This window comes from Curtobacterium sp. CFBP9011 (assembly GCF_034045095.1).
Classification (GTDB): domain Bacteria; phylum Actinomycetota; class Actinomycetes; order Actinomycetales; family Microbacteriaceae; genus Curtobacterium.
The window spans coordinates 689,735-801,518 of record NZ_JAXCWN010000001.1 but is presented as its reverse complement, the minus strand read 5'-3'; the positions used below and the strand labels follow the sequence as shown (position 1 = coordinate 801,518).

Below are 111,784 nucleotides of genomic sequence, written 5' to 3'. Positions count from 1 at the left end.
CAGACTGCTGCGACTCCACTTGCCATGGTGTTTCCTCTCGTCGTGGTGTGCCCTGGACGCTAGGCCGCGGGGTGTCCGCGACGACCCAGCCCCGCACCGGTTCGGGGTACGCCCAGCACGGCGGCGGAGGCTCGGGGTGATCGCCGCCGACGGTGCGCGACCCCGACGGGAGGACGACCATGACCGAGATCGTGCACGTGGTGCTCGTGGACTGGGACGGCGAGGACGGCACCGCGCCGGAACGCGCGAGCGCCCTGGTCGCCGAACACCTGCCGACCATCGACGGCGTCGTGTCCATCGCCTCCGGGCCGAGCGTCAGCCCCGAGGGGCTCGAGGGCGGCTTCGACTGGGCGCTCGTCGTCCGGTTCCGGGATGCTGCCGCCCGGGACGCCTACCTGCCCCACCCGGCACACCAGCCGGTGGCGGACCACATCGGGGCGCGGAGTGCGCGGGTGGTCGTGTTCGACGTCGCGGGCTGACCAGGCAGACGGACGGGAGGCCCGTGGCGGTGTCGCCACGGGCCTCCCGTCCGTCTGTGGCCGGGTCAGCCGGCGGTGCGGAACCGGTCCGGTCGCGCCTGGAACCACCGGATCAGCTCACGGAGTGCCGGTGAGGCGTTCGAGGGTACTGCGTCCGGCGCCGGGGTCTCGGCGGAGATCGACTCGACGTCGTCGAACGTGGAGCGGTAGCCGGGCACGTCCTGCAGGTCGGTCTCGGAGGTCGGCGCGAACGCCATCGTCCACTGCGGGAACTGCCGCTCCTCGATGACGTCCTCGAGCAGCATCGTCACCTTCGTGTGCCGCGGATCGGTCTTGATCGTGGCCATCTTGGCGCGCACCGCGGTGTCCGGGCCCTCGAGCAGCTGCAGGAAGTAGCCGTTGCGGAACAGCAGCATGCCGGTCACGTCGTTCTGCTCGTTGGCGGTGCGGCTCTGCGAGAGCAGGCCGGCGAGGGCGGCGTCGTCGAACGAGTCCGTCGCGACGCTCGAGTAGATCAGCGACAGCATCAGAGGGCACCGCTTCCGGTCGGGGAGGCCCGACACACCCGCGGAGGACGGGTGAGGAACCGGATGCCAGCGAACTCCGGCGCGGCTGGGAGCAGGCCGTCGCTGTCCGCTGAGCGGTGGTGGATCAGCTCTGCTCGGGCTCCGCCGGCTCGCCGCCGGAGTCCACGTCGCTGTCCTGCTGGGGGTCCTCGGTGGCGTTGCCCGAGGCGGACCCGTCGGGGAGCTCCTCCGTGCGTCGTGCGTCTTCTTCGCTCACGCCGTCCGGGCCGGTTCCACTCAGTGCATCACTCATGACGGGGACGCTACGCCGACCCGGTGGACGCCCGGTCAGTCCTCGCGTCGGCCGGTGCGCAGGCCGTCGAACTGGTCGTCGCGCCACTCCCCCGCGACCGGCGGACCACCGGCGGCCTCCTGCTCGCGGGCGCGGAGCTCGACCCGGCGGATCTTCCCCGACACCGTCTTCGGCAGCGCGCCGAACTCCAGCCGGCGGACGCGCTGCCAGGCGGGCATCGCGGTGCGGGCATGGGCCAGGATGCTCCGCGCGGTCTCGGCCGTCGGTTCCCACCCGGCCGCGAGCGTGACGTACGCCTTGACGACGTTGAGCCGGGACTCGTGCGGAGCCGGGACGACCGCGGACTCGGCGACCGCGGGGTGCTGGAGCAGAGCGCTCTCCACCTCGAACGGCGACACCTTGTAGTCGGAGGACTTGAAGACGTCGTCGGTCCGGCCGACGAAGGTCAGCGAGCCGTCCTCGTGCCGGGTCGCGACGTCACCGGTGTGGAAGTACCCACCCCGCAGGGCGTCGTCGGTCCGCTCCGGGGCGCCGAGGTACCCGGCCATCAGGTTGACGGGGCGGGTGGTCAGGTCGAGGCAGACCTCGCCCTCGGTGACGCCGGCTTCGCCCGTGACCGGGTCGAGGAGCTCGATCGCGATGCCGGGCAGCCCGTGGCCCATCGCCCCCGGACGGACGGTGTCACCCGGGGCGTTGCCGACGATCGCGGTGGTCTCGGTCTGGCCGTAGCCGTCACGGATGGTCCGACCCCAGGCCTCCTCGACCAGGCGGATCACCTCGGGGTTCAGGGGCTCGCCGGCGGAGACGACCTCGCGGAGCGCACGGGGCCGGGCGCCGAGGTCGGCCTGGATGAGCAGGCGCCACACGGTCGGCGGGGCACAGAACGAGGTGACCTCGGCCCGCTCCAGCTGGTGCAGCAGGGCGGCCGGGTCGAAGCGCTCCTGGTTGTGCACGAAGACGGTGGCCTCGGCGATCCACGGGGCGAAGAAGCAGCTCCACGCGTGCTTGCCCCAGCCGGGCGAACTGATCGCCAGGTGCACGTCGCCGGGCTGCAGACCGATCCAGTACATCGTCGTGAGGTGCCCGACCGGGTACGAGGTCTGCGTGTGCACGACCATCTTCGGCTTGTCGGTCGTCCCCGACGTGAAGTACACCAGGCAGGGGTCGTCGGACGCGGTGACGACCTCCGGACGCCATTCGTCCGCCGGTGCCGGTTCGCCGAGGTCGTGCGGGTAGGTCGTCCAGCCGTCCGCGCTGCCACCGACGACGATGCGCGTGAAGTCGCCCGTGACGTCGGCGTACTTCGGGGTCTCGCGGAGCGTGGTCACCACGTGGGCCACCTGACCGCGGTCGACGCGGTCCTGCAGGTCCGCGGCGCCGAGCATGGTCGAGGTCGGCAGGATCACGGCGCCGACCTTCATCACGGCGAGCATCGACTCCCAGAGCTCGAGCTGGTTGTCGAGCATGAGCAGCACGTGGTCGCCCTTGCCGACGCCCAGGTCGTGCAACCGAGCCGCCAGCCGGTCCGATCGGGCGGACATCTCGGCGTAGGTGGTGTGCGACTCGCGGCCGTCCTCCTCGACGATCACGAGCGCTTCACGGTCGTTGTCCTGCGCGATGACGTCGAACCAGTCGATCGCCCAGTTGAACGTCTCGCCGACGTCGGGCCAGCGGAAGTCACGCCGCGCGGCCGCACTGTCGGAGCGGGCGTGCAGCAGGACGTCTCGGGCGGCGCGGAAGGCGGAGGCGGGTTCGGTGCGCATCCTCTGACCTTGCCCCATCCCGCTCGTGATGCACAGCAGGACACCTCGAATAGCGCATCGGGACGTCGTGAGTCAACCCCTCGCGGACAGACCGTCGCCATCCGTACGGTCTCCGATGGCGTGCTCCGTCTGCACGCCCGGACGGAGAGGAAGCGGATGACCACGATCGACGACACCGCGCCCGACCGTGCGGCGGACGACGACCGCAGCACCGTCCGGCTCGAGGCCGCCGGCGGGTCCCCGGCCGCGGCCGTCGTGGACCTCAGTGGCTTGTACGCCGGGCGACACTGGGCAGCGCACAGCACCGGTCAGCCCTTCTCGTACCGCTACACCGCCGTCGGCGACGCGGACGTCACGTTGCGGCGATCCCAGATCTCCGGCTCGATCCGCGGCCTGATCCCGGTGTCCGACGACTACGTCGTGCAGTGGCTGACGGCCGGCAACGGGATCCCCGACGTCGTCCACGACCGCGTGCCGATGGTCGACGACGTCCCGATGCTCTTCCCGACCGCCCGCGAGTTCGTGTTCGCGTACCAGGACTACGACCAGCGTCTGGTGCACATGTCCCGCCGCCTGGTGCACGAGGTCGCCGACGAGCTCTTCCACACCGGGCCGGTCCCCGACCTCGGCATCGACCACCTGCGCACCCTCGAGCCCGCCGCCGTGACGCGGTGGCGGAACAGTCTGTCGCTGCTCTCGCGTGAGCTGCGTGTCGGCGGTGTGGAGAGCCTCCTGTGGCACACACTCACCCGTGAGACCGCCGCGGCGTTCCTCCGGATGTACCCGCCGACCGTGACCGCCCTGCCGCCGGCCGTGCTCCTGCCGCGGCGGGCGCGCCTCCGGGCCGCCGTCGAGCACGTGCACGCGCACGCGGCCGAACCCCTCACCGTCGCCGACGTCGCCGGGGCCGCGGGGCTCAGCGTCCGCGCCACCCAGGAGGCGTTCCAGCGCCACATCGGGATGACCCCGCTCCGCTACCTGCAGCACGTCCGTCTCGAGCGGGTCCGCCAGGAGCTGCTGCAGGCGGACCCGACGACCGGGTCGGTGCAGGCGATCGCACGGGCGTGGGGGTTCGCGCACCTCGGTCGGTTCTCGGCGGCCTACCGGAACGCGTACGGCGAGTACCCGCGGAACACCCTGCGCCGCTGACGACCCGTCTCAGTCGAAGTCGTCGAGCCCCTCGGCCTGCAGGTCCGGGTCCTCGTGCACCGGCCGGACGGGTCCGGCCAGCACCGCCAGACGCCGCACCTGCTCGATGAAGCCCGCGTCGTCGACCCCCGCGTCGCGGTCGTCGTCGGTCGCCGGCCCGACGGTGATCAGGCTGGCCGGGCCGAGCAGCAGCGTCTCGACGACGGGCCGGCCCTCGTCGTCGAAGGTCGGCACGTCGATGGTGTCGGTCTTCCCGTTCCCGCCCAGCACGGCGGCGTACCGGATGACGGCGTCGGCAGCGCCGTCGGTGGTCCGGATCGCCCGGCCGGCGTAGTGGATGTCCTTCACCGGCCCAGTGAACGCAGCACCGGATGCGGTCGGTCCCAGACTCGGGCCGACCCGTCGTGGAACACGCAGGGGTTCCTCGGTGTTGCACCCGGTACTGTCGCAGCCAGCGTCACGAACCACGGAGGTACCGATGACCACCACCGAGACCGCGATCCTCGCCGGCGGATGTTTCTGGGGAGCACAGCAGCTGCTCCGCCGACGCCCGGGCGTCATCAGCACACGCGTCGGCTACTCCGGCGGTGACGTCCCCAACGCCACCTACCGAAACCACGGCACGCACGCCGAGGCCGTCGAGATCGTCTTCGACCCGTCGGTGATCTCGTACCGCGAGCTGCTGGAGTTCTTCTTCCAGATCCACGACCCGTCCACCAAGGACCGGCAGGGCAACGACGTGGGCGTCAGCTACCGTTCGGCGATCTTCTTCGCCTCGGACGAGCAGCGTGACGTCGCCCTCGACACCATCGCCGACGTCGACGCCTCGGGCATCTGGCCCGGCAAGGTCGTCACCGAGGTCGCTCCGGTCGGCCCGTTCTGGGAGGCCGAGGAAGAGCACCAGGACTACCTCGAGAAGGACCCCTACGGGTACACGTGCCACTTCGTGCGCCCGAACTGGGTTCTGCCGAAGCGCAGCGAGACGGCCGCCACGGCCTGACGCCCAGCGCGAGCAGGGACGAGACGGGAGGCCCGGTACCAGCTGGTACCGGGCCTCCCGTCCGTCGTCCCGCTCAGGGTGAAGCTGGCAGAGTGCCCGGCTGGAGGCTGCAGTCCGCACAGAGGCGATTCCCATGTCATACTCAGCGAAGCAGCCCGATCGGCCGTCCGGCCGACCACTGCTCGCAGGGATTCGTCTCCTGCACTTGCCGCTCCCAGCAGGTCGAGCACCACGTCCACCGGTCGATGCGCCGGTCCCGCAACCACGGGACCAGGCTGCCGTCAGCTCCTCGAGCTGTCAGACACGGACGCGGTGGACGCAGATCGACGTTCGACGTCGTAGAGGGCACACCATGAAGAAGATCATCACCGCCACCGTCATCGGCGCCGCCGGCGTCGCACTCCTCCTGGGCGGCGCGGGCACCTTCGCGCTCTGGAACTCCAGCGCCGAGACCGCCGGGGGCACGATCGTCGCCGGTGCCCTCGCCATCAAGCCCACCGCCCAGGCCGCATCGTGGACAGTGAACGGCGGCTCCCCGCTGTCGACGCTCGACGGGTACCCGATCGTCCCCGGCGACGTCGTCACCTACTCGCAGGACATGATCGTGTCGGCGAACGGCAAGGGGCTGACCGCGAAGCTCGCCGTCGACCCGGCCTCGGTCGAGGCGACCTCCACGAGCGCACCCGCCGACGTCGCCCTGGCGAAGTACCTGTCGACGAACGCCGTCCTCACGGCGACCGGTGACGGTGTCTCCGGGACGTCGGCGCCCTACACGGTGACCGGGCAGACCGGCCACGAGCAGGACGTCCGCGTCGGCGTCACCATCACCTTCCCGAAGAGCGACACCGCCGGGGTCGAGGACGGCACCCAGAACGGTTCCGTCGACCTCGACGCCATCGCCGTCACCCTGACCCAGGCGTGAAGCGCCGGCGCCGAGGTGCCGCGATGACCAGCTGGCCGGCAGCGACACTGCTCGCCGCCGGCGTGGTCGGGATCGCGGCCCTGGTCGCGGTCGCGACCGACGGTGGGACCTTCGCACTCCTCAGCGCCCAGGCCTCGACCGACCCGGTGACCATCACCGCCGGGTCGGCCGACCTGTCCCTGAGCGGCATCGCGCTGCCGACCACGGCGCTCTGGCCCGGTGACACCGAGTTCGGGGTGCTGACCGCGCGCAACACCGGGGACGTGCCGCTCGACCTGAGCATCGCGACCGCTCGCGGGACCGCGCCGGCGAGCGCGACCGCTGTGGCCGACCTGCGGGTCGCCGTCGGGACGTCGACCTCGGCAGCCGCCTGCCGCTCCGGTGCCATGCACACCACGTGGACCGGCACCCTCGACTCGAACGCCGCGACGACGGCTGGCATCTCCGTCCGCCCGGGCGCCGCCGTGGTCCTCTGCGTCGGGCTCACGATGCCGTCGAGCGCTCCCGCGTCCCAGCAGGGCCTCAGCACCGACTTCACCGCGACGATCACCGGGACGCAGGCGAGCGCATGACCGCACGCAGACACCGTGCCCCCGCCGACCGTCGACGCCTGGTGCTCCTCGGCTCGACCGCCGTCGCGCTCCTCGCCCTCGGGATCGGCACCGCCGGCACCGCCCGGGCGTCGTGGACCGCGCCCGCCCAGACCGTCGGTGCGCACGCGTCGACCGGTTCGGTCGCCGTCACGATCACCGGCGTCCAGGACCTCGCGAGCACCTACACCTCGAGCGCCCTGGCCCACGCCGCGACGGTCACGATCGTCAACTCCGGGACGGTCCCCGCCGACGTCCGTCTCGCCCTGACCGCCTCCGTCGGCGCGTCCCTGTCCACCGCACAGCGCGTCGACGTGTGGCAGCCGACGGCCGGCAACCCCTGCACGGGCGCCCCGTCCAGCACCGCCCGCTCGGGCTCCGGCTCGTCGATCCCCGACGTCACCGCGAGCCTGGCCGCCGGCGCGAGCACGACCTCCTGCGTGCGGACGTCCGTCACCCAGGGGCAGCGCTTCGACCTGTCGGGAGGCGCGACCACCCTCGACGCGCTCGTCACCGCGCGCCAGGGGTCCTGGACCGGCACCGCGCACGCCCAGGCGACCCAGGCCGTCGCCGCCACCGTGACACCGGGCATGCCCACGAAGACCAGCGAGACCGACAGCAGCATCGCGCTCACGTGGAGCGCCCCCGCGGACACCAGCGGCATCGGCTCGTACGTGGTCACCCGCGACGGCGTCACGATCGCCACGCTGCCCGCGTCGACCCGCTCGTTCACCGACACCGGCCTGCAGGTCTCCACCTACTACGCGTACGCCGTCCGGGCCGTGCCCACCGGCCCCGCCGGACACTCCTCCCCCGTCTCGACGACCGTCCAGCACGCCACCGGCTGGTTCACCACCACCGGCCGCTACGTGCTGCGGAACCCCGCCACCGGGACATGTGTGACGGCCGGCGGCACGACCTCCGGCAGCCCGATCACGACCGCTGGGTGCACCACGAGCACCGCGCAGACCTGGCAGTTCAGCGTCGACGGCGACTGGCTGCGCATCGCGTCGCCGGCGGCCCCGCAGCTGTACTGGGACGCACCGAGCGACCGCTCCGCGGTGCTGCGGACGCTCAACGACATCAGTGCGCAGAAGTGGTCCGTCGAGGCCGTCGGTGCGGGCTCCGGCCTGTTCCGACTGCACAACAAGAACGACCTGTGCCTGACGGCGGCAGCGTCGTCGTCCGCGTCCGCGAGCACCGCGATGACCGTGTCCGACTGCGGCTCGTCCACGCTGCAGCTGTTCACCCTGCGGGCGACCTCGTGACGAGCACGGCCCCAGCCCACACGCGTGTCTCGGCGGTCGCCCGCCTGCTGGGGCAGACCGCCGCCGTCCTGGTGCTGCTCGCCGTGATCGCCGTCGCCGCCCTGGCGATCGTCGTGCCGCGGCTCACCGCTTCCGTCCCGCTGACCGTGCTCACCAGCTCGATGGAGCCCGGCATGCCGCCCGGCACCCTGGCAGTGGTCCGCCCGGTCGACCCCGACGACATCGGCGTCGGTGACATCGTCACCTACCAGATCCGAGTCGACCGGCCGGGCGTCATCTCGCACCGCGTCATCGCGATCGCGGTCGGTGCCGACGGCCGACGCCTCTTCACCTTCAAGGGCGACAACAACACGGACGCCGACCCGGACCGTGTGGTCGCGGCGCAGGTCATGGGGCGCGTCTGGTACTCGATCCCCGGGCTCGGGTTCGTCAACACCTCGGTCGCCGGGCACGCGAAGGCCTGGCTCGTGCCGACGCTGGGCATCGCCATGATCGGGTACGCCCTGGTCCTCGTGGTCCGTGCGCTGATCGGCGCGCGACGTGCGCGCGCGACGGACGGGAGGCACGGCACCAGCCGGCACGGCGCCTCCAGTCCGTCACCGGTCGCGTCTACCGCGCCCGCGTCGCCCCGATCGCCCACACACGTGGCGGCTGCGCGCCGTTGACGGCGTGGTCCCCGACGATCCGCGCCTTGAACACCCACGGGTTGTGACTGCCCGCGGTCCGGGCGTTCCGCCAGTGCCGGTCCAGGTTCTTCGTCGTGCTGACGCCGGAGGCGGCGAGCGCGTCGAACAGGTGCGAGGTCGCCTGGGTCGCCAGTGACGTCAGCGCGACCTGCGCCTGCGCGGTCGCGAGTTCGGCGCGGTCGTTGCGGCGTTCGTCCTCGGCCTCGTCGAGGGCGGCCCCCTCGTACGCGGCCTGCAGCGCCTCCGCCGCCCGGTCCACGATCGCGGCGGCGGCGAAGCCGGCGGACGAGACCTCGCCCACGACCTGCAGGATCTGCGGATCGGCGGCGAAGGTGTCGGCGTTGCCGTGCGAGAAGACGCGGTTGCGGGTGCGGACGGCGAGCGCGACCTCCCGTTCGGCGGCCAGGACCGAGCCGGCCAGGACCGCCAACAGCACCCCCTGGTAGAACGCTGTCTGGTACTTGAACCGGTCGTCGAACCGGGTCACCGCGTCCGCCTCGACGCGCGCGTCGACGAAGGTGCTCGTGCCGGAGCCGGTGGTCTGCTGGCCGAAGCCGTCCCAGTCGTCGCCGTGCGTGACGCCGTCCTGGTGGGCGTCGACGATCGCGATCACCCGTTCGCCGGTGTCGGTGCGCTCGGCGTAGGTGTCGATCCAGTCCGCAAAGACGCTGCCCGTCGAGTAGTACTTCTGTCCGCTGATCCGGAACGTGCCGTCGGGCTGCGGGGTGACCTTCGTGATGACGTCGCCGATCTGCACGGCACCGACCTCGGTCCACGAGTTGCCGGCGATCTCGCCGCGGCCGAAGCGGTCGAGCCAGCGCGTCCGCTCCCCGGACCGGCCGACCAGGCGGTCCTCGACCAGGGCGAAGTGGCCGCGGAGGGCCTGCGGGATGTTGCTGTCGGCGGCGGCGAGCTCGGTCAGCAGCCGGAACAGCTGCGGCAGGGTCGCGCCGGCACCGCCGTGCTCGACGGGCACCCGCAGGGCCCCGAAGCCGGCGTCGGCGAGTTCGCGGATCTCGGCGGCGGGGAGGGTGTGGGTGCGCTCACGTTCGGAGGCGCCGGCGGCGATCCGGTCGAAGAGCGGGCGGAAGCGGGCAGCGAGGGTCTCGTAGTCCGGTGCGGTGTGCGTGGCGGTGTTCGTCGTCATGGTGCGTCCGTTCTCGTGTGGCGGGCGGTCGGTCAGGAGGCTGTGGTCGCGGCGGGCGCGGGAGCGGCGGTGGGCGAGGTGGCTGCGGCGGGCGCGGGCGCGACCGCGGGCGAGGTGGCCGCGTTCCGGGTCCTGCGGCGGGTCAGGGCGCCTGCGCCACCGAACACGACCGCCTCGCCCAGGGCCGCGATGCCGGCCGCGGCCGGCCCGGTCGGCCAGTGGCCGATGAGGGCGAGCAGCGCCGGCACGAGGGCGGTGACCGGACTCGCCAGCACGAGCGCCCAGCCGGTGTAGGTGTCGATCGAGGTCCGACCGAGGGCCAGGAGGACGAAGAACAGCGACCAGAGCACCGCCCACCCGACCCACAGCACGGCGAGCACCGGGTCGTCCGCGACGTACACCCCGGCGAACACCACCGCGGTGACGGCGACCAGGCCGCAGAACCAGCCGAGCCCGGCCGAACCCAGGCCGGCGAGCGCGTCCACCCCGACGGAGAGGTACGTCAGGCCGAACAGGAACGTCCCGGTGATCGCGAAGAGCGCCGGCAGGGACCCGTCGGCCGAGATCGCGACGGCGGTGCAGAGCAGCAGTTGCAGCCCGCCGATGAGGACGTTGGAGACCCCGCTGTCACGTCCGGGGACGCGTCCGAGCAGGGTGAGGCCGTTGAGGAGCAGCGCGGCCGCGGACAGGATCAAGCAGATGGAGGCCATGCCGAGAAGGTGCCACGCAGCGTCGACGTGGTGGGGAACATGACCGTCCCTTACGGAATGCTGCGCTCCGTGACGGTCGAGGGGGCGCAGGATCGTGCACGCTGCTGTGCGAAGATCGTCCGGTGGATGCCCCTCGACGACCCGTAGCCGTCGTCATCGCCGCCATGAGCGAAGAGGTCGCGGCGTTCACCGACCTGCTCGGTGGCGAGCCGGTCCTCGACGGGCCGACCGGCGGCCACGACGAGCACCACCTGCTCGACGTCGGCGGTTCCACGGTCGCCGTCCGCCGGAGCGGCATCGGCTTCACGAACGCCACCGCTGCCGTCGCCCACGCCTTCCACGACTTCGGCTCCGGCATCCCCGTCATCAGCGTCGGGACCGCGGGCGGACTCGCCCGGCACGTCCAGCTCGGCGACGTCGTCATCGGCGACTGGTACGTCAACCTCAACGCCGACGCCACCGCCTTCGGGTACGCGCTCGGTCAGGTGCCGGGCATGCCCGCCGGGTTCACCGGTGACGTCGACCTGGTCCGCCGCGCGCAGGCGGTCCCGACCCCCGACGTGGTCCGGCTCGAGCCGATCGGCTCGAGCGAGGTCTTCGTGACCGAGGGCCGTGCCCGCGACTTCCGTCAGGCCTTCCCGACCGTCGCGGCGGTCGACATGGAGTCGGCAGCGATCGCCCAGTTCGCGCACGTGCACGCGATGCCGTTCGTGTCGGTCCGGGGCATCAGCGACCTGTGCGCGCCGGACGGGGACGAGTTCCGGAAGCACCTCGACGACGCGGCCGCACGTGCTGCCCGGGTCGTGCACGGGCTCGTCGTGGGGTTGGCGACGGGGAGCGACGCACTGCCTGCTACGTGAGCCGTCCGGGTCCGTCGGGATCCGTCGGGATCCGTCCGACGACGACCCGGGTCGGGTGGGCTACGCGCCGTGTGTGGTAGCGACGAGCGCGTGGACCAGGAACGCACCGCCCAGCAGTGCGAACCAGAAACCGCCGACGACGATGCCCGCGATCGCGAGTCCGCGACCACGCTCGCCGGTCCGGCCGATCTGGACGAGTGCGATGACGGACACGACCAGACCGACGATGTTGGCGACGAAGGCCAGCACGAACCCGGCGATCGACAGCGTGTTGATGCGGTCCTTGGGGGTGGCGGCGGTGGTGTGGTGCTCGACAGTGGACATGAGGACTCCTTGGGGTGAGATGCCGGGCGGCGTCCTGCGTCGTCCGTTGCCACCAGCGTGCGCTCCGGCCCGCCCGTGATCGACCGTCCGTGGGATGAGGGAGGTCACTCACCAGGATGATCGTTCCGCAGCGGTACCACCGCCGCGGTGGCGCCCGGGCCGGGCGCGGTCGGTGGCCGCCCGTGCGGTCAGGAGCCGCCCACCCTCAGGCGCAGACCGCGAGGAGGGTGCAGCCGTCGGGCCCGGCGCGGAACCAGCGTTCCGGCTCCGGGGTCACCCCCGCCGCGTGCCCCGCGGCGAGCGCCGTCTCCACCCCGTCCACGACGAGCCAGCCGGACCCGCGGACGACGACGTAGGCGTCCTCGGCGTCGTCCTGCCGGTGGTCGTGCGGCACCGTGGTCGCACCGGCGGGCAGGTCCACCTCGTAGAGACCGAACCGGGTGATCCCGAGCGGCGTGCTCAGGCGTCGGTCGTAGGGGCTGGACGCCGGGTGCTCGGCGTCGCTCGCGGGGACATCGGCTGCCTTGACGACGGAGAACGACATCGCGGCAGCGTACGCCGTGCTCCCGTCGCCGGTCGCCTGCGGGGCCTGCGTGGTTCCACGGATGTGTCCGCCCGGCAGCGTCGGCATGCTCGGCCGATGCCCCCACGACACGTGCCCTGCACCGGAGAGACACCCCGGCGACGCTGGCAGAACCCGTTGACGGACGGTCGGGACTTCCGGTGGGACGTCCTGGTCGCCGTCCCCGACCAGCCGCCCGGCACGCGCGACGCCGTGCTCCGGTCCATCGGGACGAGGGAGGCGAACACGGTCGTCCACCTCGCGGCGCACGACCGTGCTCCGGCACGGGGACCGAACCTCATCCACGCGGTCGGGTGTCCGCTGCCGGACCTGCTCGACGGGATGGACGTGGCCGTCGTGTCCGGTGACGCGCTGTCGGTCCACCTGGCCGTGCGGAGCGGCGTTCCCGTGGTGGTCCTCCCGACGACCGCCGCCCAGGAGGCCGTGGCCCGTGTCGTCGCATCGGCCGGCGTCGGCGTCGTGGTGCGGTCCGCGACCGAGGTGGGGCCAGCCGTCCGGGAGGTCGCGATGGACCCCGCGCGGCGACGACGGGTGCGCTCCCTCGCCCGCCGCACGGCCGACGTCGACGTGCTGCTGCGGATGCTCGCGACGACGGTGATCCGCCCGCTCCGACGGACGGGCGACCGGTGACGCCCCGACGGGCCCGGCGGTCGCTCGGCGCGCGCGACACGGTGGCGATGCTCGCCGTGATCGCGCTCGTCGCGGTCTTCGTCGTCCGGCTGGTGGACGTGCAGGTGGTGCAGGCGGCCCGGCTCGACGAACAGTCGGCCCTCCGGCGGAGCGTGCACGTCGACCTCCACGGAGCACGCGGCGCCATCGTCGACCGGAACGGCGTCGCACTGGCCGACAGCGTCACCCGCTACGACCTCACGACGGCACCACCGCTCGTGGCGCCGTTCACCGGACGACTGGGCGGCAGCCGTCCGCACCACGTGTCGGTCGGTGCGGCCCTGGCGGCCGTGGCCCGGGCCTCCGGGGCGTCCGTGCCGGCGATGCGGGCGTCCTTCGACGCGAACGCGCACACGGACTTCGCCTACCTGGCGAAGGGACTCGACACCGAGCGCTACGAGGCCGTGATGCGGCTCGGGATCCCGTGGGTCTACCCGCAGCAGCAGTCCGCCAGGACGTACCCGACCGGCGCCGTCGCGGGCAACCTCACGGGCTTCCTCGGGACCGACGGCGCGCAGGCCGGCCTCGAGCTGGCGTACGACCGGTGTCTCGTCGGTGCGGACGGTTCGATGACGTACGAACGCGGCGCCGACGGCGTACAGCTGCCGGGTTCCGCGGTCACCACGAAGCGTGCCCACGACGGCGGCACCCTCGTCACCACGATCGACAGCGACCTGCAGTACCTGGCCCAGCAGGACGTGGCCACCGCCGCGCAGCAGCTCGGGGCGGTCTCGGCGACGGCCACGGTGACGAAGGCGAAGACGGGCGAGGTCCTGGCGGTCGCCGACTACCCGACGGTGGACCCGAACGACGTCGACGCGACGACCGACCGAGGCGCCTTCGGCTCCCGCGCCCTGACGGACACGTACGAGCCCGGCTCGACGATCAAGGCGGCCATCGCGGCCGCGCTGATCGACCGCGGCCGGGCGACGCCGACGACGGGTGTCCGGGTACCGGACGAACGCCGGTTCCCCTGGGGCGGTCGCATCACCGACGCCGAGCGGCACCCGGTCGAGGACCTGACGCTGACCGGGATCCTGCAGGCGTCGTCGAACGTCGGGATCACCGAGCTCGGGCAGTCCCTGACCGCGCAGCAGCGGTACGACGTCATGAAGGACTTCGGCCTGTTCACCCCGCAGCCCGCGATCACCTACGGCGGGCAGCCGCGGATGGACTACCCCGCGTCGCCGGACTGGAGCGCCCAGACGGACGTCAACTCGATGTTCGGCCAGGGCATCTCGACGACGGCCCTGCAGGTGGCGGGCATCTACCAGACCCTCGCGAACGGCGGGGTCCGCGTCCCGCTGCACGTCGTGAAGGAGTGCGAACGACCCGACGGCACGATGCAGGACACCCCCGACGTGACCGGCAAGCGAGTCGTCTCGCCACGCGCTGCGCACGAGGTCGTGCAGATGCTGCGGAGCGTGATCCACGGCGGGACGTTGAACGGCATGGCGCCGATCTCCGGGTACGACGTCGCGGCGAAGACCGGCACCGCCGAGGTCGCGAACGGCGCGGCGGGCTACGGCGCCGACCGGATCATCTCGGTCGCCGGGATCGCCCCCGCGGACGACCCGCAGTACGTGGTGACGGTGACGTTCACGAAGCCCGGGCCGGGGCACCGGGTGTCCAGCGCCGCCGCTCCCGCGTTCCGCACCCTGATGTCCCAGGTGCTCGAGGAGTACCGGGTCCGACCCTCCGCGGCGGAACCGCCCCTGTACCCGTCGAACTGGTGACACGGCTGCGCCCCCGGGCCGGTCGACCGCTCGCTGCGGTCGTGACGGTCCGGGGGCGCGTGTGCACCGTCGCCCGGCGCGGTCAGCTGATCGCGGCCAGGAGGACCGTCGGGTCCCCCTCCATCCAGCGGCAGTCCATGGTGAACCGGGCGACCCGCGGGCCGCTCGGCGTCGCGCGGACGAGGAAGCTCCACGTGTTCCCCATCATCGCGTGCCGGGTCGCGGTCACGTCCGGACCCTCACCGGGCAGGTGGTGCTGCGCGAGGGCGTAGGCCTCGACCAGGTAGCCGTCGCCGAGCCCGCGGGCGGTGACGTTGCTGACGGCGTGCATGGTGTCGAGCGGCCCGACCGCCCCGATCATCGTCGGGATGACCGTGTCGCGGCCCTCGAGCACGGGGAACTCGAGTCCGATCTTGCTCGTCGCGGGCGTCATGTCGACGACCACGTCGTCGGTCAGCAGCCCCTCGAGCACCGTCGCGTCGGCGGTGTCGAGTGCTCGTGCCCAGAGGAGCGGCAGTCGCCCGAGTTCCCACTCGGTCTCGAACGGCAGCGCGGTGGTGGTGCTGGTGCTGGTGCTGGTGGTGGTCATGTGGTGCTCCTTCGTGGTGTGTGGCTGTCAGGACGTGACGATGGGCTGATGCGCCCGGAAGACGTTCCCGGGGTCGACGGCTGCCTTCGTGCGCTGCAGGCGGCTCCAGTCGGCCGGGGTGAAGGACCGCTCCGGGTGGCCGTCGTCGGGGGCGAAGTTCAGGTAGCGGGTGCCGGTGCTCCAGGGCTGCATGGTCTCGACGAGCGCCCGGGCCTCGGCGCTCCCGTCGCCGTCGTCCGCGGGCATCCCGATCGACACCACCCAGAGCACGTACTGCGCGGACGGCGCGACGATCGCCCCGGCTCCGGCGCGCGTGACGTCGAACGCACCGCCCAGGTGCCGGAGCTCGACGATGTGCAGGCCGGCGTCGCTCGACGGGCCGACGAAGTCCAGCAGCGTCTGCTGCGCGGCGGGTCCGACCTCGGCGAGCATCGCGGTCTCCTCGGAGAACGGCGCCGGATCGGTCGGGTCTTCGTGGATGCGCGCGAAGTCCTCGGCGCGGGTCTCCTCGACGGTGTCGGCGAGGAGCGGTGCCGCGGCCCGGAGCGGTGCGAGCAGCCGGTCCGCACCCTCGGCGTCCCCGAGGTACGCGACCCGCACGTGCAGGACGAAGTGCCCGGCGAGCAACGGCGGCACGCCGGGGACCGGGGGCAGGCGGAGGAACGCCAGGGACAGCGTGAGGTCGTCCGGAGCCGACGCCGTGGCCGTCGTGAACGCGTCGAGGACCGCCTGCGCGTGCTCCCCGTCGAAGAACAGGCCGCCCCCGATGAACCGGTCGACGGGGAACAGCTCGATCTCCATCGACGTGACGATGCCGAGGTTGCTGCGACCACCGCGCAGCGCCCAGAACAGCTCGGCGTGCTCCTCGGCGCACGCCCGGACGAGTTCGCCGGACGCCGTGACGACGTCGAGCGCGACGACGTGGTCGGACCCCCAGCCGTACTTGCGGCCGAGCACCGGGCTGAGTCCGCCGCCGAGCGTGAAGCCCACCGCGCCGACCTGCCCGGACGACCCGTGCACGGGCAGCAGGTGGTGTTCCACCGTCCGGCGCACCACGTCGTCCCAGCGGGCGCCGGCACCGACGACGGCCCGACGGGCCTCCGGGTCGACGTGCACCTCGGCCATGGCGGACGTCACGACGAGCAGCCCGCCCACGAGCGGACGCATCGCGTGGTGCCCCGTGGCGATGACGGCGACGGGCAGGTCGTGCGCGGCCGCGAAGGTGACCGCCTCGACGACGTCGCTGGCGCTGTGTGCCGTCACGACGACGTCCGGACGGCGCTGGCCGGCGAGGTTGTAGCCGGCGCAGGCTTCGGCGTAGCCGGGGTCGTCCGCCGTGCGTGCGTCGCCGTCGAGCGTCGCCACGAGCTCGACGACGTCCGCACGGAAGGCGGTGCTGGGGATGTGTCCGACGGTGTCGTCGGGAGTGGTTCGGGACATGGCTCCTCCGAGGGGTGTCGCCCCGTGTGGGGCAGGTCGTGACCGAGCACACCAGGGGGCCGTCGACAGGGGGTCGACGAGCGGTCGACGTCGGGTCGACCGGGGCGGCTGGGTCGTGGTGGTGGTCAGTGGCGGTGGCGGTGGCGGTCAGTGGTGGTCGGGGATGAGGGATCAGGGCGCATCGGTCGTGACGGGCTGCACGAGCTGCGTCGTCCAGGTCCGCTCGTCCGCGCCGCGGGGGTGTTGGAAGGAGACCGAGGAGCGCCCGCTCGCGGCGGCGTCGACGTCTGCCGTGAACCGCCGCAACCGAGCCCAGGCGCGGTCGGTCTGTTCGCCGGCCACCAGCAGCGTCGCCGCGACGTGTCCGGGACGCTCGACGACGCGGATCGTGTCGGTGGGCACGACGGGTCCGTGCACGACGACGCCGACTTCGATGCCGACGCCGTGGTCGTCGACCGCGACGACCGCCGTCGACGCGCACCCCACCTCGGTGACGCCCTGCCTCGCGAGCTCGTGCACCAGCGCACGGAGGAGTTCGTCGGTCCGGCGCCGGGTCGCCCCGGGGCGGAACCCGGCGGTCCGACCGGACGTGACTGCGAGGGTCACGGCAGCCATCGGGACGATCTCGGGCGCCCATGCCTCGGCGGACGTCGCCTCGACGCTCACACCGACTCCCGCATGGCCGCCGCGACGACCTGCTCGACCTCGGCCAGGGCGACCTCGACCGGGGGCAGCGCGCGGATCCGGTCGGCCGCGGCCCGGGCGGAGCGTCCGAGGTCGGGTGTGGTGAGGACGTGGCGGAGCGCGGGCCCGACCGCCTCCGGGCCGTCGACGACCACAGCGGCCCCCGCGGCTTCGGCCCGGGCCGCGTTCACCGGGTGGTCGGCGCCCAACGGCATCGCGACCATCGGGACGCCGGCGGCGAGCGCGCCGAGGACGGTGCCGGCACCCCCGACCGTCACGACGGCGTCGACGCCGGTGAGCAGTTCCGCGAGCGGTCGGAAGCCGACGGTGCGGATCCGGACCGGTGAGTCCGACGACGACGGTCCGGTGCCGACGCCGTCGACCGCCGTCACGACCAGGTCGACCGGGAGGCCCGCCGCCTCGATCGAGGCCACCATCCGGTCCAGGAGCCGTGCGCTGGTGAACACCGTCCCCATCGTCAGGAGCACGCTCGGCCGCGCCGGGGCAGCGCCCGCGGCCGGTGGCACGGCGACGTCCGCACCGATCCGGCCGTGCGCCGTGGGACGGACGGGGATCCGACGGCCCGGACGGACAGTCCCGGGTGCCTCGAGGAACCCGGGGTACACGTCGACCCACGCGCTCACGGGTGGGAGCACGACGTCGCGCTCGGCGGCGAGCCGCGCCGCCGCCGCGTCGATCGCGGACCGCACGGGCGCGGGACGCTCCGGGCCGAACGTGTGCCGGAGGAAGGGCACCCCGAGGGCGGCGGCGACGTACGGACCGACGTGGTCGAGGCTCTCGCTGACGACGACGTCCGGCCGCCAGGCGCGGGCGGCACCGACGGCGTCGTCGACGGTCGCGACGACGCGCCGGACCGCGAAGTACTCCGCGATCGTGTCGGGCCGCGGAGCGGTGGCCGGGCTGGCACCGGTCGCCCGCTGCATGTCGGCCATCCCCTCGAGCGTCGGCGGGCCGGCCGAGAGCACCTCGACGTCGGGACTGGCCTCGGCGTGGACGAAGGGGGCCGCGTCGGCCCCCGTGACCAGGGCGACCCGGTGCCCGGCGGCCACGGCGGCGCGCATGAGCGGGACCATCGGGACGATGTGACCCGGGAGCGGGTTGGCGGTGAAGACGATGCGCATGCTGGACCTCGGTCGGACGGGGGACGGATCGGGAGTGGTCGTGGTGCCGCGGCGGGTCACGACGCGGTGACGACGAGGGCGGCGCTGAGGAGCAGGCCGTACACGAGCGACGCGGCCGACGACAGCTGCAGCGCCGTGACGAGCCGCGGAGCCGCCGCCGGACGGGCGCCGATGCGGACCGCCGGCAGCGCCGGGACGAGGGCAGCCGCGGCGACGAGGGCGAGCGGTGCGCCCGGTACGAGGAGGACGACGAGCAGGAGGAACGGCGCGAGCATGAACACCGCGTACAGTCCCCGGGCGACCGGCGCACCGACGACGACCGCCAGGGTCCGCTTGTCGGCGAGCCGGTCGACCTCGAGGTCGCGGATGTTGTTCACCATGAGGACGCCGCACGCGAACAGCCCCGCGGCGCACGCGGCCACCCAGCCGGCCCCGGTGACGTGCCCGAGCTGCGCGACCTGGGTGCCGAGGACGGCGACCAGTCCGAAGAAGAGGAACACGGACACCTCGCCGAGCGCCCGGTAGCCGTACGGCCGCGCTCCGCCCGTGTAGTACCAGGCCGCGACGATCGTGACCGCGCCGACGACGAGCATCCACCACAGGCCGGTGAGCACCACGACCACCACCCCGGCGACCGCGGCGAGCGCGAAGGACGTCAGCCCGACGGCGAGAACGCTCCGCGGGGTGGCGGTCCCGGCGCCGGTGAGACGAGCGGGCCCACGCCGGAACCGGTCGGTCCCACGGACGCCGTCCGAGTAGTCGTTGCAGTAGTTCACGCCGACCTGCAGACCGAGCGCGACGACCAAGCAGAGGACGGCGACGAGCACGGCGTGGTCGTCGGCCGCCCACGCGCCTCCGCCGCCGTCCGTGCCGGCGACGGCGACGCCCGTCCCGAGTGCCACCGAGACGACGCTGAGGGGCAGGGTGCGTGGTCGTGCGCCGCTGACCCACTGTCGGAGGGTCGGCCGGGGTGCCTGGGCGGGTTCGGGTTCGGACATGGCGACAGCGTCCCCGGCAGGGACCCCCGCGGGCATCCGTGCAACCACGGACCCACCGGCCTCCGTGGTTCCACGGTTGACCGGCGCCGTCCCGTGCGGGAAGGTCAGCAGGTCCTGTCCGTCGGTCGAAGGCGTCCCGCGATCATCACCACACCGCTCCCGTCGAGTCTCCGTTGAGGGGCACTCCGCTGTTCCTCCGGCGCGCCCGCGCCCGCGTGGCGCTGCTGGCGTCCGTGGCCGCCGTCGTGGCCGCCTCCACCGCGGTCCCGCTCCTGGCGGTCGGCCTCGGTGACGCCGGAGCCCGGTCCGGAGCCGCGGCCGTCCTCGCCGAACGTCCCGCGCGAGCAGCGGCCGCGGTCGTCTCGGCGCCGCTCGACGACCGACCGGACCGGCAGCGGCAGCGCGTCACCGCCGCGATCACCGACCGGTTGCCGTCGCGGGCCGGCTCGGTCCGGTGGGCGGCCTCCGCGACCGTCGCCCTGGGTGGGGACGGTGCTGCCCGGGAGGTCCGGATCGCCTCCGTCCCGGACCTCGCGTCGATCGCCCACGTCGTCTCGGGCAGCTGGCCGGGCGCGGACGCGGACACCGGACCGGCCGCCGCGGCCGTCCAGGCGGACGCCGCGACACGGCTGGGCCTGCGCGTCGGCGACGTGGTCGCCGTCGGGCCGGCGGGCGTCGCGCAGCTCCGCGTCGCGGCGACTTGGCGAGCCGACGACCCGCTGGCGGCGGTCTGGGCCGGGGCCTCGGACGTCGGGTCCGGCACCGATGCCGGCGTCGGGGGCCCGTTCGTCGTGCCAGTCCGGACGATCGCCGCCACGTCGGACTCGGCCACGGCCTCCTGGACGGTGCAGCCACGGACCGAGCACGGACGGCTCGTCTCCGCTGCCGGCGTGCTCCGCGCGCTCCGGGCGGTGACGGCGGAGACCGCGGCGGACGACGGCCCGCTCGCCGGAGCCGAGGTGACCGGGACCGTCGCGTCGACGCTGCGACGGATCGAGGTCGGTGTCGCGACGGCACGGGCGCTCGTCCGGATCGCGGTGGCGGTCGCCGCGGTGCTCGGACTGGTCGCGTTCGGGGTACTGCTCGTGCTGCTGCGTGGCGCCCGTACCGCCGAGGAGGCGCTGTTCGTCGCCCGTGGCGCGACCCGGGCGCAGTTGCTGCGCTGGAGCGTCCTCGAGACCCTCCTCGTGAGCGTCGTCGGCGCCGTGACCGGCACGGTCGCGGCCGTCGTGACCGCCGCGGCCCTCGGAGCGGGTGCGTCCGTCAGCCCGGTCGGCTGCGCGGTGACCGCGACGACCGCCGTGGTGCTCGCCGTCACGGCCGCCGCGCTCGTCGGCGCCCGTCCGGCCTGGTCGTGGCGCCGGGGCGGGCTGTGGGGGGGCGTCGTCCTGACGGTCGCGGTCACGACGGCGGCGACGTTCGCGACCTGGCGGTCGACCGCGGTCGGGGTGCCGGTCCGGGCGACCGGTGACCGCGTCGTGACGGACCCGATCGCCGCCGTGGCGCCGGTGCTGGGCGTGCTCGCCACGGCCCTGGTCACCGCCCTCGCCGGCCACATGGTCGCCGCCCTGTCGGCACGCGGAGTCGGCCGGACCCGTGGGTTCCTGCCCGGGCTGGTGATCCGCCGGACGGCGCGGACCTGGGGATCGAGCGCACCGGTCGTGGTGCTCGTCGCGACGGCCGTGGCGGTCGGGGCACTGGCGGCAGGGCTGTCGGCAACCACGACGTCGGTGGACGCCGCGACCGCCGGGGTCGTCGTCGGGCTCACGGTCCGGGTGTCCACGGACGGCGACGACGCGGTCAGCGACCTGACACCACTGCCGGCGCAGGTCGACGGTCCGGAGCCGGCGGCCACAGCGGTCGCCCCCGTGCTCACCGACCAGGTGACGGCGGGTGGGCGCACCGTGCCCCTCGTCGCGGTGCGGGCCGGTTCGGCGCGCGCGGTGCTCGGCGTCGCGGGCGCGGCGGCGTTCGCGGGGACGGCGACACCCGCGCCCGCCGGTTCGCCGCTGCAGGGCGGCGGCCGTCGCGTCGTGGTCGACGTGCAGGCCGGAGCCGCGACGCTCGCCGGGGTCGTCCAGCCCGAGGCCGTCGGCTCCGTCCGGTTCGACCTGTGGGCCGTCGACGGCGACGGCGTGCCCGCGGAGGTCCCCCTGTCCGCGGCGGACGGCGCCGACGTCCCGCTCGGGACGACCAGGACGCTGCGGGCAGACCTCCCGGAACGTGCCGCCGGGCCGGCTGCGCACTGGCGTCTGCTCGCGGTCGAACCGGCACTGTCCTTCAGCGCGCGGCCCCCCTCGGTCGACGCGGGCACCGGTCCGGACCGACTGCAGGTCCCGGTGCGCGTGTCGGTGCCCGGGTCGACCGCGGCTCGCGGCGCGACGACGCTCGAGGACCTCGCCGGACCGTCGCGGATCCCGCTGGGCCGGTCCGCCACCTCCGGCCGGCTGCCCGTCGTCACGACGGACGTCCTCGCGTCCGCACTCGGACTCCGGCCGGGATCGCCGCTGGACCTCGTCACGGCCTCGACCGGGCGCACGCTGCACGCCCGTGTCGTCGGGACCGTGCCGGTGGTCCCCGGCAGCGGATCCGCCGCCGCGGTGGCCGCCGACCTGCCGACGCTCGTGGACGCGACGGTGCTCGGCGGTCCGGCCGTCTCCGATCCCGGCGGCGGGGTGCCCCGCGCGGACGAGACCTGGCTCGCCGGGCCGACGGCGTCCACGCTGGCTGCGGACGTCGGGCGTCACCGCACGGGCTCGGGTGACGTCACCACCGGCGCTGCGGTCTCGAGCGCGCCGGTGGTCGACCCGGCCGTGCGGTCACTCGTGGTCGTCGCCGGGTTCGGGACGCTCCTCGCGCTCCTCGTGTTCGCGGGGACCGTCGCCGCCAGCCGGGACGCCGACCAGGCCAGGACCCTCCGTGCGCTCGGGGTCGGACCACGAGCGGCCGGTCGGGCACAGGCCGCTGAACTGGGCGTCCCGGTGCTCGTCGGGACGCTCGGCGGCGTCGTCGGCGGGGCGGTGACGGTCGCCCTGGTCGTCGTCCCGTTCGCCATCGCCGCCGTCCCCGGAGCCGCGGGGCTGCTCACCGCCTCCCCCGTCGTCGTCACCCCCTGGTCCGGCCTGGTCCCGCTGGTCGTCATCGCCGGTACCCTCGTCGTGACGGTGCTCGCCGCCTCCCGGACACGCTCGGCCGTGGCCCACGGGGGTGCCCGGTGAGCGGGCGACGAGCAGCCGGCGCGCGCACCCACACCCACACCCACACCCACACCCACACCCAGGGTGGCGCAGCCCGGCGTGTGCTCGGTGCGCACCGCGCGCCGCTGGTCGCCATCGCGGTCGTGGCCCTCCTCACCGCGCTCCTCGGGGGGTCCGTCCTGCCGGCACTCGGTGTCCTGGCGACCGCGGGGACGCAGGCCGACCTCCGGGCGGCCTCGGTCGGCGCACGCGACCTGCAGGCGACGTTCGCCGTGTCGGACGACGCGGCCTCGCCGGCCGCGGCGCAGCGGTCCGCCGACCGTCTGCGCGGGGACCTCACCGCTGTCCGCCGGACCATGCCGTCGGCGCTCCGGACCGTCACGGGTCCGGCGGGCGCGGCGGTCACGACCCGCTACCTCGGGCTCACCGACGAGCCGTCACGACGCATGGCAGCGGTGACGCTCGCCGCCGACGACGGCGTGTTCGACCGGGTGCGGTTCACCACCGGCCGGGCTCCCCGTCCCTCCGCCGACCCGCTCGCGATCGAGGTCGCCGTCTCCACGCGGGTGCAGACGACCCTCGGGTGGCCGGTCGGGCACGTCCGGACGATCAGCGCCGACGGCACGGCCCTCCGGCTCGTCGGGGTCTACCGGCCGCTCGACCGCGGCGACCCCCGGTGGGTGCACGTGCCCACGACCCTGCGCGTCGCCAACGCCACCGGCGAGGACGGCAACCCCATCGCGCTCGCCACGGCGTTCACCGCCCCCGGTTCCGCCGGGGCCGTCGCCTCCGGGCGTGTCACGCGCGGACACGTGTGGTTCCCGCTCCGCCCCGCCGAGGTCGACGCGGCGGACCGGGCCGACCTGGTCGACTCGACCCGGCGGTTCCTCACGACGCAGCACGCCCTGCCGGGCACGGCCGCCGGCAGCACGGGCTTCACCACGGACCTGCCGGCACTCCTCGGTTCCGCCGCCGCCCGGGACGCCACCGTCGGCGACCTCGCGGCGGCGCTCGCGTCCGGACCCGCCGGCGCACTCCTGGTCCTCGCCGGACTGCTCACCCGGGTCCTGCTCGACCGGGCGGCGGGGACGCTCCGGCTGCTCGGGGCGCGCGGCGCACCGGTCCGCTCCGTCCGCACCGCCCTCGCCGCGCTCGTGGCCGTGGCCGCCGTCCCCGGCGCCGTCGTCGGCGGCGTGCTGGCCGTGGTGGTCCAGGCCGGCCCGCTCGGCGGTCGGGCACCACTCCCCGGTCTCGCCGCGGTCGCCGCGCTCGTGGCCGCAGCGGTGCCCTGTGCCTGCGCCGCCTTCCTCGCCCCGGTGCAGCGGACCGGCGTGCCCCGACGCCCACTCCGACCCGTGGTCGAGGGTGCCGTCGTGCTCCTGACGGCGGCAGCGGTCGTGACCACCGTGCGACGCGGGACGGCGTCGAGCCTGCCCGGTGGTGCGGTGGACCCGTTGGCAGCCGCCCTGCCGTTGCTGCTCGCGGCCACCGGCGTGGTCGCCTCGCTGCGCGTGCTGCCGCTCGTCCTCGCGCGGGTGGTGGCCCTCGGACGCCGGCAGCGCGGCGCAGCGGTCCTGGTCGGCGGCGTCACCGCTGCCCGGACCGCCACGGTCCAGGCGGTCCCGCTCGTCGTCGCCGTGATCGGGATCGCGGTCGCCCTCTTCGCGACGGTCGTCAGCAGCACCCTCGTGGACGGCGTGGCTCAGGCGGCGCACCGGAGCGTGGCCGCCGACGTCGCGGTGTCGTCGGTCGCGCTCGACCCCGACCAGGTCGGGCGCATCGCGCACCTGCCCGGCGTCGCCGCGGCCGTCGGTGTCTCGTCCACCGACGACGTGACGTTCGACACCCCGCACGGTTCCGTCCAGGCCGAGGTGCTCGTCGCCGACAGCGCGACACTCGCGCGTGTCCAACGCGGTGTGCCCGGTGCACTGCCGACCCCGTCGGCCCTCCGTCGCACCGGTACGGACCGGGTCCCGCTCGTCGCGTCGCGCTCGCTCGCGGCAGCGACCGGACGCGACTCGTCCGTGCTCGGCGCCGAAACGCGCATCGTCGCGACGGCCGCGGACGCGGTGCCGTTCACGGCGGCCCGACGGTGGGTGCTCGTCGACGCCCGGACGGCGTCCGCGATCACCGACACCGGCAGCGTCGACCGCGTCCTGGTCCGGACGGCACCGGGTGCACACCCGGTCCGGGTCGCCGCCGAGGTCCGCGCCCTGGTCCACCCGGGCGACGTGGTCACCGCGGTGGAGGCCCAGCGCACGCTCGAAGCGGATCCGCGCGTCCCCGGGACCCGCGTCATCGCGACGACCGCCGCGGTGCTGGCCGGGGTGCTCGGCGTCGGGACGCTCGCCGTCGCCGCCCTGCTCGCGGGTGCGGCCCGCCGTGCACGGGGCCGGCTGCTCGGCCTGCTCGGCGCGGACCGGCGCCAGATGCGGGCCGTGGTCGTCGCCGAGGCGGTCCCGCTCCTCGTGGCGTCCCTCGTCACGGGAGCGGCAGCGGCGCTGGCGATCGCCGCGACGGCCCTACCGTCCGCCGACCTCCGCTCCTTCACCGGCGGTGTCGAGCGTCCGGAGACCGTCCTCGACCCGGTCCTGCTGGGCGCCGTCGGCGGCGGACTGCTCGTGGCGCTCGTCGGCGTCCTCGCGCTGACCGTCCGCGTCGGGACCCCGCGGGACACCGTCGACCACCACCACCCGACCAGGAGGAACCGATGACCGCCACCCCCGACATCGTCTGCCGCGACCTCGTCCGGATCTACCGGTCCCGTGACGTCGAGGTCCAGGCGCTCCAGGGCCTCACCCTGACGGTCCGTCCGGGTGAGATGGTCGCGCTCGTCGGCGCCTCGGGCAGCGGCAAGTCGACCCTGCTCGGGATCCTCTCCGGACTCGACACCCCGTCGGCCGGGCAGGCGGTGGTGGCGGACGTCGACCTGGGGGCGCTCACCCGGCGTGGGCGCACGGACTTCCACCGGCACGCCGTCGGTTTCGTCTGGCAGCAGACCTCCCGCAACCTGGTGCCGTACCTCACGATCGCGGAGAACGTCGCCGCCGTCCTCACGATCGCGGGTGTGCGCGGTCGCCGACGGGCTGCCCGGGTCCGGGAGGTGCTCGCCCTGGTGGGCATCGGCGACCACGGCGACCGGCTCCCCGCGGCACTCTCCGGCGGCCTGCAGCAGCTCGCCGCCATCGCGGTGGCGCTCGCGAACCGACCCCGGGTCCTGCTCGCCGACGAACCGACCGGCGCCCTCGACCGCGTCGCGGCCCGCGCCGTCCTGGCGACGATGCGTGCGGTGAACGAGCACGAGGGCGTGACCGTCCTCATCGTCACCCACGACCAGACGGTCGCCGAGCAGGTCCGACGCACCGTCCGGATCCGCGACGGACGGACCTCCACCGAGACCATCCGCGACGACCTCGGGGCCAGCCCGGGCGAGGAGTTCGCCGTGATCGACGAGGCGGGACGCCTGCAGCTGCCCGAGTCCTTCCAGCAGGCGCTCGGGCTCCGCGACCGTGTCCGGCTCAGCCTGCAGGACGACCACGTGCTGGTCCGTCGCGGCGACGACGAGGTCGTCCGGTGACCGCCGCCGTGACCGCCCCGGTGCTCGAGACGGCGGGCCTGGGCTGGGACGTGACCACGGACGCCGGTGTGCTCCGCATCGTGCACGACGTCGACCTCCGCGTCGGCCCCGGCGAACTCGTGGTCGTCCGCGGAGCGTCCGGGTCGGGCAAGACCTCGCTGCTGCGCCTGCTGGCCGGTCTGGAACGGCCGGACCGCGGCACGGTCGCCATCGACGGCACCGACCTGACGGACCTCGGGCCCGATGCGCTCGGTGCCCTCCGCCGTGAGCGACTGGCGATCGTGTTCCAGGACTTCTCGCTCCTGCCGCTGCTGACCGCGGCCGAGAACGTCGAGGTGCCGCTCCGGATCCGACGGACACCACCCCGTGAGCGGGACGCCATGGTCGCCGAGGCGCTCGGGCTGGTCGGGCTGACCGGTCACGAACACCAGCGTCCGGACGAGCTCTCCGGCGGGCAGCAGCAACGCGTCGGCATCGCCCGTGCCGTGGTGGGTCGTCCGGGGCTCCTGTTGGCGGACGAGCCGACCGCGCAGCTCGACAGCGTGACCGCCGGGGGCGTCGTCGACCTGGTCGCCGGGCTCGTCCGCGACGCCGGACTGGCTGCGGTCGTCACCACCTCGGACGACGCGTTCGTCGACCGGGCGACCCGGGTGGTCGACATCGAACGCTGACCGCGGCTCCCTGACACCCGTCGGTGTCGGCCGGCCGGCCGGTCCGCCGGTCACCCGTAGAGACCAGTGGTCCTGCGGAGGTGCACTCGCCGGATCCGCGGGAACCTGTCGAGGACACGGGACGGGAAGCGGCGTGATCGGTACCGGAACGGAACGATCATCCTCCAGGGCGACGCGGGTCATCCCCACGACCGTCGCCGTGGTCCGACGAGGGGACGCACGCTGAGCACCACGACGACACCGCCGGCGCGGGGCACCCGGCACGCATCCCCGGCCCGTCCGCTCCCACCCCGTCCGACACCACCCCGGTGACCCGGGACCGTTTGCACAGGAAGTCCACCATGAGCAACGCAGCGCTCCACACCGTCCGGTTCTCGGTCCTCGGTCCGGTGACCGCCGTCGCCGACGGCGCCGACCTGGACGTCGGATCCCCGCAGCAGCGAGCCGTCCTCGCCATGCTGCTGCTGGCGGACGGGCACCCGGTGGACGTCGAGACCGTCGTCGACCGCATCTGGGGCAGCACGCCGCCGCGGAGTGCCGCCGGGGTACTCCGGACCTACGTCTACCGACTCCGGCGGGTGCTCGCACCGTGGGCGGACACGACCGGGATCGCGATCGGCACCGACGGCGGGGCCTACCACCTGGTGCGCGGCACCGCCCACCTCGACGTCGTGGACGTCGAGGTGGCACGCCGTCACGCACGCGAGCTGGAGCGCGCCGGGGACGTCGTCGGGGCGGCGGCCGAGATCGCGGCGGCTGCGGACCGGTGGACCGGGACCGCACTCGGTGGCCTCCCCGGGTCCTGGGCCGACGCGGAGCGCTTCCGCCTCGGCGAGCTGCGGGGCGAGGTCGCCCTCGAGCGCGCGACCCTCGAGGTCCGGCTCGGCCGCCCCGGGGACGCCCTGCCCGAGCTCCGACGGGTCGCCGTGGAACGTCCGCTCGACGAACGCGTCACGTCGCTCCTGCTCGAGACGCTCCTGGCGCTGGGGCTCCGGAACGCGGCGCTCGGGGAGTACGAACGGTTCCGGCGGCGGCTCGCCGACGAGCTCGGGGTGTCGCCGGGGAGCGCGCTCCAGCGCGTGCACCAGCGGTTGCTGCAGGACGACGTCACCGGACCACCCGCCGGACTGGAGGCGCGCCCCGCGTCCGCCACCGAGCCTCCCGTCCGTCCCGACGCCCCGTACGGCGTGACCGCCCCGGCGCAGCTGCCACCGGACGTGCCCGAGTTCGTCGGCCGCGCCGACGAGGTCGCCCGCGTCGAACGCCTGGTCGCGCCGGGTGCCCCGGCGAGCGTCGTCGGGCTCACCGGACTCGGCGGGATGGGCAAGACCGCGCTGGCGCTGCACGCCGCCCACCGCGTGCGCGCGGCGTTCCCGGACGGGCAGTTCTTCGTCGACCTCCGCGCTGCCGGCGGCCACCCGCTGACTGCCTCCGACGCGCTGGCGGCGCTGCTCGTCAGCGCGGGCGTCGCACGGTCGGACATCCCGGGCGGACCGGACGAACGGTCCGCAGCGTGGCGGTCCCTGGTCGCCGACCGTCGGGTGCTGCTCGTCCTGGACGACGCGGCCAGTGCGGCACAGGTGCGACCGCTGATCCCGTCCGGGGCCGGGTCCCTGACCATCGTCACCGCGGTGCGCCGCTTCATCGACCTCGCCGGCGCGCGGTGGACCACCCTGCTGCCGCTCGCACCGGAGGAGTCCGTCGAGTTGATGGGGCGACTGGTGGGGCACGAGCGGCTCGCTGCGGAACCGGGTCCGACCGGCCGGCTGGCGGAGGCGTGCTCGCACCAGCCCCTCGCGGTGCGGGTCGCCGCCGCCCGGCTGGCCGACCGGCCGTCCTGGACGGTGGCCGAGATCGAACAGCAGCTGTACGACGACCTCGACCAGCCGGTCGTCATGCACGCGGACTGCCGGATCGTCGACGCACCGTTCCGACGCGCGTCCGCCGGGCTGCGGGAGGACCAGCGAGACGCGTTCCACCGGTTGTCGCACCTGCCGGACGGTCCGTTCTCGGTGACGGACGCTGCCCGTGCGCTCGGCCGCGACACCGGGTCGACCCGGGCGGTGTTGGAGGACCTGCTCGACGCGCATCTGGTCGTCGACCGGCCGGGTGGGCGCTACGCGTTCTTCACCCTGGTCCGGGCGTTCGCGCGGCGCCAGCCCGTGCGGGCCCGGGTGGCCTGAGCACCGGTGGCCTGAGCACCGGGTGGCTCGGGCACCGGGCGGCTCGAGCACCGGGCGGCCCGAGCAGCGGCTGACATCCCGGTGGTCACCACGATGCGGCCGGGCACGACGAGGTCAGACCATCGGGTGTCCGTCCCCGCGCACCGCGCACCGCGCGCCGCGCACCCGACCCTGGAGCACCATGTCACCGCACCCCGTCCCCGTCACGACCCCCCTGTCCCACGCCGACGTCCTCGCGGTCGAACGCGCCGAGGCCGAGTACTTCCGGCGCTTCCTCGACCGGGCCCCCACCCCCGACCGGGAACGGCTCGGCATCAGCACGGCGTCCGTCCGCGGCGGTGTCGTCGCCGTCGTGACCGCGGACCCGAGCCGGTACTGGACGAAGGCGCTCGGCTTCGGGGCGGACGGCCCCGTCGACGACACACTGGTCGCCGAGGTGGTCGACGTCTCGACGGCCGCCGGCGCGACCGAGGGCGTCCTCGCGATCGCCCCGGCGTTCCTCCCGACGGACTGGTCGGCGATCTGCGAGCGTCACGGTCTCGTGGCCGGCTCCCGCTGGGCGAAGTCCGTCCGTGCCGTCGACACCGACACCGACGACGACACGGCGCGCACGGACCTGCCCGTCCGGCGGCTCACGGTCGACGACGTCCCGGGGTGGGCGCGGATCATCCGGGAGGCCTTCGGGATGACCGAACCCGATCTCTCGCCCATGCTGCGCGGGGCGGTCGAGGACCCGGTGGCGCACGTGTTCGGGGCCTTCGACGGCGACCTGCTCGTCGGCGCGGCGGCGCTGCACGTCGTGGACGGTGTCGGCTCGCTCAACACGGGCGGGACCCTCCCGTCGCACCGGGGCCGTGGTGTGCAGTCCGCCCTGATCGCCGCCCGTGCCGCCGCGGCCCGGGCGGCCGGCTGTCGGCTGCTCACCGCAGAGACCGGTGGCGCCGAGACCGACCCGTCGTACCGGAACCTCGGCCGCGCGGGGTTCGTCCGGGCGTACCACCGCGTGAACTGGCGGTGGACGGCCTGAGCTGACCACGCCGGGTCGTGCCCCGGATGGCCGAGGCGGACGGAAGGGACGGGAGCCGCGCGTGACGCGCCTCCCGTCCCTTCCCCCGACCTGCCGGGCCGACCGCCCTCGGAGCGACCGGTCTCAGGAGACCGGGTGCACCGGTGCGGTCGCCGGGGACGCGCCGCGGGACGTGTGCGGCATGGCCACGGCCGCCACCAGGACGGCGGCGAGGAGCGGGAGCCGCTCGAGGCCCGGCAGCAGGGCGACCGGTGCGGACGGCGTGAGCAGCAGCAGGACGGCCCAGAGGACGACGGGCACCGCGACGAGGAGCCATCGCCAGCCCCGCACCTCGACGGACCAGGACCAGAGCGCGAGGCCCAGCACGGGGAGGCCCCAGAACGTGGGCACCATCGAGTACGAGTAGTCGACCGGGATGAACCCGAGCAGCGCCCAGACCTCCCAGCCGCCGAACGCCACCGCGCCGAGCAGCAGCAGCACCGCGGAAACCACGAGGCGAGTGCGCGGGACCCGGGTCACCCGCAGCATGGCGACGACGCCGATCGCGGGCAGGACGGTGCCGAAGAACGCCTGGACGGCGATGAACCGGTACCACTGCCAGGAGCCGCCGCCGTGGTTCCCACCGAACGCGAGGGTGAACGCGGCACTGAGCAGGATCGACAGCACGACGGCGACGGTCAGGACGGGGACCGCACCGATCATCGGGCGCGAGGCAGCGGCGGTGGTCATGGTGTTCCCCCAGGTGGAGCGGTGGTGGCGGACGCGGTGGAAGACCGCGGTGGTCAGTGCCCCGAGCGCGAGTCGGAGCGGCGAGAGGTCGAGTTCCGCGGCGTCCCGGACGTCGGCGAGCCACTGTTCCCGGCGGGCCGACCGGTGGCTGGCGGGCGAGAGGTCGACGGCGACCGCGACGACGATGTCGGCGAGCGTCACGAGGTCACGGTCCGGCCGCTGGGGCGTCGCTGCGGGGTCTGTCGACGGCGGAAGGCCGCACGGGTGTCGACGGCGGCGACGCGGCCGTCCGTCGTGAACTCGTACAGACGGCGCCGGGGCCCGGATCGCTCGGAGTCGGCCTCCCACGTTGAGGTGACCCAGCCGAGGCCCTCCAACCGTTCCAGGATCGGGTAGACGGTGCCGGCGGGGCGTTCGGTGGCCTTGATCACGAGCAGTCCCCACACGGGTCCCTCGTGCTCGAGGAGTGCGGACAGCACGTCGATCGTGGGCGCGGTCACCCGGGTGAGCGGCTCCATCAGGCCACCTCGTGGTGTCGGGCGTGGTCGGAGCCGTTCCCGGCGCACCCGTGGGCGGTGTGCGCGATCCGGCGTCGTGCGTGTCGCATGGTCGTCTCCTCTCGGACGGAGCGGTGGTCGTCCACGTCCTCTTCTAGCTAGATAGATTAATGTACTGCACGGCCCTCGAGCACTCGGGGACCCTGAGAGGACTCCCCGATCCGGCATCGGTGGCTGGGCGTCGACACGACGTCGACATCGCCCTCCGATCATCGAGGAGAGGCGACGGCTCCCCGCGACCCGCCGCACCGGCTGCGACACGACGCAGCTCCGGACCCGACCACCACAGAGGACACCTCATGCCCATGTCCCACGACACGACGACGACCACCTCCCCGGCCGACCACGACCGGGTGCGCGGCGCGCTCGCACGATCCGGGGTCCTCCGCTCCTGGCGCCCGGACGACCAGGACGGAGGCCCGACCACCGTCGCCCAGGTCGCCGGGCGACTCAGCGCACTCGGGTCCGCAGACGCCGACACCGGCTGGATCGGTGCCGTCGCCGCGGTCACGAACCTCGCCGTCGCCGAGCTGCCCGAGGGCGGCGTCCGTGAGGTCTGGCAGCCGGGCCGGCAGACCCTGGTGTGCGGCACGCTCGCGCCGCAGGGCACCGGCACCTGGGTGGGCGGCGACTTCCGCGTCCGGGCGGTGTCCACGCCGGCGAGCGGGCTGCCGTGGGCCGACTGGGTCATGGCGACGGTCCGCGACGTCGACACCGACGAACTGGTCCGCGTCGTCGTCCCGGTGCAGGACGTCCGCGTCGAGACGACCTGGGACGCTGCGGGGCTCCGCGGTTCCGGTGGCGACACCGCCCACCTCGAGGACGTCGTCGTGCCGGCCCGGCGGGTCCGGACACTCGTCCCGACCCCGACCGCCGCTCCCCTCACCTTCTTCGCCACGCTCTTCTTCGCGGCACCCCTGATCGGGACCGTGCAGGCCGCACTGCGTGACGTGCTGGCAGCGGCGGCCGACGGTGGACCCCGGTGGACCCGTCCCGACGTCCGGGCGTCGGTGACCGCGGCAGCGCGCCGGGTCGACCGCGCGACCGCCCTGTACGCCGGCGCCGTCGCCGGGCTCGGCGGCCGGGCCGACGTCGACGCGCGCTCGGCGGCGGACCGAGCCGCGGTGGCGGATCTGGCCGTCCAGGCCGTCACCGAGGCCGAGGCCGCACTGCCCGTCCTCGTCAGCGCGGCCGGCGCGTCGGCGCTCCACGCATCGCACCCGCTCGCCCGCGCCGTCCGCGACGTCGGCGTCGGTGCGCGCCACACGGCCCTCTCCCCGACCAAGTCGGCGCTGGCGTACGGCGACGCCCTCTTCGCGAGGTCGGCCTGATGGCCACGGACCACCGCGACGAGACCGGACACGACCGGATCCCGCGGGAGCGCCGGGCCCTGCTCGAGCGCATGGTCCGGGTCGCCGGCGAGCGCGGCGGGCGGCTGGCGGTCGTCGGCGAGCCCGGCGTCGGGAAGACCACGATGCTCGAGGCCCTCGCCCGGCGACTCGGCAGGGACCGGATCGTCCTGCTGATCCGCTTCGACGAGGGCCCGGCAGGTCCGTACGCGGCGGTCCGGGCCATCCTCCGGCTCGTCCCCGACCGCGTCCTGCGAGCCCTCCCGGTCGGGTACCGCGCGGTCCTCGAACAACTGCTCGACACGACTCCCCCGGAGTTCTCGGACCACCGCATGGTCGAGGCGGCCCTGCGCCATCTCTGCAATCTCCTGGCGGCGGCCCACGCGGTGCTTGTCCTCGACGACGCACACCTGGCGGACCGCGAGTCGGTCGACCTCATGGCCCCGATGCTCCGGCCCCCGCACGAGGCCGCCGGCATGGTCCTGGTGATCGCCCGCGAGCTGGACGCCGGCGGACCGGTGACCTCGTGGAAGGTGGTCTTCTCCGCCGCGCAGCTCGCCTTCCTGGCACCGCTGAGCCCGGCAGCCGTCGCCGCTGTCCTGCACGACGCCGACATCGTCGGTCTGTCCGCCACCGACGCGACGGAGATCGCCACGGAGAGCGGCGGGAACCCGTCGTGGGCCATCGACCTGGCCCTGGCACGTGCGGCCGGCGACGACCGGCGCACGGCGGCGACGTCACGGGCGGTCGCCTCGACGATCCGCCGGATCGGACGGCTGTCACCGCCGGTCCAGGAGGTCCTGGTCACCACGGCCGTGATGCGCACCGGCACCGTCGAGGCACTCGTCCACGTGCTCGGTCAGGCCGACCAGGCGTTGACCGAGGCCGTGCGGCTCGGCGTCCTGAGCGTCACCGGACGCGAGGTGTCCGTGCGGACCCCGCTGCTCCGGACCGCGGCGCTGGAGACACTGACCGCGGAGGACCGGCGATCACTGCACGCACGGCTCGCCGAGGCACCGCTGCCGGCGGAGCAACGGCTCGAGCACCGCGACGACGCCGTCCCTCCCGGACCGCGGCCCGACCTCGCCGAGGAGCTGCGGACCGCCTCCGGCCGTGCCCGGCGGATCGGGGCGTCGGCCGCGCTCCGGCTGGCGATGCGATCGGTCGCGCGGTCGGACGGTCGGTCCCCGGCCCACGTCGACCGCATCCTGCACGCCGCGGAGATCGCCGGGGCGCAGGGGGACGTCGCCCTCGTCCTCCGGCTCTCGGGGACACTCGACCCGTCCTCCCTCTCGCTGTCCGAGTTCGACCGGATCGCGGTCGTCACGGCCGAGGCGGTCGCCCAGGGACTCGGGGCGGACGCCCTGGAGGACCGTCTCGCGAACGCACAGCGGTCGCTCGACCCGGGTGACGCCAGGTCGCAGGTGGTCGAGGTGCTCCGCCTGCTCTGGTCCCGGGGTGACGCCGCCACCGTGGCCCGTGACCTCACCGCGGCGATCGAGGGGCTGCCCCCGGGCCGCACACCCCACACGCTGCTCGCCGCGCTGGAGGACCTCGCCTTCCGACGCCTCGACGCGGGCCAGGGACTCTCGTCCGAGGTCCTCGCCCGGACGCGCGCCGTGGAGTCGGTCACCGGGGTGCTCGAACTCACCTACAGTTCCGGGGCCATCGAGGCGATCGGCGCCTACCAGGCGGACGACCTCAGCCGTTCACGGCCGGCACTCACCGCCTTCGTCCGGACCGCCGACCTGCTCGGCACCCACCCGGCCAGCACGCGGGCCCTGGCACACGCAGCGATCGTCGAGGTGCTCGCCGGTCGTGTCGTCCAGGCGTCCTCACTGCTCGCCGACGCGGACCAGCACGCGTCCCGGCTCGCCGACCCGCCCCCGCCGCTCGCTCGTGCCCGCGGACTCCTCGCGTTGACGCGGAACGACCGCGAGACCCTGGACGAGCTGTTGGCGGGGTCCACCAGCCCGACCGCAGCGCTCCGCGGCGCCCTGCTCCGACACGGGATCGCGGGGATCGACGCGGCCTGGTCGGAGGACTGGGACGTCGCACGGGCGGAACTCGAGACGGCCCTCGAGCTGGCCGGTGCGCAGGGCATCGTCGAGCCGGGCCGTCGGCTCTGGATCGACATCGAGCTGGCACGAGCCCGGGTGCAGTCGGGCGACCTGGACGGTGCCGAGCGGATCGCCCGGCACCTCGCCGCGCTCGACGAGTCGCACCGACGCCCGCACGCGCACGGGCAGGCGCTCCGCATCCGGTCCCTCGTCGCGATGCGCCGGGGCGAACGCGACGAGTCCCTCCGGCTCGCGGAGGACGCCGTCGACGCGCTCCGCCGGGGCGGCTTCGCCCCGGAACTCGCGCGCGCGCAGTTGGACCGGGCGCAGCTGCTCGTCGACGTCGGCCGGGAGGGTCGTGCTCGGCAGGTCCTGGTCGACGTCACCGCGACCAGGATCCACGCCGACGACCCGCGCATCGCAGCCCGCGCACTGCGCCTGTCGGAGGTCGTCGACGCCGCTGACGGACGAGCGCTGCTCACCGCCGCCGAGACCCGGGTGGCGCAGGCGGCCGCGGCCGGACGGACGAACCGGGAGATCGCGGCCCAGCTGTTCGTGAGCGTCCGGACCGTGGAGACCCACCTCGGCAGCGCGTACCGGAAGATGGGCGTCCGGACCCGCACCCAGCTCGCGCTCGCGCTGAACGACCTCGGTCAGGACTCCCGGACTGCGCCGTGACGGTGACGCGGTCGCCGCGCCGTGGACGGGCCCGGCGACCCGTTTCATCGTCGTCTCACGGGCCCGCTGTCAGGGTCGACGCATGCACCAGCTGAGGCTCCGGAGGACCGTGATCGTCGCCGTCCTCGTCGCCGCGGCGACGATGACGAGCGCGTGCTCGACGACGAGTCCGACCGCCGCCGGTGCGTCAGCGACGGGACACAGCCTGCGGTCGCCCGACTGCCGCGCCGCAGCTCTCTCGTTGACGGTCAGCGGCCGGGACGGGACCGCACTTCCCGCACCACCGACGGACGAGGGAGCCGTGCTGCTCGCCGTCGTCGTCACGAACGAGGGCACACACAGCTGTGTCCTCGGCGGTTGGCCCCGTGCCCGGCTCTCGGCGCACGGGGAGCCCTTCGGCCCGTACGCACTGCAGATCCGCGCCGTACCGGCACCCGCCGTCACGCTCCGGCCCTCGGGGGCCGCGCAGGTGTACACGGCACTGCACGCCCGGACCGACTCGGCGCACTGCGACGCAGTGGTCCCCGACGCAGTGGCGGTGGTGCTCCCGCACACAGAGCGACCACTCTCCGCCGGCCTGCCCCCGGGCTACCTCGGGTCCACGTGTCGCTCAGAGACCGACACCCTGATCGGCATCCAGGCGGTCCTCCCTCGCTGAGGGCGGCGTCCACGGCAGCCGGCTCCACGATCCCATCCGACGAAGACAGACCAATCACCACTGGAAGGAAGACCATCATGAACCAGAACGACGACTCCACCCCGCGCGGACGCGCGTTCCGCCGGATCGGCGGCACGGCACTCGCCACCGGCGCGGCCGTCTGCGCGGCCGCCGCCCTGTTCGGCAGCCTGCCCGCCAACGCCAGCGTGTCGCACCACGACGGGACCGGCAAGCCGAGCGTGACGGCGTCCGCCACCCCGCTTCCGGCGGCGGGACCGACCCTCACCGGCGCCGAGGAGGTCAAGCAGTTCAAGGAAGCCGAGGAGAAGCGGATCGACGCCTCCCCCGAAGCGAAGGACATCAACGCCTACTACGCCGCCGGGTACGGCTACGAGGACGCCCTGGACCTGGCGGTGCTCTGGAACTCCGCCGACCGCCCGCATGCGAAGACCACCGCCGGAGCCGCGCTGATCGCCGGGCGGGCACTGCCGTTCGCCCCGGGTCAGGGCTTCGCACGCAGCTACACCGAGGCGCAGCGGCTCCGTGCGTTCGCACTCACCGAGAGCGACGACCCCGGGCTGCCCGCACGTCTGGCCGCGTCGTGGCGGATCTCGGAACAGGCCGCGAAGGTCAAGGCCGGCGGCCTGGCGCTCGCGAACCAGCCCGTCCCGCTCGAACACCCGACGCCGTCGGCCGGTGACGCCGAGGCAGCCTTCTTCGCGGCCGGCTACGACTTCGCCGACGCGCAGGAGCTCGCGCAGGCCTGGAAGATCGACACCTACAGCGCCAAGGTCAAGGCCGGTCAGGACCTGCTGAGCACCCCGCAGATCGCCCTGCCCATCAAGCCCTGACGGCTGGACCGAGCCGGTGTCGCGTCGCTCACGACGCGGCACCGGCTCCCTGCACGGAGGAACCGACGATGCCCGTCCTGCACCGACGCATCGGCTTCGAAGTCGAACTGCTCGCCCCGGAGGGCTCCGACCGGCGAGCCCTCGCACACCGGGTCGCGGCCGCCGTCGACGGCCGGGTGTCCGCCGTCTTCCACACCGACTCGGAGCCCTCGCTCGTACCCGGGATGGGACAGTTCTGGCACCTGACCCCGGGCTTCGACGTGCACGACGCAGCCGGGGCGCTGCTCGCCTCCTTCGTCGACGACATCACACTGGTGGCCGACATCCGCGACGCAGCTCGACCCGCCGGTGTGCCGAGCACCGCCGACGGGTGGTTCCGGGTGCTCTCCGACGACCCGCGTCTGCTCCGGCTCGTCACCCGCCACGAACGCGCCGACGTCGTGTTCGACCGGCTCCTCGACACGACCGCCGCCCTCTTCGGGACCGAGGTCGACGTGCTGGGACCCGTACGCCGCCTCGACGACCGGTCCGGCGCCACCGTCGCACTGGCGACCGCGCTCCCTCGTGGTCGCGACCGGCCGTGTGAGATCGTCACGGCCCCCGTGACGGCGGACCACCACGCCACCCTGGACCTCCTGCTCGGACACGCCCGTGCCCTCGGGTTCACCGTGCCCGTCGAGGCCGCGGTCCACCTGCACTTCGACGGACGGCCCTTCCGCGCGGTCGGCCCGTTCACCAACCTCGTCCGGCTCTTCGCCCTCTGGCGCGCAGAACTGTGGGCCGCCCTCGGGACGAACCCCGCCGCCACGAAGATCCGCCCCCTGCCGCCGGAACTGCTCGGGCTGACGGAGGCGGGACACGCCTGGCCCGCCCTGCAGGACGCAGCCCGCAGTACCGGTCTGAGCAAGTTCTTCGACCTCAACCTGACCGCGCTCCTCACCGACGAACCAGCCCGGGACACCGTCGAGGTACGGATCCTGCCCGGGTCGGCCGACGCCGACGAGATCGTCGAGCGCGCCCGGCTCGTGGAACAGCTGCTCGACCGCTGCCTCGAAGCGGAGCCCGTCCCGCCGCCGCCACCGGGAGGCGGGGACCTCCATGCGCTCACCGGGGTCCGGCACACGTCGTCGGCGGCACCCGAGTGAAGGTCCTGCTGCTCGAGGACGACGAGCCCCTCGCCGTCGAGGTCGAGCGCGTCCTCCGGCACGCCGGGTACGCGGTCGACGTCACACACGACCTGGAGAGCGCCGAGATCGCGGCGGAGTCGAACAGCTACGGCTGTCTGGTGCTCGACCGCAGCGTCCCCGGTGGTGACGGCTCGGCGCTGGTCGCCACCCTGCGCCGTCGCGGGGACCTGACCCCGGCCCTCCTCATCACGGCCAGGGACGGACTGGCCGACCGCGTCGCCGGCTTCGACCTCGGCGCCGACGACTACCTCGTGAAGCCGTTCGCCGCCGTCGAGCTCATCGCCCGGGTGCGCGCGCTGAGCCGACGGGGCCAGGTCACCGTCCCCCCGGTCCTGGCAGGAGCCGGCATCCGACTCGACGTGCAACGGCACACGACACACCGGCACGGGACCCAGCTGCTGCTCCGTGCGAAGGAGTTCGCCGTCCTCGAGGAGCTGCTCCGTGCCTCCAGCGGTGTCGTGACGCGGTCGGACCTGATCGAGCGGTGCTGGGACGAACACCACGACCCGGCGTCGAACGTGGTCGACGTCGTCATCGCGCAGCTCCGGAGACGGCTGGGAGCACCGGACCCGATCCAGACCGTCCGCGGGGTGGGGTACCGACTCGTCGACGGCACCGACGACCGGCCGACTGCTGACGAGCCGCCGGGAGGCGACGGTGACGCCTGAACGGCAGCAATTGCGTCGGCTCCGGTGGCGCGGGACGGTCCTCTTCGCCCTGACCACGGCGCTGTGCCTGGTGGTCCTCGCGGTCATGGCGTCGGTCATCGACTCGCGGTCGCACACGCGCGAGACCTACCGCGAGCTCACCGGCACCGTGGAACAACTCTCGCGGTCGGCGGTGTCGTCGGGGCCGGACGTCCGCTTCGACTCGCAGGGCATCGAAGCCTGGACGTCGATCCCCGGTACGTTCGCCTACGTCGACCCGGACGGGATCGTGGTCGCGTCGCCGTCACAACGGGCGCTGCCGTCCTCGGCCGCGATCTCCGGCATGGTCGAGCGAGCCCGACGGAGCCGGGGCCCGGTCCGGTCGACGGCACCCGCCGTGCGGTCCGCGGTGCCGTTCCGCTGGGTCGCCCTGGCCGTCCCGTACAGCGACACCGTCGCCCTGGCAGGTGTGTCGGCGGCCCCGCCACCCGCACACCGGTCACTCGACCTCCTCCTGGTGCTGACCGTGGTCGGCCTCTGCACGCTCGGGACCGGTCTCGGACACCTCCTCTCCGGCATGGCCATGCGTCCCGCCATCCGCAGCATCGAGCAGCACGAACAGTTCCTCCGGGAAGCCGCCCACGAGCTCCGCACCCCGCTCGCGGTGATGCAGCTCGCGCTCGACGACGACCGATCGGCGTCGCCGACGTTGATCGCGACGCAGGTCGGCCGGATGTCCGACCTCGTCGAGCGCCTGCTCGACCGCGCTCGGATCCGCAGCGCCGACCCTGCCTCGTTCGAACTCGAGCCGGTCCGCTTCGACCAGGTGGTCGAACTCGCGATCGAGGACGTCGACGGCGCTGAGGACGTCCGTCAGGACCTACAGCCATCGGTCGTCGTCGGCCACGCCGAACTGCTGGCACAGGCGGTCCGGAACCTCACCGAGAACGCTGTGCGGCACGGCTCCGGTCCCGTGGCGGTGACGCTGCGCGGCCGGGTACTGGAGGTCACGGACCGTGGGCCCGGGATCGCGGCCGCCCGACGCCGGGACGTCCTGCAGGGTGGCCGGACGACCGCCGTCGGGTCCGGGACCGGGACGGGGCTCGCGATCGTGTCCTGGGTCGCGGCCGTCCACGACGCCGATGTCGTGTTCGGGGACGCCGAGCCCCACGGACTCCGCGTCACCATGACGTTCCCGGCGCCGGAGCCGTGACCCCGACCGTTCCCCGTGGTCCCACGGACGACCCGGCAGACCGGCGCGACGATGCTGGACCCGAGGCCGTACCCGGCGGCCTCCGGAGAGGAAGACCGATGGACAAGCCACGCATCGACGGCGCGACCCTGCTCGTCACCGGCGCGAACGGAGGCCTGGGCGTCGAGTTCGTCGGCCAGGCCCTCGACCGCGGCGCACGCAAGGTGTACGCGACCACCCGCTCACCCTGGTCGTGGGACGACGACCGCGTCGTCCCGCTCGACCTCGACGTCGACGACCCGCGCTCCGTCGAACGTGCCGCCGCTCGGGCGGGCGACGTCACCATCACGGTCAACAACGCGGGCACGGCCTCGCTGGAGTCGCTCTCCCAGGGCGAACTCGAGGTGTCCCGGCAGGTCGTGGAGACCAACCTGTGGGGGGCCCTCAGCGTGGCCAGGGCCTTCGCACCGGTGATGACCGCGAACGGCGGCGGCACGCTCGTGAACGTGCTCTCCGCTGCCAGCTGGGCGCACCGGCTCGGTGCGTACAGCGTGTCGAAGGCGGCGCTCTGGGCGGCGACGAACGTGCTCCGGCTGGAGCTCGCCCCCGTCGGTGTCCGCGTCGTCGGGGTCCACCTCGGGTTCACCCGCACCGGCATGCTCACCCGGTACGACGTGCCGCTGCCGCCGATGGGCGAGCCCGCCGACGTCGTCCGCCGCACGTACGACCAGATCGAAGCCGGCGCGCTGGAGGTGCTCGCCGACGACCGCAGCGTGGCCGTCCGACGGACCCTCGCCCTGCCGCTCGACGAGGCGTACCCGGAACTCGTGGACCTCGGCCTGGTCTGAGGAAGACGTCGCCCACCCCGCACCCGACCACCGACAGGAGCACCTCGTGACCGCCTCCCCCGCCCCCGCTGCCAGCCTCGACCTCGGCGGGACCACACTCACCTACCTGCCCGACGGGGCGTTCCGCGCCGACCCCGTCCTCGCCTACCCGGCCGGCCACGACGCCCTCCTGGGGGACGGCCTCGACGTCCTGGACGACGACGGCATGCTCGTCCTCAGCGTCGGGGCGGTGCTGGTCACCACCGGCGGACGACGGGTCCTCGTCGACGCCGGCATCGGTGACCGGACGATCCCCCTCACACCGCCCGGGTCGGACCGCCCGGCGAGCATGCACGGCGGCGGACTGCTCGACAGCCTCCATGCCGTCGGGGTCGACCCGGGCGAGGTCGACGCCGTCCTGCTCACCCACCTGCACGCCGACCACGTGGGGTGGATCGGCAACGAGGGAGCGAACCTCGTCCCGACCTTCCCGAACGCGGAGTACTGGGTGCACGACGCCGAGTGGGACTTCTGGACCGATCCGGCGCGCAGCGCGGAGGCCGTCGGTCCCCGCCCCCACGAGCTCGCCCTCATCGGCAGCCGCCGGCGGTCCCTGACGGCGGGCGCCGAACCCGTCGCCGGTGTGCGAGCCGTCGAGACCGCGGGACACACCCCGGGCCACCTCGCCTTCGCGGTGCAGGGCAGCCACACCCGTGCACTCATCGTCGGCGACGCGGTGCACTGCCCGGGTGAGGTCCTGCACCCCGGACTCGTCTGGGTCGGGGACCACGACCCGGCCGGGGCCGTTACCACCCGGGAGCGCATCGCGGAGCGCGTCGGGTCGGACGACGTGGTCCTCGTCGGGCCGCACTTCCCGGACACCGTGTTCCGTCGGTACCACCCGGCATCGGAGCGACCGCTCAGCGCCCTCCCGCGCTGACCGGTCCCGCCCCTCAGCGCTCGTCTGGTCCGTCCGGTGCCGACCACCGCACCAGGGTGTCCACCTGCCGGAACCCGAGCGACCGGTAGAGGGGCAGGCCGTCGTCCGAGCTGACGAGGGAGGCGGCAGCGGCACCGCGGGCGAACCCGTCCAGGACGACGCGCTCGGACACCGCGCGTCCGGCACCCCGGCGGCGCGCTCCGGGCACGACGGCGATGTTGTGGACCCCGACGACGTCGTCGGTGCGGATCCCGAGACCGGTGCCGATCGCGTGTCGCCCGGCGCGCACCAGGTAGCCCGTCACCAGCGGGTCGTCGAGCAGACTGCCCCCGAAGACATCGCCGAACGCGGTGGCGGGCACGTCGAAGCCGGCGGCGAGCGTCGCGGTGTACTCGACCCGGGCAACGGCCGAGACGGTGGCGACGGACGGCTCCCCCTCGGCATCCCCGGTGCCGACGGCGCCGGTGGCCCGGAAGTCGCCCGGCCGGCAGGCGAGGAACGGGTCCGCGTCGCGCTCGGTCAGGCCGTGGGCCGCCGCGACCCGCTGGACGGCACGCAGACGAGCCGCGTCGCCGGGCACCGATCCGCCCTGCTGCACCGTGATCGACCAGGGCCGGCCGACCTCGACCGCGAGCTCCGCCGCCCGCTCGAGATCGCGGACCGACCAGGCCGCGCCGGTCACCGTGATCGAGTTGAACGGCGCGAGGTCGGTGCCCGAGTCGGTGAACGCCAGCGAGCCGGCGCGGACGACACGTCCGACGGGGCTGGTGTCGGTCAGGTGCTCGAGGCCGTGGACGTGTCGACGGAGCAGGGCTGCGGTGGATGGCATGGTCATGCCGCGATGGTGTCGCGCACGCGCGGGACCACGCATCCGTGGCACCACGGGTCGGACGGGAGGCGCGGTGCGGGCCCGACCCGCGCCTCCCGTCCGTCAGCGGTGCCGTCCGTCAGCGGTGCCGTCCGTCAGGTCCAGTCGCCGTCCTCGGTGCCGAGGCGCTCGCGTCCGACCGGTGTGATCGGGATCGTCGCGAGGCTGGTGAGGCCGATCTGGAGCAGGGTCGCCCGGGGCAGGCCGACGCGGCCGAGCGTCGACATGCCCTCGATGACGGCGCAGAAGTACGTCCCGAGGGCCTCGGCGTCGGCGTCGGCGTCGATCTCGCCGGCGGCCTGCGCGTCGACGATGCACGCGACGTAGTCGGCGCGGATCGCGTCGAACGCGCTGGCGACGGCCGTGGCGACCTCGGCCTCGCGGCTGGACAGCTCGACCGCGGCCCGCAGGAAGAGCGACGGTGGCGCCTGCCCCGCACCGTGCTCGACCGCGGCGCCGACCAGCACCGTCCTGATGCGGACGATCGGGTGCTGGGCACTCTGCAGGCTCGCCTTGACGGCGTCGACCGCTTCGGCGGTGTCGCTGAGGAAGGCGCGCATGAAGAGCTCCTTCTTGCCGCCGAAGGCGTTGTAGAGACTCTGCCGGGCCAGGCCGGTCGCCTCGAGCAGGTCGTCGAGGGACGTCCCGGCGAAGCCCGTCTCGGCGAAGGTGCGGCGTGCGCGGTCGATGACCTCCGCCTCGTCGAACATGCGTGGTCGTGGCATCTGTGACCTTCCTCGAACTCGTTCTTGACTGAAGTGTCTATTATGTCGTAGCGTTCTGGACCAAGCAGTCAACAACACGATGAACAGGAGAACACCATGGTCGGGACACTCAACGGCAAGACCGCACTCGTGTCGGGCGGCACCTCGGGGATCGGGCTGGCGGTCGTCCGTCGGTTCGTCGCGGAGGGAGCGCACGTCTTCGTCACGGGACGGCGCCAGGAAGCACTCGACGCACTCCGCGAGGAGTTCGGCGACCACGTCACATCGGTGCGGGCCGACGCCACGGAACCGGCCGGCATCGCGGCCGTGTACGACGCCGTCGCGGCGCGCGGCACCGGACTCGACGCCGTCCACGTCAACGCCGGGGTCGGCGAGTTCAAGCCGCTCGCACAGGTGACCGCCGAGGACATCGACCGCACGTTCGGCACGAACGTCCGCGCCACCACCCTCACGGTCCAGGGGGCGCTGCCGTACCTGACGGACGGCTCCGCGATCGTCGTGACCGGCTCCTCGTCGGCATCCGGGACCGAACCCGCGTTCGGCCTCTACGGGGCGTCCAAGGCCGCGGTCGCGACCCTGACCCGCACCTGGGCCGCGGAGCTCGCACCGCGCGGCATCCGGATCAACACCGTCGTGCCCGGCCCGACCGAGACCCCCGGCCTGAAGGGCCTCGCACCGAACGACCCAGACGCGCTCCTGGCCGCCATCGCCAGCAAGCTGCCCTTCGGCCGCCTGCTCCTGCCCGAAGAGGTCGCCGCCGCCGTGCTGTTCCTCGTGTCCGACCAGAGCTCGGGGATGACCGGCAGCGAACTCGCCGTCGACGGCGGCAGCACGGTCGTCTGACCGCCCCCGGACGTCCCACGTCCACCACGACGAAAGAAGAACAGCTCATGTCCCGCTCGCACCAGAACGCCTGGCTCAGCGTCTCGTCCGTCGCCGTCGGGTCGTTCGGCACGGTGCTCTCCGAGTTCCTCCCCATCGGGCTCCTCCCGTCGATCTCCTCGGACCTCGGCGTCCGGATCGCGACCGCCGGACTGATGGTCGTCGTCACCGGGCTCGCAGCCGCGGTCGCAGCACCCGTGGTCACGGTCGCGACCTCCGGCCTCGACCGTCGGGTCGTGCTCATCGGCCTCAGTGCGGTCCTCGTCGTCTCCGACGTCATCGCGGCCACAGCCGGGGCGTTCGCCGTGCTGTTGGCCGCCCGCGTCCTCCTCGGCGTCGCCCTCGGCGGCTTCTGGGCGATCGGAGCCGGCATCGCGGTGCGGCTCGTGGACGCGTCCCGGACCATCCGCGCCACCTCCCTCATCACCGCCGGGATCTCGATCGCGACCGTCGTCAGCCTCCCGCTCGGTGCGGTCGTCGCAGCGACCTCGACGTGGCGGCTCGCGTTCGTCATCGGCGCGGGGATCGGTCTCGTCGCCCTCGTGCTGCAGTTGCTCACCCTCCCCGCGATGCCGGCCGAGCAGCGCGTGCGCCCGGCCGCGCTGACGGCGCTGTTCGGTGTGCCCCGTGCCCGCATCGGGCTGCTCGTGGCCGCGCTCCTCTTCGCCGCACAGTTCGCTGCCTACACGTACATCAGCCCGTTCCTCCACGACGTGGCGAAGGTGGACCCAGACGTGGTCTCGGTGGCGTTGCTGGTGTTCGGCGTGTCCGGCGTCGTCGGCAACTCCGCCGCCGGCGTGACGCTGCACCGGTCCGTCTCCGGCACGCTCGTCGCCGGTGGGATCGCGCTGGCCGCGGCCGTCGCTCTGCTGCCGCTCGTCGCACACCTGCCGGTGGCCGTGTTCGTCCTCCTGGTGGTGTGGGGGATCGTGTGGGGCGGCCTCCCACTCGGGCTGCAGACCTGGATGGTGCAGGCCACGCCGGCGGGTTCCGAGGCAGGACTCGCGATGTTCGTCACCACCATCCAGGTCGCCCTCGCGATCGGCTCCAGCCTCGGCGGCGTCGCCGTCGCCGCCGTGGGCATCGCCGTCGACTTCCAGCTCGCCGCGGTCATCGCGCTCCTCGGCGCCGGCGCCCTCGTCTGGCTGGGCGTCCGGACGGCCGGATCTGCCCGCCGGGGTGCGGCGGCGGCGGACCACTGACGCCCGGGTGCTCCTGGCTCGTCGCCGAGACGGGAGCGTCGCCCGGCGCTCCCGCTCGTCACCGGGACGGGAGCGCCGCCGGAGGCGGAGCGAGCAGGGCTCCGCTGAGGACGGAACCGCGGAACGTGCGGACCGCCACGACGGCCCACGCCGCGACGAGACCCGCGAGGAACACCACGGAGAGGACCTGGACCGCGACCAGGCCGGAGTGCAGTGCGAGCCCGTTCAGACCGGTGACGCACGTGCCGACCGGGAACGTGAACGACCACCAGGTGAGGCTGAACGGGAGGTGCCGTCGACTCGTCCGGACGGTGACGGCGAGTGCGATCACCGTCCAGAGCAGTGCGAACCCGAGCATGGCGAAGCCGTAGACCAACGCGAGGACCAACAGCGCCCGAGCGGTCCCGGCGTCGGTCGCGGACCGGGCGTTCTCGGCGAGCAGGTTCACGGCGGTGATCGACTGGCCCACCGGACCGAGGACGATCCACAGCGTGGGGACCATCGCGGGCGCACCGACGCCGTGGTGGACGAGCCGACCCCAGATGAGCCCGATGACGGCGAGCGACGCGACCAGGCTGAGCCCGAAGAAGCCGTAACAGGCCCAGAGCAGGGTGGCTCGGACCTGTCCCGCCGGTGCGTAGGGCAGCAGCAGTGCCCCGGTCGAGGCCGAGACCATCGGCGGGACGATCGGCATCAACCACCCACCGAAGGCCGCCTCCGGCGTCGAGCGGTACCGCGTGAAGGCGACGTACGGGATGAGGACCGCGCTGAGGAGCCCGGCGACCGTGCCGATGGACCAGAGGACCCAGTCGACCGTCACCGCCGCGTCGACGCCGATCCAGTCCTTGCCGAGCAGGAGTGTCCCGGCACCGACGGTCAGGACGGCCATCGGTGGAGCGCCGTAGAAGTGGCCGGCGATCGGGTTGCTGACGTGGCCACGCGCCGTCGAACGGTGCAGCCTCCAGTGCAACGCCGTGGCGACGGTCAGGGCGACGAGGAGCACCGCGGCCCCCGCCCAGACGATCGTCGCTCCGAACCGCAGGCCGGGGAACTGCCACGGCGAACCGGCTGCCGCCGTCGCCACGATCCCGGTCCCCATGATCGACGCGAACCAGTTCGGGGTGAGGTTCGAGACGATCAGTCCGGGGCGGTCGAGCTCCCGGAAGAACCGCCGTGGTCGCGGCAGCACGAGCGGCAGGGTGGGCGTCGGCGGAGTGGCAGCGGTCATGACGACAGCCTCCGCCGCTCTCGTCACGGCCGCTACGGCGGTCCGCTTGTCGGTGCACAATGACTCTTTGTGGGACGACGGCTGACCGATCGACGGATGGACCTCGACACCGTGGAGGTCCTGCGTGCTGTGGCGCGCGCTGGTTCCATCTCGACGGCGGCGGCCGGACTCGGTGTCACGCAGCAGGCGGTGTCCGCTCGTCTCGCGGTGGCGGAGCGGTCAGCCGGGACGGCGCTGGTCCATCGGAGCGCAGCCGGGTCCCGGTTGACGCCGGCAGGACTGGTGGTCCTCGAGCTCGCCGAACCGATGCTGGACGCCTCCGACCGGCTGGAAGCCGGGGTGCGGGCCTTGAGCGCACCGACCGGCTCCGTCACGATCGCTGCGTCCCAGACCATCGCGGAGATGCTGGTGCCGGACTGGCTGGTGCAGCTGCGCGTCGAGGACCCGGAGGTCCGGGTGCGGCTGGTCGCGGGCAACACGGCCGAGGTCCTGGCGGAGGTCCGTGACGGGAGGTCCGCGCTCGGTTTCATCGAGGGCCCGGACGTCCCCGACGACCTGGGTTCCGAGGCGATCGCGGTCGACGAACTCGTCGTCGTCGTCGCGCCCGGTCACCCCTGGGCGACCACGCCCTCGATCAGCGCAGCGGACCTCGGTCGGACTGCGCTCCTCGTCCGGGAGGTCGGTTCCGGCACCCGGGCTGTCCTCGAGCACGCGCTGGCTGCCGCTGGCTCTGCGCTGTCCACACCCGCGGGGGAACTCTCCGGCGCCGCCGTGATCCGAGCGAGTGCCCGGGCCGGGATCGCGCCGGCGGTCCTGAGTCGGCGCTCCGTGCAGAGCGACCTCGACGACGGACGGCTGGTCCGGGTGCCACTCGACGGACGACCGCTCCGGCGCACGTTCACGGCCGTCTGGGCGCACGAGCTCGACGGCGTCGGACGGTCGGTCCTGGCCGTCGCCCGCGCGACCAGCTGACCGGTCCGGCGGAGACCGGGGTGGGTCACCGGTCCCGGGGGCACCCCCGGGGGGGCCACGCACCCGCAGCCGCCGCGGTGGTCCGTGGATCCGGGCCTGAAGCGCCGCACGACGACGCCGGGTGCTGCGCCCGGGATCACGGGGCTCGACCGCGACCGAGCGCTGTGTCCGGACTGACACACGGCTGCCGCCGGCCGGTCACGTCCCATCGGCAGGGTCGTCCCCAGGGTGGTCGGACGGACACCGGCGCAATCAGTACCGGAACGGAACGATCATCCTCCAGGGCGACACGGGTCATCCCCGCGTCCGTCGCCCGGGTCGGACGACGGAAAGCACCCTGGCACCATGACCACACACCTCGCACGAAGCATCCTGCCGACGATCACCGTCGCGGCCCTGGCGGTCGCGCTCACCGGATGCGCCGGCCCCGGGAGTCCCGCGTCCTCGACCGCGCCGAGCACGCCGTCGGCCGGTCCGAGTGCGTCCACGCAGACGACCCCGCCCACCGTCACACCCACGCCCACGCCCGCGCCCGCGTCAGCAGCGTCCGGAGCTGCGGCCTCCGCCCCGGGCGGTTCGACATCCGCCGGCTCCACTTCGACCGGGCGCACGTCCGCCGGGTCGGCCTCCGGCAGTGCCGCGTCGGGGAGCCGGTGCGCCACCGCACAGCTCACCGGATCGATCGCGGACGGTGGCGGCGGTGCCAGCGCGGGCGCACAGCGCGTCGCGATCGTCCTGCGCAACACCGGGGCCAGGGCGTGCACCCTGCAGGGCTGGCCCGGAGTCTCCTTCGTCGGCGGCGGCAACGGCACCCAGATCGGCAACCCCGCCACCCTCGACCGTGCGACCCCGCACCCGACCCTGTCGATCCGTCCCGGTGGCGAGGTCCAGGCGATCGTGACCGTCGAAGCGGCCGGCAACTGGGACTCGGCGACGTGCCACCCCAGGGTCACGGACGGCTTCCGCGTGATCCCGCCGGGGTCCCGACAGTCGCTCTTCGTCGGCGCTTCCGGGTCGCTCTTCGAGTCCTGCGCGTCGACGAGCGTGCACCAGCTCACCACCAGCGCGCTCGCGGTGTTCTGAGCCGCAATGACGGCGACCCGGGACTTCGGTGTCGGGTGCCGCGGCTGGGTTCCCTCGCCAGCCGCGGGTTCCGCTCGGCGTCAGGGACTCGCAGCCGTCTCCGCGCGACCGGCCGGAGCGGACGCTCGCGCCTCAGCGGCCTCGGTGGTGCCCACGTCCCGCCGCGTCGGCCTTGACCAGGTGCAGTTCGTTGCCGTGACGTTCCAGCACGGGCTTGTAGCCGGCGGGCAGCCCGTCGACACGGACCGTGCGGAAGTTCGTCCCCTTGGCGATGCGGTCGGCCTTGATCAGGACGACGTCGTTCGCCAGCGCCGTGCCGTTGGCGACGTGCACCTGCAGCGTCCCGCCGAATGACGCGGTGCCGGCGACGCGCAGGACTGGTTGCCGCCCGTCGACGCTCAGCGACAACGTGGCGTGCGAGCGCTGCGTCAGGTCGCCGCCGATGCGGATCGTCCTCGTGCTCGCGTCGGCGAGTGTGCCGGCGACGGTCGTCACCGACCCCTTGCCGAGGGCGGCAGCAGAGTCAGCCGTCAGCGTTCCCTCGCGGACGGTGGTGCCACCGGTGTAGCGGTTCGTGCCGGCGAGCGCGAGGGCGCCGGTGCCGCGCTTGGTCAGCGACCCGGTTCCGCCGATGTCGTTGCGCCAGGTGTCGGCGGCGTCCAGGCCCTGCCCGGCGGCGTCCATCGAGACCGTCACCGGGCCGTCGAACGCTCCGTAGCCCGAGGCCGCCGATAAGAGGTCGAGTCGTCCCCACCCTTCCGCGTCGTCCAGGAGCGGGTAGCCCGACGGCAGTGCGGTCGTCCGGAGCACCTCCCGGATCTGGTCGTCGCTGAGGTACGGCAGGCGGGTACGGAGGAGCGCTTCGGCACCCTTCGGCACGGTGGCGGGGATCGTCTTCCCGCCGGACCGCGTGAACCCGTACGTCAACCGCTTGCGGTACTCGGCCTTGTCCGCCGCGTAGTCGTCGTCATCGACCGCACTCGGGGTGGCGTCGGCGAGCACCTTCTCGGCCTGCTGGTGGGCCTGCTGCTCGAGCTGCGTGTTGGCCGGGTCGTTCAGGACCGCTGCCGCCAGCGCGGTCGCGAGGACTCGTCCCCCCATGACGTCGAGGGGCGAGTGCATCCCCGCGACGATCCGGCTGTTGCCGATCTCCGAGCCCTCGGTGAGGAGCTCGGTGTACTTCTCCGGGTACGCGTACGCGAAGGCCAGGGACGACAGGTAGCCGGCGTTGGTGTGCCCGCTGGGGAACCCGCCGTCGGTCGCGGGTGTCGGCGACTCTTCCGGGACGAGCTGCGGCAGGACCTGCACATCGCGGCTCTGTCGGTACGGCCGCGCGTACTGGTAGTACTTCTTGGCGTTGCTCGTCGACGAGGAGTCGCCGCGCAGCGTGTTCACCAGCTGCACGACGTCGCCGAGGTCCGAATCGGTGTCCGCCCACGCGCCGTTCGCGTTGCCCTGGTCGACGTACTGCTTCATCGTGGCGTCCGCCGGGATCTCGTCGGGGATCGTCGTACCGGCGTGCGTCGCGGCCTTCACCGCGTCGGACAGGTCACCGAAACCCGCGATGGCCGAGTAGCTCTGGTTCCGTCGGTCGATCAGGTACGCCTCGTGCCCCTGCGCCGCCGTGCGAGTGCGTGTGGTCTTCGCTGCCTGTGCGATGTTCGAGTCCAGGATCCGCTGGGCTGCCGCATCGACGGCGACCCCGTTGTCCCACGTCGATCCCGGGTGCCACAGCTTCCCGAACTGTGACAGCACGCCGATCGCGGCGTTCCCCTCCGGTGTGGTGGCAGCCGGGGTGTTCGTCTTGTAAGTGTCGACGAAGTACCCGTAGGCGCCAGGATGTGGCGTGGTCCGCGACGGCGCCGCCGACGCTCCCGCGGGAGCGATCAACGACACGGCGCAGGCCACGGCCAGGACGCCCAGCACCGTACGGGCTCGACGCCTCGGGACAGCGATCAGGAACGGGCACATGGGTACCTCTCCGCTCGGAGCGTGGTCACACGGACCGGTGACACCGAGAGGAAGGGTCGCGGAGGCTCGTGAACCCGGGGTGGCACACACGTGAACCGCAGGCGTACGCCCTGCTGCGGGCCTCCGCCGAGGCACACGACGAGACCCACAACGGGACACGCGGAAGAGCCCCGATCATCAGAGCTCTCCCGCGGCTCCCGGGAACTCCAACGCAGCTCGTCTCAGGAGTTCCCACACAAGGGACGCCGGCACGGAAACTCGATTCGGCATCGCGAACGTGCACGCGCCACTTTCAGCGTCCTCGAACACCTCTGCAACAACCTCGTCATCGCTGCCGTGCAGTTCCACTGCCGTACCGTCTCGCTCTCCGACGAAGCTCGCGAGGAAGAATGAGTAGTCAGTCATCTTCTTCATTCCTTCGGCTCAGAGAAGCCCGGGTTGGTTGATCGGGGCGTCGTGTTCATCGACATACTCCGGTTGGGCGAGTCATGCAAAGCGCGCTCGCGCGGCCTCCGCAACGAGGTCGTCCTCGCCGAAGAGGAAGCGCTCGCGCCGCAGATTGCACCACCGGTGTGTCGCGTGGAGTTTGTCGAGTTCGCCGCCTCCACCGTCGGTCACGCGAACGATGTGGTCGACCGCCGGCGCGCGATCGTCGAACGGCAGCGCTTCGCGGTCGAGCGGGATCTGGCAGATCTGGCACACCCAGCCGTCCCGCTCAAGGACGATCGGCCGGTTTCTCGCGAACTCAGGTGACACCTCGCGCGTTCGCGGCTGAGGAGCCGGGCGAAGCCTTGGGGCAGCGTCCCCTCGAGCTCGTCGGCACGCCGAGCACCCACAGCCGACCGGCCGTCCGGACTCGTCGATGTGCTTTCGTCGGCAGCCCTCATGCAGGGCCGTGAACGCGGTCGAAACCGCTTCCCACTCGCCTGTGACGTGCGCGACGAACTGCTCGTCGAAGCTCAAGGCGATCTCTGCGTGGCATCCTTCGCAGCGGCCGGTGCGCGCCACGAGGTACAGCAGCCAGCACTCCCTCGTGCAGTGTTTCCGATTCCGCATGTGCGTCGGGTACTCGACGCCGCAGCCGCCGCAATGAAACGCAGCGAGCGGCGGGTCGGCCGCGAGAGGGCGGGGCATCGGGCTCCGATCATCGAACTAGCTCGTCATGAACGTACCGCCGCGACGTCGCGCCGCGATGCCCTCGAACGAACGAGATCAGCACGGTCGGGTGACCCAGAGAAGAAGGGTTGCGGAGGCTCGTCGACCCGGGGTGGCACACACGTGAACCGCAGCCGCACGCCCTGCTGCGGGGCTGGTCATCGGCATCGTGGTCGGTTGCGCGGTCTGGCTGACGATGTGCTTCGGCATCGTCTCGATCACGGATCGTCATCAGCGATGAGCGCGGCACCCGCTGCCGGGTAGCCCGTGGCCGACTGGTTCCCGTGCCGGAGTGCGGTGGCGCCGTCGCGCAGCACCCGCTCGAGCGCAGAGCCACGACGGAGGGACGCCGAACCGCCCAACGCAGCCGAGGCTTCGAGCACATCCGAGGCGACCTCGGCCGCGTGGAACATGCTCGCCATCGTCCGGGCCCGCTCCGGATGCGTGACCGCTTCGTCGGCGGTCCGCCGACGCTCGACCACGGCCGCCGCATCGAGCAGCCCGCCGAGTGCGGCTCGGAGCGAGGCGTCGGCGCGCGCGAGGCCCATCCGGTGCACCGGGTCGGCGCCCCGCCGTGGATCCTCCCGGAGCCGCTCGGCAGCGAGGTCGAGCGCGCCATGCGCGATCCCCAGGGTGACCGCCGAGACGCCCGGCGCCACGAGCAGCAGGGGCGTGAACCCGTCCGGCTCGGCGGAACCCGGTGCGGGACGCATGACGGTGACCAGATCGTCCGGGACGGCTGCACCGTCGGCGACGACGACCCGGTTGCCGGCTCCGCGGAGACCGGTTCCCTCCCAGTCACCCTCGATCCGGACCTGGTCGGCGCGCAGCGGTGCCCGCAGGACCGTTCCCGGCGCATCGCCGTCCTCGGCCAGCGCCCCGAAGACGAACCAGTCGGCCGTGTCGGCACCCGACACCAGCGGCCACCGCCCGTCCACCAGCCACCCCGTCGCCGTCCTCCGCGCTCGACCCGGCTGTCCGGCGTTGGCGAACCGAGGGGACCCGTTCCGCGCGCCGCTGCGGAGCGCGTCCCGCCCGGCCGGTCCGAGGAGGTCCAGAAGGAAGCCGAAGTTGCCGTTCCACACGCGCCATGCGATCGAGCCGTCGGCGCGGGCAATGCGCTCGTAGGTGCGGAAGACGGCGGGGAGGGGAACCCGGGGTGAGCCGGGCGGCGGAGTCGTGAGCATCTCGAACAGTCCGTTCGCCCGCAGCTCGGTCAGGAGGTCCGCGGGGACGGCAGCGTTCTCGTCGATGGCGGGGGCGGCGTCCCGCAACCGGTCGAGCAGCCGGACGGTGCCGGGGAGGTCATCGACCTGCAGGGGTGTGTGCGTGCGCATGCTGCGACTGTAGGAACGCCGCTGCGTCTGGTCGTCAGTGGTCCCACCGGAGTGACCCGGCGGATGCGTCGTGCGTTCGGGACGGGTGAGTACGCGACCAGGTGCGCGTCCGCCGGTCCGGGCCCGGTCAACGGACCGCGGTCAACTCGGCGTGCGCCCACCCGGTCGGAGGAGCCGTTCGGAGAGGTCGATCAGGTGTTCTCGGTACCGGCAGCGGAGGTCCGCGGAATCCGCTTCGTCGAGGACGAGGCGGGTGATCTGCGGGGCCGCGACGAACCAGCTGACGAGCCCCATGAGCGACAGGACCACGAACGCAGGGGTGAGCGTCGGATCCACGATCCCGTCCCGCTGTGCCTGTGCGACAGCGCGGCTCTTCTCGGCGTAGTGGTCGCGGCGTTCCTCGAAGTCGGGCACCGCTCCGGGGTCGACGTGCAGGGCCTCCTGCGAGACCAGCCGGAGCACATCGGGATTGGCTGTCATGAAGTCGAAGAGGTCCCCGACGAAGTCACCGACGCGTTCCGGACGGAGCACCACCGCTTCGGCGAGTTCGGTCATCCGAGCACGGAGCACCGCAGCGAACAGCGCTTCCTTGTCTCCGAAGTAGGAGTAGATGAGCGCCTTGCTGCTGTCAGCGTTCGCGGCGATCCGATCCATCCGTGCGCCGGAGATGCCGTGGGTGGAGAACTCCTCGACCGCTGCGCGGAAGATCCGGGACGTCGTTTCTGCCCTGTCGTACTTGGTCACGGTCCATCCTGACCGGAAGGCACCGCGAACCGCACGTCAAACGCCGTGCTCGAGAGCGGTCGTCGGGATGCGACGACCTCTCCTTCGCCGTTCGACGAGCAGTGCGATCACCCGCACCACACCGGCCACGCCGACGAGTGCGAGCCCGAGCACGCCCACGGCGCCCATGCCTCCGCGTTCGAACGCGATCGGCCCGAGTGTCGCTCCGAGCGATCCGCCGAGGAACACCGCAGCCATGAACATCGTGTTCGCCTGCGCGGCGCCGGCGGGGTTCGCGAGCAGCACCCTGCCCTGATTGGCGGACTGGAGGAGCTGGTTCGCCCAGGTCACGACGAACACGGACGGGACGAAGGCCCAGATGAGCCGAGCGTCGAACGCGACGGTGAGCAGGGCCGCCAGGAGGACGACCAAGGAGATGTCCACGATGCGGGCGCTGCCGAGTCGTTGCACGGTACGGGCCCCGACGAGCGTCAGGACACCGGCGAGGAGCCCCACGACGCCGAACAAGCCCGCTGTGGCGGGAGTCCAGTGCAGCACACGGGTGAGGTGGAGGACCATCACCGTCCAGAGGGCGTTGAACGCCGCGAACCCGAAGAACTGCACGATCGCGCTCTCGAGCAGCACGCCACTGGTGGCCAGTCGGTGCAGGGTCGCGAAGAGGATGCGGTGGTACGCGACCCGTTCCGCGACGGGCATCTGGCGGGGGACCACGCGACGCACCAAGGGGAGGCAGAGCAGCACGAGGACGGCGAAGAGCACCAGCACACCGCGCCAGCCGATGAGCGTCCCGAGGAGGCCCGCGACGATGCGTCCGCCGAAGATCCCGATCAAGAGGGACCCGACGAGGGCGGAGGTCGTGCTGTGCTTGGCATCGTCGGGCGCGATCTTGGCAGCGGTCGGGATGATCAGCTGTGCGATGTTCGCGACGAACCCGACGGCGAAGAAGCCAGCGGCGATCGAGCCGACGCCCGGGAGAGCTGCGGTCACGAGCAGCCCTGCCACGAGCAGCAGCATCTGCAGGCTGATCTGCGCCCGCGGTTGGAAGTGGTCGGCCAACGGGACGAGCAGGAAGATACCGAGCGCGTAGCCCAACTGGACGGCAGTGGCGATCCCGCTCGCCGCTGCCGTGGTGGTCCCGAGCTGGCTGATGAAGTCGGTCAGCAGGGGCTGCGGCAAGTAGATGGTGCTCACTGCGATCGCGGTCACCACTGACAAGACCGCGAGGGACGGTCCCCATGACGAGGTGGTCTGTGCTGCTCGGGACATGCTCACTCCTGCTCAATATTACTGACTGGTCGGAAGTAAATCACGAGCATCGGGAATGGTCAACGAACGGACGCCCGCTGTCGGACCCGTTCCGTCGTTCACGGTCACCCCGTCCGTGCCTGCCGGTCTGGCACGACCCGACAGCTGACGCGCACGGAAACTCTCGACCTCTGGCTGACGACGCTGCCGCAGAGGAGGTAGCCGCGGTCCGGAGTCGTGCGCGCAGGAGCGTGCGCGACACCTGCACGAAGACCACTCCCGAAACGAAGAAAACCCCCGCGTGAACGGGGGTTTTCTGTGGCGGTACCGGTGGGATTTGAACCCACGGTGGAGTTGCCCCCACACATGTTTTCGAGACATGATCCTTCGGCCGCTCGGACACGGTACCGGGAAAGAGTTTACACGATCCGGGAGGCCCACGGCGACACCCAGTACACCTCCCCCTCCACAGGTGGGGACGTCCGGCGCTCCGTCCACAGAACGCCACGCGGGTGACCTCGGTCCGAGGGTCCGCGCGTACCGTCTCCGGCATGAGAACGCGCACCCTCGTCGCCCTGCTGTCCTCCCTCGCCGGCGCCGCCGTCGTCAGTGGAGCAGCGGGCTTCGGCGCGCGGGCAGGGATCCGGGGCCAACGGGCCGCCTCGCAGCGTGTGGTCGACATGCTCCCGGTGCACGCCGACTGGTGGCGCGAGCGGCTGCACCACGAGGGCCAGCTGACGTACGTGGCGATCGGCGACTCAGCGGCGCAGGGCGTCGGCGCGACGGCTCCGGGGCGCGGGTACGTAGGGCTGCTCGCCCGTCGGATCCGGCACCGCTCGCGGATGACCGTGCGGGTCGTGAACCTCAGCGTCTCCGGCTCGACGACGTGGGGTGCGAAGAAGGACCAGCTGCCGAAGCTGCAGCACTTCACGCCGGACATCTGCACGGTGTCGATCGGGGCGAACGACATCGCCGACTTCCACCCGGACAAGTTCGAGCGGAACATCCGGGCGATCTACGGCGCGGTGCCCTCCCACGCGGTCGTCGCCGAGCTGCCGTGCATGTTCGTGCCCGACCGCGAGCGCAAGGTCGCCGTCGCGAACGAGATCGTGCACCGGGTCGCCGCGGAACTCGGGCTGACCGTGGCACCCCTGCACGAGATCACGAAGCGCGTCGGGATCCGGCGGACCTTCTTCAACACGTACGGCGACCTCTTCCACCCGAACGACCGCGGGTACGAGATCTGGGCGAGCGCGTTCGAGCCGGCGGTCGACAACCGTGTCGACACCGTCGCCGCGATCCGGCGCTACCTCTCTGCACGGGAAGCCGAGGACCTCGGACGCCAGGCCGGTGACGTCGCCCACGCCCGGGCGGAGCAGGACACCGACGGCGCCGAGACGATCGACACCGCGAACCGCCCGAGCTCGCTCGACCGCCTGCGCCAGCGCGTCACCGGGTCGCTCCCGCTGCCCGGTCGGACCGACGACGGCGAGCCGACCGATGTCGGCGGAGCGGCCTAACCTCGTCCCATGGCCCGCCCCCAGTCGTCCTACCGCTGCTCCGAGTGCGGTTGGACCAGCATCAAGTGGGTCGGCCGCTGCGGTGAGTGCCAGTCCTGGGGAACGGTGGAGGACGCCTCCGCTGCGACCGCGAGCACCCGTGGCACCGCGTCGATCGCCGTCACCGGCAACCGCATCGCCCGTCCGATCACCGAAGCCCGCAGCGGTTCGTTCCAGCGCTGGCAGACCGGCATCGGGGAGTTCGACCGTGTCCTCGGCGGCGGCATCGTCCCCGGCGCGGCCGTGCTGCTGAGCGGTGAGCCCGGGGTCGGCAAGTCCACCCTGTTGCTCGAGGTCGCCTCACGCGCAGCCGCGATGGGCAAGCGGGTCCTCTACGTCAGCGCCGAAGAGTCGGTCGACCAGGTCCGGCTCCGCGCCGAACGCACCGGGGCGATGCACGACGACCTGTACCTGGCGAGCGAGGTCGACCTCGGCGTCATCCTCGGTCAGATCGAGCAGGTGCAGCCGGACCTGCTCATCGCCGACTCCGTGCAGACCATCTCCTCCGCCTCGGTCGACGGCATCGCGGGCGGTACGTCACAGGTGCGCGAGGTCGCCTCGACGCTGATCCGGGTCGCCAAGCAGGCGGCACTGCCGGTCCTCATCGTCGGACACGTCACGAAGGACGGCACCATCGCCGGCCCACGCCTGCTCGAGCACCTGGTCGACGTCGTCTGTCACTTCGAGGGCGACCGGCAGACCGCCCTCCGCTTCGTCCGCGCCCTGAAGAACCGGTTCGGTCCCACCGATGAAGTCGGCTGCTTCGACATGGCCGGCGACGGCATCCACGAGGTCCCCGACCCCAGCGGCCTGTTCATGTCCCGCAACGGGGCGCCGGTGTCGGGCACCTGCATCACCGTGGCGATGGAGGGCCGCCGAGCCCTGCCCGTGGAGATCCAAGCGCTGGTCGTCCCGAGCTCGGCACCCCAGCCACGCCGGGTCGTCAACGGGGTCGACGCGTCCCGGGTGGCGATGCTCCTCGCGGTGCTGGAACGCCGTGCCGGCATCAAGCTGTCCGACGCCGACGTCTACGTCTCGACGGTCGGTGGCATGAAGCTCACCGAACCGGGCGCCGACCTGGCGATCGTGCTCGCCCTCGCGAGTGCCGCACGAGACCGGCCGTACCCGCACACCCTCGCCGCGATCGGGGAGATCAGTCTGGCCGGGGAGATCCGTGCGGCGACCGGGGCGAAGCAGCGGGCCAACGAGGCCGGACGTCTGGGGTTCACGACCGTTCTCGGCGCCGACGCCGAGCACCTCCGCGAAGCGCTGCGGGTCGCGTTCTCGATGACGAGGTCACCACGAGAGCGCGAGCTCGACGCCGCCTTCTGACGGAGGCACCGACACCCTGAGAACCAGACACAGCCTCCAGGCCGGTCCGTGCCGGTCAGCGCCGGTCAGTGCCCGCCAGACCGTCCGTGCCGTTCAGGCGCGCAGCGCAGCCAGCAGGTCCGCCGGCTCCGACTGCATGGTGTGCGGCCCGGCGATGTCGAAGAACACGCCCTCGAGCGAGTCCAGGTGCGCGGCCAGGAACTCCTCCAGCCGCGCGGCGTCGTAGACCATCACCTGCCGGAGCTTCTCGCCCGGCACCATCGCCGTGTACGCGTCCGCCGACGAGAACAGCAGCAGGATGCGCTTGTCCGAGCCCTCACGGCCGAACACCCGGACCTGCATGTCCTTCTTCCCGGTGACGAGCCGCGGGACGATCACGATGTCGTTGCGCAGCGCGTAGGCCACTGCAGCGACGTCCTGCTTCGCGAGGGCTTCCTCGAGCTGTTCGCTCCGGAAGCGCTGTTCCTTGTCTGCCATCGCCCCTAGTCAAGCAGCACGCGCGTGCGTGCGGCTCCGGTCAGGTGACGAGACGGGAGGCACGGTGCCGGTCAGTGGACCCGGCCCGCCTGGACGGCGTGGGTGCGGATGCGCAGGTCGGCGGCGAACTGGGTGGTCTCCGGACCGAGTTCGTCGTCCGGAGCGGACTGCACGAGGACGCCGATCGCGGGGGCGAGGATGAAGCTCGACGTCGCGGCCATGCCGTAGTCGTCGACCGAAGGGACGTCCACGCGGTCAGCGAGGCCGGACTGTGCCAGTGCCGTCGCGTAGTCGAGCACGGCGTACGCCGCTTCGTCGCTCGTCATGACCGAGGCGACCCCGTAGATGAGGTACTTCATGGCCCAGCCTTCCGTCGATGTCCGTGACGCTACGCCGCGGTCGCCGTGCCGGAGTCGCATGTCGTCCTGTAGACGCACTCAGCGGGCGCACCTCTGAGCGATGTCCCAGACAACCTCACCAGGGGTGACCGCGTGTGCGATCCGGTCGGTGCCGAGGGGCGCCGCGGGCTGCTCCACCGTCGCCGCCATGCCTCTGGGGCCGCGGTTCTGCTTCCCGACCGGGCCGGACGCCGGCCGCGCGTGGCCCGTCCGGAGGCCCATCCGCACCCGCCGAAGCGGCGATTCCGAGCGCCGTCGAGGGGGTCGAGACGGATTCGCTCTCGCGTCAGGACCGATCTTCGCGTAGCATCGCTGGTGGCGTGTGGGTGGACCACCTGCTGGGCGGTCTCAACCACCAGGCAGAACTCCATCTGTTCCCGAGCATGGCGTGGCCAATCCTGCGTTGTGCGAAGGCCCTCGTGTGTGAGCATTGCGAACAACACGGGGTCCCGTACACGAAGACTCCAATCTTCCGCACCTACGGGGTCGTCGCCTGGTTTCACAGCCGGGTCGATCTCGAAGCGTGCGACCCGTTCACCTGCCCGATGGTGAGTGCACTTCCGATTGCACTGAACCTCTGATCTCCGTCGCCCCGCTCGATGCCGGGTGCCGCACAAAGCTCGATGGCCATGCCGTCGAAACCCGCGGTGGTGGAATTCTCTCGCCGCGCACGTAAGAAAGTAAGGAACGCCGAAATGGCAACTGGGACTGTCAAGTGGTTCAACAACGAAAAGGGCTTCGGCTTCATTGCGCCGGACGACGGCAGCGCTGACGTCTTCGCCCACTTCTCCGCGATCGGTGGCAACGGCTACAAGTCGCTCGAGGAGAACCAGAAGGTCGAATTCGAGATCACCGAGGGCCGCAAGGGCCCGCAGGCGGAGAACATCACCGTCATCGGCTAACACCGGTCTTCGCGAGCGCCGGGTCTGAGGAGCAATCCTCGGTCCCGGCGCTTCGTCGTTCTTGCAGCAGCGGATGGCTGGTGGCTCAAGGTCCACCCCTGAGGGGCAGCACCACGGGTCGTAACGGTCGTCGAAAGCGAAGACCCCCGGACGAAGCCAGGGGTCGGACGCCGATCGGGCTTTCCCAATCCACTTGCGTCGATTTTATCCCGACGGCAGCACCGCCGTCCCTCAGCTCAGGACGAACTGCACCGACTCCGCCGACGTGATCTCCCCCACCGCGACCTGCAGGTGGTAGCTCGCGCCCCCAGACGTCACCGAGGCGCGTGCGGCGTCGCACGTCGTCGCGGAGGACCGGGTGCGGTCCCAGGCGATGGCGGGCGTGGTGAGCTGCTGGCCGGCCTTCAGCGTGACGTCCTGGTCGGTGCCGCCGGTCTGGCAGTCCTTCGACGACCAGTACTGCTCCTTGCCGGAGGTGATGGTCAGCACCTGCTGGGCGGACCCGAGGTCCATGTGGCAGGAGTTCGACCCGGTGTTCTTGATCGACATCGCGATCTGCGGGTCCTCGCCGGCGGCGTAGACGCGTTTGTCGAGGACCGGCGTCAGTGCGATCTGGTCCGTGGCGCAGGCCGCGCCGTCCTTGCGTGTGGCGGCCGACGGTGTGGGTGAGCTCGACGGCGCGCCCGAGGCAGCCCCCGACGCGCCGGAGCCCGCAGACCCCGAGCCCGAACCAGCACCGGCATCAGCAGCTGCCGACGACGCCCCACCACCGGGAGTCGGACCGGCCGCAGGAGCGCCGTTGCCCCGGCCGACGACGATGAGCACGACGACGACCACGACGAGCAGGACCACCCCGAGCACCAGGGCTCGGCGGCGCCAGTAGGTCCCCGGACGCTCGGGGCCGACGGGATGGCGGAACGACGACATGCGCACAGGGTAGACACCCGCGCGGGACCGGCCGAGGTCCCTCGCCGGGCGGCCGGGCAACCCGTCAGAGGATCTTCAGCATGCGGGTGTTGCCGAGGGTGTTCGGCTTGACCCGGGCGAGGTCGAGGAACTCCGCGACCCCTTCGTCCGACGACCGCACCAGTTCGGCGTACACCTCGGGCGGGACGACGGTCTCCCCGATCTCGAGGTACCCGTGCTTGGCGAAGAAGTCGACCTCGAACGTCAGGCAGAAGATCCGGGCGACGCCGAGTTCGCGGGCGTCGTGCTCGAGGGCTTCGAGCATCCGGTGCCCGACGCGCTTGTGGATCCAGTCCTGGTCGAGCGCCAGGGTCCGGACCTCGGCGATGTCGTCCCAGAACACGGCGAGGGCGCCACAGCCGATCGGCGTCCCGTCCGGTCCTTCGGCGATCCGGAACTGCTGGATCGACCCGTACAGGACGACGTTCTCCTTGCCGAGCAAGATCCGCCGGTCGACGTACGGCGCGATGAGCCGCTGGATGTGCGGCACGTCGGACGCCAGCGCCGGACGCACCAGGATCCCGTGGTCGTCCCGTTCGGAGAAGGCGTGCCGTCCGTGCTCAGTCATCCGCCCCAGCCTACGTCGCCGCCGTCACACGGCGTCACGGGGGACATCAGCCAGGACGCTGCACAGGCGCACCGGCCTACCGTCCGAGACACACCAGCACGACGAGCAGGAGGAGCAACCATGCCCCAGATCATCGAGACCGTCGACGTCAGCGTCCCCGTCCGCGCCGCCTACGACCAGTGGACCCGCTTCGAGGAGTTCCCCACGTTCCTCGACGAGGTCGAGAAGATCGTCCAGGTCGACGACACCACGACCGACTGGACCGTGAAGGTCGCCGGCCAGGAGCGTTCGTTCCGTGCCCTCATCACCGAGCAGCACCCGGACGAGCGTGTCGCGTGGACCGTCAAGGACGGCGACACCGAGCACGCCGGCGTGGTCACGTTCCACAAGCTCGCTGACGCCGAGACCCGTGTCACCGTGCAGATCGACTGGGAGCCCTCCGGCTTCCTCGAGAAGCTCGGCTCCGCAGTGGGCGTCGGCGGTCACGCCGTCAAGAAGGACCTGCAGAACTACAAGGAGCGCGTCGAGGCGGCCCCCACGGCCGACGGCTGGCGCGGTGACGTCCAGGCCTGATCCGCCTGAGCACACAGACGGGAGGCCCGGTACCAGCTGGTACCGGGCCTCCCGTCTGTCCGGGTGCCGGCTTTTCCTCCACAGGGCCACTGTCCGGAATTCCACCCACACCTTCGGCGCCGCCCCGAACTGGTCGCTTCTCTCACGCCATCCTTTCTCGGAGATCGAAACGGGAGGAGCGGCACGTTGGGATATTCACAACAGGCGGATAGGATTAGCGCCATGTCGGAGATCGCGGACCGGATCCGCAGCCTGATCAGGTCGGAGCCGGGCCTCACCCAGAAGTCCTTGGCGCTGGCGGTCGGCATGAAGCCGGACGCACTGTCCCGGGCCCTGAGCGGAGAGCGGGGTCTCTCCATCGACGAGTTGTTCGCCATCGCAGGCCACTTCAGGGTCTCAGTACACGAGCTCGCAACCGGCGAGAGCGACCCACACGAGGTCGCAGTCGCCGCGCGCCACGGGTTCGACAACGACACCAAGGCCTACACCAACCCCGCGTGGGACTCGTCGAAGGTGGTGTTGGAGGACATCGCACTGGCGTACCGTCAGGCGGCTGGCTCCGCTCGTACCTCTGCTCCGAGGAACATCGGCGGGCTTCCCGCGAGCGCACTCCGAACGAGCCTCGTGAACGCGAGCGGCGCTGAGTTCGTCCGTACATTCGCTGACGCGATCGAGCGCTCGTTCGACATCGACGTCGTCCGCGTGGGCGGCCTCACGAACAGCTACTCCATGCGCATCGGCGAACGAGTGGTCATCGTGACGAGCGACACGAGCAACTGGTTCTACCAGAACTTCTCTCTGGCGCACGAACTCGGACACATCGCGAGCGGGACGATGCGCCCGCTCGATGACGACCACCGTCCCGTCGGGCGCCACGAGGCCGGGGCGAACAAGTTCGCATCAGAACTCCTCCTCCCACGGGAACTGGTCACATCGGTCGAGTGGCGGAGCGCCGATCGTGACGTGCTCGGGAGGTTCCTGTGGAGCACGGGCGTCTCGACCAAGTCACTCGCGAACCGCCTCGACTCGCTCGATGTCCCCGTCTCGGCCGACGTCGAACGAGCCCTGGCAGAGAAGACACAGCGGGTCATCTCGCAGTCGACACTGTTCTCCGGTGTCAGCAGCGCCGAGCTCGTGGCCTCCCGGTCGCAGGACTCGTCCGCCCGGCGGTTCCCTCTCCACCTCATCGCGGCGCATCGAGGACTCGTCGAACGAGGGCTCCTCCATGCGAAGACGCTCGCCTGGATGCTCGGCAACGACGAGATCGAGATCGAACGAGAGAGCTCGTCCGCGACGCACGACGTCTCCGTCGACGAGCTCCAGGCGTTCTTGGGCCTGTCGGAGCCGTGAAGCGTGACGAGACTCTTCTTCGCGGACAACACGGTCTTGATCAACTTCGCGCTCCTCGATCGCATGGAGCTGCTCGGACGCCTCGCGAACGGCTGCGCCGCGTGGACGGCCGCGATCCGGCGGGAGTGTCGCGCGAGCGCCGACGCCCTCGACAACGACCAACTCCGTGGCGCTGAGGCCGTCTTCGGGACACCCGTGAGGTTGACCGATCCGCGGACCATCCGGGAGGTCCTCGTGCTGCTCGAACAGCTACGTGAGCCACACGACCCAGACGACCGACACCGCGGAGAAGCCGAGACCATCGCGCTGATCGCCGTCGAGCACGCCGGGAGCCTCTTCGTCACGGACGATGCAGATGCCCGGATGCGTGCCCAGGAGCGAGGGATCCGATCGGTCTCCACGTGTCAGCTGCTCCGGCTCGCCATCCGGATCGGCGCGTTGACGGCGCATGACGCCTGGGCATCCGTCTGCGAGCTCCGGCGACGCGGGCGCACCTTGCATGACTCACCTCGCGAGGAGTCGACCTACATGCAGTGGTGTCGCGCCGCCTGAGCACACCACAGACGGGAGGCCCGGTACCAGCTGGTACCGGGCCTCCCGTCTGTGGTGTGGCTGGCTGATTAGCCCTCGATCTCGCCGGTGGGCGCCTCGGGCGCCTTCTCGAGCGAGGGAGCGCCGGTGAGGACCTCTTCGCGGCCCGGCTGACGCCCGGTCTCGAAGGTGAACGCACCGTCCACGAAGTCGACCTTCACGTGGTCGCCCGCGGTGAGCTCACCCTGCAGGATGTGCTCGGACAGCTGGTCCTCGACCTCGTGCTGCATCGCACGGCGCAGCGGTCGAGCACCGAGGGACGGGTCGAACCCGACCTTGATGAGCTGCTCCTTGGCCTGCAGCGACAGCTCGACGGTCATGTCGCGGTCGAGCAGACGGTCGGCCAGACGCTTCACGAACAGGTCCACGATCTGCAGCAGCTCGGGCTGCGACAGCTGCGGGAACACGATCGTGTCGTCGACGCGGTTCAGGAACTCGGGCTTGAAGTGCTTCTTCAGCTCCTCGTTCACCTTGCCGCGCATGCGGTCGTAGCCGACGGCCGAGTTGCCCTCGACCTGGAAGCCCACCGGGCCACCCGCGATGCCCTGCGAACCGAGGTTCGTGGTCATGATGATGACGGTGTTCTTGAAGTCGACCACGCGGCCCTGACCATCGGTCAGACGCCCCTCTTCGAGGACCTGCAGCAGCGAGTTGAAGATGTCCGGGTGCGCCTTCTCGATCTCGTCGAACAGGACCACGGAGAACGGCTTGCGGCGCACCTTCTCGGTGAGCTGGCCGCCCTCTTCGAACCCGACGAACCCGGGAGGGGCACCGAACAGACGCGAGACGGTGTGCTTCTCGCCGAACTCCGACATGTCGAGGGAGATCAGTGCGCCCTCGTCGTCGAACAGGAACTCGGCCAGGGCCTTGGCGAGCTCGGTCTTCCCGACGCCCGTGGGGCCGGCGAAGATGAACGAGCCGGAGGGACGGTTCGGGTCCTTCAGGCCGGCACGGGTGCGTCGGATGGTCTTGGACAGGGCCGAGATGGCCTCTTCCTGACCGATGACGCGCTGGTGCAGTGCCTTCTCCATGAAGACGAGACGCGAGGTCTCCTCTTCGGTGAGCTTGAACACCGGGATGCCCGTGGCCTGGGCCAGGACCTCGGCGATGATGCCCTCGTCGACGGTGCCGGACGCGGCGACGTCACCGGCACGCCACTGCTTCTCGAGGCGGAGACGCTCGCCGAGGAGCTTCTTCTCCTCGTCGCGCAGGCTGGCGGCCTTCTCGAAGTCCTGCTCCTCGATGGCGGCTTCCTTCGACCCGCGAACGGTCGAGATCTTCTCGTCGAACTCGCGGAGCTCGGGCGGCGCCGACAGGATCGACAGACGCAGGCGGGCGCCGGCCTCGTCGATCAGGTCGATGGCCTTGTCGGGCAGGAAGCGGTCCTGCACGTAGCGGTCCGCCAGGTTCGCCGCGGAGACGATCGCCCCGTCGGTGATGGACACCTTGTGGAACGCCTCGTACTTGTCGCGGAGGCCCTTGAGGATGTTGATCGTGTGCGGCAGCGACGGCTCGTTGACCTGCACCGACTGGAAGCGACGCTCGAGGGCTGCGTCCTTCTCGAAGTGCTTGCGGTACTCGTCGAGCGTGGTGGCACCGATGGTCTGGAGCTCACCGCGGGCGAGGAGCGGCTTGAGGATCGAGGCCGCGTCGATCGCGCCCTCGGCAGCGCCGGCACCGACGAGCGTGTGGATCTCGTCGATGAAGACGATGATGTCGCCGCGGGTACGGATCTCCTTCGTGACCTTCTTGAGGCGCTCCTCGAAGTCACCGCGGTAGCGGGACCCGGCGATGAGCGACCCGAGGTCGAGGGAGTAGAGCTGCTTGTCCTTCAGCGTCTCGGGCACGTCGCCCTTGACGATCGCCTGGGCGAGGCCCTCGACGACGGCGGTCTTGCCGACGCCGGGCTCACCGATCAGGACGGGGTTGTTCTTGGAGCGACGGGAGAGGATCTGCATGACCCGCTCCATCTCCTTCTCGCGCCCGATGACCGGGTCGAGCTTGCCGTCGCGCGCTGCCTGGGTGAGGTTCCGACCGAACTGGTCGAGGACCTGCGAACCCTGCTGCGCGTTCTGCTGCTGCTCGCCGCCGACGGCGACCGCTTCCTTGCCCTGGTAGCCGGACAGGAGCTGGATGACCTGCTGGCGGACCCGGTTGAGGTCGGCGCCGAGCTTCACGAGGACCTGGGCTGCGACACCCTCGCCCTCGCGGATGAGGCCGAGCAGGATGTGCTCGGTCCCGATGTAGTTGTGGCCGAGCTGCAGCGCTTCGCGCAGGGACAGCTCGAGGACCTTCTTGGCGCGCGGCGTGAACGGGATGTGCCCGGTCGGCTGCTGCTGGCCCTGCCCGATGATGTCCTGCACCTGCTCGCGGACGGCATCGAGGGAGATACCGAGCGACTCCAGCGCCTTGGCGGCGACGCCCTCGCCCTCGTGGATGAGGCCGAGGAGGATGTGCTCCGTACCGATGTAGTTGTGGTTGAGCATCTTCGCTTCTTCTTGAGCGAGGACGACAACACGACGGGCCCGGTCGGTGAATCTCTCGAACATGTGCTCTCCCTTGGCCCCGAACGAACCGGGGCCGACAGCCGGACTCGTGTGAGTCCGGTCACGTACATCGAGACTAACCAGCGCTCCCCGTCAGGGCTGCCCCTGTTCGCCGTGGGCGTGACCTCGGGTCGTCCGGCGCACTGCGCGGATCGTCACGCCCGTCGCCCGGCTCGGCGGACCGCCCGACGGAGGCGCCGCGGATCGGCTCCGACCGCTTCGAGCACCTCGTGGGCACCACCGAGCAGCGGGTCGTCGACACCGTCCAGGACGGCGAGCAGGACGTGGTGCGGTCGGACGCGTTCGTGGGGTCCGGCGATCTGGGCGGCGTGCGCGAGGATCCGGGCGACGGCGGGCGTGCAGCTGATCCGGTCCTCGTGACGGTCGCCCGGCGGCGGCCCGACGATCGCGCGTGCGGCGCAGCGCACGGCGTCGACGGAGAGCCCGTGGTCGGCCAGCACCGCGCCGAACCGCGGCATGCCGGCACACAGGGCGACGGCGGCGAGGAGCAGGTGCTCGGCGTCGACGAAGCCGTACCCGATGGCGCGGGCTTCGTGCTCGGCCAGCAGGGCGACCTCCCGCCCGCGTCGGACTTCGGGCACGGCGACGGAGAGCACGGCAGTCTGCATCCATGCAGAATATGAGATATGAGTACGAAACGGAAGCGTGGTGGGGACATCCGCCGACGCCGAGGAGCCACCGGTACGATCCGGTGCATGGAGCAGCCCGTCGTCGGCCTCGTCGTCCACCCGTCGAAGAACGTGCAGGAGTCCGTCGAGGTCCTGGACCGTTGGAACGCGTCCGGTGCCGGCCGTCTGGTCGCCCGGCGGATCGACGCAGCACGCCTGGGCAGCGCGATCGACGCCGTCGACGACGACGGGTTCACCGACACCGTCGACCTGGTCGTGGCGCTCGGCGGCGACGGCACGATGCTCGGCGCCATGCGACTCGTGGCCCGCCGCCCGGTGCCGGTACTGGGGGTCAACTACGGCAACGTCGGCTTCCTGGTCGAGATCGAACCGCCCGAGCTCGAGTCCGCGCTCGAACGGCTCTCGGCCGGCGAGTACCAGCTCGAACCGCACCACGCGCTGGAGGCCCGGCTCTCTTGGGGTGGGTCCCGCACGGACTACCTGGCCTTCAACGACATCACGATCGTCCGGCGCCCGGGTGCCGGCCAGGTCTCCGCCGACCTCAGCGTCGGCGGGCTCGGGTACGGCTACTACCGCGCGGACGCCATCGTCGCCTCGACCCCGGCCGGCTCCACCGCGTACAACTACGCCGCCGGCGGCCCGGTGCTCTCCCCCGCACTCTCCGGCTCGGTCGTGACCCCGGTCGCGCCGATGGCCGGGATCGACCGCTCCGTGGTCCTCGCCGCCCGGGAGCGCTACCGCTTCGACATCGCCGAGGGCACCCGCAGCGCCGCACTCGAGGTCGACGGACTCGTCGTCGGCGAGGTCGCCACCGGCGCGCAGCTCGAGGTCCGGCTCCGGAAGGACGCCGGCAGCGTGGTCCGTCTCGACGCCGAACGCCACGGCCGGACCGGCCGCCTCAAGCTCGGCCTCCTGGACCTGCCGCTCCGTCCGGACCAGCTCATCGAGCTGATCCCGCACGACCTGCGGCAGAAGCTGCACCGCGAGACCGAGGACTGACGCGATCCGCGCCTCCCGTCCGACGCGTCGCGCGCACCGCCGGACGGGAGGCCCGTGGGACGACGGAAGGCCCGCCCGGTTCACACCGGACGGGCCTTCGCATGTGACCTACTCGGTCAGGTACAGCTGCATGTCCTGCGAGACGGCCTTCGCGAACAGGCGGAGCTTCGCACGCGACTCGACGCGGCTGACGGCCTGACGCGTGGTGTGCACGATCTTCGAGATCTCGTCGAGCGTCATCGGCTTGTCGTCGTCCAGGCCGTAGCGCATGCGGATCACGTTGGCTTCGTCGCTCGGCAGCTCGGCGACGATGGAGCGGATGTCGCGGTGCAGCAGCGTCGTCTCGGTGAGCTCGTTGGGGCTCGCGGCGTCCTCGTCCTCGATGAAGTCACCGAGTTCGCTGTCGTCCGAGTCGCCCACGACCGTGTGGATCGAGACCGGCTCGTGCGAGCGGCCCTTGAGGTCGACGAGTTCCTCGACGCTCATGCTCAGCTCGGCGGCCACTTCCTCCGGCATCGGCGCACGGCCGAGGTCGACGGTGAGGTCACGCTCGGTGCGCGAGATCTTGTTGATCAGCTCGACGGTGTGCACCGGGATGCGGATCGTGCGTGCCTTGTCGGCGAGACCACGCGAGATCGCCTGGCGGATCCACCAAGTGGCGTAGGTCGAGAACTTGTAGCCCTGGGTGAAGTCGAACTTCTCGACCGCACGGACCAGACCGAGGTTGCCCTCCTGGATGACGTCCATGAACGGCAGGCCGCGCTGCGAGTAGCGCTTGGCGATGCTCACGACCAAGCGGAGGTTCGAGGTGATCATCCGCTCCTTGGCACGCTCACCGTCGCGGACGAGCCAGCGGAGTTCGCGCTCGAGCGACTTCTCGAGGCCGGTCTCGGTGTGGAGCTTCTCCTCGGCGAACAGCCCGACCTCGATGCGGCGGGCGATGTCGGCCTCTTCCTCAGCCGTGAGGAGGGCGAGCCGGCCGATGTGACGGAGGTAGTCGCCGACCTGGTCGACGGACGCACCGCGGACACCGGCGAGCTGCTCGTCGGCCTCGACCTCGGCGACGGCGTCGAGCGTGGTGGCCTCGGCGGAGGTGGTCTTGGGCGCTGCCTTCTTGGTGCGGCGCGAGGTGGTGCTGGGTGCGGCCGTTGCGATCGCCATGGTGACTCTCCCTGCCTGTGACGGTGTTGTCCTTCGTGGGCTGAGACCGAGTTTGGCGGGCCGGAGGTGTACCCCACAAACCACCACGATCGATTCTCAGGCTTCTCCGTGCTTCGTCATCGGGGGACATCGGTGCGGGGTACAGCTCGCCCCGGCTGCTCTCGCGCTCGATCCGCGCCGTGCTGCCGATCGGCGAGGAATCACAACGGTGTGACTCCTGCTCCGCGCCGAGGGGGACACGTGTACCCCGGGGTGCAACGCGTTCCGGACAACGTAAAAGGGGTACGTCGCACCGGATCCGATGATCCAGCTGACGTACCCCGAAGGAGTACCCGTGCGGGGGTCATGACCACGCTGTCACCACGACGGCTCGAGCCATCCGTCGCGGTTCTTCGAGACCTCGAGGTCCGGGTCGCGGTCGAACTCGTCGTACTCGCTCTCGATGTCACCGACGAGGCTGCGGGACGCGGTGGGATGCAGGATGGACATGCCGACGATGGTCACACCGTCGGGCGTCGGCGGGGTGAACACGGGCTGTCGGCTCGGTGTCGGCCCCACCCGGGTCGGCCCCACCCGGGATGGCGTCGGCCGGCAGCCCGGTCCGTCAGGCCGGCGGGTGCAGGACGGCGAAGGACGGGGTGCGGTCGCGCTCGATGTGCGAGTAGGCCAGCGCCTCGGCCATCCGCTCGTCGCCCCGGGCGATCGCGGCGGCGAGCTCGACGTGGTCGTGGAAGGCGTCGTGCACGTCGAGCGCGCTGGTGAGGTAGAACAACCACTGCACCCGGCCGGAGACGGAGCGCATCGAGGCCTGCAGCAGGCTGTTGCCGGTCATCGCCACGATCGCCTCGTGGAACCGGGTGCTCGCCTCGGCGATGCGGTACGGGTCCCCGTCCTCGACGACGCTCTGCGACCAGGCGAGCGCCGCCTCCAGTTCGTCCGTGGAGACCCCACGACCGACCGCACGGGCGGCGTGCCCGGCGGCCCCGACCTCGAGCACCTCACGCAGGTCGAACAGCTCGTGGATGAGCCGGGAGGTCCAGGTCGACACCACGGCCCCACGACGCGGTGTGCTGGTGACGAAGCCCTCGACCTCGAGCATCGGGACGGCTTCACGCAGGGGGACGCGGGACACCGCGAGCTCCTCGGCGATCCGCGTCTCGGCGAGCTTGTGCCCCTGGGGGTACTCGCCGCGGATGATCGCTTCGCGGAGGCGCGCGTGGATCTGCCGCGGGAGCGACAGTGCGGGCTCGGTGGTGGTCATCGGGTCAACCTTCGCAGACTCGGGCGGCGGTCCACCGGGGTTCACGGGGACCGGACGGGGCACCGGGGCTGGTCCCCGGTGCCCCGCGTGTCACTTCTGGAGTCCGAGCTTGCTGAAGTCGAGCTCGTTGGCGCCGATGTTGTGCGCTGCCGCGACGCCGGTCAGCCACTTCTGCGAGACGACCCAGTCCTTGTTGTAGGACAGGTTGTAGTAGCAGCCGGTCGCGGCGTACTGCTGCGCGGCCTTGCCGTAGAGCGACTCGTCGCCGGTCTGCAGCGCCTGGTCCAGGGTCTTGTCGACCGCGGGCACGTCGCACCCGAAGTAGTTGATGCCGCCGGACTTGTCCCAGAACACGTGACCCCACATGTACGGGGAGCCGCCGTCCGGGCCGTTGTTGCCGTCGAAGAACGCGTCCGGTCCGCTCGTCGGGTCGTTGATCCACCCGAAGACCTGCGAGGTCGGGTACGACTTCGCGGTGGCCTTGATGCCGAGACCCTGCAGTGCCGCCGCCTGGATGTTCGCCATCTGCTGGGCGTTGGTGTTGCCGCTGGCGTAGCCGATCGTCATCGTGGTGCCGGCGGGCAGCCCCTTGGCGTAGGCCTTCATCGCTCCGGGCTCGTACGTGGTCTCCTGCTTGTCCGAGCCGTCGGAGAGCATGCCCTTGGCGTACAGGGTGGTCGCCGGCTCGGAGCGGCTGCCGAGGACCTGCTGCACCATCTTCTTCTGGTCGATGCTCTGCAGGAAGGCGATCCGGGCCTCCCTCGTGGCGAAGAACGACTTGGTCGGGTTGACCGTGACCAGCGCGGACTGGAGCGTCGGCAGCATCGCGCTCGAGAACTGCTTGCTGTCCTGGTACTTCGACAGGCTCGACGACGGCAGCGCCGCGACGATGGTCGACACGTCGCCGCGGTCGAACGCGAGCTGCAGCGCGGACACGTCCGAGTAGATCGGCAGCTTGATGGTGGTGAACGGCGACTTGGTGCCCCAGTAGCCGTCGTACCGCTTCATCGTCCACGAGCTGCCGGGGTCCGCGGCGCTGATCTCGTAGGGGCCGGTGCCGGCGTCGTGGGTCTGCAGCCATGTCTGCGCGTCGTCGGAGCCGGCGTGTGCACGGAGCGCGGTCGGCGACTCCATCTTCGGGCCGAACGGTGACGCCAGGTAGTCCAGGAAGGCCGAGTTCGGGCTCTTCAGGGTGACGACCGCGGTCTGCGCGTCCGGCGTCGCGACGCTCTTGACGCCCTCGACCATGTAGGCCGCACCACCCTTGACGGCGATGCGGCGGTCGAACGCCGTCTGCACGGCCGCCGAGGTGAACGGGGTCCCGTCGTGGAAGGTGACGCCCTTCCGCAGGTGGAACGTGTACTCGGTGTTGTCGTCGCTGACCTGCCACGAGGTCGCGAGCCGCGGTGCGATCTGCACCTTGTCCGTGTCGTTCGCGTACTGCACGAGTCCCTCGTACGCGTTGAGCACGATGGCCAGGCCGTTGTTCGCGTAGTAGATGTCGGGGTCCGGCGGCTGACCGATGTCGCCGAGCAGGCCGACGGTCAGGGTGCCGTCGGTCGGGGCGGCGTTCGGGGCCGCGGCACCGGCACCGGAGCAGGCGGTGAGGACGAGCAACGGCACGGCGGCCGCGGCGACCAGGGCGGCGCGGGTGCGGCGCCGGAGGGTGGTGAGCTGCACGGGGGATCTCCTTCAGGGCGGTGGGGCGCAGGTGGAGCAGGTGAGGGTGCGGGGTGGTGGGGGAGGTCAGGCGAGGCGCGGATCGGCGGCGGTCTGCAGGCAGTCCGCGACGGTGTTCACGACGACGTAGACCGCGCCGAGCACGAGGGTCACCGCGGCGATCGCCGGGTAGTCCGACGTCGGGATGCTGTTCGCCAGGTAGCTGCCCATGCCGGGCCAGCTGAAGACCTGCTCGACGACGACGTCTCCGGCGAACATGAACCCGAGCTGCAGGCCGGACATCGCCAGGGCCGGGCCGACGGCGTTCCGGACGACGTGGCGCGCCAGGATCGTCTCCTCGCCCAGCCCCTTCGACCGGGCGGTCCGGACGTGGTCGGCGACCAGGGTGGTCTCGAGCCCGGAGCGCAGGATCCGCCCGATCGCCAGGGCCGGTGCGATCGCCAGCACGGTGGCGGGCAGGACCAGGTGCGACAGCTCCGACCCGACTCCGCCGTCGCCCCGTCCGGAGGCCGGCAGCCACCCGAGCTGCGCGTAGAACAGGATGATGCCGCCGAGGGCGAGCAGGAACGGCGGCGCGGTCGCCCCGACGAGCAGCACACCGCGGTACACGCCGGAGAACGGCCAGCGCAGGGCACCCGACGCGGCGAACAGCCCGGCGAGCACGAGGGCGATCGCGAACGCCGCCAGCACGAGCTGCACGGTGGCGGGCACCGCGGACGCCAGGTCGGTGGCGACCGGGCGGTGCGTCCGGAACGAGGTGCCGAAGTCGCCGTGCAGGGCGCCCCCGACGAACCGCAGGAACTGCACGGGCAGCGGGTCGTCGAGCCCGAGCCGCTGCCGTTCGGCGTCGACCGCGGACCGGGAGGCGTTGGCACCGAGCGCGGCCCGGGCCGGGTCACCGGGTGAGACCTGCTGGAGCAGGAACACCACGACGCTGAGGACGAGCAGCACGACGACGAGCGAGCCGATGCGGCGGAGGACGTACGAGACCACGGCGCTACCTCCGGGCGATCAGGGTGCGGACGCCGTCGCCGGCGAGGTTGGACACGAGGCTCAGGAGGAGCACGGCGGCACCCGGCACGACCGGGACCCACCAGGCGCTGAGCAGCAGTTGCGTGTTGGCAGCCGTGTCCGCGCCGAGCTCCGCCGCGGGTGCGGGCTGCCCGAGGCCCAGGAACGACAGCCCGGCGAGCAGCAGCACGACGTTGCCGATGTCCAGGCTCGCCGTCACGATCGCGGTCGGGACCGCGCCGGGCAACACGTGCCGGAGGACGAGCCGGGCACGACCGACACCGGCGAGCCGGGCGGCCTCGACGTGCGGGCGGGTGACGGTCGCGCGGACCTCGGACCGGATGATCCGGGCGTAGTACGGCCACCAGACGACCGAGATGCCGACGAGCGTGTTCGTCAGGCCCGGGCCGAGGGCCGCGACGATCGCGATCGCCACGAGGGTCGACGGCAGTGCGAGGAACAGGTCGGTGACCCGCATGAGCACGCTGTCCACCCAGCCGCCGGCGACACCCGCGGTGGCGCCGACGACCCCGCCGACGACGAGTCCGACGGCCACCACGGCGAGCGCCGACAGCCACGACGTCTGCAGGCCGAACAACGTGCGGGAGAGCACGTCCCGCCCGATCGAGTCGGTGCCGAACAGATGCCCTGGGGTGCCGATCGGCAGCTGGGCCATCGCGACGGGCTGGATGGGGTCGTCGGGTGCGATCAGCCGGGCGACGAGCGCCAGGACGGTGAGCGCGACGAGGAGCCCGACGAGCGCCTGGGCCGTGCGCCGACCGGCGTGCACGCCCGAGGTCGGCCGGAGCGTCCAGCGCGGGGCGACGACGGCGGCGCTCATGCGGGCACCGCGATCTCGGGCACGGACGCGACGAGCGTCCGGGTGTACTGCTCCTGTGGGTCGTGGATCACCGTGTCGGCGGGTCCGGTCTCGATGACCCGGCCGCGTTCGACGACGGCGATGTGGTCGCCCATCAGCCGGGCGACGGCCAGGTCGTGGGTGACGAACAGGACGGTCATGGCGAGCTCCCGACGCATGTCACGGATGGTGTTGAGGGTCACGGCGGCCAGCGAGGCGTCGAGGGCGCTCGTCGGTTCGTCGCAGAGCAGGACCGCGGGCCGGACGATGGTCGCGCGGGCGAGGGCCACCCGCTGCCGCTGGCCGCCGGACAGGTCGGCGGGGCGCAGGCGGGCGACGGTGGCGGGCAGGCCGATCGCGTCGAGCGCCTCGGCGACGCGTCGGTCGGTCTCGGTGCGGCCGAGGCGGGCGGGGACGAGTCGCTCGCGGAGGGTCTCGCCGACCGTCATCCACGGGGTGAGCGAGGACCCGGCGTCCTGGAAGACCATCTGCGCCCCGCCCTCGGCGACGGTGATGCGTCCGGACCGGGCCGGGACGAGTCCGGCGACGGCGCGGAGGACGGTGGACTTGCCCGACCCGCTCTCGCCGACGATCGCGAGGGACCGGCCAGCCGGCACCCGGAAGCTGACGCCGCGGACGGCCTCCACGGTCCGTGCGCGGCGGCCGCGGCCGGTCGTGTAGGTGCAGACGAGGTCGTCGACGACGACCGCGTCCGCTGTGGAGGCGGGCGCAGTGGGCGTGTCCGCTGTCGGCCGGGAGGCCCGTCCCGCGTCGTCCGCGCCGGTCCCGCCGGGTGTGCTGGCCGCGTCGGGCCGGGCCCCGGTCGCGCGGACCGTGTCGGCGTCCCGCCAGCACGCGGCGGCGTGGTCGGGCGCCGGGACGGAGGCGTCGAGGCCGGGCATCTCGGTGGCGCACCGGGCGACGGCGAGCGGGCACCGGGCGCGGTACGGGCAGCCGACCAGGCGTTCGGCCGGGTCGAGGGTGTCAGCCGGCAGCGCGGGGAGCCGGGCGTCCCGGTCGAGCGCGAGGGACAGTCGCGAGCGGAGGAGACCCGCCGTGTACGGGTGGGCCGGGGCGCCGAGGACCGCGGCCGTGGGTCCGACCTCGGCGAGACGGCCGGCGTACATGACGGCGATCCGGTCGGCGATGCGCGAGGCGACACCGAGGTCGTGGGTGATGAGCAGGACGCTGCAGCCGTGGTCGTCGCGGAGTTCCTGCAGCAGGTCGAGCAGCTGCGCCTGCACCGTGACGTCGAGGGCGGTCGTGGGCTCGTCGGCGACGATCAGGGCCGGGCGACCGGCCATCGCGATCGCGGCCATCACGCGCTGCCGGAGTCCGCCGGAGAGTTCGTGCGGGTAGACGCTGAACCGCAGGTCGGGGTCCGGGACACCCATGCTGTCGAGGAGCGCGACCGCACCGGCACGGTCGGGGCCGGCCTCGGTGATCTGCCGACCGATCCGCATCGTCGGGTTGAGCGAGGTCATCGGGTCCTGGAACACGGCGCCGAGCGAGGACCGTCGTGCTGCCCGGCGTTCGACGTCGGTGCCGCGCACCATGTCGGTGCCCTGCACGGTGACCTCGCCGGTGACCTCGGGTCGGGCGGCGTCCGGCAGCAGGCCGAGCAGGCTCATCGCGAGCATGCTCTTGCCGGAGCCGGACTCCCCCACCAGCCCGACGATCTCGCCCGGGGCGACGTCCAGGTCGATGCCGCGGAGCACCTCGGACCGTGCTCCGTCCCGCTCGAGCGAGACGTGCAGGTCGCGGATCGTCGCGGTCGTCATGCGGTCGGCTCCCTGGTCTGCGCGGCGGATCCGGCTGCTGTCTCGGCTGCGGCGAGGTGCGCGGCGATCGCCCGGGGCTGGGTGAACCAGACACGGTCGGCCTGGGCCGTCATGTGCCGGAGCGCCCGGTCGAGGGCCCGCAGCCGGAACGGAGCGCCGGAGATGAAGGAGTGCACGACGACGCTCATCACGAGCGGCTGGTCGGCGGAGCGGTCGAGCAGCTCGTCGAACTCGTCGACCACCATGTCGGCGAACTCGGCGGCCGACGCACCCCGACCGACGACGGTCGTGCTGTCGTTCACCTCGAGCGCGTACGGCAGCACGAGCAGGTCGCCGTTGCGGGTCGGGACGGTGACGGGCCGGTCGTCGAGCCGGAGGTCGAGCAGGTACCGGTACCCGGTGCCGGCCAGGCTGTCGAGCGTGGACGTGGTGTGGCTGAGCCAGGGGCTCGACCACCCGCCCGGGGCGGCACCCTCCTCCGCGGTGATGCGCGCGGCGACCCCGGCGACGTACGCGGCCTCGCCGGCAGCGGACATCCCGACCAGGGAGTCCGAGTTGGACGTGCCGTGCCCGATGAACTCGGCGCCGACCTCCCGCGCGGCCCGGATCAGTTCGGGGGCGGTGTCGTAGACGGCGGTGTTGAGGAGCACGGTCGGCGGGATGCCCGCGCGGTCCAGTCGCTCGAGCAGCCGGAACGCCCCGACGCGGTTGCCGTAGTCGCGCCACGAGGTGTTGACGAGGTCGGGGGCGGCGACGTCCGGCACGATGTCCTCGGTCCGGCCGACGCCGAACCGGTACTCCTCGAGCCCGACCGCGACGTAGACGGCCAGGCGCTTGCCGTCCGGCCAGGCCGGTCCGCCGGGAGCGGTGATCGGCCGGTAGGGCCAGAGGTCGTGCCCCGGCGCGGTGGTCCGGAGCGTGTCGTCGGCGGTCATGCGGTCATCCCGTTCGTGGTGGTCCGGTGTGCGGGTGTGATGCCGCGGTCGGGCAGGCCGAGGTCGGTCGCGGCGGCGCGGCGGACGACGGCGGCGTAGGCGGGGCGGAGCCGGTCGGCGTCGGCCCAGGTGCGCTCGAGGGCGGGGCGGCGGGCGGCGTGGAGTTCGCGGGCCTCGGCGAGCAGGGCGTCCTCGTCGACCGAGGTGACCCGGCCTCCCTCGGCGACGACCGTCCCGGCGACGACCGTCATCCGGACGCTGGTGCCGGACTCGCAGTACACGAGCTGGCCCCGCAGGTCGTTGAACGGGGTGAAGGCGGGCGCGTGCAGGTCGAGGAGCGCGAGGTCGGCCTCCGCCCCGACCGCGATCCGGCCGACCGTTCCGAGCGCGCTCCGGCCGTCACGGCGCATGGCCGCGGCCCCGCCGTCCCACAGCGCCTCGAGCACCTCGGCCGGTCGTGGCCAGCGGTCCGGGTCGTCGCCGGTGACGGTGTGGATGAGACCGGCCTGCTTGACGACGCCCCAGGTGTTCACGGTGTCGTCGCAGATCGCCTCGTCGACGCCGAGCGCCACCCGGATGCCGCGGTCCCGCATCGCACGGAACGGCATCACACCACTGCCGAGCCGCAGGTTCGACACCGGGTTGTGCGCGACGACCGCGTCCGCCGCGCCGATCAGGTCGAGGTCGTCGTCGTCGACCCACACCGCGTGGATGACGTTCACCCGGTCGCTGAGCAGCCCGAGGTCCGCCGTGTAGCGGACCAGGCTCCGGCCGGCGAACCGCGGCTGGCCACTCGACGGGTGCGAGAGGGCACGCTGCGTGCGGGTCTCGAGCATGTGGGCGAAGAGCGGCACGTCGTGGGTGCGGCTGAGGTCGTCGAGTGCGCCGAAGTACTCCGGTGAGACCCGCTGCGGTGCGGAGATCGACACGGCCGCGGTGAGTCGACCGTCGGCTGCTCCGTGCCAGGTCCGGAACAGATGGTCGTAGGCGTCGAGCAGTTCCGCGGCCGATGCGGGGGCGGGGGCCTGCAGCGCGCGACTCGTCGCCTCGTCGGCGCCGAGGCCGTCGAGCCCGAGGTCGTCGAGGAACGGCAGCTTCTCGACGTCGGGCAGCTCCGGCTGGTCGAGCGCCACGGAGGCCCGGATCCCGCTGTCCGCGTACGCCTGCATGACGGCGTCGATGACCTCGGGGTCGGGCGTCGGCATGAGGAACGCGTCGTCCTGCACGCTGGTCGTCCCGGTGCGGAGCATCTCGAGCGCGCCGAGCATCGTCCGGAGGTACGCCTCCCGCGGGGTCGGCGTCAGGGCAGGGTCCGACGGGGACTCGTAGAGCATGAAGGTCTCGAGCGGCCGGCTGGGGAACGCACCCTTGAGGTGGTTCGCCGGCGAGTGGAAGTGCGCGTTGACGAGCCCGGGCAGCACGATGTGGTGCCCGCGGCCGTCCACCACCCGGACGTCGGCGGGCGCCGCGGCCCGCGCGGTCGGCCCCACCACCGCGATGGTCGTGCCGGTGACCAGCAGGTCGGTCGGACCGGTCATGCCGGAGGGCTCCTCGGGCGCCCACAGCAGGACGTCGGTGAACAGGACGCTCATCCCCACACCTCCCGGGTGGCGGCGGAACCGACGGGCTCGGCGAAGGTGCAGGCGCGGGACGTCGTGATGCCCTGCGCCAGCAGGCCCTCGACGGCGACGGTCGCCGCGGCCACACCGTCGATCACCGGTACCCCGAGCGAGGTGCGGAGCGCACCGACGAGATCGGTGAGGCCGGCGCACCCGAGCACCACGGCCTCCGCACCGTCCGCGACCAGGGCGGTGCGGGCCTCCTCGGCGAACGCGGCGTAGGCCGGGCCGGCGCCGGACTCGATGTCGGCGACCGCGACGTCGACGGCCCGCACGGTGCAGCGGTGGCCGAGCCCGAGTGCGCGGACGACGCGGTCGGTCATCGCGATCGTCCGCGGCGGCATCGTGATCACCGTGAAGCGGTGGGCGACGAGCGCGGCGGCCTGCAGTGCGGCCTCCGTCATGCCGACGACGGGGCCGGCGGCGCGTTCGCGGGCGGCGTCGATGCCGGTGTCACCGAAGCAGGCGATGACGTAGCCGTCGACACCGTCAGCCTCGCCGCGCTCGACCTGGGCGAGGACGCCGGCGGCGCCGAAGACCTCGTCGACGGCGGTCTCGACGGACGCGGGGGCGGTGGTCGAGCAGCTGGCGGTGACGGTGGTGCCGGGGCGGGCGACGGCGCGGGCCGCGGCCGCGACGGCGTCCGTCATCGGCTGACTCGTGTTCGGGTTGACGATGCGCACCTCGGTCACCGGACCGCTCCCGTCGTCGCTGCGGTGGTCGTCGCTGCTGTGGTCGTCGCTGCGCCCGCTCGGGTCGGTTCGGTCTCGGCGAGCAGCCCCGCCACCCCGTGTGCGCCGATCGCGACGCGCGCCGCGGCCGCACCGGCCCGCGCGGCCTCGACCGGCTCGGCCCCACGGACGGTCGCAGCGGCGAAGGCCCCGCAGAACGCGTCCCCGGCTCCGGTGGAGTCGACGGGCTCGACGGCGTCGGTCGGGACCCGGGTCACGCCTCCCGCGGTCGCGACGAGGCAGCCGCGTTCGGCGGTCTTCACGACGACGACGTCGGGGCCGGCCTCGAGGAACCGCCGAGCCGCGGCCTCCAGGTCGGTCGTCCCGGCGAGCCGGACGGCCTCCACCTCGCTCGGCAGGAACACGTCACAGGTGGCGAGCAGTGCGAGCAGCTCGTCCTCGTGGCCGAGCACGTAGTCCTCCTGCAGGTCGAGCAGGACGGTGGCGTCGGTCCGCTCACGGAGCCACGGCCCCAGCGCCAGCTGCGCGCCGAGCGACATCGCGGACACCAGGACGCCGCTGGCGGTCAGGGCGTCGGCTCCGACGTCCGCCGGGTACACCGACATGCCGTCGAACGCCGCCTCGCCGTCGAGCAGGTCCCACGTGCGGCTGCCGTCGGGTGCGTAGGTCACGCGGTTCCGGACCGTACGGCCGGCACGCGGGCGGGTCGGCTCGACGCGGATCCCGCGGTCGACGACGGCCTGGAGGAGCGTGGCCGGTAGGTCCGTCCCCACCGGTGCGAGCATGCGGACGTCCGTCAGCTCGCGACGGGCGGCCAGGGCGGCGAAGAGCGCGTCGCCGCCGAGTGCGGTCGTCGTCGCCCCACCGACCACGAGGTCGTCGATGGTCAGGTTCCCGATGCAGAGCAGCGAGTCAGCCATGCCGAGCCTCGGCGGTGGTGAACTGCGCCATCGCGAGCAGGTACCCGGTCAGCTGCGCGGGCAGGACGGTGAGCAGCGGGCTGAGTGCCTCGGCGAGCGCCGGGACGACGACGACCTCGTCCGCGATCGCGTCGAACGCGTCGACGCCCTCGGTCGTGACGACGTACACCGAGCCGCCGAACCGCTTCGCCTCGCTGGCGGTGTGCACGGCCCGCGGCACGGACGGGCCGGCCGGCGCGATGACCCAGATCGGTTCGCCGCGCTTCAGCGAGTTGTAGTGGTGGAACTCCTCGACCTGGATCGCCTCGGCGTGGTCGGGCGTGCACTCCTTGACCTTCGCGGCGCCGATGATCGCGCTGCCCCAGCTCGGGCCGGCGCCGGAGAACAGGAAGGTGCCTGCGCCCTGCTCCCGCTCGGCGATCGCGCGGAGGCGGGGCTCGGTGGTCGCGATGACGTGCTCCATCAGCTCCGGCACCGCGGCGAGTTCACGTCGGAGCCCCTCGGCCGCCGCTACCCCGCCGAGCACACCGACCCGCATGGCGAGGTCGAGCAGCAGCGCGAGGGCGGTCGTCGAGGACTGGGTCGGCCAGCCCACGCGTGTTGCCCGGAGCCGCAGGGTGCGTGCGGACTCGACGTCCAGGGTCGAGCCCGTCGTGTTCGTGATCGCGACGACGAGGGCACCGGCGTGCTGGGCCATCAGCGCGGCCTCGACGGTGCGGGTGGTCTCCCCCGAGCTCGACAGGGCGATGACGACGCTGCGCTCGGTGACGAGCGGGGCGCCGTAGTAGGCGAGCTCCAGGCTCTGCACCGGCTCGACCGGCACCCGGAGCATCTGCTCGAGCACCTGCCGGGCCGCGATGGCGACGGCGAGCGAGTCCCCGGCGCCGGTCACGAACACGCGGTCGACCTCGGACCGGGCGATGAGGGCGGCGAGTTCGTCCAGGTCCTCGTCGTTCGCGGCGAGGGTCTCGCGGATCCGGTCCGGCTGGGCGACCAGTTCCGGGAGGGTCGCCTCGTCCCGGGCACGACGCTTCGGGTCGAGGGGGTGGTCGGTGGGCAGGGCGACGATGGACGCGTGTTCAGCGGCGGAGACGCGTTCGACGACCTGCTGCTGCCGGGCGTCGAGCGGGCTGTCGACACCGATGAACGGGCTCGGCGGGGTGGCGGTCATGCGCGGTGTCCTGTCGTGTCGAGGGCCCGGCCGAAGCGGGCGGCGGTCTCCGGGTCGATGCGGGCGTCCGGGGCGCTCGAGCGCTTGATGGCGCTGCCGAGCACCACGCCGTCGGACCGGCGGACGGTGTCGTCGATGGTGTCGAGCGTCACCCGACCACCGACGACGAACGGCACGTCGGCGACGGCGCGCAGTCGTTCGATGTCGTCCAGGGCGTCGGCGACCCCGCTGTCCCGGGTGACGACGAGCACGTCCGCGAGCCCGAAGTCGTGCGCCTCCTTCGCGGCCCACGCGGGGCTGCCGGCCAGGGCGAGGCTCGTGGCCTCGTGCACGTCCGCCCAGACCTCGACGTCTGCACCGAGTCGGCGGCGCATCGTCGCGACGTCGTGGGCGCACCCCTCGATCCAGCCGGTCGGGCCGACCGAGACGCCGGTGAGGACCTTGACCCGCACGAACGTCGCGCCGATCGCGTGGGCGATGGCGACCGCGCTCGGACCGTCGTTGTGGCCGACGACCACGCCGACCGGGACGTCCACGGCTCGGGTGACGGCAGCGCCGACGACGGCGAGGGCGGCGACGGTGGGGGCGTCGACGCGGACGGCCTGGGGCATGTCGCTGGCGTCCTGCACCATCACGTGTGTGAAGCCCGCGGCGACGAGCGCGGCGGCGTCCTCAGCGGCCCGTTCGGCGATCGCGGAGACGGGGACGCCGGCGTAGTTCACGGCGCCGGGCAGGGGCGGGAGGTGGAGGACTCCGACGAGGCGGAACGGGGCGAGAGGCACGAGCGAAACGGTATACAGTTCCGCGTTTCGATCGCATGAACGCGTGTTTCAGCCAGATGAAGCGCGGCCGTGGACTCTAGTCCAGCCGAGAAAAGCCCTGCTCAGGGGCCGTGTGAACCGTTCCGGGCTGCGAGCAGTCTCGCCTGGATCAGGCGGGGCAGAACAGCCTGTATACGGTCAGTCCGCAGTCGGAGGCGCGGTCGTGGTCACGCTGCGCTCACGCTCGAACCGGGCACGCTCTTCGGCCTCGATCTTCGTGTACGCGGCACGCTCGGTCCGGTCGGCACGGATGATCGCGCGCATGATGAACCAGAAGATGACGCCCAGCAGGATCGTCGGGGTCAGGGCGAAGACGACTCCGGAGACGATTCCATGCGGCATGGTCCCATCGTACGTCGCCCCGCTGGGCCCTCCGCGACGAGGGCCCTCCTTGACGAGGGTCCCTACTTGACCAGCGGGAAGAGGATCGTCTCGCGGATGCCCAGGCCGGTGATCGCCATGAGCAGGCGGTCGACACCCATGCCCATGCCACCCGACGGCGGCATCGCGTGCTCGAGGGCCCGCAGGAACTCCTCGTCGACGCGCATCGCCTCGGGGTCGCCACCGGCAGCCAGCGTGGCCTGCTCGACGAAGCGCTCGCGCTGCACGACCGGGTCGACGAGCTCCGAGTACGCCGTGGCGAGTTCGAAACCGCGGACGTAGAGGTCCCACTTCTCGACGACGCCCGGGCGGGTGCGGTGCTGCCGGGTCAGGGGCGAGGTGTCGACCGGGAAGTTCATCACGAACGTCGGGGCGTACAGCTTGTCCCCGTTGAAGTGCTCCCACAGCTCTTCGACGTACTTGCCGTGCGTGGCGTGTGCGACCTCGACACCCTCGGCGTCGGCGAGCGCCTGCAGCGCGGACAGCGGCGTCTCGGGGGTGACCTCGTGACCGGACGCCTCCGACAGGGACTCGTACATGTCGAGTCGTGCCCACTCGCCGCCGAGGTCGTAGTCGCTGCCGTCGGGCAGGGTGACGACCAGGGAGCCGCCGGTGACCGCACGGGCGGCGTTCTGCACCAGCTCCTGGGTCAGGGTGGCCATCTGCTCGTAGTTGCCGTACGCCTGGTACGCCTCGACCATCGCGAACTCGGGCGAGTGCGACGAGTCAGCACCCTCGTTGCGGAAGTTCCGGTTGATCTCGAAGACCCGGTCGATGCCACCGACGACCGCACGCTTGAGGAACAGCTCCGGCGCGATGCGCAGGAACAGCTCGGTGTCGAACGCGTTCGAGTGCGTGACGAAGGGCCGGGCAGAGGCACCACCATGCTGGGTCTGCAGCATCGGGGTCTCGACCTCGAGGTACTCGTGCGACGTGAAGGTGTCGCGGAGCGAGGACATCACGGCAGCGCGGGCCCGGACGGTCTTGCGGGCGTCCTCGCGCACGATGAGGTCGAGGTAGCGCTGGCGGACCCGGGTCTCCTCGTTGAGCTCGTTGTGCAGGTTCGGCAGCGGCAGGATCGCCTTCGCCGCGATCGCCCAGTCGTCGACCATGATGCTCAGCTCGCCGCGGCGGGAGGAGATGACCCGGCCGTGCACGAACACGTGGTCACCGAGGTCGACGAACTCCTTCCAGCGGGCCAGCGACTCGTCGCCGACCTCGGCCAGGGACACCATCGCCTGGATGCGTGAGCCGTCGCCGGACTGCAGCGAGGCGAAGCAGAGCTTGCCGGTGTTGCGCGAGAACACGATGCGGCCGGCGACGCCGACGACGTCCTGCGTCTCCTCGCCGGTCTCGAGGTGCTCGTACTGCGCGCGGACCGCGGGGATCGTCGTGGTGATCGGGAGTTCGGCCGGGTAGGCCTCGATCCCGGACTCCAGCAGGCGCGCGCGCTTGTCCAGCCGGACCTGACGCTGCTCGCTGGTCTCCTGCTCGGCCAGTGCGGCGGCGGCGGCGACCGCGGTCTCGGTGGTGGCGGGGGCGGTCTCGTCGGTCATGCGGGTGCGGCTCCGGAGGTCGTGGGGGATCGCGTCGATGCTACCGGTCCGGCCGTGCCCGCCGCCTCCGGCCCACGAGCGGTCGCAGAACGTCGGTTCAGCCCGTCCCGAGCGACAGATGGTGACCACTCGACGGACGTGAGCGGGGAGTTGCGACCGGTCGGCCTCGGGGCCGTCGGCGGTGACCGCGGAGCGGGCGCCGCAGCCCGACTCCCCGCGTCAGATCACGGACTGGCCGTCGGCCGCCGTCAGCGCGTTGTCGACCGCCGACCGGACGAGTGCCCCGAGCACCCGCCCCGGGTGTTCCACCCCGATGCCCGACAGCGTGCCGGCGGACTGGTCGACGATCGCCGTCGAGAAGCTCACCGCCGCCCGGACCGCGTCGGCGTAGGCGGGCCGGTCACGCTCGGCGACGACGAACGGCTCCGCCCCCATCTCGACCACCAGGGCCTGGGCGATCGGCAGCACCGGCCCGGGCGCGGTCACGGCGCAGTACGCGTCGCGCAGCCGGGACAGGTCGACACTCGTCCCGGTGAAGGCCATCGCCGGGTGGATCGCGAGCGGGATCGCTCCGGCACGCATCGCCGGTGCCAGGACGTCGACCCCGTGGTCGGGGCTGGTGTGCACGACGAGCTGCCCCGGCTGCCAGATCCCCGCGTCCGACAGCCCCTGCACGAGCGACGGCAGCTGGTCGTCCGGCACGGCCAGGAGCACGAGTTCGCTCCGCTCGACGAGCTCCGGCGTGCCGAGGACCGGCGCACCGGGGAGCATCGCCTCGGCGCGGTCGCGTCCGGCGTCGGAGACGGCGGTGATCCCGACGACGGCGTGTTCGGCGTTCGCGAGCGCGGCACCGAGCACGGGTCCGACGCGTCCGGCGCCGATGATCCCGATGCCGAGCCGGCCGGCCCTCATCGCACGGCCTCCGGTGCCGGCACACCGGTCCAGACGGGAGGCCCGTCCTGCGTCAGCCACGCCGGTGCGGCGGGCGCGGCACCGGCCCACTGCCCGGGCCACGGCCCGGGTGCCGACGTGGGCGCCTGCGCGTGGCGACCCGGCGTACCGGCGGTGGGTCGTGCCTCCTGGCCGTCACGCCAGCGGTGCGACGTGTCGGTGGCGGCAGCCTCGACGGCCCGCTCGGTGGTGCCGGACCAGAGGCGCTGCGCGTCCCCGGCGTCGAGCGCCCCGACGCGAGCGGAGACCGGACCGCTGACGGTGTGCACGTGGACCGAGGCCAGGCGGAGCGCACGCTCCAGCGGACCCTGCGTCACCTTGACGCTCTGCACGCGCGGCAGCGGCACGACCACGAGCGAGCGCCAGACGGCTCCGAGCCGGAGCAGCACGGCGCCCGGCACGAAGCGGTAGCCGTTGCGGGACGCCGACAGCGGGCGCAGCCAGCGACCGCGACGCGGCGAGTGCACGAAGCCGCCACGGTCGCCGCTCGTCGTGAGGCTGTCGTCGACGACCCCGACCGCTTCGGCGGAGCCCTCGCGCATCCGTTCCATCGACGCCTCCGGGCCGACGACGGCCGACCCGACCAGCTCGGGCAGGATGATCTCGAGGACCTGCCGGACCTCGGCCGCGGTGCCGACCGGCAGCACGATCGACGAGACCTGCTGGTTCGTGGAGGCCCCGTTGCCGGCGTTCGTCGCCCGGTTGATGCGGATGTCCCACCAGCCGAACGGACGCCAGAGCAGCGGCTGCGCGACGCTCACGGCGTGGATGCGGCCCGGCGGCAGGGTCTCGTTCGACGTCGAGAACAGGCCGAAGCCGATCCGGATGCCGTCCCGGGTGTCGGCGATCGTGTACCGCAGCGACTTCGAGAACTTGCGGACGTAGTAGCCGCCGGCGCCGATCACGGCCGGGAACAGCGAGACGAGCAGGAAGTACTGCCCGGTCAGGCTGATGCTGACGATGATCGCGACGACGAGCAGCAGGATCACCACGGTCGTGCCGGAGAGCAGCATCGACCCGATCAGCCGGCCGGGGTGGACGCGGACGACGCGGGTGGCGTGCACCGCGTCCGGGTCGAGCTCGGGTGCCAGGAACTCGTCCACCCGGTCCTGCAGGAGGCCGCCGCTCGCACCGGCGTACCGGGGTCGGTCGGTGTCCTTCGCGCCCGAGGCGAGCACCAGGATGCGCTGCCGCAGGTCGTCCGCGGCCTTGGCCCCGAGGTAGGCGAGTTGCACGTTGGCGTCGTTGCCGGCCTGCGCGACCTCGAGCTTGGCGGTGCCGAACAGCCGCGGGATCAGCGGCCGCGAGATGTTGATGCCCTGGATCCGGTCCAGCCGGGCCTTGCGGTGCGTGCGGAAGACGACGCCCGAGCGGACCTCGACGATCTCGCCGGTGACCCGGAACTCGTGCATCCGCCAGGACAGGTAGAACAAGCCGATCAGCACCAGGAGCAGCACCACGATGCCGAGCAGGACCCAACCGACGACGCCGTGCTCGTACACGTAGCGGACCGGGTCGCCCTCTTCCTGCGGCCCGCCCTCGCCCGGGATGAAGACCTCGACGATCTGGTCACGGAGGTTGTTGAGCACGTAGCCCAGGATCACGACGAGGAAGATGCCGCCCTTGAGCAGCGGCGTCAGCGGGTGCAGCCGGTGCCACTCGCCGTCGGTCAGGGGCGCGGCCGCGGCGGCGTCGCCCTTCCGCGGCGGCGCGGGCATCGAGGCGTCCGGTCGGAACGACACGTGCGGCCTACAGTCCGGCGCGACGGGACTCGGCGAGCTCGACGAGTCGGTCGCGCAACTCGTCGGCCTGGGCGGCGGGGATGCCGGGGATGCGGATGTTCGAGGACGCGGCCGCGGTGACGAACTTCAGTTCGCTCATGCCCAGGACCCGGTCGAGCGGCCCCCGGTTGACGTCCACGAGCTGCAGGCGGCCGTAGGGCACCGCGGTGAAGCGCTGCCACATGAGTCCGCGGCGGAGCACCAGGTCGTCGTCGCGCAGGGCGTACCCGATCGACCGGATCCGTCGCGGGGTGAGCGCTGCCGTGACGATCGCGATGACGGCAACCACCGCGGCGATGACGAACCAGACGAGCCCGGCCGTGCCACCCGTCCCGCCGCTGGCGACACCGATGAGCACCAGGCCCGCGGTGACGACGCCGCCGATGACGATCGCCGCGATGAGGTCGGTCCAGACGAGCTTCGCCGAGACCCGCGTCCACGTGATGTCGTGCAGGCCGAGGCCCGGTTCGTCGAGTCGGCGGCCACCGCCGGGCCGGCTGTCGGCGGGCCCGTCGTCGATCCGGCCGGGTTCGTCCAGTTGGGTCGGCATCGGGTCTCCTGGTCTGCGCTGCTCGGTCGGCCTGCGCTGCTCGGTCATCGTCGACCGACCGGGCCGGTCACACCGTGGTGGTGCCCCGACCGTCGTGGTCGTCGTCGTCCGGCGGCGGCGCGATGCACATCCGCTCGGCGACGAGGGCGCACACGGTGAGCACGATCCCGCCGCCGAACGCCACCGCGTTCGGCAGGGTCGAGCCTAGCGAAGGCAGGACGGACCGGGACAGGAGGTACACGAGCAACCCGAGCGCGAACGCCCCGAACAGCGCCCCGCAGATGCTCGACGCCTTCGCCAGGAACACGACCCGCGTCGCGTACATCGGGTCCACCCGGCGACCGTCGTTCCGACCTCGGGTCTGGCGGCGGATCGGCGAGGCCATGAACAGCAGCGCGATGCCGATGAAGACCAGCGTCAGCCCGAGCGGCACCGACATCAGGAGCGTCGGGGACTGGCGTGCGGTCAGGGCGGTGTCGAGGGCGAACCCGGCGACGGCCGCGACGACCGCGACGCCGATCAGGGTGGAGGCCCGGGTCGGCTTCACGGAGTGGGCTCCGGCTCGGCGGTCTCGAACAGTCGCGGTTCGTCGACCCGCTCGGTGTCGTCGCCCAACGCCTGGAGCAGGGTGGCGACGGCCCCGTGGCCCGGCAGCACCGCCTCCGGGTCGGCGTCCGCCCAGGGCGCGAGCACGAAGGCCCGCTCGTGGGCCCGCGGGTGCGGGACGGTCAGCGTGGCGGTGTCGATGCGGCGGTCGTCGACGGCGATCACGTCGAGGTCGAGCGTCCGGTCGCCCCAGCGGACCTCGCGGGTGCGGCCGTGCTCGTCCTCGATGCCGTGCAGGGCGTCGAGCAACTCCTGCGGCTCCAGGTCGGTCTCGACGACCACGACACCGTTCCGGTAGCGCGGCTTCGTCGTGTCGAGGCCGTCCAGGGTGAGCGCGACGGACTCGACCTCGCGGCTGGACGCCACCGGTCGGACCCCGGGCAGCGCGGCGACGGCGGCCGCGGCGGCGCGGAGGGTGCTCCCCCGGTCACCGAGGTTCGCACCGAGGGCGATGACGGCGCGCGTCACTCTTCTTCCTCGAGCGGGTCGCTCTCGTCATCGGTCGTCGGGTCGTCGGTCGACACCGGGGACTCGCGTCGGATGGTGATCGACACGTCGGTGAACGGCACGGTGATCGGGGCCTGCGGCTTGTGCACCGTGACCTCGGTCGCCAGCGCGGCCCGGTGCGTCAGGACCGCCGCGGCGATGCGTTCGGCGAGGGTCTCGATCAGGTCGACCGGGTCGCGTTCGATCTCGGCGACGACCTGCTCGGCGAGCACGCCGTAGTGCACGGTCTCCGCCAGGTCGTCGGAGTCGGAGGCGGCGGTCGCGTCGACCTCGACGGCCACGTCGACGACGAAGTCCTGTCCGTCGGCGCGTTCGTGGTCGAAGACCCCGTGGTGTCCGCGTGCGCGGACTCCGACGAGGCGGATGGTGTCCCTCATGATCGAGCTGCCCTCCAGGCGTCCCAGACGTCGAGTACGGCGCGGGTCGGCGCCGGGTCGTGCACGCGGACGCCCCAGGCGCCGCGTTCGGCCGCGAGCAGGCTGATCGCCGCCGTGGCCAGGTCTCGTTCGACCGGGGGTGCCCCGGCCGTGCTGCCGACGCCGTCCAGGAACCGCTTCCGAGAGGCGGCGACCAGGACGGGCAGGCCGATCGAGGCGAAGCGTTCGTAGCCCGCCAGGATCTCCCAGTTCTGCTGTCCCCGCTTGGCGAACCCCAGGCCCGGGTCGATGACGACCTGTTCCTGGCGCACTCCGAGGACGATGAGTTCCGCGACCCGGAGTTCGACCTCGCGCCGGACCTCCTCCACCGCGTGGGCGTACTCGGCGTTGCGGTACATCCGGTCGCTGTGGCCGCGCCAGTGCATGACGACGAAGCCGACTCCGGTCTCCGCGACGACCCGCGACATGTCCGGGTCGACGAGCCCACCGGAGACGTCGTTGACGATCACGGCGCCCAGCTCGACCGCGCGTTCGGCGGTGCTGGCGTTCATCGTGTCGACGCTCACCGCCATGCCCTCGGACGCCAGCTGCTGCACGACCGGCAGGACCCGCTGCTGCTCGACGTCCACGGGGACCCGCTCGGCGCCGGGCCGGGTGGACTCCCCGCCGACGTCGACCAGGTCGGCTCCGGCCGCGACCAGGTGCCGCGCGTGTTCGAGGGCCGAGTCGACGGCCAGGTGCAGCCCGCCGTCACTGAACGAGTCGGGGGTGACGTTGAGGATCCCCATCACGCGGGTGCCCTCGGGGGCAGAGTGACCGCGGCGACGGCCGGTCACGATCTCGGGCACCGGTGCGGGTGCTCGGAGATCGATCGCGACCGTCGCCGGCGCTGCTGCTGCTTCGCGGGCCCGGCTCACCTCGGCGAGCCGACGCGACCGTCTCGTCGGCAGGTCGGTCATGCCGGCCTACGCGGGGGCGATACCGGGGTTGCCGAACGGGCGGTGACGACGCGGCTTGGAGGCGTCGATCCCGACGGGCTCCTCGGCCATCGCGGCGGCCTTGCCCGGCACCTCGATCGCCGGCAGGTCGCTCACCGGACGCTTGTCGCTCGAGAGCCACTGCGGGCGCTCGGGCAGCTTGCGGACGTCCTTGAAGATCTCCACGAGCTCCGGGGCGTCGAGCGTCTCCTTCTCGAGGAGCTCGCCGGCCAGGCGGTCGAGGATGTCGCGGTTGGCGTTGAGCACCTGGTAGGCCTCGTCGTGCGCGGCCTCGAGCAGGGCGCGGGTCTCGGCGTCGACGGTCTCGGCGATGTTCTCCGAGTAGTCGCGACCGGTGCCGCCGCTCATGTCACGGCCGACGAACGGCTCGCTGGACCCGGAGCCGAGCTTGACGGAACCGACGGCCTGGCTCATGCCGTACTCGGTCACCATCTTGCGGGCGGTGCCGGTGGCCTTCTCGATGTCGTTCGACGCACCCGTGGTCGGGTCGTGGAAGACGATCTCCTCGGCGACGCGGCCACCCATGGCGTAGGTCAGCTGGTCGAGCAGTTCGTTGCGCGTGACGGAGTACTTGTCCTCGAGCGGCAGGACCATCGTGTAGCCGAGGGCCCGACCACGCGGCAGGATCGTGATCTTCGTCACCGGGTCCGTGTGGCGCATCGCTGCGGCCGCCAGGGCGTGTCCACCCTCGTGGTACGCGGTGATCAGACGTTCCTGGTCGGACATGATGCGGGTCCGTCGCTGCGGGCCGGCCATCACGCGGTCGACGGCCTCGTCCAGGGCGCGGTTGTCGATGAGCTGCGCGTTCGACCGGGCGGTCAGCAGCGCGGCCTCGTTGAGGACGTTCGCCAGGTCGGCGCCGGTGAAGCCCGGCGTCTTGCGGGCCAGGAGCTCGAGGTCGACGCTCGCGGCGAGCGGCTTGCCCTTCGCGTGCACCTCGAGGATCTGCTTGCGACCCTGCAGTCCGGGCGCGTCGACGCCGATCTGCCGGTCGAAGCGGCCCGGGCGGAGCAGTGCGGGGTCGAGCACGTCGGGACGGTTCGTCGCGGCGATGAGGATGACGTTCGTCTTGCCGTCGAAGCCGTCCATCTCGACGAGGAGCTGGTTCAGCGTCTGCTCGCGCTCGTCGTTGCCACCGCCGATGCCGGCGCCGCGGTGACGACCCACGGCGTCGATCTCGTCGATGAAGACGATGGCGGGCGAGTTCTGCTTCGCCTGGTCGAAGAGGTCGCGGACACGGCTGGCGCCGACACCGACGAACATCTCGACGAAGTCCGAACCGGAGATCGAGTAGAACGGCACACCGGCTTCACCGGCGACGGCACGGGCGAGCAGGGTCTTGCCGGTTCCGGGAGGGCCGTACAGCAGCACGCCCTTCGGGATCCGGGCGCCGACGGCCTGGAACTTCGCGGGCTCCTTGAGGAACTCCTTGATCTCGTGCAGTTCCTCGATGGCCTCGTCCGCACCGGCGACGTCAGCGAAGGAGACCTGCGGGTTCTCCTTGTTGTTCATCTTGGCCTTGGACTTGCCGAACTGCATGACCTTCGAGCCGCCACCCTGGGCGCTCGAGAGCAGGAACCAGAAGAGGGCGCCGATGAGCAGGAACGGCAGCAGCGTCAGCAGGAGCGACACGAGGACGTTCGACTGCTGGACGTGGTCGTTGTAGCCCTTGGGCAGGTCGGCCTGCGAGACCGCCTCGACGACCTCGGTGCCACGGGGGGTCGAGTAGTAGAACTGCTCGGTGCCGCCGTCGTTGCGGAGGGTCAGGTCGACGCGCTGCTCGGTGGAGTTGACGACGGCCGAGGAGACCTTGCCGTCCGAGAGCTGCTCGAGACCCTTCTGGGTGGAGATCTCCTGGGTGCCGGACTGGGCGATGAACGTCCATCCGACGAAGATCCCCACGACTGCGAGCAGTATCCAGATGTACGGCCCGCGGAGGATGCGCTTGAAGTCCATGTGATCCGGGCCCGACGGCCCGACACCTTTCTGCTGCCTGAAGTGCGTGCCGCTCAGCATACGGCCGCGACTCTGTGGCGAGAATGGGTGTCCTCTGCGGGCGAACTCCACAGATCAGCAGTGTCGCCTGGTGGACGACGCCCGTCGCCGCCGGTCAGGGCCGATGCCGGCCCCGGTGGATCAGGAGTAGACGTGCGGCGCGAGGACGCCGATGCCGCGCAGGTTGCGGTAGCGCTCGTCGTAGTCCAGGCCGAACCCGACGACGAACGCGTCCGGGATCTCGAAGCCGGCGTACTTGACGTCGACCTCGACCTTGGCGGCCTCGGGCTTGCGCAGCAGGGCGACGATCTCGACGCTCGCGGCCCCGCGGGACTGCAGGTTCTGCTTGAGCCACGACAGCGTCAGGCCGGAGTCGATGATGTCCTCGACGATGATGACGTCGCGGTCGTGCAGGTCGGTGTCGAGGTCCTTGAGGATCCGCACCACACCGGACGACTTCGTGCCGGAGCCGTAGGACGACACCGCCATCCAGTCCATCCGCGCCTGCATCTTCAGGTGTCGGGAGAAGTCGGCCATCACCATGACCGCGCCCTTCAGCACGCCGACCAGGAGCGGGTCCCGCCCGGCGTAGTCACGGTCCACCGCCGCGGCGAGTTCGGCGATCTTGTCGTCGATCTGCTCGGGGGTGAAGAGCACTTCGGAGAGGTCGGCCTGCACGTCGGAGAGTTCCACCGCTCCAGCCTAACCGCCCGCGTGCGGCTCCCTGGCGGCGAAGGACACCCGCTCACCCGTCCGCGTGGCCCGGACACCGGGCAGGTCGATCGGCCCCTGCCCCCGCCAGTCGGTGACGAGCCGGCAGACCTCGAGCGTCTGCAGCCGGGACAGCGTCACACCGAACTCGCTCTCGACCGCCAGTCGGACCAGTCGCTGCCGGAGCGCCGGCGGGTTCGCGGCAAGTTGCGGCACGGACAGCGAGATGCCGGCCTCGGAGTGCTCGGCGAGGTCCTCGGCCATCTCCTCGGCGAAGTGGTCGAGCGCCACGGAGTCCTCGCGCAGCTGGTCGGCGGTCCGGGCCAGTGCCTCGGGCACGCCGGGTCCGAGCTCGCGCTCGAGGACGGGCATCAGCGCGTTCCGCACCCGCACCCGCGTGAACGCCGGGTCGTCGTTCTGGGGGTCGTCCCACGGCACGAGTCCGGAGGCGGCGCACGCCTGCCGCGTCGTCGCGCGCCGGAGCGCGAGCATCGGCCGGCCCAGGGACGGCCCCGGCCGGTCCGGTCGCACGAGCGACGCCATGCCCGTCAGGCTGTCCGGCCCGCTCCCCCGGAGCAGGCCGAGCAGGACCGTCTCGGCCTGGTCGTCGAGCGTGTGCCCGAGGAGCACGAGGGGTGACCACTCGGCGGCCGCGACCGACGTGACGGAGGCGTAGCGGGCCTCCCGGGCGGCGGCCTCCGGCCCACCGGCGGTGCCGACGTCGACACGGTCCACGACGACGGGTGCCAGTCCCAGCTCGGCGGCCTGCCGGGAGGCCCGTGCCGCGACCGCCTCGGAGCCCGCCTGGAGCGCGTGGTCGACGATCACCGCGCCGGCGCGCAGACCCTGCTTCGGCGCCTCGAACGCGGTCGCCGCCGCGAGGGCCAGCGAGTCGGCCCCGCCGCTCAGTGCGACGAGGACGAGGTTGCCCGGCGCGACGACCTGTTCGTCGAGCGCGCGGGCGAGCATGGTGCGGACCGCCAGACGGACGGCAGCGACGGCGGGGTCCAGCCGGGGACGCTCGGTGTTCACCCGGTAACGTTAGCCGGGCCGTCCCGACGGCCGACAGACCCACCACCTGAGGAAACTAGGAGTGCACATGGCCGCGTACGACGTCGTCGTCGAGATCCCCAAGGGCAGCCGCAACAAGTACGAGGTCGACCACGAGACCGGTCGCGTGTACCTGGACCGCGTGCTCTTCACCTCGTTCGTCTACCCGACGGACTACGGCTTCTTCGAGAAGACCCTGGCCGACGACGGCGACCCCGTCGACGCGCTGCTGCTCCTCGAGTACCCGACCTTCCCCGGCGTGGGCGTCAAGGTCCGCCCGGTCGGCGTCTTCAAGATGAGCGACGAGGCCGGCATCGACGCCAAGGTCCTCGTCGTCCCGACGAAGGACCCGCGCTGGGCCCACATCCAGGACATCTCGGACGTGGACGACCAGACGAAGGCCGAGATCGCGCACTTCTTCGAGCGGTACAAGGACCTCGAGCCGAACAAGTGGGTCAAGGCCGAGGGCTGGGGCGACGCCGCCGAGGCCGAGGCGATCGTCACGGCCGGCCAGGCCGCGTACGTGCCCGGCGGTCACTGACGCTCGTCTGCTGATGCGCGTCTGCTGGCGCGCTCTCGCTGACGCAGAACGGCCCGGTCCCCTCGCGGGGGCCGAGCCGTTCTGCTGCGTCCGGGGCTACATCGAGCCGCTCGGGCGGGCGACGTAGGGCAGGAGCTGGCTCGGCGTCCACACCGCACGCTCGACGACGCCGACGCCCGGACGTGCGGCCTCGACCATCATCCCGTTGCCGGTGTAGATCGAGTCGTGGTACCCACCGGAAGCGGCACCGTTGCTCGAGTAGAACAGGATGTCGCCGGGCTGACGCTGCGACAGGGGCACCAGACGGCCGATGGAGCCGAAGTAGTTGTACTGCCAGACCACGTTGTGTCCGCCGGTCGTGATGCCCTGCGAGTTGTAGGCCATCATCACCAGGCCGGAGCAGTCCCAGACGTTCGGGCCGGCACCGCCCAGGACGTACGCCTTGCCGAGCTGTCCGCGCGCGTAGGAGATCGCGCCGGCGGCCTTGGACGGGCTGCTGACGACCGGGGCCGGAGCGGGCGCGGGGGCCGGGGCGGGCTTCGGCGTCGAGGGCTTCGGGGCGGGGGCGGCCGGCTGGGGAGCGGGCTGCGGGGCTGCGGGCCTCGGCGCGGACGGCTTCGGCGCTGCCGGGGTGCTGCCCGATGGCGCGGAGTTCGACGGCTTGGACGCGACGGGGTTCGACGCGGGCGGGTCGTCGCTCGTCGAGCCGCCGGAGTCGTCCCCACCAGCGGAACCACCACCGCTGCCGGAGTCGGCGCTGCCACCCGTCGTGCCGCCGTCGTCGGCCGATGCCGGACGTGCCGCATCGCGCTTCGCCTGCGCCGCGAGCTGGATCTCGGCCTGCTTCGCCTGCTGCGCCGACCAGTACGCCTGCTCCGTGGCGACCGAGGTGCCCTTGAGGAACGCGAGCTGCTTGAGGACCTCGTCCTGCTTCGCCTGCCCGGACGCCAGCGCGGACTCCGCGTTCGCCGCGACGTCGTTGGCGCTGTCGAGCGCGTCCTTCGTCTTGGTGGTCGCTGCGCTCAGGGCCTTCGTCGCCTGGCGCTGCTGGGCGGCGAGGGCGTCGACGGTGCGCTGGTCCGACTGCGCCTTGTCGAGCACGGTCGCGGAACGCTCGGAGAGGTGCGTCATCGTGCCGACCTGGTAGAGCAGGTCCTTCGCGTCGCGGGAGTCGACGAGCATCGACGTGGACAGATCGCCACCGCCGGAGCGCGAGAGCTCCACGACGAGGGCTGCGACCTGGCCGGCGGACTGCTTCGCCGCGGCCTTGGCACGCTTCGCCTGGCCGGTGAGGGCGTCGAGCGCGTCCTTCGCCTCCTGCTGCTGCGACGCAGCGAGCGAGTACTGCTGGCCGGCTTCCTGCACGGTGGCCCCGGTCCGGTCCACGGCGGACTGGAGGCTCGACATGCGGGCCGTCAGGGCGTCGACCGTCCGCTGCTTGTCGGCCTGGTCGTCCTTCGCCGCCTGCACGTCCTTCCACGACGGGGCGGACGGTGCCGCCTGCGCCGGGACGGCCACCACGAGCGAGAGCCCGAGGCTGAGCATCGAGACGGTGGCGAGACCGCAGACGAGGGAACGTGCAGGCTTCTTCATGCGGGTCAGTGCCTCCTGGCAGTGCTCGTGCTCATACCGAGATCCCCCGCGCTGCCATGAAGGGGACGGGATCGACGGCGGCGCCGTTCACCCGGGTCTCGAAGTGCAGGTGGCAGCCCGTCGACCAGCCGGTGGAACCGACCTGGGCGATCTGCTGTCCGGCGGTGACGTGCTGGCCGACGGTGACCATGATGCCGCCGTTGACGATGTGCCCGTAGGCCGTCGAGATGCCACCACCGTTGTCGATGATGACCTCGTTGCCGTAGCCGCCGCCGTTGCCCGCGAAGGTCACGGTGCCGGACGCCGCGGCGTAGATCGGCGAGTAGCAGGCCGGGGCGAGGTCCACGCCGGCGTGCAATGTGTAGACGTGCGTGTACGGGTCGACGCGGAGGCCGTAGGGGCTCGACTGGAAGCCGGCGGCCGGGCGGACCCAGCCGGACGCGTTCGCAGACCCTCCGCCGGAGGCCCCGCCACCACCGGAGGCCGGGACACCCGCGGTCGCTGCCGGCGGGAGCGCACGCGCGGCGGCTGCTGCTGCGGCAGCCGCGGCGGCGGCCCGCTCTCGAGCGAGACGTGCCTGGCGTGCCTTCTCGACCTGGACACCCTTCTCGTACTGGGCCTCGGTCGTCTTCGTCTTCGACGTCAGGAGGTCGAGCTGGGCCTCGAGACGGTCCTGGTTGTCGGCCTGGGCGGACACGGCGGCCTGGGCCTGGTCAGCCGCGCTCTGTGCGGCGCGCATCTTCGTCTGGGCCTGGGCGGCGAGCTCGCCCAGGGCGTCCTCGGCGGTCTTCGACTTGTCGGCGAGGGCCTGGGCGGTCCCGCGGTCCTGGCTCGCCTCGGAGTAGATGCCGTCGGCCTGCTCGGACAGCTTCGACATCGCGCCGAGCTCGTACAGCAGGTCGCCGGAGGCCGAGGGCTTGGTGAGGAGGTCCGTGGTGACGTCCTCGGAGCTGGAGCGCCCGAGCTGGGCGGCGAGCTGGCCGGCCTGCGCCTCGGAGGCCCGGGCGGTCTTCTCGGCGTCGTCGGCCTGCGACTGGAGCTTGCGCTGCTCGAGTGCCTTGCGGTCGTAGTCCGTCTGGGCGGTCTGGTACGCGGTACCGGCCGCGGCGGCGGCCTCCTCCTTCGCGGCGGACTGCGACTGCAGCTGCGCGATGAGGCCCTTGATCTCGGTGACCTTGGCGGCCTGGGCGGACTGCGACTGCTTCGCGGCCTGCACGTCGTCCCAGCTCGGGTAGCTGGCGGCTGAGGCGGCACCCGACGGCACGAGGGCGACGAGGGCCCCGGCGGCGAGTACGACAGCGACCCCGGCGGCCAGGAAGCGGCGGCGGGGGCGAGCGGGGAGGAGGGAAGGAGTCGACATGAGTCTCGTTTTCGTCACAGTCCGGCGTGGCGCACGTCACACTGTCAACAGACGTAACAGTAACAACATGGGTCAGCCCAGGAACACCCCGTTCGAGGGTGAGAGGTCAGCAGCGATGCTCCCATCGGTGTCGACCGCCCCTCGGGAGCCCGCTCCGGTCACTCCCTGAGGGTCCGTGGAGGCGGCGCGACACGCCCAAGCGGAGCGTTCGGCGGGCTCGATTTGGCAAGAGGGCCGACCGTCCGTATGCTTGTCCATCGGTAGCGCGATGCACTGCTTGCGGCCCCATCGTTTAGTGGCCTAGGACACCGCCCTTTCACGGCGGCAGCACGGGTTCGAATCCCGTTGGGGTCACTCCTCATCGGGGGACAGCAAGCAGAACAGAACGACACCGAAGCAACACAAGCAATTCCATATGGCCCTGTAGCGCAGTTGGTTAGCGTGCCGCCCTGTCACGGCGGAGGTCGCGGGTTCAAGTCCCGTCAGGGTCGCCACGGCTGGGTAGCTCAGTTGGTAGAGCGTTCGACTGAAAATCGAAAGGTCCGCGGATCGACGCCGCGTCCAGCCACGGTGAAGAGCCCCTTACTTCGGTGAGGGGCTCTTTTGCGTTGCGCCGGCGGGATCGCGCGGACGCGGCGCGGATCGCCCACGCACAACAGGAAGCGGCTCGAACCACGCACTCCCGTGGTCCGAGCCGCTTCCTGTTGTGCGGCAGCCAGCCGGGAGGCTCGTCCCGGCTGGGCAGCGCGGCCTACGCCTCGCGGGTCTTCGGGCTGCTGTCGTTCGTCTTCGCCGGGTCACGCTCGACGACAGCCCCGAGGGCGTCGTCGATGCGGGACATCAGCTCGGCGGGGATCTGCACTCCGGCAGCGCCGGCGTTGTCGTGCACCTGCTCCGGTCGCGAGGCACCGATGATCGCGGACGCCACGTTCTCGTTCTGCAGCACCCAGGCAACGGCGAGCTGCGCCATCGACAGGCTGAGCTCGTCGGCGATCGGCTTGAGCTCCTGCACGGCGGTGAGCACCTCGTCGTTCATGAAGCGCGAGATCATCTTCGCGCCGCCCTTGTCGTCGGTCGCGCGGGACCCCTCGGGCAGCGGCTGACCGGGCTGGTACTTGCCGGTGAGCACACCCTGCGCGATCGGGGACCAGACGATCTGCGAGATGCCGAGTTCCTTCGAGGTGGGGACGACCTCCTCCTCGATGACCCGCCAGAGCGCGGAGTACTGCGGCTGGTTCGAGATGAGCTGGAAGCCGAGGTCCTTCGCCAGTGCCGCACCGGCCCGGAGCTGGTCGGCGGTCCACTCCGAGACGCCGACGTACAGGACCTTGCCCGCACGGACCACGTCGGCGAACGCCTGCATCGTCTCTTCGAGCGGGGTCTCGTGGTCGTAGCGGTGCGCCTGGTACAGGTCGACGTAGTCGGTCTGCAGGCGGCCGAGCGAGCCGTCGATGGACTCGAGGATGTGCTTGCGCGACAGCCCCGTGTCGTTGTGGCCCTTGGGACCGGTCGGCCCGAAGACCTTCGTCGCGATCTCGAGGGACTGGCGACGCTCCCCCTTGAGGGCTTCGCCGAGGACGGTCTCGGCGCCGGTGTTCGCGTACACGTCGGCGGTGTCGAACGTCGAGATGCCGACCTCGAGGGCGGCCTTGACGCAGGCGATCGCCGCGTCGTTCTCGACCTGGGAGGCGTGGGTGAGCCAGTTGCCGTAGGTGATCTCGGAGACCTTGAGGCCCGAGTTGCCGAGGTAGCGGTACTCCATGTGTCTGTCACTCCTGTCGTGGCCGCGTCGATGCGGCACGCCCGTGACGGTACGCGGCCCCGACGGTGCAGGATCGCAAGAGGCGCGGTGCGCGGACGCACCGCCGGGAGCAAGGGAGCATCCATGACCGGATCCAGCGTGCTGTTCATCGGCGGGAGCGGCATCATCAGCGCCGCCTGCGTGCGCGAGGCGGTGGACCAGGGCTTCGACGTCGCGGTGCTCAACCGGGGCACGACGGAGAAGCGGGCGTTGCCGGATGCGGTGACGCGCCTCCAGGCCGACGTCGCAGACCGGGACGCCCTGGCGGCGGCGATCGGCGACCGCACCTTCGACGTGGTCATCGACTTCGTCGCGTTCACCCCGGACCAGGTGCAGGCCGACATCGACTTCTTCACCGGCAAGACCCGCCAGTACGTGTTCATCAGCTCGGCTTCGGCCTACCAGACCCCGCCGACGCACCTGCCGGTGACGGAGTCGACGCCGCTGAAGAACCCGTACTGGCAGTACTCGCGGGACAAGATCGCGTGCGAGGACCTGCTGGTCGCCGCGTACCGGCAGGACGACTTCCCGATGACGATCATCCGGCCGTCGCACACCTACGACGAGACGCTGCTGCCGTTCGACGGCGGCTGGACGGTCGTCGCGCGGATGCGGGCGGGCAAGCCGGTGGTCGTGCCGGGTGACGGGACCTCGCTGTGGACGATCACGCACGCGCGGGACTTCGCGGTCGCGTTCGTCGGGGTGCTGGACCGGGCCGAGGCGATCGGCGAGGCGTTCCACATCACCGGCCAGGAGTCGCCGACGTGGGACCGCATCCACCAGGAGGTCGCCGCCGCCGCGGGGGCGCCGGAACCGCAGATCGTGCACGTGCCGGCGGACGCGATCATGGCCGCGGATCCGGAGTGGGGCGCGGGTGTGGTCGGCGACAAGGCGAACAGCATGGTGTTCGACAACAGCAAGGTGCGGACGCTCGTGCCGGGTTGGGCGGCGCGCACCTCGTTCCGCGAGGGCGCCCGTGAACTGGTCGCCTGGTACGACGCGCACCCGGAGGCGCAGGTCGTCGACGAGGAGAAGGACGCGCTGATGGACCGGCTCGCCGAGGCGTACGCGCCGGGTCGCGTCTAGCGCCACCTGTCGGACGGGAGGCGCGGGGCGGCCCCGCCACGAGCCTCCCGTCCGCCCGTGGCGGGTTGACCCCGAAGACACCGGTGTTTCCGCATCACACCGCCGAATCACGCGATGTGATGCGGAAACACCGGTGTTCCGCGGACGGGCTACGCCAGGTCGCGGAGGACCGCGCCGAGGGCCTGCATCGCGGTGGCGATCTCCTCGTCGGTGACGACGAGCGGCGGCGCGAAGCGGATCGTCGACCCGTGCGTGTCCTTCACGAGCACCCCGCGCGCGGCGAGCTCCTTCGCGACCTGCTTGCCGGTGCCGAGCGCGGGGTCGATGTCGATCCCGGCCCAGAGTCCGGCGACCCGGTGGGTGAGGACGCCGTGCCCGACGAGTTGGTCGAGGAACCCGCGGAGGACCGGTTCGCCGTCGAGTGCCCGCTGCTGGAAGGTCCCCTCGGCGAGCATCGCGACGACCTCCGACCCGACGGCCGCGGCGAGCGGGTTGCCGCCGAAGGTCGAGCCGTGCTCGCCGGGACGCAGGACCCCGAGCACGTCCGCGCGACCGACGACGGCGGAGACCGGGACGATCCCGCCGCCGAGGGCCTTGCCGAGCGTGACGAGGTCCGGCGTCACGCCGACCCGCTGCACCGCCAGGGTGTGGCCGGTACGCCCGAGGCCGGACTGGATCTCGTCGGCGATGAACAGCGCGCCGAACTCGTCGCAGACCTCGCGGACGGCGGGCAGGTAGTCGGCGGGTGGGATGACGACGCCGCCCTCACCCTGGATCGGCTCGAGCAGGACGGCCACGACGGTCTCGTCCATCGCCTCCCGCAGTGCCGCTGCGTCGCCGTACGGCACGGTGCGGAACCCGGGCGTGTACGGCCCGAAGTCGTTGCGCGCGTCGGGGTCGTCCGAGAACGAGATGATCGTCGTCGTGCGGCCGTGGAAGTTCCCGCTCGCGACGATGACGGTCGCCTGTCCGGCGGGGACGCCCTTGACGCGGTAGCCCCAGGCGCGGGCGACCTTGATCGCCGACTCGACGGCTTCGGCGCCGGTGTTCATCGGCAGCATCATCTCGGTGCCGGTGAGCTCGGTCAGACCGGTGGCGAACGGGCCGAGGCGGTCGTTGACGAACGCCCGGCTCGTCAGGGTCACGCGGTCGAGCTGGTCGCGGGCCGCGGTCAGGAGGCGCGGGTTGCCGTGTCCGAAGTTGACCGCCGAGTAGGCGGCCAGTCCGTCCAGGTAGGTGCGGCCGTCGACGTCGGTGACGGTCGCCCCGTGGCCCGAGGCGATGACCACCGGGAGCGGGCTGTAGTTGTGGGCGAGGGCACGGTCCTCCACGGCGAGCGCCGCAGCCGTGGCCACGCCGAGCGCGCCGGCCATCAGGAGCGCGCCACGGAGGTGCCGGTACCGATCGGGTGCAGGTCGAGCGTGCAGCACTTCACGCCGCCGCCGCCCAGGAGCAGCTCGGACAGGTCGACGCCGATCGGGTTGTAGCCCTTCTCGCGCAGCTGCTCGGCGAACGTGGTGGCACGTGCGGCGATCACGACGTTGTACCCGTCGGAGTACGAGTTCAGGCCGAGGATCGCGGCGTCCTCCTCGGTCGCGATGATCGCGTCCGGGAAGCGCTCGCGGAGGATGGCCAGGGACGGTTCGTCGAAGGCACTCTCGAGGTAGGCGATGTTGGAGCGGCCGGACGCGTCGGGCACCGGGTCGAGGGCAGCGATCGCGGTGTCCAGGTGGTAGAAGTTCGGATTGATCAGCTTCAGGGTGACGACCTCGCGGCCGTACACGCGGGCGAGCTCCTCGTGCGAGGTGCTGTCGGAGCGGAACCCGGTGCCGGCGTAGATGGTGTCGCCGATGAGCAGGAAGTCACCCTCGCCCTCGTTCGTCTCCTCGGGCTCGGCGACGGTCAGGCCGGCCTGCCGGAACCAGTCCATGTACGCCGGGCCCTCGGGCTGACGCTCCGGGTACTGGAACTTCGCGCCGTACGCGACACCGTCGAGGACGAAGCCGCCGTTGGCCGCGTAGACCATGTCCGGCAGGCCCTCGATCGGCTCGATCTGGTGGATCGCGAAGCCGAGCTGCTCGTACACGTCGACGAGGCTCTGCCACTGCGCGACGGCCTTCGCGGTGTCGGTCGGCTCCTCCGGGTGCATCCAGGGGTTGATCCGGTAGCTGACCGTGTAGTGGATCGGCTTGCACATCAGGACGGTGCGGTGTGTGGCCGTGCGCTGCAGGGCGGTGGTGGGCTGGGGTGCGGTGTTCGACACGAGGTCCTCCAGGACCGGGGCCCGAGCCTGCCAGGAACCACCACGGTGAGAGCTCCGACGAGATGCAGGCTCACTCGCCGGAGGCGGACCAGGTCGACGCCTGAGCGAGAGTCAACCACAGGATGGGAACGGAACACAGCACCGCACCCCCGCACTGGGCGCACGTTTCGTGCGTCGATCCGTGTCTGCTCGCAACGACCACGCGTAAGATGGTCACAATGGATTCGCTCGACCACCGCATCCTCGACCAGCTGCGGGAGAACGCCCGCGCCGGCTACGGCGACATCGGCTCGGTCGTCGGGCTGTCCGCCTCCGCCGTGAAGCGCCGCGTCGACCGGCTCGTGGCCGACGGCGTGATCCAGGGCTTCACGATCAAGGTCGACCCGGCCGTCGACGACCGCGGCACCGAGGCCTGGGTCGAGCTGTACTGCCGCGGCACGGTCTCCCCCGACGAACTGCGCACCCTGCTCGACGCCGTGCCCGAGGTGGTCGACGCCGGCACGGTCACCGGCAGCGCCGACGCGGTCGTGCACATGCGGTCACGAGACCTGCCCGCGCTCGAGGAGGCACTGGACCGCGTCCGCCTCGCCCCCCAGGTCGACCACACCCGCTCCGCGATCGTGCTGTCGAAGCTCGTCAGCCGCGGCTCCGACTGACCTCCTCTCCCGCGGAACGCAACGTGGGCGTCATCGCGCAGCGGTGTCCCCGTGCGCGCAGCCGCCCGGGTTGCGAGTCGCGGGCGGGTAGGTTCGCGTGCATGGGACGTGGGACGACGGTCGGGAGGCGCGGCGGGCCTCCCGGGTCGGTGGCCGCCCGGCGGCTGGTCACCGCTGCGACCGCGTCGTACGTCGTCAACTGCCTGTGGGGCACCGCGGTCGCGGTGCGCCCGATCCGCACCCGCAAGCTGCGCGTCGTGCACCACGGCCTGTTCGTGACGACCGCCGTCCTCACCGGAGCAGCCGCGACGACCCCGCTCTGGACGCGGTCCCGCGACGCACTGTTCCTGCTGCCGGCACTGGTCCCCCTGGCCCTTGCTCCACGGACGAACCCCCGCACCGGAGCACACTGGAAGACCGCGGTCGCCGCCGCACCGTCCTACCTAGGGGCGGTCCTGGCCCGGCGCTGACCGCTCGACGCCGAGGCGGAAGGACACCCGTGGAACTCATCGAGGCCATCCGGCGCCGACGCACCACCAACGGAGCGTTCCTGCCGGACCCGGTGTCCGAGGAGCACCAGCGCCTGCTGGTCGAGCTGGCCGGACGGGCGCCCTCGCAGCTGAACAGCCAGCCGTGGCGCTTCGTCCTGGTCGAGGAGCGGCAGACGATCGACCGCATCGCGGCGATCAGCGGCCGGGCGATGACGCAGACCATGGCCGCGGGCAGCTTCTTCGAGCGGTACCGGCCGTACTTCCGGTTCTCGCAGGCCGAGATGGACGAGCGCCGCGACGGCATGCTGTTCGACAAGCTGCCGAAGCCGCTGCGTCCGTTCACGAACCAGGTGTTCACGAAGCGGGGGCAGTTCCTCATGAACGCCCTGCGGGTGCCGCAGACCCTGGGCGAGGAGAACCGGAAGCTCGTCGCCGGGTCACCCCTGCTGCTCGGCGTGATGCTCGACCGCGACGAGTACCGGAAGGAGGCCCGCAACGCCTTCTACTCGGTGTTCAGCATGGGCGCCGCGATGGAGAACGTCTGGCTGACGACGACGGAGCTCGGCCTCGGCATCCAGTTCGTGTCCTTCCCGATGGAGATCGAGGAGTCCTGGCACGAGGTCGAACGGCTGCTCGAGGTCCCGCCGGAGCTGGAGCTGATGGCCGTGTACCGGATCGGGTACCTGCCGCCGGAACGACGACGACCCGCGATCGACTGGGTGTCGAACGAGCGGAAGCGACCCTCGCAGTACGTGTTCCGCGGCACGTGCGCGACGCCGCAGCAGGGCTGGGACGACCAGCCCGCGGTGGGGTCGGCGAGCCCGACGGGGTCGGGCTAAGCGGGGTAGGACCAGCTGGGCAGGGCACAGCGGAGCAGGGCACGATGGACCCGACCACGACGACGGACGGGACCACCTGATGACCGCGACGCTGCCCGACGGGGGTGCCCCGAGCCTCCAGGCCGTGACGCCCACCGCGCCCGCCCTGCCGGGGCGACCCTGGATCGAACAGGCCTGGCGCGACGTCGTCTTCGTGCACTGGCGGGTGGACGTGTCCGCGGTGGCGCCACTGCTGCCCACCGGCACCCGGCCCGACACGATGGCGCCGGACGGCTCCGACGACGGCACGACCACGTGGGTGGGCCTCATCGCGTTCAGCTTCGAGGACACCCGGTTCCCGCCGTTCGGCCCGCTCGGCCGGACCGGCAGCGTCGGCGACTTCCTCGAGGTCAACGTCCGCGTCTACACCCGCGACGACTCCGGCCGCCGCGGGGTGGTGTTCCTGTCGCTCGACGCCGGGAAGTTCCTGCCCGCCGCCGCAGCCCGTGTCGTGACCGGCACGCCGTACCACTGGGCGCGGGTCGCCCGGCGGCAGCACGGCGACCGGACGGCGTACGCCGTGCACCGGCACGGTTCCCGCCTGCGGTCCCTGCTCGAGGTCGAGGTCGGCGAGCCGATCACGGAACCGACCCCGCTCGAGTCGTTCCTCACCGCCCGGTGGGGCATGCACGTCGGGCGGGCCGGTCGGACCTCGTGGTGGCCGAACGAGCACGACTCGTGGGTGGTGCACCGGGCGTCCCTGACCCGACTGCGGGACGACCTGATCGGCGCGGCCGGGCTGCCGCTGGCGTTGACGGAGCTCGAGCCGGACTCGGTGCTGTACTCCCCCGGTGTCGTGACGCGCTTCGCGGGCCCGCGCGCCTGACGGCGCCGGCCTGGCCGGCCTGAGGCGGGCCCGCCAGGCGGGGCCGAGGCCGGCCCGAGGCTCGGCCCTGGGGACACTCTGCGGCCGCGGGACGCCGCGAACTGTCCGCGCAGCCGAGGCTCGGCGCCGGCACGGCCGCCGCCGGCCGCCCGGCGGGGGACAGCGGCTGACCGCCGGGGCGCCCGCACCGCGTAGAAGGGGTGCATGACTCGTGTGGCTGTGGTGACCGGTGGTTCGGCTGGACTGGGACGGGCGACGGTCCGTGAACTGGCGTCCCGCGGCTGGGACGTGGCCGTCCTGGCACGTGGTGCGGACGGCGTGCACGCTGCCGTCGCCGAGGTCGAGGCCGCCGGTCGTCGAGGCCTGGCGCTCGTCGCGGACGTCTCCGACCGCCAGGCCGTGGAGGACGCCGCCGACCGCGTCGAAGCCGAGCTCGGCCCCATCGACCTGTGGGTGAACGGCGTCATGGTCGGGGTCTTCGGCAAGTTCCTCGACACCGCGCCGGAGGACTTCGAACGGGCGCTCGACGTCACCTACCTGGGCTTCGTGAACGGCACCCGCGCGGCCCTGACCCGCATGGTCCCCCGCGACCGTGGCCAGGTCATCCAGGTGGGTTCGGCGCTCGGCTTCCGCGGCATCCCGCTGCAGGCGGCGTACTGCGGCGCGAAGCACGCGATCGTCGGCTTCACCGAGTCCGTCGTGTCCGAGCTGCTCGAGCAGGGCAGCAAGGTGCAGGTCAGCCGGGTCGACATGCCCGCCCTCAACACCATCCAGTTCAACTGGGTGAAGACGAAGCTGCCGCACCACCCGCAGCCCGTCGCGCCGATCTACCAGCCGGAGGTCGGTGCCCGCGCGATCGCCGCCACCGCCGAGCGCCCCCGTCGCCGGACCTGGGTCGGCGAGTCGACGGTGTACACGATCCTGGGCAACCGGATCAGCGGCCGGTTCGCGGACTGGTACGCGGCGAAGACCCTGGTGCAGGGACAGCAGGCCGAGGACAAGGACGGCGACGAGACGCTGCCGTCGAACCTCTACGAACCGGTGCCGGGCGACCACGGCGCGCACGGCATCTTCGACGAGCAGGCCCACGAGTGGTCGCCGCAGACCTGGTGGGTGGAGCACCGTCGCCTGGGCAACGGGCTCATCGGCGCAGCGCTCGGTGTCGCCGGGCTCGCGGTCGCCACGGCTGCGGGTCGCCGCCGATGAGCCGCGGGCGGGAGCGGGACCGGACGGCGGTCGTCGAGGTCCTCCGCGCGGCCATCGGTGTCGCGCACCTGGTCGGGGCGCAGCGCGCGAGCGGCCGGGTCGCCGTGTTCGGCCGGGTCCTGGGCGTCCGACAGCTGGTGCAGGCCGGTCTCGTGGCCCGTGCCGCGACGCCGGAGGCCCACACGCTGAGCGCTGCGGTCGACGCCGCACACGGACTGTCGATGGTGCCGCTGCTGGCACTGGATCGGCGGTCGCGGCCCTTCGCGGCCCGCCAGGTCTGGATCGCCCTGCTGTTGACGGTGCTCGAGATCGGGCTCGTGGGGACGGGGCGTCGCCGCTGAGACCAGCGGGACCGGACGGGACCGGACCGGACGGGACCCGGCTGGACACCGGTGACCATCGCATGCAGAGGCTCTTCGGCTAGTGGAACACAAGATACGGGATGTACTGTCCCTCCACTGAAAGTCGGAACATGACACCCCGTCCAGTCATCCTCGGTGCCGCTGCCGTCATCGGCACCTGCCTGCTCGCACCGTCCTTCCTGCCGTCCCCGTCGTTCGCCGCCGCCGCACCGGTCTCCGCCGCGAGCCAGCGTTCGGACGTCCAGGACCACGACGACGCCTGGCACGTCGACACCGCCAACGAGGCCCAGGTCGAGGTCCACGACGGCGTCGTCACCTTCACCGGGACCGCGACCACAGGCACCGTCACCGTCACGACCCGCGGCGCCACGGTCACGGCCCCGGTCCGCGACGGCAAGTGGGCCGCGGACGTGCCCGCCCGGGTCGGGGTCGCCATCTCGGCACGGTTCGACCTCCGCGCGACCGACGGCGGTCCGGTCACGGCCACCGCGCAGCGCCAGGTCAGCACGATCGCACAGACGACCCCCGTCGCCGGCAAGTGGGGCTTCGACTTCGCACCGGACCAGGCGGTGACCGCGGAGGACGGGAAGATCACCCTGACCGGCACCGCCCCGGACGGCACGGTCGCCGTCAAGGGCACCTACGGCGACGCGTTGGCGAGCACCACGACCGCCGACGGGCGGTGGAGCGTCGAGGTCCCGGTCGAGTCCACCGGGCTCACCCACCTGCACTTCATCCTGACGGTCGACGGCAAGCAGGTCCGCCACGACTACCGACGGGTCGACGTCACCGTCCCCGCCGACAGCGCGTTCGCCGTCGACACCCCGAACCGATCGGACGTCGAGCTGCACGACGGCTCGGTCCGGTTCACCGGCACCGCGACCACCGGCGAGGTCACCGTCGCCGGTCTCGGTGGCACCACCACCGTCCCCGTGGAGGACGGCAAGTGGACGGCCGACCTCCCCGCCCGACTCGGTGTCACCTTCGATGCCACGTTCCAGCTGCGCGCCAGCCACGGCGGCCTCGTCACCAACACGGTCAAGCGCCAGGTCACCACCGTCGCCGAGGTCACCCCGGTCGCCGGCAAGTGGGGCTTCGACTTCGCCCAGGGCCAGGAGGTCACCGCGAAGGACGGCAAGGTCACCCTGACCGGAACCGCCCCCGACGGCACCGTCGACGTCACGTCGCACAACGGCACCCCGATCGCCAGCACCGAGGCGCGAGACGGCCGTTGGAGCGTCGAGGTCCCGGTCGCCGCCACCGGCCCCACCACCCTGCGCTTCCTCCTCACCGTCGACGGCAAGCAGGTCCGCAGCGACTACCGGTACGTCGACGTCACGGTCCCCGCAGACAGCGCCTTCGCCGTCGACACCCCGAACCGCTCCGACGTCGAGCTGCACGACGGCTCGGTCCGGTTCACCGGCGAGGCCACCAGCGGTGAGGTCACCGTCGCCGGTCTCGGCGCCACCACCACCGTGCCGGTGGAGAACGGCACGTGGACCGCCGACCTCCCGGCCCGGCTCGGCGCCACCTTCGACGTCACCTTCCAGCTCCGCCACACCCACGGCGGCCCGGTCACGAACACCGTCAAGCGCCAGGTCACCACCGTCGCCGAGACCGCCCCCATCGCCGGCAAGTGGGGGTTCGACTTCGCCCAGGGCCAGAAGGTCACGGCGAAGGACGGCACGGTCACCCTCACCGGCACCGCCCCCGACGGCACCGTGACCGCGAAGGACCTCAGCGGCGAGACGGTCGCCACCACCGAAGCACGCGACGGCCGCTGGAGCGTCGAGGTCCCCGTCCGGTCCGCCGGCGGACTCACCCTGCGGTTCGCCCTGACCGTCGACGGCGAGCAGGTCCGCAAGGACGAACGCACCGTCGACGTCACCGTCCCCGCCGACAGCGCCTTCGCCGTCGACACCCCGAACCGCTCCGACGTCGAACTGCACGACGGCACCGTGACGTTCACCGGCACCGCGACCGCCGGTCAGGTCACCGTCACCGGCCTGGGTGCCACCACCACCGTCCCGGTGACGGACGGCAAGTGGACCGCCGACCTCCCCTCCTGGCTCGGTGCCAGCTTCACCGTCACGTTCCAGCTCCGCGCCACCGAGGGCGGCCCGGTCACGAACACCGTCAAGCGCCAGGTCACGACCGTCGCCGAGACTGCCCCGGTCGCCGGCAAGTGGGGGCTCGACGTCACCGAGGGACAGGTCTTCGAGGCGCTCGACGGCAAGGTCGCCCTCACCGGTACCGCACCCGACGGCACCGTCACCGTCCGGAACGGCAACCGCGAGGACGTCGTGCAGACCGAGGTGCACGACGGCAAGTGGAGCGTCGACTACCCGGTGAGCGAGTACGGGCACCAGTCCCTCACGTTCCTGCTGACCGTCGACGGCGAGCAGGTCCGTCGCGAGAGCCGCTCGATCCAGATCACGGAACAGCGCGGCCCGGTCGACGCCGCGTGGGGCATCGACGTCGCCGACCGCGGGACGGTCGCCGTCGACGACGGGACGACGACGCTGACCGGCACCGCCACGAAGGGCGAGGTCACGATCGTCAACCGGTACTACCACAGCACGCAGACCGTCCCGGTCGTGGACGGCCGCTGGAGTGCGACGGAGTACGTGCCCTACCTCGGGACGGACAAGATGACCTTCGACTTCGTCCTCCGCGAGGCCCCCGGAGCGTTCAAGTCCGCCGAGGAGACCCGCACCTTCGCCGTTCCCGAGTCGGAGATCGTCGACTTCACGCTCGACCCCGAGCCGCAGGTCGTCGACGGCCTGGCGCAGCTCTCCGGCACCAGTGAGGCCGGCGAGATCGTCATCACCGAACGCAACAAGCCCGGCGAGGTCGCGCGCTTCACGGTCGGCAAGGGCGCCTGGAAGCAGGGCGTGCCGCTGGCGGCTGGTCGCCACGCGATCACCATCAAGTACATCTCGGACCGCCCGAACGTGTCGTCGACGTCTCGGAACGTCCTCTTGTCCGTGGCCGAGTAGGTCTGCACCACGCACACGGGAGCCCCGCCGACCACATGGTCGGCGGGGCTCCCGTCGTCCGGCGCTGCCGGTCGCCCCCCACGGGCGAGAGCAGCGGCGCGGGTGGTCATCACACTCAGAGGCTGTTCGAGGAGTGGAATACAGAATACTGAGCGCACCGTCCCCCAGAGAAAGTCGGCTCATGTCACTCCGTCCCGTCGCCCTCGGCGCCGCTGCCCTCATCGGCACGTGCCTCCTCGCACCCTCCCTCGCCGCGTCCCCGGCCTCCGCCTCCACCGGCACGCCGAGCTCAGCAGTCAGTCCGCGTTCGAGCATCGAGGCCGCCGACCCCGCCTGGGGGATCGACCTGGCCAACGGCGCGACCGTGGTCGTCGAGGACGGTGCGACCACGATCAGCGGCACCGCCACCGCTGGAGAGGTCACCATCGTCAACAACTCCTTCCGCCGATCGACGGAGACCGTCCCCGTCGTGGACGGCCGCTGGACGAGCAAGCAGGACGTGTCGTACGCCGGCGACGACCACGCGGTCTTCGGCGTCACGCTCCGCGGCACCCCCGGCACCCCCGGCGGCCAGGAGCTCGCCAAGGAGACCCGGATCGTCGCCGTGCCGCGGACGTCCAGCATCGTCTTCTCGGTCGACCCGGGGAAGAAGCAGACCATCGACGGCCTCGCCCAGCTGTCCGGCACCGCGGAACCCGGTGAGGTCGTCATCACCAGGCTCGGCAAGTCCGAGCAGATCGCGCGCTTCCGGGTCGGCAAGGGCAACTGGAAGCAGGGTGTGCCGCTGGCCGTCGGCTCGCACGTCATCACCGTCAAGTACATCGCCGACCGGCAGAACGTCGGCTCACGGACCGTCAACCAGGCACTCACCGTGCTCGGGTAGGCACCACCCCACACGCGCGGGAGCCCCGCAGACCACATGGTCGGCGGGGCTCCCGTCGTCGTCCTGCCGCGCTGCTACTCGACCTCGGACGCCGGGTCCTCGGCCTCGACACCCGTCTCGTCGAGACGGTCACGGAGGTGGTCGGCCATCACGCCGGCACCCTCGTCGCCGTGGTCGTGCTGGACCTGCTGCACGAGACCGTGGAGCTTCTCCTCGTTCGTCGCGTCGGTCGCACCGTCCATGATCGGCTCGGACTGGACGCCGTTGTCACGCTCTGTTGCACTCATGGCACGAACGCTACGCCGCACCCGGGTGCGCCTCACGGGCGCACCCCAGGTCGTGCGGAGAACGGACGGGAGGCCCGGATCACGTCCGCGACGCACCGGACGCTGGCAGAGCCTCCCGTCCGGCACGCACGCCCGACGTCAGAGGCGCAGGCGGGCGAACTCGGGGTCGAGGTCCCCGTGCCGGTGTGCCGTGACGACGACCGTCTGCTCCCGGAGGTAGTGCGCCATCTCGACGACACCGGCCTCGACGACGGGGGCGTCGTGGATGGCGGTGTCGATGCCGGCGCCGAGCGCCTCCTCGAGCGCGAGCGGGTCGCCACCGAGCAGGCGGATCCGCGAGCCCGGCCCACCGAAGGCGCTGTGCGGCCGGGGCTCGAAGCCCTGCGACAGCACCAGGTCGATGGCGTCCTGCGGTTCCGCCGTGCCGCCCGACCACTGCTCGCGCAGGAGCGCGCCGGACGCCGCGCGGTCGAGGAACTCGGCGTCGGTCTCCACCAGGTGGTCGACCACGTCGAGCGGGGAGCGGCCGCTCGCGAGCAGCTGCGTCAGGGGGCCGGGGAGGGCCCGGGCGGTGCTGAGCAGCACGTGGGCACGTGCTGCAGTCGCCGCGACGAGGGTGCGGACGAGGTCCCCGGTGCTGACGTCGGCGGACTGTCGGACCACGACGGACTGCGGGCGGTACCGGAGCACGTTGCGCTCGACGCCGAGCTCCGCGGTGTCGCGGGACCGGCCGAAGCGCTCTTCCCGTGCCCGGGCGTCGCTGGTGGCGCCGGCACGGACCTGGTCGAACTCCTCGAAGGACAGCCCGCTGCGGGACGCCTCGATGAGCGCGGTGACCCGCGGCGGCAACCCGTGCAGCTGGATGCTCTTGTGCACGGTGCGCGGGACGGGTTCCCAGTGCCCGAGCATCGCGACCGAGTCGGGGCCGCCACGCTTGGCCCCGGCACCGACCGCGGAGCTCCCCCAG

The 111,784-nt window shown here is 72.3% G+C and carries 110 protein-coding genes and 4 tRNA genes (2 of these 114 cut by a window edge); 51 read left to right on the top strand and 63 right to left on the bottom strand.

From position 1 onward, the window contains the following. Positions 1 to 26: the beginning of a VOC family protein gene (locus tag SOM35_RS03820; protein ID WP_110903888.1), read on the bottom strand. The gene continues 331 nt to the left of window position 1, outside the view; only the first 26 of its 357 coding nucleotides appear in the window; its start codon is at positions 24 to 26; its stop codon lies off the left edge, out of view. Between the two features lie 153 nt (positions 27 to 179). On the opposite strand from SOM35_RS03820, the gene SOM35_RS03815 reads away from it, so the two are divergent. Beyond that, a complete protein-coding gene (locus tag SOM35_RS03815; protein ID WP_320514444.1) occupies positions 180 to 479 on the top strand; it encodes a Dabb family protein in 300 nt (99 codons plus the stop codon). Positions 480 to 544: 65 nt separating this feature from the next. Here the strand turns inward: SOM35_RS03815 and SOM35_RS03810 are convergent, their stop codons facing one another. The 3 genes from SOM35_RS03810 to SOM35_RS03800 all read right to left on the bottom strand — a co-directional run bounded on the left by SOM35_RS03810 (position 545) and on the right by SOM35_RS03800 (position 3,061). Next, the gene (locus SOM35_RS03810; RefSeq protein WP_320514443.1) at positions 545 to 1,006 is read right to left on the bottom strand and encodes a BLUF domain-containing protein; all 462 of its coding nucleotides are present in this window, start codon (positions 1,004 to 1,006) and stop codon (positions 545 to 547) included. Positions 1,007 to 1,130: 124 nt separating this feature from the next. Further along, positions 1,131 to 1,298 carry a hypothetical protein gene (locus SOM35_RS03805; protein ID WP_181439277.1) on the bottom strand — a complete coding sequence of 56 codons (168 nt, stop codon included), beginning with the start codon at positions 1,296 to 1,298 and terminating at the stop codon, positions 1,131 to 1,133. A gap of 35 nt (positions 1,299 to 1,333) precedes the next feature. After that, on the bottom strand, positions 1,334 to 3,061 hold the full coding sequence (locus SOM35_RS03800) for an AMP-binding protein (RefSeq protein WP_320514442.1): 1,728 nt from the start codon (positions 3,059 to 3,061) through the stop codon (positions 1,334 to 1,336). 156 nt (positions 3,062 to 3,217) lie between these two features. Between SOM35_RS03800 and SOM35_RS03795 the strand changes: the two genes are divergently transcribed. After that, entirely contained in the window at positions 3,218 to 4,210 is a 993-nt protein-coding gene (locus SOM35_RS03795; RefSeq protein WP_320514441.1) for a helix-turn-helix transcriptional regulator, read from the top strand. 9 nt (positions 4,211 to 4,219) lie between these two features. Here SOM35_RS03795 and SOM35_RS03790 read toward each other — a convergent pair whose 3' ends face one another. Then, a complete protein-coding gene (locus SOM35_RS03790) occupies positions 4,220 to 4,558 on the bottom strand; it encodes a hypothetical protein (RefSeq protein WP_320514440.1) in 339 nt (112 codons plus the stop codon). A gap of 130 nt (positions 4,559 to 4,688) precedes the next feature. On the opposite strand from SOM35_RS03790, the gene msrA reads away from it, so the two are divergent. The 5 genes from msrA (at position 4,689) to SOM35_RS03765 (ending at position 8,655) form a co-directional block, all read left to right on the top strand. Beyond that, positions 4,689 to 5,210, top strand: a complete 522-nt coding sequence (gene msrA, locus SOM35_RS03785; protein ID WP_111075207.1) for a peptide-methionine (S)-S-oxide reductase MsrA — start codon at positions 4,689 to 4,691, stop codon at positions 5,208 to 5,210. Positions 5,211 to 5,562: 352 nt separating this feature from the next. After that, complete coding sequence (locus tag SOM35_RS03780; protein WP_221849754.1) at positions 5,563 to 6,132, top strand: alternate-type signal peptide domain-containing protein; 570 nt, start codon at positions 5,563 to 5,565, stop codon at positions 6,130 to 6,132. A gap of 23 nt (positions 6,133 to 6,155) precedes the next feature. Then, complete coding sequence (locus SOM35_RS03775; protein ID WP_320514439.1) at positions 6,156 to 6,704, top strand: hypothetical protein; 549 nt, start codon at positions 6,156 to 6,158, stop codon at positions 6,702 to 6,704. Beyond that, the gene (locus tag SOM35_RS03770; protein WP_320514438.1) at positions 6,701 to 7,990 is read left to right on the top strand and encodes an RICIN domain-containing protein; all 1,290 of its coding nucleotides are present in this window, start codon (positions 6,701 to 6,703) and stop codon (positions 7,988 to 7,990) included. Before SOM35_RS03775 ends, SOM35_RS03770 begins: the two co-directional genes overlap by 4 nt. Beyond that, entirely contained in the window at positions 7,987 to 8,655 is a 669-nt protein-coding gene (locus SOM35_RS03765) for a signal peptidase I (protein WP_320514437.1), read from the top strand. The genes SOM35_RS03770 and SOM35_RS03765 overlap by 4 nt, the downstream gene beginning before the upstream one ends. Here SOM35_RS03765 and SOM35_RS03760 read toward each other — a convergent pair. Then, on the bottom strand, positions 8,600 to 9,823 hold the full coding sequence (locus SOM35_RS03760; protein WP_320514436.1) for an acyl-CoA dehydrogenase family protein: 1,224 nt from the start codon (positions 9,821 to 9,823) through the stop codon (positions 8,600 to 8,602). The two genes, SOM35_RS03765 and SOM35_RS03760, sit on opposite strands and share 56 nt — an antisense overlap. Positions 9,824 to 9,855: 32 nt before the next feature. Continuing rightward, positions 9,856 to 10,533 (bottom strand): AmiS/UreI family transporter, encoded by a 678-nt coding sequence (locus SOM35_RS03755; RefSeq protein WP_320514435.1) that lies wholly within the window; start codon positions 10,531 to 10,533, stop codon positions 9,856 to 9,858. Between the two features lie 122 nt (positions 10,534 to 10,655). Here SOM35_RS03755 and mtnN point away from each other — a divergent pair, with 122 nt between their 5' ends. After that, positions 10,656 to 11,393: a 5'-methylthioadenosine/S-adenosylhomocysteine nucleosidase gene (gene mtnN, locus SOM35_RS03750; RefSeq protein WP_221849748.1), complete on the top strand. Its 738-nt coding sequence runs from the start codon at positions 10,656 to 10,658 to the stop codon at positions 11,391 to 11,393. Between the two features lie 60 nt (positions 11,394 to 11,453). Here mtnN and SOM35_RS03745 read toward each other — a convergent pair whose 3' ends face one another. Both SOM35_RS03745 and SOM35_RS03740 read right to left on the bottom strand, forming a co-directional pair. Next, positions 11,454 to 11,717 carry a DUF4190 domain-containing protein gene (locus tag SOM35_RS03745; protein ID WP_320514434.1) on the bottom strand — a complete coding sequence of 88 codons (264 nt, stop codon included), beginning with the start codon at positions 11,715 to 11,717 and terminating at the stop codon, positions 11,454 to 11,456. A gap of 205 nt (positions 11,718 to 11,922) precedes the next feature. After that, complete coding sequence (locus tag SOM35_RS03740; RefSeq protein ID WP_320514433.1) at positions 11,923 to 12,261, bottom strand: cupin domain-containing protein; 339 nt, start codon at positions 12,259 to 12,261, stop codon at positions 11,923 to 11,925. Between the two features lie 96 nt (positions 12,262 to 12,357). Here SOM35_RS03740 and SOM35_RS03735 point away from each other — a divergent pair, with 96 nt between their 5' ends. Next, complete coding sequence (locus tag SOM35_RS03735) at positions 12,358 to 12,930, top strand: nucleotide disphospho-sugar-binding domain-containing protein (protein ID WP_221849744.1); 573 nt, start codon at positions 12,358 to 12,360, stop codon at positions 12,928 to 12,930. Further along, complete coding sequence (locus SOM35_RS03730; protein WP_320514432.1) at positions 12,927 to 14,705, top strand: peptidoglycan D,D-transpeptidase FtsI family protein; 1,779 nt, start codon at positions 12,927 to 12,929, stop codon at positions 14,703 to 14,705. The genes SOM35_RS03735 and SOM35_RS03730 overlap by 4 nt, the downstream gene beginning before the upstream one ends. An 82-nt stretch (positions 14,706 to 14,787) precedes the next feature. Here SOM35_RS03730 and SOM35_RS03725 read toward each other — a convergent pair whose 3' ends face one another. The 5 genes from SOM35_RS03725 to SOM35_RS03705 all read right to left on the bottom strand — a co-directional run bounded on the left by SOM35_RS03725 (position 14,788) and on the right by SOM35_RS03705 (position 19,558). Then, entirely contained in the window at positions 14,788 to 15,294 is a 507-nt protein-coding gene (locus SOM35_RS03725) for a nuclear transport factor 2 family protein (protein WP_320514431.1), read from the bottom strand. A 27-nt stretch (positions 15,295 to 15,321) separates the two neighbouring features. Then, complete coding sequence (locus SOM35_RS03720; RefSeq protein ID WP_320514430.1) at positions 15,322 to 16,734, bottom strand: FAD-binding oxidoreductase; 1,413 nt, start codon at positions 16,732 to 16,734, stop codon at positions 15,322 to 15,324. Between the two features lie 171 nt (positions 16,735 to 16,905). Then, positions 16,906 to 17,400 carry a hypothetical protein gene (locus SOM35_RS03715; protein ID WP_320514429.1) on the bottom strand — a complete coding sequence of 165 codons (495 nt, stop codon included), beginning with the start codon at positions 17,398 to 17,400 and terminating at the stop codon, positions 16,906 to 16,908. Next, positions 17,397 to 18,560, bottom strand: coding sequence for a glycosyltransferase (locus SOM35_RS03710; RefSeq protein WP_320514428.1), 1,164 nt, complete (start codon positions 18,558 to 18,560; stop codon positions 17,397 to 17,399). Before SOM35_RS03710 ends, SOM35_RS03715 begins: the two co-directional genes overlap by 4 nt. A gap of 56 nt (positions 18,561 to 18,616) precedes the next feature. Further along, entirely contained in the window at positions 18,617 to 19,558 is a 942-nt protein-coding gene (locus tag SOM35_RS03705) for a 1,4-dihydroxy-2-naphthoate polyprenyltransferase (RefSeq protein ID WP_320514427.1), read from the bottom strand. Between the two features lie 173 nt (positions 19,559 to 19,731). On the opposite strand from SOM35_RS03705, the gene SOM35_RS03700 reads away from it, so the two are divergent. The 6 genes from SOM35_RS03700 (at position 19,732) to SOM35_RS03675 (ending at position 30,213) form a co-directional block, all read left to right on the top strand. Further along, positions 19,732 to 22,776 carry a hypothetical protein gene (locus tag SOM35_RS03700; RefSeq protein WP_320514426.1) on the top strand — a complete coding sequence of 1,015 codons (3,045 nt, stop codon included), beginning with the start codon at positions 19,732 to 19,734 and terminating at the stop codon, positions 22,774 to 22,776. After that, positions 22,773 to 25,469 carry a hypothetical protein gene (locus SOM35_RS03695; protein WP_320514425.1) on the top strand — a complete coding sequence of 899 codons (2,697 nt, stop codon included), beginning with the start codon at positions 22,773 to 22,775 and terminating at the stop codon, positions 25,467 to 25,469. Before SOM35_RS03700 ends, SOM35_RS03695 begins: the two co-directional genes overlap by 4 nt. Further along, positions 25,466 to 26,332, top strand: coding sequence for an ABC transporter ATP-binding protein (locus tag SOM35_RS03690; protein ID WP_320514424.1), 867 nt, complete (start codon positions 25,466 to 25,468; stop codon positions 26,330 to 26,332). Before SOM35_RS03695 ends, SOM35_RS03690 begins: the two co-directional genes overlap by 4 nt. Then, positions 26,329 to 27,003, top strand: coding sequence for an ABC transporter ATP-binding protein (locus tag SOM35_RS03685; protein ID WP_308118892.1), 675 nt, complete (start codon positions 26,329 to 26,331; stop codon positions 27,001 to 27,003). The genes SOM35_RS03690 and SOM35_RS03685 overlap by 4 nt, the downstream gene beginning before the upstream one ends. Before the next feature lie 341 nt (positions 27,004 to 27,344). Beyond that, the gene (locus tag SOM35_RS03680; protein ID WP_320514423.1) at positions 27,345 to 29,186 is read left to right on the top strand and encodes an AfsR/SARP family transcriptional regulator; all 1,842 of its coding nucleotides are present in this window, start codon (positions 27,345 to 27,347) and stop codon (positions 29,184 to 29,186) included. 181 nt (positions 29,187 to 29,367) lie between these two features. Then, positions 29,368 to 30,213, top strand: a complete 846-nt coding sequence (locus tag SOM35_RS03675) for a GNAT family N-acetyltransferase (protein ID WP_320514422.1) — start codon at positions 29,368 to 29,370, stop codon at positions 30,211 to 30,213. Between the two features lie 123 nt (positions 30,214 to 30,336). Here SOM35_RS03675 and SOM35_RS03670 read toward each other — a convergent pair whose 3' ends face one another. Next, positions 30,337 to 31,143 carry a hypothetical protein gene (locus tag SOM35_RS03670; protein WP_320514421.1) on the bottom strand — a complete coding sequence of 269 codons (807 nt, stop codon included), beginning with the start codon at positions 31,141 to 31,143 and terminating at the stop codon, positions 30,337 to 30,339. Beyond that, positions 31,140 to 31,460: a PadR family transcriptional regulator gene (locus SOM35_RS03665; protein WP_221852582.1), complete on the bottom strand. Its 321-nt coding sequence runs from the start codon at positions 31,458 to 31,460 to the stop codon at positions 31,140 to 31,142. The genes SOM35_RS03670 and SOM35_RS03665 overlap by 4 nt, the downstream gene beginning before the upstream one ends. A 338-nt stretch (positions 31,461 to 31,798) precedes the next feature. Between SOM35_RS03665 and SOM35_RS03660 the strand changes: the two genes are divergently transcribed. From SOM35_RS03660 to SOM35_RS03620, 9 genes are all read left to right on the top strand, one after another. Next, entirely contained in the window at positions 31,799 to 32,830 is a 1,032-nt protein-coding gene (locus tag SOM35_RS03660) for an acyl-CoA dehydrogenase family protein (RefSeq protein WP_320514420.1), read from the top strand. Beyond that, positions 32,830 to 35,586, top strand: coding sequence for a helix-turn-helix transcriptional regulator (locus SOM35_RS03655; protein WP_320514419.1), 2,757 nt, complete (start codon positions 32,830 to 32,832; stop codon positions 35,584 to 35,586). Before SOM35_RS03660 ends, SOM35_RS03655 begins: the two co-directional genes overlap by 1 nt. Positions 35,587 to 35,668: 82 nt before the next feature. Continuing rightward, on the top strand, positions 35,669 to 36,244 hold the full coding sequence (locus tag SOM35_RS03650; RefSeq protein WP_320514418.1) for a DUF4232 domain-containing protein: 576 nt from the start codon (positions 35,669 to 35,671) through the stop codon (positions 36,242 to 36,244). A 77-nt stretch (positions 36,245 to 36,321) separates the two neighbouring features. Next, complete coding sequence (locus SOM35_RS03645; RefSeq protein ID WP_320514417.1) at positions 36,322 to 37,095, top strand: hypothetical protein; 774 nt, start codon at positions 36,322 to 36,324, stop codon at positions 37,093 to 37,095. Between the two features lie 68 nt (positions 37,096 to 37,163). Further along, positions 37,164 to 38,240: an amidoligase family protein gene (locus SOM35_RS03640; protein WP_320514416.1), complete on the top strand. Its 1,077-nt coding sequence runs from the start codon at positions 37,164 to 37,166 to the stop codon at positions 38,238 to 38,240. Then, a complete protein-coding gene (locus SOM35_RS03635; RefSeq protein ID WP_320514415.1) occupies positions 38,237 to 38,950 on the top strand; it encodes a response regulator transcription factor in 714 nt (237 codons plus the stop codon). Before SOM35_RS03640 ends, SOM35_RS03635 begins: the two co-directional genes overlap by 4 nt. Beyond that, the gene (locus SOM35_RS03630; protein ID WP_320514414.1) at positions 38,940 to 40,142 is read left to right on the top strand and encodes a sensor histidine kinase; all 1,203 of its coding nucleotides are present in this window, start codon (positions 38,940 to 38,942) and stop codon (positions 40,140 to 40,142) included. The genes SOM35_RS03635 and SOM35_RS03630 overlap by 11 nt, the downstream gene beginning before the upstream one ends. Positions 40,143 to 40,240: 98 nt before the next feature. Next, a complete protein-coding gene (locus tag SOM35_RS03625) occupies positions 40,241 to 40,969 on the top strand; it encodes an SDR family oxidoreductase (protein ID WP_320514413.1) in 729 nt (242 codons plus the stop codon). A 46-nt stretch (positions 40,970 to 41,015) separates the two neighbouring features. After that, positions 41,016 to 41,888, top strand: coding sequence for an MBL fold metallo-hydrolase (locus SOM35_RS03620; protein WP_320514412.1), 873 nt, complete (start codon positions 41,016 to 41,018; stop codon positions 41,886 to 41,888). Between the two features lie 13 nt (positions 41,889 to 41,901). On the opposite strand, the gene SOM35_RS03615 is transcribed toward SOM35_RS03620, so the two are convergent. Together SOM35_RS03615 and SOM35_RS03610 are read right to left on the bottom strand one after the other, a co-directional pair. Then, complete coding sequence (locus SOM35_RS03615) at positions 41,902 to 42,723, bottom strand: GNAT family N-acetyltransferase (protein WP_320514411.1); 822 nt, start codon at positions 42,721 to 42,723, stop codon at positions 41,902 to 41,904. 128 nt (positions 42,724 to 42,851) lie between these two features. Then, entirely contained in the window at positions 42,852 to 43,481 is a 630-nt protein-coding gene (locus tag SOM35_RS03610; protein WP_320514410.1) for a TetR/AcrR family transcriptional regulator, read from the bottom strand. A gap of 96 nt (positions 43,482 to 43,577) precedes the next feature. Between SOM35_RS03610 and SOM35_RS03605 the strand changes: the two genes are divergently transcribed. Beyond that, positions 43,578 to 44,324, top strand: a complete 747-nt coding sequence (locus SOM35_RS03605) for an SDR family NAD(P)-dependent oxidoreductase (RefSeq protein WP_320514409.1) — start codon at positions 43,578 to 43,580, stop codon at positions 44,322 to 44,324. Between the two features lie 47 nt (positions 44,325 to 44,371). Then, on the top strand, positions 44,372 to 45,565 hold the full coding sequence (locus SOM35_RS03600) for an MFS transporter (RefSeq protein ID WP_320514408.1): 1,194 nt from the start codon (positions 44,372 to 44,374) through the stop codon (positions 45,563 to 45,565). 58 nt (positions 45,566 to 45,623) lie between these two features. Here SOM35_RS03600 and SOM35_RS03595 read toward each other — a convergent pair whose 3' ends face one another. Further along, entirely contained in the window at positions 45,624 to 46,793 is a 1,170-nt protein-coding gene (locus SOM35_RS03595) for a TDT family transporter (protein WP_320514407.1), read from the bottom strand. Positions 46,794 to 46,889: 96 nt separating this feature from the next. On the opposite strand from SOM35_RS03595, the gene SOM35_RS03590 reads away from it, so the two are divergent. Both SOM35_RS03590 and SOM35_RS03585 read left to right on the top strand, forming a co-directional pair. Beyond that, entirely contained in the window at positions 46,890 to 47,765 is an 876-nt protein-coding gene (locus tag SOM35_RS03590; protein WP_320514406.1) for a LysR substrate-binding domain-containing protein, read from the top strand. Positions 47,766 to 48,110: 345 nt separating this feature from the next. After that, positions 48,111 to 48,848, top strand: coding sequence for a DUF4232 domain-containing protein (locus SOM35_RS03585; protein ID WP_320514405.1), 738 nt, complete (start codon positions 48,111 to 48,113; stop codon positions 48,846 to 48,848). Positions 48,849 to 48,980: 132 nt separating this feature from the next. On the opposite strand, the gene SOM35_RS03580 is transcribed toward SOM35_RS03585, so the two are convergent. Beyond that, entirely contained in the window at positions 48,981 to 50,744 is a 1,764-nt protein-coding gene (locus SOM35_RS03580; RefSeq protein ID WP_320514404.1) for an acid phosphatase, read from the bottom strand. Between the two features lie 252 nt (positions 50,745 to 50,996). Further along, positions 50,997 to 51,224: a hypothetical protein gene (locus SOM35_RS03575; protein WP_320514403.1), complete on the bottom strand. Its 228-nt coding sequence runs from the start codon at positions 51,222 to 51,224 to the stop codon at positions 50,997 to 50,999. A 51-nt stretch (positions 51,225 to 51,275) separates the two neighbouring features. Between SOM35_RS03575 and SOM35_RS03570 the strand changes: the two genes are divergently transcribed. After that, complete coding sequence (locus SOM35_RS03570) at positions 51,276 to 51,572, top strand: hypothetical protein (protein WP_320514402.1); 297 nt, start codon at positions 51,276 to 51,278, stop codon at positions 51,570 to 51,572. Positions 51,573 to 52,192: 620 nt separating this feature from the next. Here the strand turns inward: SOM35_RS03570 and SOM35_RS03565 are convergent. The 4 genes from SOM35_RS03565 to SOM35_RS03550 all read right to left on the bottom strand — a co-directional run bounded on the left by SOM35_RS03565 (position 52,193) and on the right by SOM35_RS03550 (position 55,709). Next, positions 52,193 to 53,311 carry an acyl-CoA dehydrogenase family protein gene (locus SOM35_RS03565; RefSeq protein WP_320514401.1) on the bottom strand — a complete coding sequence of 373 codons (1,119 nt, stop codon included), beginning with the start codon at positions 53,309 to 53,311 and terminating at the stop codon, positions 52,193 to 52,195. Between the two features lie 141 nt (positions 53,312 to 53,452). Next, on the bottom strand, positions 53,453 to 54,055 hold the full coding sequence (locus SOM35_RS03560) for a TetR/AcrR family transcriptional regulator (protein WP_320514400.1): 603 nt from the start codon (positions 54,053 to 54,055) through the stop codon (positions 53,453 to 53,455). Between the two features lie 36 nt (positions 54,056 to 54,091). Next, entirely contained in the window at positions 54,092 to 55,321 is a 1,230-nt protein-coding gene (locus SOM35_RS03555) for an MFS transporter (protein ID WP_320514399.1), read from the bottom strand. A 298-nt stretch (positions 55,322 to 55,619) separates the two neighbouring features. Beyond that, a tRNA-Ser gene (locus SOM35_RS03550) sits at positions 55,620 to 55,709 on the bottom strand. A gap of 142 nt (positions 55,710 to 55,851) precedes the next feature. Here SOM35_RS03550 and SOM35_RS03545 point away from each other — a divergent pair. Together SOM35_RS03545 and radA are read left to right on the top strand one after the other, a co-directional pair. After that, entirely contained in the window at positions 55,852 to 56,820 is a 969-nt protein-coding gene (locus SOM35_RS03545) for an SGNH/GDSL hydrolase family protein (protein WP_221849490.1), read from the top strand. A 9-nt stretch (positions 56,821 to 56,829) separates the two neighbouring features. Continuing rightward, positions 56,830 to 58,191, top strand: a complete 1,362-nt coding sequence (gene radA / locus SOM35_RS03540) for a DNA repair protein RadA (RefSeq protein WP_204610204.1) — start codon at positions 56,830 to 56,832, stop codon at positions 58,189 to 58,191. 93 nt (positions 58,192 to 58,284) lie between these two features. On the opposite strand, the gene SOM35_RS03535 is transcribed toward radA, so the two are convergent. Together SOM35_RS03535 and SOM35_RS03530 are read right to left on the bottom strand one after the other, a co-directional pair. Continuing rightward, complete coding sequence (locus tag SOM35_RS03535) at positions 58,285 to 58,668, bottom strand: SseB family protein (RefSeq protein ID WP_111075220.1); 384 nt, start codon at positions 58,666 to 58,668, stop codon at positions 58,285 to 58,287. Between the two features lie 71 nt (positions 58,669 to 58,739). Then, on the bottom strand, positions 58,740 to 59,027 hold the full coding sequence (locus SOM35_RS03530; protein ID WP_111045024.1) for a hypothetical protein: 288 nt from the start codon (positions 59,025 to 59,027) through the stop codon (positions 58,740 to 58,742). A gap of 134 nt (positions 59,028 to 59,161) precedes the next feature. On the opposite strand from SOM35_RS03530, the gene SOM35_RS17385 reads away from it, so the two are divergent. Continuing rightward, positions 59,162 to 59,647, top strand: a complete 486-nt coding sequence (locus tag SOM35_RS17385; protein WP_414648542.1) for a fatty acid desaturase — start codon at positions 59,162 to 59,164, stop codon at positions 59,645 to 59,647. 114 nt (positions 59,648 to 59,761) lie between these two features. Beyond that, positions 59,762 to 59,968: a transcription antiterminator/RNA stability regulator CspE gene (cspE, locus tag SOM35_RS03525; protein WP_065963953.1), complete on the top strand. Its 207-nt coding sequence runs from the start codon at positions 59,762 to 59,764 to the stop codon at positions 59,966 to 59,968. 231 nt (positions 59,969 to 60,199) lie between these two features. Here cspE and SOM35_RS03520 read toward each other — a convergent pair whose 3' ends face one another. Both SOM35_RS03520 and SOM35_RS03515 read right to left on the bottom strand, forming a co-directional pair. Further along, positions 60,200 to 60,895 (bottom strand): hypothetical protein, encoded by a 696-nt coding sequence (locus SOM35_RS03520; protein ID WP_320514398.1) that lies wholly within the window; start codon positions 60,893 to 60,895, stop codon positions 60,200 to 60,202. A gap of 64 nt (positions 60,896 to 60,959) precedes the next feature. Next, on the bottom strand, positions 60,960 to 61,502 hold the full coding sequence (locus SOM35_RS03515) for an amino-acid N-acetyltransferase (protein WP_181439282.1): 543 nt from the start codon (positions 61,500 to 61,502) through the stop codon (positions 60,960 to 60,962). 120 nt (positions 61,503 to 61,622) lie between these two features. Between SOM35_RS03515 and SOM35_RS03510 the strand changes: the two genes are divergently transcribed. From SOM35_RS03510 to SOM35_RS03500, 3 genes are all read left to right on the top strand, one after another. After that, complete coding sequence (locus SOM35_RS03510) at positions 61,623 to 62,075, top strand: SRPBCC family protein (protein ID WP_111075225.1); 453 nt, start codon at positions 61,623 to 61,625, stop codon at positions 62,073 to 62,075. Between the two features lie 63 nt (positions 62,076 to 62,138). Further along, on the top strand, positions 62,139 to 63,425 hold the full coding sequence (locus tag SOM35_RS03505) for a helix-turn-helix domain-containing protein (protein WP_320514397.1): 1,287 nt from the start codon (positions 62,139 to 62,141) through the stop codon (positions 63,423 to 63,425). A 3-nt stretch (positions 63,426 to 63,428) separates the two neighbouring features. Next, positions 63,429 to 63,977 (top strand): PIN domain-containing protein, encoded by a 549-nt coding sequence (locus SOM35_RS03500; RefSeq protein WP_320514396.1) that lies wholly within the window; start codon positions 63,429 to 63,431, stop codon positions 63,975 to 63,977. Positions 63,978 to 64,045: 68 nt separating this feature from the next. Here SOM35_RS03500 and SOM35_RS03495 read toward each other — a convergent pair whose 3' ends face one another. Together SOM35_RS03495 and SOM35_RS03490 are read right to left on the bottom strand one after the other, a co-directional pair. Continuing rightward, positions 64,046 to 66,565 carry an ATP-dependent Clp protease ATP-binding subunit gene (locus SOM35_RS03495; protein WP_320514395.1) on the bottom strand — a complete coding sequence of 840 codons (2,520 nt, stop codon included), beginning with the start codon at positions 66,563 to 66,565 and terminating at the stop codon, positions 64,046 to 64,048. Positions 66,566 to 66,717: 152 nt separating this feature from the next. Continuing rightward, positions 66,718 to 67,191 (bottom strand): Clp protease N-terminal domain-containing protein, encoded by a 474-nt coding sequence (locus tag SOM35_RS03490; protein WP_320514394.1) that lies wholly within the window; start codon positions 67,189 to 67,191, stop codon positions 66,718 to 66,720. Between the two features lie 87 nt (positions 67,192 to 67,278). Between SOM35_RS03490 and SOM35_RS03485 the strand changes: the two genes are divergently transcribed. After that, positions 67,279 to 68,211 (top strand): NAD(+)/NADH kinase, encoded by a 933-nt coding sequence (locus SOM35_RS03485; protein ID WP_320514393.1) that lies wholly within the window; start codon positions 67,279 to 67,281, stop codon positions 68,209 to 68,211. A gap of 108 nt (positions 68,212 to 68,319) precedes the next feature. Here SOM35_RS03485 and SOM35_RS03480 read toward each other — a convergent pair whose 3' ends face one another. The 25 genes from SOM35_RS03480 to tilS all read right to left on the bottom strand — a co-directional run bounded on the left by SOM35_RS03480 (position 68,320) and on the right by tilS (position 93,567). Next, entirely contained in the window at positions 68,320 to 69,372 is a 1,053-nt protein-coding gene (locus SOM35_RS03480) for a sigma-70 family RNA polymerase sigma factor (RefSeq protein ID WP_221849021.1), read from the bottom strand. A gap of 357 nt (positions 69,373 to 69,729) precedes the next feature. After that, positions 69,730 to 69,861: a hypothetical protein gene (locus SOM35_RS03475; RefSeq protein ID WP_258366217.1), complete on the bottom strand. Its 132-nt coding sequence runs from the start codon at positions 69,859 to 69,861 to the stop codon at positions 69,730 to 69,732. Between the two features lie 115 nt (positions 69,862 to 69,976). Further along, a complete protein-coding gene (locus SOM35_RS03470; protein ID WP_253466208.1) occupies positions 69,977 to 70,633 on the bottom strand; it encodes a GntR family transcriptional regulator in 657 nt (218 codons plus the stop codon). Between the two features lie 90 nt (positions 70,634 to 70,723). Then, positions 70,724 to 72,313: an ABC transporter substrate-binding protein gene (locus tag SOM35_RS03465; protein ID WP_320514392.1), complete on the bottom strand. Its 1,590-nt coding sequence runs from the start codon at positions 72,311 to 72,313 to the stop codon at positions 70,724 to 70,726. A 66-nt stretch (positions 72,314 to 72,379) separates the two neighbouring features. Next, entirely contained in the window at positions 72,380 to 73,306 is a 927-nt protein-coding gene (locus SOM35_RS03460; RefSeq protein ID WP_320514391.1) for an ABC transporter permease, read from the bottom strand. A 4-nt stretch (positions 73,307 to 73,310) separates the two neighbouring features. After that, the gene (locus SOM35_RS03455; protein ID WP_320514390.1) at positions 73,311 to 74,165 is read right to left on the bottom strand and encodes an ABC transporter permease; all 855 of its coding nucleotides are present in this window, start codon (positions 74,163 to 74,165) and stop codon (positions 73,311 to 73,313) included. Then, a complete protein-coding gene (locus SOM35_RS03450) occupies positions 74,162 to 75,964 on the bottom strand; it encodes an ABC transporter ATP-binding protein (protein ID WP_320514389.1) in 1,803 nt (600 codons plus the stop codon). The genes SOM35_RS03455 and SOM35_RS03450 overlap by 4 nt, the downstream gene beginning before the upstream one ends. Next, on the bottom strand, positions 75,961 to 76,899 hold the full coding sequence (locus SOM35_RS03445) for a polysaccharide deacetylase family protein (RefSeq protein WP_320514388.1): 939 nt from the start codon (positions 76,897 to 76,899) through the stop codon (positions 75,961 to 75,963). Before SOM35_RS03445 ends, SOM35_RS03450 begins: the two co-directional genes overlap by 4 nt. Then, complete coding sequence (locus tag SOM35_RS03440; protein ID WP_320514387.1) at positions 76,896 to 78,491, bottom strand: amidohydrolase family protein; 1,596 nt, start codon at positions 78,489 to 78,491, stop codon at positions 76,896 to 76,898. Before SOM35_RS03440 ends, SOM35_RS03445 begins: the two co-directional genes overlap by 4 nt. Further along, positions 78,488 to 79,210 carry an aspartate/glutamate racemase family protein gene (locus tag SOM35_RS03435; protein WP_320514386.1) on the bottom strand — a complete coding sequence of 241 codons (723 nt, stop codon included), beginning with the start codon at positions 79,208 to 79,210 and terminating at the stop codon, positions 78,488 to 78,490. Before SOM35_RS03435 ends, SOM35_RS03440 begins: the two co-directional genes overlap by 4 nt. After that, a complete protein-coding gene (locus SOM35_RS03430; protein WP_320514385.1) occupies positions 79,207 to 80,130 on the bottom strand; it encodes a carbohydrate kinase family protein in 924 nt (307 codons plus the stop codon). The genes SOM35_RS03435 and SOM35_RS03430 overlap by 4 nt, the downstream gene beginning before the upstream one ends. After that, a complete protein-coding gene (locus SOM35_RS03425) occupies positions 80,123 to 81,301 on the bottom strand; it encodes an SIS domain-containing protein (RefSeq protein ID WP_320514384.1) in 1,179 nt (392 codons plus the stop codon). The genes SOM35_RS03430 and SOM35_RS03425 overlap by 8 nt, the downstream gene beginning before the upstream one ends. Then, positions 81,298 to 82,083, bottom strand: coding sequence for a BtpA/SgcQ family protein (locus tag SOM35_RS03420; RefSeq protein WP_320514383.1), 786 nt, complete (start codon positions 82,081 to 82,083; stop codon positions 81,298 to 81,300). Before SOM35_RS03420 ends, SOM35_RS03425 begins: the two co-directional genes overlap by 4 nt. Before the next feature lie 177 nt (positions 82,084 to 82,260). Beyond that, a complete protein-coding gene (locus tag SOM35_RS03415) occupies positions 82,261 to 82,464 on the bottom strand; it encodes a hypothetical protein (protein WP_320514382.1) in 204 nt (67 codons plus the stop codon). Positions 82,465 to 82,526: 62 nt separating this feature from the next. Beyond that, a complete protein-coding gene (lysS, locus tag SOM35_RS03410; protein WP_320514381.1) occupies positions 82,527 to 84,059 on the bottom strand; it encodes a lysine--tRNA ligase in 1,533 nt (510 codons plus the stop codon). Positions 84,060 to 84,278: 219 nt separating this feature from the next. After that, positions 84,279 to 84,971 carry a Rossmann-like and DUF2520 domain-containing protein gene (locus SOM35_RS03405; protein WP_221849034.1) on the bottom strand — a complete coding sequence of 231 codons (693 nt, stop codon included), beginning with the start codon at positions 84,969 to 84,971 and terminating at the stop codon, positions 84,279 to 84,281. Continuing rightward, positions 84,968 to 86,752 (bottom strand): PH domain-containing protein, encoded by a 1,785-nt coding sequence (locus SOM35_RS03400; RefSeq protein WP_320514380.1) that lies wholly within the window; start codon positions 86,750 to 86,752, stop codon positions 84,968 to 84,970. Before SOM35_RS03400 ends, SOM35_RS03405 begins: the two co-directional genes overlap by 4 nt. A 7-nt stretch (positions 86,753 to 86,759) precedes the next feature. After that, complete coding sequence (locus SOM35_RS03395; RefSeq protein WP_320514379.1) at positions 86,760 to 87,341, bottom strand: PH domain-containing protein; 582 nt, start codon at positions 87,339 to 87,341, stop codon at positions 86,760 to 86,762. A gap of 67 nt (positions 87,342 to 87,408) precedes the next feature. After that, positions 87,409 to 87,888: a DUF3180 domain-containing protein gene (locus SOM35_RS03390; RefSeq protein WP_181439284.1), complete on the bottom strand. Its 480-nt coding sequence runs from the start codon at positions 87,886 to 87,888 to the stop codon at positions 87,409 to 87,411. Next, positions 87,885 to 88,415 (bottom strand): 2-amino-4-hydroxy-6-hydroxymethyldihydropteridine diphosphokinase, encoded by a 531-nt coding sequence (gene folK, locus SOM35_RS03385; protein WP_320514378.1) that lies wholly within the window; start codon positions 88,413 to 88,415, stop codon positions 87,885 to 87,887. Before folK ends, SOM35_RS03390 begins: the two co-directional genes overlap by 4 nt. Continuing rightward, on the bottom strand, positions 88,412 to 88,831 hold the full coding sequence (gene folB / locus SOM35_RS03380) for a dihydroneopterin aldolase (RefSeq protein ID WP_320514377.1): 420 nt from the start codon (positions 88,829 to 88,831) through the stop codon (positions 88,412 to 88,414). Before folB ends, folK begins: the two co-directional genes overlap by 4 nt. Then, complete coding sequence (gene folP, locus SOM35_RS03375; RefSeq protein WP_320514376.1) at positions 88,828 to 89,790, bottom strand: dihydropteroate synthase; 963 nt, start codon at positions 89,788 to 89,790, stop codon at positions 88,828 to 88,830. The genes folB and folP overlap by 4 nt, the downstream gene beginning before the upstream one ends. Before the next feature lie 6 nt (positions 89,791 to 89,796). Further along, positions 89,797 to 91,785, bottom strand: a complete 1,989-nt coding sequence (gene ftsH / locus SOM35_RS03370; protein ID WP_110904451.1) for an ATP-dependent zinc metalloprotease FtsH — start codon at positions 91,783 to 91,785, stop codon at positions 89,797 to 89,799. Between the two features lie 180 nt (positions 91,786 to 91,965). Next, a complete protein-coding gene (gene hpt / locus SOM35_RS03365) occupies positions 91,966 to 92,517 on the bottom strand; it encodes a hypoxanthine phosphoribosyltransferase (RefSeq protein ID WP_111075264.1) in 552 nt (183 codons plus the stop codon). A 9-nt stretch (positions 92,518 to 92,526) separates the two neighbouring features. Continuing rightward, positions 92,527 to 93,567, bottom strand: coding sequence for a tRNA lysidine(34) synthetase TilS (gene tilS / locus SOM35_RS03360; RefSeq protein WP_320514375.1), 1,041 nt, complete (start codon positions 93,565 to 93,567; stop codon positions 92,527 to 92,529). A gap of 67 nt (positions 93,568 to 93,634) precedes the next feature. Here tilS and SOM35_RS03355 point away from each other — a divergent pair, with 67 nt between their 5' ends. Further along, positions 93,635 to 94,126 carry an inorganic diphosphatase gene (locus SOM35_RS03355; protein WP_320514374.1) on the top strand — a complete coding sequence of 164 codons (492 nt, stop codon included), beginning with the start codon at positions 93,635 to 93,637 and terminating at the stop codon, positions 94,124 to 94,126. 96 nt (positions 94,127 to 94,222) lie between these two features. Here SOM35_RS03355 and SOM35_RS03350 read toward each other — a convergent pair whose 3' ends face one another. Both SOM35_RS03350 and SOM35_RS03345 read right to left on the bottom strand, forming a co-directional pair. Further along, the gene (locus SOM35_RS03350; RefSeq protein ID WP_320514373.1) at positions 94,223 to 95,719 is read right to left on the bottom strand and encodes a C40 family peptidase; all 1,497 of its coding nucleotides are present in this window, start codon (positions 95,717 to 95,719) and stop codon (positions 94,223 to 94,225) included. Positions 95,720 to 95,750: 31 nt separating this feature from the next. Continuing rightward, positions 95,751 to 97,079, bottom strand: a complete 1,329-nt coding sequence (locus tag SOM35_RS03345) for a M23 family metallopeptidase (RefSeq protein ID WP_320514372.1) — start codon at positions 97,077 to 97,079, stop codon at positions 95,751 to 95,753. Positions 97,080 to 97,360: 281 nt separating this feature from the next. On the opposite strand from SOM35_RS03345, the gene SOM35_RS03340 reads away from it, so the two are divergent. From SOM35_RS03340 to SOM35_RS03330, 3 genes are all read left to right on the top strand, one after another. Next, positions 97,361 to 97,433: transfer RNA gene (locus tag SOM35_RS03340), tRNA-Glu, on the top strand. Between the two features lie 63 nt (positions 97,434 to 97,496). Beyond that, positions 97,497 to 97,573: transfer RNA gene (locus SOM35_RS03335), tRNA-Asp, on the top strand. Position 97,574: 1 nt separating this feature from the next. Then, positions 97,575 to 97,647: transfer RNA gene (locus SOM35_RS03330), tRNA-Phe, on the top strand. A 183-nt stretch (positions 97,648 to 97,830) separates the two neighbouring features. Here the strand turns inward: SOM35_RS03330 and SOM35_RS03325 are convergent. Beyond that, positions 97,831 to 98,841: an aldo/keto reductase family protein gene (locus tag SOM35_RS03325; protein ID WP_221849045.1), complete on the bottom strand. Its 1,011-nt coding sequence runs from the start codon at positions 98,839 to 98,841 to the stop codon at positions 97,831 to 97,833. Positions 98,842 to 98,964: 123 nt separating this feature from the next. Between SOM35_RS03325 and SOM35_RS03320 the strand changes: the two genes are divergently transcribed. Further along, entirely contained in the window at positions 98,965 to 99,966 is a 1,002-nt protein-coding gene (locus SOM35_RS03320) for an SDR family oxidoreductase (RefSeq protein WP_221849046.1), read from the top strand. 149 nt (positions 99,967 to 100,115) lie between these two features. Here the strand turns inward: SOM35_RS03320 and rocD are convergent, their stop codons facing one another. Beyond that, complete coding sequence (gene rocD / locus SOM35_RS03315; RefSeq protein ID WP_320514371.1) at positions 100,116 to 101,339, bottom strand: ornithine--oxo-acid transaminase; 1,224 nt, start codon at positions 101,337 to 101,339, stop codon at positions 100,116 to 100,118. After that, positions 101,339 to 102,229: a dimethylargininase gene (ddaH, locus tag SOM35_RS03310; protein ID WP_341850136.1), complete on the bottom strand. Its 891-nt coding sequence runs from the start codon at positions 102,227 to 102,229 to the stop codon at positions 101,339 to 101,341. Before ddaH ends, rocD begins: the two co-directional genes overlap by 1 nt. 218 nt (positions 102,230 to 102,447) lie before the next feature. Between ddaH and SOM35_RS03305 the strand changes: the two genes are divergently transcribed. From SOM35_RS03305 to SOM35_RS03270, 8 genes are all read left to right on the top strand, one after another. Further along, positions 102,448 to 102,885: an Lrp/AsnC family transcriptional regulator gene (locus SOM35_RS03305; protein WP_111076413.1), complete on the top strand. Its 438-nt coding sequence runs from the start codon at positions 102,448 to 102,450 to the stop codon at positions 102,883 to 102,885. Positions 102,886 to 102,986: 101 nt separating this feature from the next. Beyond that, entirely contained in the window at positions 102,987 to 103,355 is a 369-nt protein-coding gene (locus SOM35_RS03300) for a hypothetical protein (RefSeq protein ID WP_320514370.1), read from the top strand. A 29-nt stretch (positions 103,356 to 103,384) separates the two neighbouring features. After that, on the top strand, positions 103,385 to 104,215 hold the full coding sequence (locus tag SOM35_RS03295) for a nitroreductase family protein (protein ID WP_320514369.1): 831 nt from the start codon (positions 103,385 to 103,387) through the stop codon (positions 104,213 to 104,215). 79 nt (positions 104,216 to 104,294) lie between these two features. Beyond that, complete coding sequence (locus SOM35_RS03290; RefSeq protein ID WP_320514368.1) at positions 104,295 to 105,080, top strand: YqjF family protein; 786 nt, start codon at positions 104,295 to 104,297, stop codon at positions 105,078 to 105,080. Between the two features lie 204 nt (positions 105,081 to 105,284). Continuing rightward, positions 105,285 to 106,286, top strand: a complete 1,002-nt coding sequence (locus SOM35_RS03285) for an SDR family oxidoreductase (RefSeq protein WP_320514367.1) — start codon at positions 105,285 to 105,287, stop codon at positions 106,284 to 106,286. Further along, on the top strand, positions 106,283 to 106,627 hold the full coding sequence (locus SOM35_RS03280) for a hypothetical protein (protein ID WP_320514366.1): 345 nt from the start codon (positions 106,283 to 106,285) through the stop codon (positions 106,625 to 106,627). Before SOM35_RS03285 ends, SOM35_RS03280 begins: the two co-directional genes overlap by 4 nt. Before the next feature lie 131 nt (positions 106,628 to 106,758). Beyond that, positions 106,759 to 109,647 carry a hypothetical protein gene (locus tag SOM35_RS03275; protein ID WP_320514365.1) on the top strand — a complete coding sequence of 963 codons (2,889 nt, stop codon included), beginning with the start codon at positions 106,759 to 106,761 and terminating at the stop codon, positions 109,645 to 109,647. 181 nt (positions 109,648 to 109,828) lie between these two features. Beyond that, the gene (locus SOM35_RS03270) at positions 109,829 to 110,530 is read left to right on the top strand and encodes a hypothetical protein (protein ID WP_320514364.1); all 702 of its coding nucleotides are present in this window, start codon (positions 109,829 to 109,831) and stop codon (positions 110,528 to 110,530) included. Between the two features lie 74 nt (positions 110,531 to 110,604). Here the strand turns inward: SOM35_RS03270 and SOM35_RS03265 are convergent, their stop codons facing one another. Beyond that, the gene (locus SOM35_RS03265; protein ID WP_111076405.1) at positions 110,605 to 110,817 is read right to left on the bottom strand and encodes a hypothetical protein; all 213 of its coding nucleotides are present in this window, start codon (positions 110,815 to 110,817) and stop codon (positions 110,605 to 110,607) included. Positions 110,818 to 110,955: 138 nt separating this feature from the next. Continuing rightward, a protein-coding gene (locus SOM35_RS03260) for a proline dehydrogenase family protein (protein ID WP_320514363.1) crosses the window boundary here: on the bottom strand, positions 110,956 to 111,784 show its end. The gene runs 2,729 nt beyond the window's last position; 829 of the gene's 3,558 nt are visible here — the last part of the coding sequence; the start codon falls outside the window, past its right edge; the stop codon is at positions 110,956 to 110,958.

Coding starts and splice junctions, on each gene's coding strand:
- SOM35_RS03780 (WP_221849754.1), top strand. CDS start 5,563: ATGAAGAAGATCATCACCGCCACCGTCATCGGCGCCGCCGGCGTCGCA.
- SOM35_RS03755 (WP_320514435.1), bottom strand. CDS start 10,533: ATGGCCTCCATCTGCTTGATCCTGTCCGCGGCCGCGCTGCTCCTCAAC.
- SOM35_RS03345 (WP_320514372.1), bottom strand. CDS start 97,079: ATGTCGACTCCTTCCCTCCTCCCCGCTCGCCCCCGCCGCCGCTTCCTG.
- rocD (WP_320514371.1), bottom strand. CDS start 101,339: ATGGCCGGCGCGCTCGGCGTGGCCACGGCTGCGGCGCTCGCCGTGGAG.
- SOM35_RS03350 (WP_320514373.1), bottom strand. CDS start 95,719: ATGAAGAAGCCTGCACGTTCCCTCGTCTGCGGTCTCGCCACCGTCTCG.
- SOM35_RS03800 (WP_320514442.1), bottom strand. CDS start 3,061: ATGCGCACCGAACCCGCCTCCGCCTTCCGCGCCGCCCGAGACGTCCTG.
- SOM35_RS03515 (WP_181439282.1), bottom strand. CDS start 61,502: ATGACTGAGCACGGACGGCACGCCTTCTCCGAACGGGACGACCACGGG.
- SOM35_RS03725 (WP_320514431.1), bottom strand. CDS start 15,294: ATGACCACCACCAGCACCAGCACCAGCACCACCACCGCGCTGCCGTTC.
- SOM35_RS03610 (WP_320514410.1), bottom strand. CDS start 43,481: ATGCCACGACCACGCATGTTCGACGAGGCGGAGGTCATCGACCGCGCA.
- SOM35_RS03640 (WP_320514416.1), top strand. CDS start 37,164: ATGCCCGTCCTGCACCGACGCATCGGCTTCGAAGTCGAACTGCTCGCC.
- msrA (WP_111075207.1), top strand. CDS start 4,689: ATGACCACCACCGAGACCGCGATCCTCGCCGGCGGATGTTTCTGGGGA.
- SOM35_RS03645 (WP_320514417.1), top strand. CDS start 36,322: ATGAACCAGAACGACGACTCCACCCCGCGCGGACGCGCGTTCCGCCGG.
- SOM35_RS03575 (WP_320514403.1), bottom strand. CDS start 51,224: ATGACTGACTACTCATTCTTCCTCGCGAGCTTCGTCGGAGAGCGAGAC.
- SOM35_RS03495 (WP_320514395.1), bottom strand. CDS start 66,565: ATGTTCGAGAGATTCACCGACCGGGCCCGTCGTGTTGTCGTCCTCGCT.
- SOM35_RS03395 (WP_320514379.1), bottom strand. CDS start 87,341: ATGCCGACCCAACTGGACGAACCCGGCCGGATCGACGACGGGCCCGCC.
- SOM35_RS03710 (WP_320514428.1), bottom strand. CDS start 18,560: ATGCGCATCGTCTTCACCGCCAACCCGCTCCCGGGTCACATCGTCCCG.
- folP (WP_320514376.1), bottom strand. CDS start 89,790: ATGACCGACCTGCCGACGAGACGGTCGCGTCGGCTCGCCGAGGTGAGC.
- SOM35_RS03745 (WP_320514434.1), bottom strand. CDS start 11,717: ATGTCCACTGTCGAGCACCACACCACCGCCGCCACCCCCAAGGACCGC.
- radA (WP_204610204.1), top strand. CDS start 56,830: ATGGCCCGCCCCCAGTCGTCCTACCGCTGCTCCGAGTGCGGTTGGACC.
- SOM35_RS03555 (WP_320514399.1), bottom strand. CDS start 55,321: ATGTCCCGAGCAGCACAGACCACCTCGTCATGGGGACCGTCCCTCGCG.
- SOM35_RS03440 (WP_320514387.1), bottom strand. CDS start 78,491: ATGAGCGTCCTGTTCACCGACGTCCTGCTGTGGGCGCCCGAGGAGCCC.
- cspE (WP_065963953.1), top strand. CDS start 59,762: ATGGCAACTGGGACTGTCAAGTGGTTCAACAACGAAAAGGGCTTCGGC.
- SOM35_RS03810 (WP_320514443.1), bottom strand. CDS start 1,006: ATGCTGTCGCTGATCTACTCGAGCGTCGCGACGGACTCGTTCGACGAC.
- SOM35_RS03480 (WP_221849021.1), bottom strand. CDS start 69,372: ATGGCGATCGCAACGGCCGCACCCAGCACCACCTCGCGCCGCACCAAG.
- SOM35_RS03270 (WP_320514364.1), top strand. CDS start 109,829: ATGTCACTCCGTCCCGTCGCCCTCGGCGCCGCTGCCCTCATCGGCACG.
- SOM35_RS03590 (WP_320514406.1), top strand. CDS start 46,890: ATGGACCTCGACACCGTGGAGGTCCTGCGTGCTGTGGCGCGCGCTGGT.
- SOM35_RS03475 (WP_258366217.1), bottom strand. CDS start 69,861: ATGTCCATCCTGCATCCCACCGCGTCCCGCAGCCTCGTCGGTGACATC.
- SOM35_RS03655 (WP_320514419.1), top strand. CDS start 32,830: ATGGCCACGGACCACCGCGACGAGACCGGACACGACCGGATCCCGCGG.
- SOM35_RS03450 (WP_320514389.1), bottom strand. CDS start 75,964: ATGACGACCGCGACGATCCGCGACCTGCACGTCTCGCTCGAGCGGGAC.
- SOM35_RS03265 (WP_111076405.1), bottom strand. CDS start 110,817: ATGAGTGCAACAGAGCGTGACAACGGCGTCCAGTCCGAGCCGATCATG.
- SOM35_RS03565 (WP_320514401.1), bottom strand. CDS start 53,311: ATGCGCACGCACACACCCCTGCAGGTCGATGACCTCCCCGGCACCGTC.
- SOM35_RS03520 (WP_320514398.1), bottom strand. CDS start 60,895: ATGTCGTCGTTCCGCCATCCCGTCGGCCCCGAGCGTCCGGGGACCTAC.
- SOM35_RS03405 (WP_221849034.1), bottom strand. CDS start 84,971: ATGAGGGCCGGCCGGCTCGGCATCGGGATCATCGGCGCCGGACGCGTC.
- SOM35_RS03740 (WP_320514433.1), bottom strand. CDS start 12,261: ATGTCGTTCTCCGTCGTCAAGGCAGCCGATGTCCCCGCGAGCGACGCC.
- SOM35_RS03675 (WP_320514422.1), top strand. CDS start 29,368: ATGTCACCGCACCCCGTCCCCGTCACGACCCCCCTGTCCCACGCCGAC.
- SOM35_RS03490 (WP_320514394.1), bottom strand. CDS start 67,191: ATGCAGACTGCCGTGCTCTCCGTCGCCGTGCCCGAAGTCCGACGCGGG.
- SOM35_RS03275 (WP_320514365.1), top strand. CDS start 106,759: ATGACACCCCGTCCAGTCATCCTCGGTGCCGCTGCCGTCATCGGCACC.
- SOM35_RS03660 (WP_320514420.1), top strand. CDS start 31,799: ATGCCCATGTCCCACGACACGACGACGACCACCTCCCCGGCCGACCAC.
- SOM35_RS03510 (WP_111075225.1), top strand. CDS start 61,623: ATGCCCCAGATCATCGAGACCGTCGACGTCAGCGTCCCCGTCCGCGCC.
- SOM35_RS03415 (WP_320514382.1), bottom strand. CDS start 82,464: ATGCCGCATGGAATCGTCTCCGGAGTCGTCTTCGCCCTGACCCCGACG.
- lysS (WP_320514381.1), bottom strand. CDS start 84,059: ATGACCGACGAGACCGCCCCCGCCACCACCGAGACCGCGGTCGCCGCC.
- SOM35_RS03595 (WP_320514407.1), bottom strand. CDS start 46,793: ATGACCGCTGCCACTCCGCCGACGCCCACCCTGCCGCTCGTGCTGCCG.
- SOM35_RS03650 (WP_320514418.1), top strand. CDS start 35,669: ATGCACCAGCTGAGGCTCCGGAGGACCGTGATCGTCGCCGTCCTCGTC.
- SOM35_RS03680 (WP_320514423.1), top strand. CDS start 27,345: ATGAGCAACGCAGCGCTCCACACCGTCCGGTTCTCGGTCCTCGGTCCG.
- SOM35_RS03485 (WP_320514393.1), top strand. CDS start 67,279: ATGGAGCAGCCCGTCGTCGGCCTCGTCGTCCACCCGTCGAAGAACGTG.
- SOM35_RS03355 (WP_320514374.1), top strand. CDS start 93,635: ATGGCCGCGTACGACGTCGTCGTCGAGATCCCCAAGGGCAGCCGCAAC.
- SOM35_RS03605 (WP_320514409.1), top strand. CDS start 43,578: ATGGTCGGGACACTCAACGGCAAGACCGCACTCGTGTCGGGCGGCACC.
- SOM35_RS03455 (WP_320514390.1), bottom strand. CDS start 74,165: ATGAGCGCCGCCGTCGTCGCCCCGCGCTGGACGCTCCGGCCGACCTCG.
- SOM35_RS03690 (WP_320514424.1), top strand. CDS start 25,466: ATGACCGCCACCCCCGACATCGTCTGCCGCGACCTCGTCCGGATCTAC.
- SOM35_RS03665 (WP_221852582.1), bottom strand. CDS start 31,460: ATGGAGCCGCTCACCCGGGTGACCGCGCCCACGATCGACGTGCTGTCC.
- SOM35_RS03545 (WP_221849490.1), top strand. CDS start 55,852: ATGAGAACGCGCACCCTCGTCGCCCTGCTGTCCTCCCTCGCCGGCGCC.
- SOM35_RS03720 (WP_320514430.1), bottom strand. CDS start 16,734: ATGTCCCGAACCACTCCCGACGACACCGTCGGACACATCCCCAGCACC.
- SOM35_RS03320 (WP_221849046.1), top strand. CDS start 98,965: ATGACCGGATCCAGCGTGCTGTTCATCGGCGGGAGCGGCATCATCAGC.
- SOM35_RS03705 (WP_320514427.1), bottom strand. CDS start 19,558: ATGTCCGAACCCGAACCCGCCCAGGCACCCCGGCCGACCCTCCGACAG.
- SOM35_RS03625 (WP_320514413.1), top strand. CDS start 40,241: ATGGACAAGCCACGCATCGACGGCGCGACCCTGCTCGTCACCGGCGCG.
- SOM35_RS03325 (WP_221849045.1), bottom strand. CDS start 98,841: ATGGAGTACCGCTACCTCGGCAACTCGGGCCTCAAGGTCTCCGAGATC.
- SOM35_RS03805 (WP_181439277.1), bottom strand. CDS start 1,298: ATGAGTGATGCACTGAGTGGAACCGGCCCGGACGGCGTGAGCGAAGAA.
- SOM35_RS03775 (WP_320514439.1), top strand. CDS start 6,156: ATGACCAGCTGGCCGGCAGCGACACTGCTCGCCGCCGGCGTGGTCGGG.
- SOM35_RS03535 (WP_111075220.1), bottom strand. CDS start 58,668: ATGGCAGACAAGGAACAGCGCTTCCGGAGCGAACAGCTCGAGGAAGCC.
- SOM35_RS03615 (WP_320514411.1), bottom strand. CDS start 42,723: ATGACCATGCCATCCACCGCAGCCCTGCTCCGTCGACACGTCCACGGC.
- SOM35_RS03760 (WP_320514436.1), bottom strand. CDS start 9,823: ATGACGACGAACACCGCCACGCACACCGCACCGGACTACGAGACCCTC.
- SOM35_RS03585 (WP_320514405.1), top strand. CDS start 48,111: ATGACCACACACCTCGCACGAAGCATCCTGCCGACGATCACCGTCGCG.
- SOM35_RS03770 (WP_320514438.1), top strand. CDS start 6,701: ATGACCGCACGCAGACACCGTGCCCCCGCCGACCGTCGACGCCTGGTG.
- SOM35_RS03470 (WP_253466208.1), bottom strand. CDS start 70,633: ATGACCACCACCGAGCCCGCACTGTCGCTCCCGCGGCAGATCCACGCG.
- SOM35_RS03530 (WP_111045024.1), bottom strand. CDS start 59,027: ATGAAGTACCTCATCTACGGGGTCGCCTCGGTCATGACGAGCGACGAA.
- SOM35_RS03600 (WP_320514408.1), top strand. CDS start 44,372: ATGTCCCGCTCGCACCAGAACGCCTGGCTCAGCGTCTCGTCCGTCGCC.
- SOM35_RS03815 (WP_320514444.1), top strand. CDS start 180: ATGACCGAGATCGTGCACGTGGTGCTCGTGGACTGGGACGGCGAGGAC.
- SOM35_RS03735 (WP_221849744.1), top strand. CDS start 12,358: ATGCCCCCACGACACGTGCCCTGCACCGGAGAGACACCCCGGCGACGC.
- SOM35_RS03280 (WP_320514366.1), top strand. CDS start 106,283: ATGAGCCGCGGGCGGGAGCGGGACCGGACGGCGGTCGTCGAGGTCCTC.
- ftsH (WP_110904451.1), bottom strand. CDS start 91,785: ATGGACTTCAAGCGCATCCTCCGCGGGCCGTACATCTGGATACTGCTC.
- folB (WP_320514377.1), bottom strand. CDS start 88,831: ATGAGGGACACCATCCGCCTCGTCGGAGTCCGCGCACGCGGACACCAC.
- SOM35_RS03425 (WP_320514384.1), bottom strand. CDS start 81,301: ATGACCGCCACCCCGCCGAGCCCGTTCATCGGTGTCGACAGCCCGCTC.
- SOM35_RS03305 (WP_111076413.1), top strand. CDS start 102,448: ATGGATTCGCTCGACCACCGCATCCTCGACCAGCTGCGGGAGAACGCC.
- SOM35_RS03445 (WP_320514388.1), bottom strand. CDS start 76,899: ATGACCGCCGACGACACGCTCCGGACCACCGCGCCGGGGCACGACCTC.
- SOM35_RS03795 (WP_320514441.1), top strand. CDS start 3,218: ATGACCACGATCGACGACACCGCGCCCGACCGTGCGGCGGACGACGAC.
- SOM35_RS03300 (WP_320514370.1), top strand. CDS start 102,987: ATGGGACGTGGGACGACGGTCGGGAGGCGCGGCGGGCCTCCCGGGTCG.
- SOM35_RS03290 (WP_320514368.1), top strand. CDS start 104,295: ATGACCGCGACGCTGCCCGACGGGGGTGCCCCGAGCCTCCAGGCCGTG.
- SOM35_RS03285 (WP_320514367.1), top strand. CDS start 105,285: ATGACTCGTGTGGCTGTGGTGACCGGTGGTTCGGCTGGACTGGGACGG.
- SOM35_RS03430 (WP_320514385.1), bottom strand. CDS start 80,130: ATGGCTGACTCGCTGCTCTGCATCGGGAACCTGACCATCGACGACCTC.